Here is a 115,343-nt window from a genome sequence, read left to right on the forward strand (position 1 = left end):
GGCTTTTGCTAGCTGATGGCTTTGGCTAGTACTTAGCCTTTGGCCAGATAGCACCTCCATCTGCATAAACCGCGCCACTATTTCGGGTGGCGCGGTTTTGCTTTGCCTGCATAGTGCTTTGTCTGCACAGTCGTGCGCCGGTGATTCCTTTTGGAGGGAGGGGATGGGGCTAAATGTCGGAAAAGTTGCAATTCTTTTTGCTCGACTGTCTACGGCTGGGGCTGAAAAACCCCTGACCAGCGCTTTTGTATTAGCGCAAGTCATTACCAATAACGTTTTGCAACTTTTCCGACATTTAGCTTGTTGGATAGGTTGTTGGACTTAGCGGAACACTTGCTCAGCCCACATCGGAGCCCCAGTGGCACGCTCTTAATACCCCCACCGGTGCCATAATTGAACAATGACTGCTTCTGACGCACCGCTGTCCCAGGCCCCGGCATCACTAGCCCAGGTTCCCGGACCCGACCCGGCGACCGAGGCCGCCCGCCGGGCAGAGCTCCGCAAGCACAAGACCATCGCCACTGGCCTGCTGGTCATTGCCACCCTCATCTACGTGACCATGCGTTGGCTCGAATACCAGGGCAACCCAGGCGCGTGGATCGGCTACGTCCGTGCAGCCAGCGAGGCCGGCATGGTCGGCGCCCTGGCCGACTGGTTCGCTGTCACTGCCCTGTTCCGCCATCCGTTGCACATCCCTATCCCGCACACGGCCATCATCAAGCGGAAGAAGGACCAGGTCGGCCACGCGCTCAGCGAGTTCGTGGGCGAAAACTTCCTCAACGCCGCCCTCATCAGCGACAAGCTCCGCAAGGCACGCATCCCGGAGCGCGCCAGTGACTGGGTAGTCGACGGCGGCGGTGCCAACCGAGTCTCGCAGGAAGTCGGCAAGGTCATCGACCTCACCGTCAATGGCATAAACCCCGAGGAAGCCGAGCACGTCCTCCGCGCCCTCGTCATCGACAAGCTCAGCGAACCCACCTGGGGACCGCCGCTAGGCCGCGGCCTGGAACAACTCATCCAGGAGGGCCGCACGGAACCCGCCGTCGAGGCAATTGTCATCTGGATGGACGACAAGGCCCGCACCTCCGAGGACTTCGTGGTCCGACTCATCGACGAGCGCACCCCATCCTGGGCGCCACGCTTCGTCCGCGAACTCGTAGGCACCCGCGTGTACCGCGAGCTGGTGGAATTCACCGGCGATGTCCGCCGCGACCCCGACCACGATGCCCGCCGCCAACTGCGCTCGTTCATTTACCAGCTTTCGCAGGACCTGCAGCACGACGAGAAGATGATCGCCCGGGTGGAGGGGTTCAAGAACGACATCATGACCTCGGGGCCTGTCACGGCGATGCCTGGCCGCCTGTGGGAATCCGTCCGTGCGACACTCACCACCTGGTCCCGCGACCCAGATTCCCTGTTGCGCCGAAGGATAGCGCAATGGGGGGAGGCGTATGGGCGTCGAGTCCAAGAAGAACCAGAGCTCCGCGAAGAGCTAGAACGCCGCATCGTCGGAGCGGCCAGCTACCTTGCTGATAACTACGCGGGCGAGGTCACCGGCATCATCGGCGAGACGGTCGAGCGGTGGGACGCGCAGGAGGCCTCCGACAAGATTGAGCTGATGGTCGGGAAGGATCTGCAGTTCATCCGCGTGAACGGAACGATCGTGGGCGCGTTGGCGGGGCTGGCGATTTACTCCCTGACTGAGCTGATCTTTGCGTTAGGCTAAGGAGCATGGAAGCAGTCTTCAAGGCGATGTACTACGCCTACTCGGGCATCAGCTTGACGTTGGCAGTCGCGATTTTCGTGCTGGCGGCTATTGGACTGGTGCAGCTGGTTACTACCCGCGACGATGCCTTCATGGTGATCGATCGCGAGAAGCAGAATTGGCTGATGCTGATGGGTGGTGCCGTGGCGCTGTCCGTCTTGAGCTTTTTTGTTGCCATTGAGCTGCTGTGGATCATCGCGGCCGTCATCGTCGGCATTTACTGGCAGGACGTGCGTCCCGCGATCCGCGACGTGCTGGGCAACGCGGGTGGTTCCTGGTGAGTTCTGTGAGTTCCGTGGATCGTTCTGAGCTGTCCCGCGAGGCCGTTGCCGCCATCCTCGACGCGACGGTGCTGAAGCCCGAGGCGACGCGCGATGACGTGGCCGCCCTGGTCCGCGAGGCCACCGAGTTGGGTTGCGGCGCGGTGTGCGTCTCGCCGTCGATGTTGCCTGTTGGTTCTTTGGGTGATGACGCCACGCTGCGCATCGCCACCGTCGCAGGGTTCCCTAGCGGCAAGCATGCATCCCTGGTGAAGGCCACCGAGGCGCGTTATGCCGCCCAGTTGGGGGCGGATGAGATTGATGTGGTGATCGACGTGGCGGCGGCTCTGGCCATGGATCAGAATGCGCTGCTCGCGGAGCTGATCACCGTGAGGGAGGCCGTGCCGCATCCGCTGGTGTTGAAGGTGATTGTGGAATCCGCACTGCTGGACGAGGAGCAGCTGCGTGCTGCTGTCCGCGCGTGTGTGCAGGCGGGGGCGGACTACGTAAAAACCTCCACGGGCTTCCACCCGGCGGGCGGAGCGAGCGTGGAGGCTGTGGAGATCATGGCCGACGAACTGCGGAAGCTGGGTAAGCTGGCGCCCTTCGGCATGGGGGAGGAGGAGCGCATTGCAGCGGGCCTGGTGGGGATTAAGGCCTCGGGCGGCATCCGGGATTGGGATGCGGCCGTGACGATGATTGAGGCGGGGGCGACGCGCCTGGGCGTTTCCGCTGCCGCGAAGGTGCTGGGAGCCTAGTGCAGGGCGCCTAGTGCTGGGCGCTTAGTGCAGGGCGCTTAGCGCAGGGGCGCCTAGGCGGCGAGGGCGGAGGAGCCCACCGGGCCGTCGTTCTTCCATGGGCGGGTGACGTCTGCATTTCCGGAATTATCGGAGCTACCGGAGCCACCGTTGCTGTTGGAACCACCGCTGCCCGTGCCGGTGCCCGTACTGCTGCCCGTGCCGGTGCCCGTGCTGCTGCCCGTGCCGGTGCCCGTGCTGCTGCCTGTGCCGGTGTCCAGGTCGTTCACGCGAACGTCCGTGCCGTGCATGGTGACCTCGAGACCTTCCTCAGTGACGTTGATGCCCTGGAATTCCAGACCGCCCTGGGGATCCGCAGGTACGGAATCCTGCAGTTGCGACTCCATCTGCTGAGTGAAGGATTCCGGGAGCTGGAAACCCAACAGGGAGACGTTGTCCATCTCCATCTTCATCTTCCCATCCTGGACGGTGGGCTTGACCTCGAAGGTGGCCAGACCGCCACTGATGTCGAAGCTGAGGGTCTGCTTGTCCGGGTTCGGGCGCACGTCGGAGATTTTCATCATGCCACCCAGAGGGTTATCTTCGGCCCCTCCGGATTTATTGTCGTTTGCGCTCTCCGCAGCCTGAGCCTTCAGCATTTCCTTGGGGAGCGTTGTCCGAAGGGTGACCTCGCCGACAGTGGCGTTGTTGGGATCGTCGCCATCCATCTTCAGGTCCCGCATGTCTATGTGCATGGCGGGCTGGCCAGTGACCTTAGGCTTGGACTGATCGTTATCCTCGTAAGAAATATCCAGCGTGGACGGAACGTCAAGGGTCATCTGCGGAATCTTGCCCTGCGCCATGCCCAGAAGAACCGGAGAAGCACCCAAAGAGACCTTGGGATCAACGGAGGAGGAAACTCCGGATTCCTGGATCTGATCCTTGAGTGCAGCCTTGAGCTCATCCTTGAGGTACCAGCGAAGACCGAATTCGGCGAGTACCAGCAGCAAAACGATGACCAGAACAATGCCGGTGAAGATTTTCAGGCCGAGGTTGCCCTTCTTCTTCGGCTTCTGGTACATGCCCTGGCCGTACTGACCTGGCTGGCCGAACAGCGGCTGCTGGCCTGGCTGACTGTACTGGCCTGCCTGTCCTGGCCGCTGACCGTACTGGCCTGCCTGGCCCGGTTGCTGGCCGTATTGCCCTGGCCACTGACCGTACTGACCCGGCTGGGTGTGCTGAGCACCGTCGTTGCCATTACCCGAGAACGGGTTCGGATTCTGGGAAGGGTTTTGTGGGTTAGTCACCCGTATCAGTGTTCCTTATCGTTTGGTTTATGCCAACCCGTAGCTTAGCCTTTGCCCGTTGTTCGCAGGCAACGTACAACTAACGCACAGGTTTGCTCATGTGGGTTGTTCAATCAGGTTCGCACACCACGGACCACGGCAGCGTAATTGAGTTGTCCGCCAAGCGGCGGCGCGGGTTGAGCCGCGCCGCGGCAGCGTGGGCGTCACCAAGAGAGGCCAAGAACTCCCGCTTCGCCGAACGCCACCGCACCCGCGGGCCAAAGACGGCCAGGGGTGCGGCGCGCTCCCAGCAACGGTCGAGTTCGGCGAGGACGTCGTGGATGCGATGTCCGGGGGTGTTCCGGTGGATCAGGATCTTCGGCAGGCGTTCGGCCAGGTCGGAAGGGGTCTGAATGTCATGCGGATCCCAGGCGAGGGTCAGCGACTGCGGACCGTCCTCGTCTAGCAAGACCCAGCAGGAACGGCGGCCGACCTCGTCGCACGTGCCCTCAATAATCACGCCACCGGGGCGCAGGTTAGCGCGCATAACGTCCCAGGCGGCCTGCACCTGATCCACGTCGTACTGGCGCAGAACGTTGAATGCGCGCACCACGTCCGCCTGCAAGCCCGCGAGTTCGAAACCGCCGAGGGCAAAATGCACGCCCTCACGGTCGGGCAGCACGCGGGAAGGCTCGATCTCCAGGCCGGTGACTTCCACCGTCGGCGCGACCGTGCGCAGCCAACGTGCCCATTCGCAGGTGGTGGTATGGGAGGCTCCGTAGCCCACGTCCACAGCCACGGGATTGCGGTGTTCGTGGAGCACAGCACTCCGCAGCTGCGCCTGCACCCGCGGCTGCGCCACCAGCCACCGGTCGGATTTCCGTAGCCGGTTGTAGCCAGTTGTTCCGCGGGTAGGTACGCCAACAGGCCCGTCCGTGTTCCACGAACGGGCCTTGAGGTTGTGGGCGTGATCAGCCACGCGAATCAGCTGAGCATACTTTGTTGTGAGTGAGTTAGGTCAGGGGTGCTTAAGCGTTGTCGCTGATCCACTTCTGGATCAGGGCGGCTTCGCGGGTCAGGAACTCCTCCACCCACTCGGCAACCTTCGGCTCCAGGACGGCGCCCATCATCGGGATCTTCACGTCCACGGCGCAGTCGGCCTTCAGCTCGGTGGCCTCGCCGGTGCCGGTCAGGGTGACGTCTGCGGAGAAGGAAACCGGAGCGCCCTTGACCTCTGCGTTGACCTTGCCGGTGGTGGCATCGTTTGCCAGCGGGCCGAACTCCACCACGCGCTTGAGCTTCAGGTCCTGGGAAACCATGCCACGCACAGCCTCAGGCAGAGCGGACTTCGGCAGCAGTTCAAACAGAACAGCCTCGATCGGCTCGGGGGTGAAGGAGTTTACCTCGCCCGGCTCGTCGCCGATGTTCTCGACCTCGTATGCCCAGTAGTTCGCGGAGGAGAGTGCCTCGTAGACCTTTTCAATAGGGAAGTTAATCGTTGCAGTGTTCTCGCTGTGAGTAGTCATGCCAACAGACTACCTTTAGTGATGTGACTGATACGACTAATAACGCACATTTCACGTCCGAAGAACGCGCGAAGCATCTTTTGGAGCGCTTGCGCGGCAACGGCGCCGACCCCGTCGCCATCCCCGGCGCCCGCGTGACCAGCCGATCCTTCGCCGACATGACCACCCTGCGCATCGGCGCCGCGCCCGCGGGGGTTGTGGAGTGCTCGTCGGCGGAGGCTGTCGCCCAGGTTGTTTCCTTTCTGGACGCCCACACGCAGCCGCTGCTTGTCGTCGGGGGAGGGTCGAACCTCGTGGTCGGCGAGGGGGATGAAGTATCCCAATTGGTCGTAGTGCTGTTGAGTGCTGGCGGTGGGGAAGGTGGCGTCGATAAAAAGGGCGCCGAAGGCGAGAGGGCCGAAGTTGACGTGATGATCGACCGCGAGACCGGCGTGGTGCGGGCATTCGCGGGGGTCGAATGGGATCAGCTGGTGGCCGCGACCGTCGAGGCTGGGCTGGGTGGGCTGGAATGCCTGAGCGGAATTCCCGGGTCCGTGGGTGCTACGCCGGTGCAGAACGTCGGGGCATACGGTGCGGAGGTTGCGCAGGTGCTGCGACGCGTGCAGCTGTTCGACCGAGCGAGCGGGGAGCTGGAATGGGTTGAGCCGTCTGCGCTGGAACTGGGGTATCGGTACTCGAACTTGAAGTTCACCTCGCGGGCAGTGGTGACTGCGGTGGAGTTTCAGCTGACCACCGATGGGCTGAGTGTGCCTCTGCGCTATGGCGAGCTGGCACGGCGACTGGGCGTGGATGCGGACGAGGCTGCCGCCGGGAACATTCGCCGGCCCGCTGCTGATGTGCGTCAGGCCGTGCTGGAGCTACGCGCAGGGAAGGGCATGGTCCTGGACATGGCAGACCACGACACATGGTCGGCCGGGTCCTTCTTTACCAACCCGATCGTCACTGGTGAGGAGGCGCGCGACGCAGTCGTGGCGGCCGTGCGCGAGAAGTGCGGAGATGCCGAGGCGGAGTCCATGCCGCTGTACCCGGTAAAGGGCGGCGGTGCTGGCGCTGGAGCTGCTGGAGTTGGCGAGCCGCAGTTTAAATTCTCGGCGGCGTGGCTGATCGAGCGTGCCGGGTTTGCCAAGGGCTGGCACGTTCCGGGCAATGACCGTGCCTCCCTGTCCACGAAGCACACTCTTGCGTTGACTAACCGCGGGGCTGCGACCAGCGAAGATGTGGTGGAGTTGGCGCGTGCGGTGCGCGCCGGAGTGCGCGAAGCCTTCGGAGTGGTGTTGGAGCCGGAACCGATCTGGGTCGGCGTAAGCATCGACTAGCTGGACCTGGGCATCGGCCAGCTGAGCCTGGAGCATCGGCCAGCTGGCGGGTTGCCTGGCGCGGTTTTTGGAGTGCGTGGCGGGGTTTTGGCGGGTTGCCTGGCGCGGTTTTTGGAGTGCGTGGCACGGGTTTTCGAGTGCGTGAGCGGCTAAATGTCGCTAAAACGGGATTCCGTGATCGGGTGGGCGCGCTTTCAAATTTTCGCAACTCTCTGACCAGGGCTTTTGCGTAAGTGGAAAGGATTTCCTTTAACTAATTCCCGATCTAACGACATTTGCCCGCAGCCCGCCCGACTATCGGCTCCGCACATTCCCGGTCTAGCGACATTCTTACCCTTTTTCACCCTGTTCCACCCTTTTCCTGGGGTGAGCGTGCGTAGAGGTGGGGTGGGGCGTGAACGGAGGAGATCGCCTAGCCGACTAGTTCGAAATCGACCTTGTCGCGGACTCCGCAATCTGGGCAGAACCAGTCGTCCGGTACCTCGGACCACGGGGTGCCAGGATTAAAGCCTTCGGCGGCATCGCCTGCAGCTTCGTCGAATCGATAATCGCAGACGGGACATTGGAAAATAGACATGGGGAAGCTCCTCGGTTTGGTTTGGAGTTGGGGTGGTTGGGGCTAGGGGGCGTCAATTAGAAGAAGAAGTCTTGGCAGCACGATTTTTGTCAGTGAACTTGCGCTGCTTCGGGCGCGGGATCTCGTAGGTTGAAGGCTGGCCGGGGCCGCGCCACAAGCCGGCGATTCCGGGGATCAGGAAGAAAAGGCTGATCACCAGGGGCCACGGAATGACAGTGCGCAGACCAGGCACCCCGAAAATGCCCAAAACCGCCAGTAGTAGGAAGAGCGTGCCGACTGCGGTGCCCGCGCTGCTGAGGATGTAATGCACGGTTCTGTTTGGCGGGGTGATGGTGGTGCCGGTGCTTGGAGGGACGGTTGTGGTCATCGCTGCCACCTCGCTGCAAGCTTGTGCTCCTTGCCTGGCAGCACGTTGGCCTTGGAGACGTCGTAGTTGTAGTGCTTCATCAGGCGACCATCCATCACCTTGAACCACAGCGGAGGTACCGAAGCGAGGGCGATCATCGTAGCATAACCCGCGGGGAGTTCCGGGGCCTTCACGTCCGAGCGCAAAGACTGGTACCTGCGGGTCGGGTTAGCGTGGTGATCCGAGTGGCGTTGTAGCTGGTAGAGGAAGATATTGGTGGTCAGGTTGTCGGAGTTCCAGGAGTGCTCCGGGGTGCAGCGTTCGTAGCGCCCATCCGGCTGTTTTTGACGCAGCAGGCCGTAGTGCTCGAGGTAATTGACGAACTCTAAGAGGGCGATGCCCAGCACAGCCTGGACCAACATCCACGGCAGGATGTAGATTCCGAAGGCGATGAACAGCCCGCCCCATACAACCAGTGTGACCAGCCAGGCATTAAGCACCTCGTTGCCAAGGCTGAACTGGGATTTGCCCTTGCGTGCTAGACGCTTCTTCTCAATGTTCCAGGCGCGCGGGATCTGGTGAGGGATGGAGCGGACGAGGTAGGTGTACACATTTTCGCCCATTCGGGAGCTCACCGGATCCTCCGGCGTGGCGACCTTCACGTGGTGACCTTTGTTGTGCTCGATGTAGAAGTGGCCATAAGCCGGAATGGCCAGGGTGATTTTGCCCATCCAACGCTCGAAGCTGCCCTTCTTGTGGCCAAGCTCGTGGGCTGCGACGATGCCGATGCCGGAGCTCATGCCCATGGACCACGCAAGCCCCAAACGGTCGATCATTGTGAGATCCGAGCTGGTCCACAGATGGCAGCAGGCGATCAGGCTGGCCAGCATGATTGGGAAGTAAAGGTACGTCACCACACGGTAGAACTTCGTTTCTTCCAGCCAGGGGACGAATTCTTCTGGAACATTTTCTCCGTCGCGGCCGAGGATTACATCGGCCAGTGGGATGAGGATGAACACCGCGATGGGGCCGGCCCACCAAGTGATGTGAATCAGCAGTTCGGGGCCGCTGATGGCCTTGAGCCAGGAGGAAACACCCCAGACGATCAGCGGAATCGCGGCTGGGACCAGGCTGAAGATCCAGGAGTACTTCTTGGAGTCTTTCCAGCCGGGCGGGCGTGTGTCCTGCGGGGATGTGCCCTGTAGAGGCTTGCCGGGAGTGTCGCTTTTACCAGCGCCGTTATCCAAGTTGCTAGTGCCTTTGGTTGCGCGCGTTGGATTCTGTGCGGTCGTCATTTTTATTCACCTGCAGTCCTGTGCGTTATCAATGGCATGTGACCCACGTTACAGGAAGGTTTTTAGGGAAATACTACTTTTGGTCATTTAGGATGTTTTCGACGGGTTGTCTGGCGCGGTTCTTGGCAGGTTGCCTGGCACGATTTTTGGAGTGTCTGGCACAGTTTTTCGAGTGCGTGAGCGGCTAAATGTCGCTAGAACGGGATTCTGTGATCGGCTGGGCGTGCTTTCAAGTTTCGGTAACTCTCTGACCAGGGATTTTGCGTAAGTGGAAATAGTTTCCTGTAACAAATTCCCGATCTAACGACATTTACCCGGCGCCGCCCGCCTATCGGCTCCGCAAGTCCCCGAATTAGCACCATTGCGCCACCTAGTGCCACACTGGAGCCATGCCGGAGGCGCAGCAGCTCACTTAGCAGATTTAAACCAGCAGATTTAAACCAGCAGACCCAAACCGCACGAAAGAGGCAGATATGACCGAGTCCACCCAGCTCAACTGGGAAGGTATCACCGGCGGGGTAGTGCACGCGCTCCCCGAAGACCTTGGCTCCGCCCTCCGTGTAGACGCGCACACCCTCGACCTGTGGGAAAGCCTCACCCCGCTCGGCCGCAACGAGTTCATCTGCTGGGTCACGGACGCCAAGAAAGCGGAAACCCGAGCCCGGCGCATTCGCCGAACCCGGGAAGAGCTCGAAGAGGGGAAGCGTTGCCCGTGTTGCTGGCCCGGGTGCAAACACCGCGAGCGCGCAGGCCACGCCTAACAGGTCGGATCGGCGGTTGGGGCCGCCTTTCTTAACCTTCTATCTATCTATTGACGCCCACACGCCCCCACTAAACCATCGTCAGAATTAGATCCTTCACCTCGCGGCGCCGGATCTTGCCGATCAGGTCGGCCGGCATCTCATCGATGATGAAGAAACGGCGTGGCACCTTGTAGCGGGTCAGACCTTCGCGGGCCCACTCGCGCACAGCCTCTTCGTTGAAGTTTGCCTTGTTCACGCCGTCTGCCAGGACAACTGCGGCGACGACCTCCTCGGAGCCGTCATCCTGCGGCAGGCCAACCACGCCGGCCTTCTGGATCTGCTCGTGCTCTTCCAGGAACTCTTCCACTTCCGCCGGGTAGACGTTGAACCCGCCGGTGATGATCATTTCCTTGATGCGCGAGACGATCTTGATGAACCCATCCGGCTCCATCACGGCCATGTCGCCGGTGCAGAACCAATCCTCGTGGAAAGGCTGATCCTCGTCCGGGATGTTGATGTAGCCCTTGAAGACCTGGCGACCGCGGGCCAGCAGCTCGCCTGGCTCGCCATCCGGCATGGTCTTGCTGAAGTCATCCGGGTCAGCCACTCGCAGCTCCGTATCGGGGAATGGAATGCCGATGTAACCTGCGCGGCGTTCCGGGGTGACAGGGTTCGCCACCAGGATCGGGCCGGATTCGGTCAGGCCGTAACCTTCGACGATCTTGCCGCCGGTCTTCTTCTCCCACTCCAGCGTGGTGTGTACGGGCAGCGGTGCTGCGCCGGACAGCGCATTGGCGATGCCACTGAGGTCCAGGTTGTGCTCCTCGGCTGCTGTCAGGATCTTGTCGTACAGGGTCGGCACGCCCGGCATGTAGGTCGGGGTTTCGCGCTTCAGCTGATCCACGATCAGCGGGATCTCCGGCTTGGGCAGAAGTAGCAGCTTGCCACCGGTAGATACGGCCAGCGCGGCGGTCAGCGTCAGGCCGTAGATGTGGAACAGAGGCAGGGCGGCTAGGAACTTCTCCTGGCCGCGCTCACCGATGCCACTGATCCAGGACTGACCCTGGACAACGTTGGACATGACGTTGCCGTGCGTCAGCTGCGCGCCCTTGGGCTTACCGGTCGTGCCGGAGGTGAACAGGATGAAAGCAGGGGAGTCCTGGTTTGTCTCCGGGCAGTTTTCCAGGTCTGCACCGTCGCCACCGAACTTGGCGCTCTGCAGCTGGGAGAACGGGATGGTGCCCGGGGCCTCGCCGTGCAGCTGCTCGCGCTTCTCCTTTAGCGACTTGATCGGCAGCTTCAGCGCCAGGCGCTTAACCAGCGGCATGGCCTCGATTATGTTCACGCTCACGACCTTCTCGATCGGCGTGGTGCGCGACAGTTCCTGGAACATTGGGGCGATCTTGTCCCACACCACTGCGACCTTCGCGGCGTGATCCTTGCAGGGGCCCTCCAGCTCGCGGGCGGTGTACAGCGGGTTGTGCTCTGCCACGGTCGCACCCAGCTTGTGGGCGGCGAAGATCGTGATCAGGTGCTGCGGGCAGTTCGGCAGAGTAACTGCCACGCGGTCGCCGGAACGCACTCCCAGCTCCCGCAGGCCAGCGGCAACGCTCTTAACCTGTTTCAGGAAATCTCCGTAAGTCATCGTCTGGCCGAAGAAGTCCAGAATGTCGTCGTTGGCGTGCGCGGCGACGGTACGGTCGAGAAGCTTTGCCATGGTGTCGTCCGTGTACTCCAGGCTGTGCGGGGTCCATTCCGCGTAGTACTTCAGGTAGGGCTTGTCCTGCCAGGCCGTCCCCTCTGGGCGTTCGGTGTCGGTCATCTAGATCCCTTTGGTCTTTAGAAACAGTCTTTGAAAACGTGATGCACGTTACTTTGGAACCCTAGCTAAGTTTCTCATTTTCTTTGGTGGAATTAAGCAAATTTTATCGACGCCACCTGCGCCCCCAGCCCCGCCCCGATCTGTCTAAGCTGGGGCAGTATGCGCGTCGCTATGATCTCCATGCACACCTCACCCCTCGAACAGCCCGGCACGGGGGATGCCGGCGGGATGAACGTGTACGTGAAAAATACTGCTGAGCAGTTGGAACGTATGGGCGTCACCGTCGATGTATTTACCCGAGCGACCCGCCCGTTACAGGGCGAGGTAGTGAACGTCCGGCCTGGCCTGCGGGTGATTAACTGCGTGGCTGGGCCGTACGAAGGGTTGTCGAAGGAGGAGCTGCCCACGCAACTGGCGGCTTTTACGGGGTCCATCTTGGCCTTTTGCCGCGAGGAGGGGGTGAGTTATGACCTGATTCATTCGCACTATTGGCTCTCTGGCCAGGTCGGGTGGCTGCTGCGCGACCTGTGGCAGATCCCCTGGGTGCACACGGCGCACACGCTGGCGGCGGTGAAGAACAATTCCCTGGCAGAGGGGGATTCGCGCGAGCCGGAATCGCGCCGCATCTGCGAACAACAGATCGTGGACAATGCGGACCTTCTGATCGTTAATACGGACCAGGAGGTGCAGGATCTTATTGAGGGTTATGACGCCACCACGTGCGCCATCAAAGTCGTCCCGCCCGGGGCAGACGTCGACCGCTTTACACCTGGATCAGATCGCGCGACCGAGCGTTCCCGCCGCGAGCTGGGCATTCCCTTCCGTGCGAAGGTCATTGGGTTTGTCGGCCGGTTGCAGAGGTTGAAGGGGCCACAGGTGCTGCTGCGAGCAGTGGCGGAATTGCGGCGCCGCCACCCACAGCAACAGCTGGCCGTGGTTATCTGCGGCGGATCTTCCGGCGCGGGTGGCAACGAGCTGGAGCGGTTGCAGTTGCTGGCCGAAGAACTGGGGATTAGCCGCTGCGTGCGCTTCCTAGCCCCGCGCCCGCCCGAGGAGCTGGTGGGTGTGTACCAAGCTGCGGACATTGTGGCGGTCCCCAGCTACAACGAGTCCTTCGGGCTGGTGGCGCTAGAGGCGCAGGCGTGCGGCACGCCCGTCGTGGCTACGCGCACTGGTGGCCTGCCGATCGCGGTGGAGGACGAGAAGTCCGGCCTGTTGGTGGATGGTCACGACACGGATGCGTGGGCCGATGCACTGGGCAAGCTGGTGTTGGACGACGATCTGCGCATCGCGATGGGGGAGTATGCCCCGAGCCATGCAGCGAAGTTTTCCTGGCAGGCTTCCGCGGAAGCTCTGTACAAGTTGTATGAAGAGCTGCCGCCCGCTGGTCACCGAGGGGAGCGCCAGCCCGCGGGATAGCTGCTATACGGTGCGGGTTAGTTGCTTTGTGATGCGGGTTAGTTGGCGCGTGGTGCGGGGGCAAAGGGGATGGCCGCTGAATGCCAAGGTGACTGCGCGGGCGCTGTGGGAAATGTAGTTTGGGGCTTATGGATCGCGCAAGGATTTGTGAACTTCTGGACGAAGCGGAAGTCGAGTACACCCTCCCCGAGGGGCCAGCCGGAGACGACGGCACCGTCGTGGTTGTGCTGCCGGGGGAGAAGCGACTGAAAACGAACTGCCTTTTCATCCCGCAGGACGGCATGTTCCGCGTAGAGGCCTTCGTCTGCCGCGCAGTTGAGGAGGCTCAGGAAGAGGTCTACAAGCTGCTGCTACACGCCAACCGCCGCAGCTTCGGGGTGCACTACACGCTGGATCGCAACAACGACATCTATCTGGTCGGCCAGTTCTCGGATAACACCACCAGCGAGGACATTCAGCGGATCCTGGGGCAGGTCCTGGAGCGGGCGGATGCCGACTTCAACCGCATCCTCGAACGTGGCTTCGCCTCCTCCATCCGCCACGAGTGGGCATGGCGCCTGTCCCGTGGCGAGCCGACTATGAACCTCGCGGCCTTCGCGCACCTCAAGCCGTCGGAACAGGAGGTGCAGTTGCTGGCGCCGCCGCCGGGCTCCAAGTTGGCGTCCGAAGCAAAGAGCCCGAGCATCCCGGACTTAGAGGGCGACGACGACACTCAGGAATAAGTACAGTAGCGCCGAATACGGGGGCACAAGGGCGCACATCATGGCAGAATTGGGAGTATGAGCGAGCAAAATAATTCCCACGGAAATCTGATTCTGCTGCGTCACGGCCAGAGTGAATGGAACGCCTCCAACCAGTTCACCGGCTGGGTCGACGTGCGACTGACCGAGAAGGGCCGCGAGGAGGCAGTTCGCGGTGGCGAGATGATCAAGGAGGCCGGCCTGGAGCCGACCATCCTGTACACCTCCCTGCTGCGCCGCGCTATCACCACCGCCAACATCGCCCTGGACGCGGCGGATCGCCACTGGATCCCCGTCGTGCGTGACTGGCGCCTGAACGAGCGCCACTACGGTGCGCTGCAGGGTCTGAACAAGGCAGAGACCAAGGACAAGTACGGCGAAGAGCAGTTCATGGCATGGCGCCGTTCCTACGACACTCCGCCGCCGGCCATCGACGCTGATAACGAGTACGCGCAGACCAACGACCCGCGCTATGCGGATCTGCCCGAGGTTCCGGCCACCGAGTGCCTGCTGGACGTCGTCAAGCGCTTCATTCCTTACTACGAGGAAGAGATCGAGCCGCGCGTGAAGAACGGCGAGACCGTGCTGGTTGCGGCCCACGGCAACTCCCTGCGTGCGCTGGTGAAGCACCTGGACCAGATCTCCGACGAGGACATCGCGGGTCTGAACATCCCAACCGGCATCCCGCTGGTGTACCGCATCGACGCGGATGGCAAGGTTCTGAACCCGGGTGGCGACTACCTGGATCCGGAGGCAGCTGCCGCTGGTGCCGCAGCCGTCGCCGCACAGGGCCAGGCTAAGTAAGAGCCGGGCCGATTCTTGACCTCTGGAGTTGCCCTCGGGATCCTTTTGGGGCTGATCGTCGGCGTTGCGCTGGGTGCATTCGGCATGTGGGCGTACCGCAAGCGAGTGAAGGCGCAGCGTAACACCCGAACCCAAAAGGAACTCGAGGGCAATCGTGTATCTACGGTCGCCCAGGTTCTGCACTTCACCATCCAATCCGCTCCCGATGCGGTCGCAGTGGTGGACCGCAAACGCAACGTCGTGCTTTCCAACCCCCGCGCCCACGAACTCGGACTAGTGCACGAGCGGAACTTGAACTCCGAGGCGTGGAAGATGGTCGAACGAGTATTCGCCGACCAGGAACCACGGCAACTGAACTTTCTCCCCCCGCCCCGGCGCAGTAATAGGCCAGTCATCGCGGTGGCAGGCCAGGTGAAACCGCTGTCGCTGGCGGATGACCGCTTCGCTGTGGTGTACGCGGCCGACGATTCCGAGACGGTGCGCATGGAATCGGCCCGTCGTGACTTCGTGGCCAATGTCTCCCACGAACTGAAGACCCCGGTCGGGGCGATCTCTCTGCTGGTAGAGACTCTGATGTCCGTGCGCGATGACGAGGAAGCGGTGGAGTACTTTGGTTCCAAGCTGATCGTCGAGGTAAGGCGAATGAACCAGATGATCACCGAGCTGATCAGCCTGTCGAAGCTGCAGGGGGCGGAATCGCTGCCGGACCTAGAGGTCTTGAGCGTAGACAAGATCATCGAGGATGCCATCGACCGCTGCCGACTTGCCGCCGAAGCCCGAAATATCGAGTTGGTGAAAGATTCCAAGTCCTCCGCGATGGTGAAGGGGGACAAGGGGCTGCTAGTCACCAGTGTGTCCAACCTGCTGACCAACGCGATTAACTACTCTCCGGAAGGCTCGCCGGTCTCCATTTCCCGTGAAGTGCAGAACGATACGGTGATCATCCGCGTAACCGACCGCGGTATTGGTATCTCCCCGGACGATCAAAAGCGAGTATTCGAAAGGTTCTTCCGCGTGGACAAGGCGCGCTCCCGCAACACCGGTGGTACGGGCCTGGGGCTGGCGATCGTCAAGCACGTGATGGCCAACCACGGTGGCAGCGTTTCCTTGTGGTCCAGGGTAGGGACGGGCTCGACGTTTACCCTGGAGCTCCCGCGCTATCAAGAGGGGAAGAACAAGGATCTGCCGAGCGGTGAAATCCCGGTGATCCCGGATGCGCGCCGCCTCGACGAAGAGTCTAAGTGAATCCAGGGTTGCTACAGCCTTAAGCGGAGTAGCACGTTACGATAGGTCTTGTAGCTTTAAATAGTTTTTTGAAAGGCATTGAGCAGCTGTGACGAGTGTGTTGATTGTCGAAGACGAAGAGTCTTTGGCGGAACCTCTAGCGTTTCTGCTGAAAAAAGAAGGCTTTGAAGTCTTCATGGCCCAGGACGGTCCAACCGCACTGGATACCTTCGCTGCGGAGGATATTGACATCATCCTGCTGGATCTGATGTTGCCAGGCATGTCTGGAACAGAGGTCTGCCGCCAGCTTCGTCAGACCTCCAGCGTTCCGGTGATCATGGTGACGGCCCGCGACAGTGAAATCGACAAGGTCGTCGGCCTTGAGCTCGGTGCTGACGATTACGTGACGAAGCCCTACTTTGCCCGCGAGCTTATTGCCCGCATCCGCGCAGTGCTGCGCCGCGGTGGGGAGATCGAAGTCGAGGCTCCCGCTGAAGACGGCCTAGTGCTGCAGGAAGACCGCGTGATGATGGACGTCGAACGTCACATCGTTACCGTCGATGGCCAGAAGGTTCCGATGCCGCTGAAGGAGTTCGACCTGCTGGAATACCTCATGCGCAACAGTGGTCGTGTGCTCACCCGCGGTCAGCTGATCGATCGCGTGTGGGGTGTCGATTACGTCGGAGACACCAAGACCCTGGACGTGCATATCAAGCGCCTGCGCTCCAAGATTGAGCGTAATCCTTCCCGCCCGGAGATCCTGGTGACCGTCCGCGGCCTGGGCTACAAGTTCGAGGCCTAGATTCCGCGCCGTCGCGCCTCGGCCGTCGCCGGGTGGATCGTCAGCAAAGGAAGCCCGCTAGGGGAGACCTTCGCCAGCTTTTCGCGCTGTTCGCAATGCGCGGCCAGCACCTCGTAGGCCGCCTCGCCTATCAGCTCCGTCAGCTCCTCGCGCCCGGTGCGCCACAGTGCCTCGCCACCCGCGTGGCAGTTCGGGTCTGACGAGCAGTACCAGTCGAAGTCTTCCCCGCCGTCGCCCCACCCGCGCCGGTTGTATTCGGTGACGGTCGTCCGCAGCATCTCCACCCCGTCGGGCCGGGTTTCCCAGTCCTCGAGTCGCCGCAGAGGCACCTGCCAACACACTTCCGGTTTTGCGGCGGTAATCTCCACGTCGTTGCGCAGTGCCCACGCGTGCAGCGCGCACCCGCGGCCGCCCTGGAAGCCTTCGCGGTTGGCGAAGATGCACGCCCCGTTGGTGGTCACCGTTTTTAGCGCGGGCTCCATCTCGCCCTCGTCGTTTTCTAGCTCGTCCCATTCGAGCCACGGCTCGATGTCGTCGCCGCTCTTTTCTTGTGGACGCCCCTTCGCCTCCCAATCATCCATATCCGCAGGGCGGTTCTGCCAGTCTTCCGCCGTAAGCTTTTCCGCGACCTTCCGCAGGGTCGCGCGGTCGTCTTCATCGGTGAGGAATGCGCCGTGGGTGCAACAGCCGACGTCCGGATTCTCGGCGTCAATACCCAAACACGCTTCGGTGCCAAACCGGCAACGGTACGTGGACAGCAACCACGTGAGATCCACCTGAATAATGTGCTCGGAATCGGCAGGGTCGATGAACTCCAGCCATTCGCGAGCATGATCAGCGGGCATTTCGCGGCCCGCGCGGATGGAAAGATCGGCAGGTGTGCCCTCTGGGTAGCCGGTGGCTAGCAGGCTGCCGGGGGCTTCCGATTCTTTTTCCGCGGACGATTCATTCACGTGTTCCACCGTAGACGCATTAGGCTGGGGAGCGTGCGATTAGGTGTGCTTGACGTAGGAAGCAATACGGTTCATCTGGTGGTCGTCGATGCACAGCGTGGCGGGCCGCCGACTCCGATGAGCAATTGGAAAACCCCCATGCGCTTGGTGGAATATCTGGACAAGAGGGGTGCCATTAACGCAAAGGGGCAAGAAAAGCTGCTCAACGGCGTGGCACTGGCTAAAGAAATGTCCGAGCAGTTCCGCTGCGAGGGCATGCTGCCTTTCGCTACCTCCGCCATCCGCTCCGCAGAAAACTCGGAGAAGGTGCTGGACAAGGTAGAAAAAGAGACCGGTGTGCGCCTGCGCATCCTGTCGGGTGAGGAAGAAGCCCGGCTGACGTTCCTGGCAGTGCGGCGCTGGTACGGCTGGTCGGCCGGGCGCATCTGCGACCTGGATATCGGTGGCGGTTCGCTGGAGATGTCCATCGGCATGAATGAGGACCCGGACGTGGCCTGCAGTGTGAACCTGGGGGCCGGGCGCCTGACCCGCGATTGGTTCGATACCGATCCGCCGTCGAAGAAGAAGGTTGCCGAACTGAGGGAGTTCATCGATGAAGAGCTGAATGCTCCGGTGGAGAAGCTGCTGGCTTCCGGCGACATTGACCTGGCCGTGGGAACCTCGAAAACGTTCAGAATGCTGGCGCGACTGACCGGTGCTGCACCGTCCTCAGCCGGTCCCCGAGTGAAGCGCACCCTGACGCAGGCGGGCCTGCGCCAGCTGATTGCCTTTATTTCCCGCATGACCGCCGCGGACCGGGCGGAACTGGAGGGCGTGAGTGCGGAGCGTTCCCACCAGGTGGTTGCCGGAGCGTTGGTGGCGGAAGCTGCTATGCGCAAGCTGGACATTGATGTGCTGCACATGTGTCCGTGGGCGCTGCGCGAAGGCGTGATCTTCCGGCAGCTCGACCATGGGGTGGACCTCGCCTAGGGGGCGTTGCACCAGTTGCCCTTACCCAGGAGCCGGGGAGTAAAGTACTCTGTTTGAAGACATATGTTTAAAGTGAAGCTTGAGGGCGGATCGCTGGCGATAGTTTCGTGGGAACGGCTTCGTAGGAACTGCACTGCAAGTGACGATGTGATGGGATCAATGGATGAGTGAGAAGCTGACAGTCGCCGAATTGCTCGCCCGCAACGGGCGCGACGCTAGTTCTGCTGACACTGGCCGGCGTCGACGCCGTCATCGCAACCTAGATAAAGGTGGCGTGTCCGTCGCCGAGCTGACGGGTTCCATTCCAGTAGTAAAGACCGAGGAAGACCGCGCCCGGGAGCGTGCTCAGGCCGAGGCTTCCGCTCCGTCTTCCGCCGAGACTCTCACCACGACTCCCGCCGAGACTCCCTCTACCGCGCAGGCGGAGGCGCCGGCAGCTCCGCAGCAGGATCAGCGTTCCGTCAGCCGCACCGCGGAGCGTCCGGAAGAGAAGACCGGCCAGCTTCCCAACGTGGAGAGCGCTGACGAGGCCAAGGTAGAGACGGCAGAGAAGCCGCGCGAATCCACAAAGCCAACCTTCGGTGAGGTTGCCCGCGAAGAAGCGAAGGCCTCTGACAAGCCGGTTGCTGAAGCCCCCCAGCCCGCTGCAGCGGCAAAGCCTGCTGAAGATGTAGAGGCTGAAAAGGGTGGCGTCGCAAAGAAGGCCACCAAGAAGACGGGCACGATCCCGGGTTCGGCTAAGCCCGCGGCTGCAGCAACGGCAGCGACGGCTGCGACGGCGACCGGTGCTGCTGGCGCGGCCGAGGTGAAGGTCGAGCCGAAGAAGGTTGAGGCTGAGAAGGCTGAAGTTAAGCCGGAGGCTAAGGCTGAGCCGAAGAAGCCAGAGCTGAAAAAGCCGGAGCCGAAAAAGCCTGCGCAGGCGACGCCCGCAGCCGGCTACCCGGAGGCCTCCCCGGAGGAGAGCGCACAGTTCGCCGAGCTGGAGCAATCGCTCGAAGACGGTGAGGTTGTCGAGTACGAGGACGACACGATCTCCTGGCCGATGATGATCCTGCAAGCAATTGCGGCGATCGTCGTTGGTGTGGGTGTGTTCTTCGGTTTCAGCCTGATCTGGGCGAAGGCCCCGACGGTGCTGGCGCTGGTTCTGGCAATTGCCGTCACGCTGCTGCTGGTTGGCCTGGTCCACGCGCTGCTGCGCCACCGCGACAAGCTGCTGATGGTGCTGGCCGCCATTGTTGGCTTGGTGCTGACCTTCGGCCCGCGCCTGATCCAGGGGCTCTAGGAGTGGTGCTTTCCGCTGGTCAGGGGGACTAGCGGAGCAGCGCCAGTCGGGGCGATTATCACTCGGGGGAAATTGGGGTGGGGTAGCAGGAAGCCGCCAATCCTGGCACGCTGGGTTGCATGACTCAAATTGGAATTATTGGCGGAGGTAACATCGGCGAGGCCCTGCTGGCCGGAATCATTGCGGACACCGCGGACGCCGCCGATGCGAAGAAGATCATCGTTGCAGATCCATCTCAGGAGCGCCTGAGCGAGCTGAAGGACAAGTACGGCATGGTCACCGCCCAGGAGGGGCGCGAGGCTGCCGAGGGCACGGACATCCTTTTCATCTGTGTTAAGCCCAACATCGTCCCCATCGTTCTGGACGAGGTTGCGGAGGTTTTGGACGCTAATTCGCAGGACACGATCGTCGTCTCCCTGGCTGCCGGTGTAACCATCAGCACCATGGAAGCCGCGCTTCCCGCTGGCACCACCGTGGTGCGCACTATGCCGAACACCCCGATGCTGGTCGGTCAGGGCGCGATCGGTATCGCCGGTGGCCGATTTGCTGAAGAGGCGCAGCTGAACACGGTGCAGGACATCATGTCCAAGGTCGGCGAGGCCGTTATCGTGAAGGAGAAGGAGCTCGACGCCGTCACGGCCGTCTCTGGCTCTGGTCCGGCTTATATCTTCCTGGTTGTCGAGTCCATGATCGAGTCGGCTGTGCAGCTGGGACTGGCACGCCCACTGGCGGAGAAGCTGGCTATCGCCAACGTGCAGGGTGCTGCCACCATGATGTCCAGGAACCTCGCAGAGGGCGGGGATACGCCTTCTGTATTGCGCACCAAGGTCACCAGCCCCGGGGGAACCACGGCGGCCGCTCTGCGCGAGCTGGAGGAGTCCGGCATCCGCGGTGCCTTCTTCCGTGCGATGGAGGCCTGCAAGGAACGCTCGGAGGAGCTGGGCGCGCCCGCCCCGGGAGCGAACCCGGCGAAGAACGACGACTAGTCGGCAGCTAGTCGGCCCCCGGACTGGCCCCGAACTAGCCCCGAATCGGCGCGGGAAACCCGCCCATTCGGGGTTAATTTTTCATCTCCCGCACACTCGCCACCCAAGCTCCGGCTAGACCCAATGATCTTTTTACATATGTTTGTTTAACACCAATCACGCCTGTTAAATCCAGCCTCAATTGATGACTTGCGTTGGTTTTCAACCCCCTTGGTCATGTCTGCCACACGGGACAAATCCCCCTCAATGGTTCCCCTTGTTGCACATGATTCACTGGTTTCACGTTATGATGGTTCGCGAGCGATCACGTGTGACGTCCTGCAGGAGGGGAAGCCTGCAGCGCATGAGAGCGCAAAGAAAGTGAAGATCTATATGGCTAACACCGAAAATGGAACATTTCTGACCGTCGCAGAGGTCGCCGATCTGATGCGCGTGTCGAAGATGACTGTTTACCGTCTGATCCACTCGGAAGAGCTGCCTGCCGTACAGGTTGGCCGTAACTTCCGCGTACGCGGCTCTGCTGTCGATGCATACCTCGGCGCATCCGAGTACAACCCCGGTCAGACCGGTTAACTGGCCTGTCCCGTAAGTTTTCGGGCAACGCCAACAACGCAACAGTCCTCCATTTTCGGTGCCAGGTGGCTTCCGCTACCAGCCCGGCGATGGGGGATTTTTGTTTCTCTGAGGTACTGGGCGCTAAACTGTTTGGCATTCGTGCCTACGGATGTGAGGGAACTTCACACCTTTGCTTTAAAAGAAACTAACCGAGAGAAACGAGGCTTACCCCATGGGTTCTGTCATCAAGAAGCGCCGCAAGCGCATGTCCAAGAAGAAGCACCGCAAGATGCTGCGACGGACTCGCGTTCAGCGTAGGAAGCTCGGTAAGTAACTTCCGCAGCCGCATTCAATAAAACCCACCGCAAGCGCCCGCCAGGGTGCTCCCACCGCGGTGGGTTTTTGCGTGCCCGTTGTATCAGCCAGCAGTACTGGATCTATACGGCTTAGCGGCGCCACCGCAGCCAGGCGCCCAAGCCCAGCCCCGCCAGGCCTACGCCCGCAGCCAGCCGCATGCCGCCTGCGCGCCGGAAGATGCGGCGCAGGCGCCGGTAATCGCGCACTTCCCAACCGCGCTCCATTGCGGCCTTGCGCAGTTTCGAATCTGGGTTGATGGCCACCGCAGTTCCTACGGTCGACAGCATTGGCAGATCGTTGACGGAATCGGAGTAGGCGGTGCAGCGCTTAAGATCCAACTCTTGGTAGTTCGCCAAAGCGATCACTGCGTGCTTCTTGCCTTCGCCGTGCAGCAGGTCGCCGACCATGCGGCCGGTGAAGCGCCCGTCTTTCACCTCAGCCACCGTGCCAAGCGCGCCGGTGAAACCCAGCTCCTTTGCAATAATCTGCGCCAGCTGCACCGGGGAGGCCGTCACCAGCCACACTTGCTGGCCGGCCTGAATGTGCATGTCGGCCAGTTCTTTAGTGTCCGGGAAGATCCGCTCTGCAATGGTTGCCGCCCAGATCTCCTGGGCCATCTCGATGACCTCGGATTCCTTGCGCCCCTTCACCAGAGCCAATGCCTGTTCCCGACCGCTGGAGATATCGTTTGCGCTCTCCTTGCCCAGCACCCGGAACTTCAGCTGCACCCAAATGAAGCCCAGCAGCTGCCGTGCGGTAAAGAAACGACGTTTAGCCAAGCCGCGGGCGAAAAGCAGGATCGAAGCACCCTTGATTAGCGTATTGTCCACGTCGAAAAAGGCACCCACACCTGCGTCCGGGGGGATCGATGGATCGGTCTGGTTCAGAGGCTGCGGCTGCTTGCGGATGCCCGCGCCCTCTAGATTGGCCAGTCCAGTGCGCAGCTGGTCGCCGTCGATCTCGTAGCTGCGTGCCAGCTGGTCTAGCTGCGTTTCGCTGAGCTCCCACAAGGATCGAGGTGCGCCCGTACCGTATCCGACCTGCAGGTTTTGGGGTGTGGACGCCCCCTTCTCCGCAACTGCAGCCTCAGCATCCTGGGAAGAGTCCTTCCGGCGTGCGTGCCCAAAGCGTTCGTGGCGGAATTCCCGGAGGAACGCCTGCATGTTCAGCGATAGCGCGCGCAGGTAACCGCGCCACTCGCTGCCAGTATCGCGCCAGCTGGCAATCCTCCCCGCGCGCCGTTCCGCAGCAGCCCGCGCCGCTACACCCGGCTGGGAGCTGCTCGGCGGTTCAAGATCAGGCGCTTTATTCACATAGACAAAGTTACTTGAAAGCGCTCGGTTAGTCTGTTCGAGATCCGTTTGACCCCGCCAGGCCGGTAGGTAGCATGGGGAACCGTGAGTTTGAACAGCCTTTCCGCAGGTAGTGAAGCGAAAGCCCGGGTCCAGTTAATCACTCGTTCCACGTGTGGCTCCTGCGAGCGCGTGCACCAGCAAATCCTGCCGATCGCACACCGCTACGGCACCACGGTGGAAGTGATTGAATTGGACCGTGGGGGCGTCACCAAAGAAAAAGAGGAATTGGCACAAGAGTTCGGCGACCGTGTACCCGTCGTGCTGGTCGACGACGAAGAAGTCGCGTGCTGGGAAATCGACGACGACGAGCTGATCGCGGCGCTGGAGCAGTAACCGCGGGAGGCATACGCCCATATATCAGCCGGGCGAACACGTTTTGGCAACGGGGTGGGTTAAGGGCTACCGTAGACACTCGTAACAACTTGGGGGTTAGCCCCGCGCGCCGCCACCCCAAGTGATCCCCGCAGGAGGCTTGAAGACATATGAGTAGTAACACCCGGACTGGTTCCGCGTCGGTGTTGCTGGTCGGACTGTCTTTCCGTTCTGCCCCGGTGACCATGTTGGAGCGGGCGACGGTCGCGGATGCGGATCTGCCGAAGCTGCAGTTGTCGCTGGTGGACAACGATGTGATCTCTGAATCCCTGGTGCTTTCCACGTGTAACCGCATGGAGTTTTACACGGTGGCGAACGCCTTCCACTCCGGTTTGGACCACGTGGTGGATACGATCGCGCAGTTCTCGGGGCTGCAGACCCAGGATCTGGAGCCGCACCTGTATGTGCACTACGCGGACTCCGCTGCGGAGCACATGCTGAAGGTCGCCTCCGGGCTGGATTCGATGGTCGTCGGCGAGCAGCAGATCATCGGCCAGCTGCGCAGCGCCTACCAGTCCGCCAACGAGACCGGGACGGTGGGGCGCACCCTGCACGACCTCACGCAGCGCGCCCTGCGGACGGGCAAGCGCGTGCACTCCGAAACGGCCATCGATTCGGCTGGTGCCTCCATGGTGTCGTTCGCGGTGGACCAGGCGCTGCGCTACATCGACCCCGCGCATGCCCTTGTTTCTGCTGTTGAGGACGCCCCTGCGTCCCAACCCCTCGCCGGCCGCCGCGCGCTGATCATCGGCGCGGGGGCGATGGCCTCCCTGGCCTCCACGCACCTGGGCAAGCTCGGTATCGACCACGTGACCGTGGCCAACCGTACGCTGTCGCGCGCCGAGAACCTGGTGAGCCACGCGCGGGAAGCGGGGGTGGATGCCTCCGCCGTGCCGCTAGAGAGCGTGGCGGACTGCCTGAGCGCTGTGGACATTGTGGTGTCCGCCACCGGCGCCGTGGGCAATGTGGTCAGCGAAGAGGCCGTGCGGGCGGCAGTGAAGATCCGCGCCGGACTCGCCGGGGGCGCTGGTACGAAGGTCTTGATCGACCTGTCCATGCCCGCGGATATTGAACGATCCGTTGCGGACGTCGAGGGCGTCAAACTGCTGAACATCGAGGAACTCACCACGATGGCCGGCGACCGCGCACAGGACGAAGATCCCGCCCGCGCGATTGTTGCCAACGAGCTGGAGAGCTTCCTGGAACAGCAGCGCGCCCAGTCCGTGGTGCCCACCGTCAAGGCCCTGCGCCAGAAAGCCGGTGAGGTTATGGCTGAGGAGCTGATGGCGCTGGAGCGCCTGACCCCCGACATGTCGGAGGCCGACCGCGCCGCAGTGGCGAAGTCGATGAAGCGCGTGGTGGACAAGCTGCTGCACACGCCGACGGTGCAGGCGAAGAAGCTGTCCGCGGGTGGCCAGCAGGTGAGCTACCCCGACGCGCTGGCCGCGCTGTTCAACTTGCCCAACGGAATGGTGGATTCCGTAACGCAGCCGGGGCAGACCGGCGCAACCAAAACAGTGGGTACTTCTACCCGCGCCGATCAAATTCCAAGCGCTGCCCGCATTGGCCAGGTAGCGAAGGAGGCTTAAGACTTTCCATGACATCCCGGACATCCCGTACCTCCCGTACCTTCTTGATCGGCACCCGTAGATCCGCCCTGGCGACCACCCAGACCAGCCACGTCCGCGCAGGCATGCTCGCCGCTGGTTACGACGCGGAACTGCACCTGGTTCAGACCCCGGGGGATGCTTCACAGGCAGCGCAGACGCCGGTGGCGAACATCGGCGTGGGAGTGTTTACCGAGACGCTGCGCAAGGCCCTCGACGCGGGCGAATGCGACGTAGCCGTGCACTCCTTCAAGGATCTGCCCACCGCACCGGACGCGCGCTTCCGCACCATCGTTCCGCGCCGAGTAGACCCCCGCGAGGTACTGGTCAGCCGGAACAACGAGACCCTGCTGGAACTGCCGCAGGGAGCCAAGGTGGGAACGAGCGCACCCCGGCGTGTGTCCCAGATCCGCGCCGTGCGTCCCGACCTGGAACTGTTGCCCCTGCGCGGCAACATCGATACCCGTATGGGACGCACCGAGGAAGACCTGGATGCGGTCGTGCTGGCACGCGCCGGACTGGAGCGTGTTGGCCAGCTGCACCGCGCCGCCGAGTCGATTGACCCCGGCACGATCATGCCCGCGCCCGCCCAAGGTGCGCTGAGCGTGGAGGTACGTGCCGATGACGACGCTGCCTGGGAGGCCGTCCGCCACCTAGACCACCTGCCCAGCCACATGGCTGCCGTTGCAGAGCGCGCCGTGCTGTCCACCCTGGAGGCCGGCTGCACCGCACCAGTCGCAGCCTATTCCCTGTGGACCACGTCGGAGGACGAGGATTCGGATGGCGCCACGGGCCACGTCCTGCGCGTGTTCGGAGGCGTGTTTGCCATGGACGGATCCCGCAAGCTGGTGCAGGTCGGCGAGGCCACCTTTGATATCCCGGACCCGACCGGGGAGGGCGATTTCCCCGCAGCTGAGGAGCCCCGCTGGCAAGAGTGCATAGACGCTGCCAGAGCGATAGGTACCGGCATAGGAAGAGCACTGCTTGACGACGGTGCTGCTGAATTAGTGGCAGAGACCAACTAAATCTCCTTTTATATCAACGCGACAAATTAGAAAGTTCCACTATGACCGATTCCGGATTGTCCCAGGTGGGAGGCTCCGATCAGGCCACCGTGGCGGCAGTAGCCGACCTGGCTCCCACTGGACACGGCCGAATTCTTTTCGTGGGCGCTGGCCCCGGAAACCCGGAGCTGTTGACCATTCGGGCGCGCGACGTCCTAGAAACCACCGCCCATGCATGGGTGGATCCTTCGGTTTTGGCATCCGTGCGCAGCATCATTGCCACCCGGCTTCCTGTACCGCAGGCGAAGCTGGATGCAGCGGAAGCTGAGTGGGAAGCGAAAGTACAGGCTGCGAAGGAGGCCGGCGCCCGGCGCCGTCCGCCACGTCCAGCCCCGCCGACCGCAGCGGAGATTGTCTTGGCAGCCCCCGCTGCCCACGACTCTGCTTCGCAGGTAGACGAAGGCCAAGTGGAAGACGGCGATGCCTCCGCCGAGGGTAGCGCGGATGCGCTTGTCGTCGCCCCGGACATCCTGGCCGAGCAGATGATCGCCTGCGCAAAGGCAGGCAACGACGTGGTGCGCCTCGTCGCCGGCAACCCGCTGAGCAACCCCGCCGTCATGGACGAATTGCAGCACGTTGCGGCGAGCACCGTGGACTTCCAGGTGATCCCTGGCATGACCGGCTCGGTGGCCGTGCCGGCCTTTACCGGCATTGGAGTGGGACCCGACGTCACAGAGGCCGATGTGCGTGGTGGAACTGACTGGGATCAGCTGGCCGGCGCCGGCCTGCCGTTGATCCTTACCGCCGCCCCGGAGGACCTGGCGACCATTGCCCAGGAGCTGAAGGCCCGCGGCATCGCCGGAACCACTCCCGCGACGGTGACTCTGCACGGCACCACCCGTCGCCAGCGCAGCTACGATGCAACCCTGGACACGATGAAGTCCATCGTCACCCAATCCGGTCCTGCCGCCAAGGATGGTGAGCTGCCCACCGAACTCATCGTCACGCTGGGCTCGCAGGTCGGCAACCGCTCCAAGTACTCCTGGTGGGAAAACCGCGCTCTGTACGGCTGGACTGTTCTGGTGCCACGCGCGAAGAACCAGGCTGGGCCCATGAGCGCCCGCCTGGCCTCGCACGGCGCCATTCCCGTGGAGGTCCCCACGATCTCCGTCGAGCCACCCCGCAGCCCCGTGCAGATGGAGCGCGCCATCAAGGGATTGGTTGACGGCCGCTACCACTGGATCGTCTTCACCAGCGTCAATGCGGTGAAGGCCGTGTGGGAAAAGCTGCGCGAGTTCGGCCTGGACGCCCGCGCCCTGGCCGGCGTGCGCGTGGCCGCGGTAGGGCCGAAGACCTCCCAGGCCGTGAAGGACCTGGGCATCACACCAGAGCTGTTGCCGAAGGACGATGCGCGCAACGCTGCGGGCCTGGTGGACGTATTCCCGCCGCACGATCCGGATCTGGATCTGGTGGATCGAGTGCTGCTGCCACGCGCCGACATCGCCACCGACGTGCTGGTCGACGGCCTGATCGAGCTGGGCTGGGACGTGGAAGACGTCGTTGCCTACCGCACGGTCCGCGCTGCCCCGCCCAGCCCGGAGATCCGCGACATGATCAAGACCGGTGGATTCGATGCAGTCTGCTTCACCAGTTCCTCGACCGTGAAGAACCTGGTGGGCATCGCTGGCAAGCCGCATGCGCGCACGATCATCGCCTGCATCGGACCGATGGCTGCACAGACCGCTCGCGAGCACGGCTTGCGCGTCGACGTCATGCCCGAGGCCGCTGGTGTGCCGGAGCTTGTGGACGCCCTCGCTGCCCACGTGGCTGACCTGCGCGCCAAGGGACAGCTCCCGCCGCCGCGCAAGCGGAGGCGGCGTCGTAAAAAGACGGCCGAAAAGAAGGACACCGGGGCTTAACAAGCCCGTCCGGGCGCGGTAGTAGCATCGTGGGCATGACTTCGAACTACACCCCGTTCCGCCGCCCCCGCCGACTCCGCACGTCCCCGCAGATGCGTAACTTCACTGCGGAGACGGACCTGAACCCCAACCGGCTGGTGCTACCGATGTTCATCGCCGACGGGCTGGATGCCCCGCGCGACATCACCAGCCTGCCGGGGGTGCAGCAGCACACGGAGGATTCACTGTTGCGCGCGGTGGAGGAGGCCGCGAACGCCGGCGTGGGGTCGGTCGACCTGTTCGGTGTTCCCCGGGATGAGGATAAGGATGCGACCGGAAGCCAGGCGGTTGCCGAGGATGGCATCCTGAACCGCGCCATCAACGCGGTGCGCCAGCGCTTCGGCGACGACATTCTGGTGATGGCCGATACCTGCCTGGACGAGTTCACCGACCACGGCCACTGTGGTGTGCTGTCCACCGACCGCTTTGGCCACCAGATCGTCGACAATGATGCAACCCTGCCGCAGTACGCCAAGATGGCGGTCGCGCAGGCCGACGCTGGCGCGCACATCGTCAGCCCTTCCGGCATGATGGACGGCCAGATCCGCCACATCCGCGAGGCCCTGGACGAGGCCGGCCACCAGGACGTATCCATCATGGCTTATTCCGCGAAGTACGCCTCTGCCTTCTTTGGCCCGTTCCGCGAGGCCGTGGGGTCCTCCCTGCAAGGCGACCGCCGCACCTACCAGCAGGACCCCCGAAACCTCCGCGAATCCATCCTGGAAACGCAGCTGGATATCGACGAAGGCGCAGACATGGTGATGGTTAAGCCCGCCATGCCCTACCTGGACGTGCTGCGCGAGGTAGCGAACATGTCGCCTGTGCCTGTGGCCGCCTACCAGGTGTCCGGCGAATACGCGATGATTTCCGCAGCAGCCCAGAACGGCTGGATCGACGAGGAAGCCGCAATTATGGAATCCATCTACGGCATTCGCCGAGCCGGGGCGGACATCATCCTGACGTACTGGGCCACCCGGGTGGCGCAGATGCTGCGTCCAAAGATGCTTTAACCTAAGCAATCACAGTAGGCTAAGAGGCTGTATGAATAGCAGCGCACACATGAACACAGAGCAGCACTACCCGCGCCCCCAGGGCACCGGTGGACCTACGGGCACGCCGAAACCACCGAAGCCACCGAAGGTGGGCCGCAAGGATGGGCTTGCTCCGAACCTGCAGAACGCGCCGGAGGATGTCCGTTTCGGAGTGTGGGCGTGGCTGGCTGTCTCGGTGCTCCAACTGTTGGCCAGTGTGGTGCAGTTCGTTTCCAACCTCGTCGATCCGCGCAACCTGACCAAGAGTAGCCAGGGAATGCTGGACAGCCAGACAGGCATGTTCGCCAGTGTGCTGGCTGACCGGGATGCCTCCCAGATCGCCACGCAGGTCAACGTATCCTCGCTGATCTGGGGCATCGTAGCCTCGGTGGTGTGCGCTTTCCTGGCTTTGCGCGCGGGGCGCGGTGGTCCGTACTCCCGGATGTTCCTCAACGTCGCCTCCTTATTCATGATCCTCAACGCGGTGCTCATCACGTTCACCAGCGGGCCGGAATTCATGCCCGTGGGCTTCGTGCTGCTTATCGGCGTGCTGACCATCCTCTCTGGCGTGGGTGCGGCACTCGGCATGTGGTTTATGGCCCGCCCGGAGAATCGCGATTGGTTGGGTGTGCCCAGCGAAAAGGAGATGGACAAATACTCCAAGGAACTCGACGAGTACCGGGCTGAAATGCGGCGTCAAAAGGAAGAAGCGAAACAACAAAAACAGCAGCAGAACAGCAAAAACAACCAGAACAACAATGACCACACCTGGGGAGGGCGCTAGACATGCCGGCGATGTTCCCCTCGATGGTGCCCAATAGCGACGATCCGAACCGTCGGGTCGCGTATTGGCAACCCGGCGACCCCACGCCCCGCATGGTCATCGCTTCCTTCGCGATGTTGGTTTTCGGTGGCGCCATCATGGTTCTGGTCGGCGTGCTGTCCCTAACGGCCTCGTGGGACCGCGAGCCCACGAGCGCCGAAGAGGCCGAGCACATGCGCTTCATGATCAACAACGTCCGCATCCTCGGCGGGATCAACGTTGTGGTCGGCGCGCTGCTGGTGTTCTTCGCCCCCGGCGTGCGCGACGGCTACCGCGGCAAGCGCCGTCTGGTGCTGTGGCTGGGCGCGATCGGCATTCTGTTCATGTTGGCAGGTTGGGTTTTCGGCTTCACCGGCCCCGGCCAGGCGCTCATCGCCCTGTGGGTGGCTATCGCCCTGCTGATGGCCTACCGGCCAGCGGTTAATCCATTTTTTGACGCCGGGCATCGGCTCGAAGAAACCCCCGTCGAAGGTGACGGTAGACTGCCGGGCGACGAACTGCGGGGCTAGCAGCAATGGCTGAACCAAACTCGAATATCGTCCCCACCAGTACTCGCGCGGCGCGACAGACGAACGTGCACGTCGAAGACGTGGACGAGGCAATCCTGCAAGCCCGCGCAGCTGCTGCTAAGGCCGGCTTTGACATGGAAAGGTCCGCGCAGTCGGACGAAGAGATCGACCGCGCGGCCCGGGAACGATGGGGACTGGCCAGCTTCGCCTACCGGCTGGAGGGGCTGGAAACTGCGGTGGAGGCCACCACGGTGGAGGAGGAGCTCAACGACATTCCGGGTGTACAGGCGGCAGTGGTGTACTCCACCGGCATGGCCTGGATCTCTGCCGAGGATCGGGTGACCCCTGCGGAAATCCAGGAAGTGCTGGAGCGACACAACCTGGATAGCTGGCTGACTGATTCCTCGCTACGCCGTCGGGCATCCCGGCTGGAAATTGAGGAAACGCGGCGGCGCATGCGGCGCCACGCCACAGCCCACCGGCGCGCGTGGGCGGCGGCCGAAAATCGTAAGCGGTGGGATGCCAACAAGGCGGAGTTCGAAAGGTTCCGCCGCAGCAACCCCTTCGATTCGACCGAGGGCCTGCACACCGCCCGCCAGTTGATCACCCGGATGCGACTGATCGTCGCGGTCGTGTTGGGCCTGCCCGTGGTGGTGCTGCAGGTTGTTCCCGCCTGGCAGTTTAACTACTGGCAGTGGGTGTGCTTGGCACTTGCGACCCCGGTTGTCACCTGGTGCGCTTGGCCGTTCCACCGCGCCTTCTTCGGAGGGCTAAGACGTAGACAATCGGCGCTGGACGGCGCCAGTTCCGTAGCGATCGTCCTGGCTTATCTGTATTCCGCATGGATGTTGATTTTCACCTCCGCGGGCGACGTGGGGTGGGAAAGCCACCAGGTGCTGCTGGCCGGTGTGTGGTCGGCGCGGCACATTCAAGGCGCGGTGTTCTTCGACGTGGCCTGCGGCGGAACGATTCTGTTGCTGTTTGGTCGACTGCTGTCCCGGCGCACGGCGTTGCGCTCGAAGTCGATGCTGTCCGTGCTGACGGTGCCTGCGGCTAAACAAGTGACCGTGGTTCGCAAGACGCGCAAGTCCAAGATGGAAAAGAAGGACATCCCGATCGCGGAGATCCGCACGGGCGACGACATCATCATCCCCACCGGCATGATGGTGCCCAGTGATGGCGAGATCATTAGTGGTAAGTCTCTGGTGGACATGGGTCCGGTCGGTGGCCTGCACCGTACCTTTGAGGTCTCCGTCGGCGATCGCATTTACGCCGGCGCCCGCAACCATGGTGCGGCGTTGAAGATGCGCGTGCATGCGACGGGCTCCTCCACGCGTTTGGCAGCGATGCACCAATGGGTGCGCGGTTCCGCGCTGGATGAGACGCGCCTGACGCAGCTGACGAACCGCACCGCGAGTCTGCTAGTGCCCTGGGCTTTTGGTCTGGCGGTCGTGGACTTTATTGCCTGGCTTGCAGTGACGAAGTCCTTCGATGCGGCGATGGCCACCGCCCTGTCGGTGCTGGCGGTCGTCGCGCCGGTCGCCCTGGCTCTATCGGCTCCGCTGGCGCTGCGCTTGGGGTTGTGGCGTGCTGCGACCTCCGGCGCCCTGCTGCGCGATACGGGCACCATTCACAAGCTCGCTGAGGTGGACGCCATCATCTTCAACCGCGTGGGCACCCTCACCGATGGGCCCATGCACGTCATTGGCGTTACGCCTTCCAAGGGGGAGAACCCGGACCTGATTCTGCGCGTGGCCGGCGCCCTGTCGCTGGAGTCCGAGCATGCCGTGTCCCAGGCCCTGGTGCGTGCCGACCGCGAGGCGCGCGATGCGGGCGCGGGCGGGGAGGAGACCCCCAACTGGCTGGACGTCGGCGAGGTGAAGATCACCAAGGACGGCACGTTCGAGGGCATGGTGGAGCTGCCCGTCGACGGCGAGATGCGCCACGTCAAGGCGCGTCTGTGGCGACCGCACGATCTGGGCGAGATCCGTGACCCGCACCTGGCTACCGCTGCTCTGGGCGGCGGGTCACCGGTCATCGTCAGCTGGAAGGGCAAGGACCGGGGAGTCATCAGCCTGGCAGATAGCTTCAAGGACGACGCCCCGGCCGCGATCGACCGGCTGGAGGATATGCAGCTGGAGACCTATATGCTCTCCCGCGATATTTACCCAGTGGCGCGACGCACCGCGAACTCCATTGGCATCTCCACCGTGCTGGCTGGCATCCCGCCGAACCGGAAGGAGGCCACAGTGCGCGGCGTGCACGCCATGGGTGTGCGCGTGGCCATGGTCGGCGACCGCGACGTGCTGGGGGCGCTGCGGGTCGCCGATGTGGGTATCCTCATGGCTTCGTCGAACCGCATCGACCCTACCGCCGCTGAGGTGGCGGACGTGGTGATGCAGCGCGAGGACGTCTCCGCCCTGCCGGAGCTGGTCAACCTGCTGCGCCACGTGCGCAACACCACTGACTGGAACGTGTGGCTGTCCTGGACCTATAACGCGATCGGCGCAACCCTGGCTGTTGCCGGTGTGCTTAACCCGCTGCTGGCGACGGTATTCATGCTGCTCAGCTCCACGCTGATCGAAAGCCGCAGCGCGCGTATTCTGCACCGTAATTACGCTCGGGGCACCCTGCGCCAGACCCATTCGTGGCAGGGCTGGGTGGCCCGCCGACGGGAAATCAGGGAGCTGCGAAAGCAGGAAAAGCAGCGCGCCGAGGCGATCTCCTTGGCTCGCGCCGAGGCCGCGGATGAGGAGCTTGAACAGTCCCAGGGCTAGCCGCGCTAGGCTGGTGGGTATTGCAAGCTAACCACCTTTGAGGTGGCGGGAAGGATTACTTCGTGTCTGTAACTGTCGATCCGCAGCAGCCCAACAACCATTCCAACGGCCGCGCTAGTGCCGAGGCTTTTGAGCGGGCTCGCACCCTCATCCCCGGCGGCGTGAACTCGCCGGTCCGCGCGTTTGGCTCGGTGGGTGGCACTCCGCCTTTCATCACCTCCGCGCAGGGATCCACGCTGAACGACATTGACGGCAACTCCTACGTGGATCTGTTCTGCTCGTGGGGACCGATGATCCACGGCCATGCCCACCCCCAGATCGTCGAGGCAGTGCGCGAAGCCGTGGGGCACGGCCTGTCCTTCGGCGCCCCGACCACCATGGAAGTGGACCTGGTGGAGGAGATCGTCCGCCGCACGTCCGTGGAAAAGGCTCGCCTGGTGAACTCCGGCACCGAGGCCACGATGTCCGCCATCCGTCTGGCGCGGGGTTACACGGGCCGCGACAAGATCCTGAAGTTCGAGGGCTGCTACCACGGGCACGTTGACTCTCTGCTGGTCGCCGCCGGTTCCGGTGTGGCTACTTTCGGCCTGCCGGATTCGCCGGGCATTACGAAGGCAGCTGCGGGCGATACCGTTGTGGTTCCTTACCGCGACGTCCAGGCCGTGGAGGACGCTTTTGCAGCCCACCCAGGCGAGATCGCCGCGATCATCGTCGAGGGCGCGCCGGGCAACATGGGCACCGTGAACCCGCAGGGCTTCAACGCGGAGTTGCAGCGCATTGCCCACGCTCATGGCGCGCTGCTGATCGTCGATGAGGTCATGACCGGCTTCCGCGTCAGCGAGTCCGGCTGGTTCGGCAAGGACGGCGTGGCTGGTGACCTGACCACCTTCGGCAAGGTTGTGTCCGGTGGTCTGCCGGCCGCGGCGTTCGGCGGAAAGGCGGAGATCATGGATCACCTCGCGCCGGTCGGTCCGGTCTACCAGGCAGGAACGCTGTCGGGTAACCCGGTCGCTGTCGCTTCGGGCTTGGCCTCTTTGAAGTTGGGGGACGCCGCCGCGTACCAGAAGCTCGACGAGAATGCCGAGGCGCTGGCAGGCATCCTGTCCGACGCTCTGAGCCAGGCCTCTGTCGCCCACAACATTCAGCGCGCAGGCAATATGTTGAGCGTGCGCTTCGCGGAAGGGGAGGGCACCAACTTCGCGGAGATGAAGGCCGCGGATACCTTCCGCTACCCGGCCTTCTTCCACGCGTTTTTGGATGCCGGCGTGTTCCCGCCGCCGAGCGTGTTTGAGACCTGGTTCGTATCCACTGCGTTGACGGACGCCGACTTCGAGAAGATCGCCGCGGCCGCTACCTCCGCAGCCCAGGCTGCAGCCGCCGCCCAGAAGTAGTTCAGGGCTCCGCCTAAAAGGCCTGTAAGAGGCCTCTAAAGCGGGGTTCGCCTTACTTGGGTTGGGGTGGTGGGCACTGTAAGCTAGGTGACCATGGCTACGATCGTTCACCTTGTACGGCACGGAGAAGTGCACAACCCGGATCGCATTCTCTACGGCCGTCTGCCTGGCTATCGACTCTCCGAGCGGGGGCGGAACATGGCGCACGCCACCGCGGTCGATCTCGTGGACCACGATGTGGTGTATCTGGCCGCCTCCCCACTCCAGCGGGCGCAGGAAACTGCCCGTCCTTTCGCGGAGAAGCTGGGTCTGGAGGTCCAGACGGACGAACGCATCATCGAAGCTGGCAACGACCTGCAGGGGCTCCACATCAAGGGCGTGCGCAGTGCGCTGTGGAACCCAAAGCGCTGGCCGATGCTGAAGAATCCCACCGTCCCTAGCTGGGGCGAGCCCTATCAGGAGATCGCCGACCGTATGTGGGAGGCCGTCGACGCCGCGCGCGAGAAGGCCCGCGGGCACGAGGCCGTTTTGGTCACCCACCAGCTGCCGATCGTGATGATCCAGCGCGATGCGCAGGGACTATCACTGGCGCACAATCCGGCTGATCGCCAGTGCGAGCTGGCCTCCGTGACCTCCCTGGTGTTCGACGGCGGGCAGCTGACTGACCTGTTCTATTCCGAGCCGGCGCAGGAGATTTAACAGTGCGCATTAAAACTACGACAGCAGCACTCGCGGTGTGCCTCATGGCCGGCGGTGCGGCGCTCGTTTCCTGCAGCGAGGAAAACACCGCAGGCACCAACGCAGTGGCCAGCGGCGGTAGCTTCGAGTTCGTTTCCCCCGGCGGGCAGACCAGCATCCACTACAAGCCGGAGGAGCGCAAGAAGGTTGCCGACTTCGCGGGCACCGACTTGAGCGGCGATGACGAGATCTCCCTGACCGACTTCGACGGTCAGGTTGTGGTGCTGAATGCCTGGGGGCAGTGGTGTGGCCCCTGCCGCAGTGAATCCGACGACCTGCAGCGGGTCCAGGAGAAGCTGGAGAAGCACGGTGGCGGAACCGTACTGGGTATCAATGTGCGCGACAACGTGAAGGAAAAGCCACAGGACTTCGTCAAGGACAACGGGATCACCTACCCGTCGATCTACGACCCGCCGTTCAAGACGGCTCTGGCGCTGGGTGGTGTACCAGCTTCGGTGATCCCCACAACCATCGTCCTGGATAAGCAGCACCGCCCGGCACATATCTTCCTGAAGGAAGTGACGGACAAGGAGCTGTGGGAGCAGGTCGAGCCGCTATTGAATGAGGACGAATAGATGATCCTTGCGGAGTCGATCGGAGAGTCCTTCGCGGATACGGCGGCCGCCGGTCCGCTGTTGCTCGCGTTGCTGGTCTCCGCACTCGCGGGCCTGGTTTCCTTTGCCTCGCCCTGCGTCATTCCATTGGTGCCCGGCTACATCTCCTATCTCGCCGGAGTCGTCGGCGCAGAGACAGAATTCACCCAGCAAGGCACGGTGGTCAAGGCCAAGCGTGGCCGAGTGGCCACTGCCGCATTGCTGTTCGTGCTGGGCTTTACCGTCGTGTTTGTGCTGGCCACGGCCACCGTCTTCGGTGTGATCAGCGCGCTGAGGCTTAACCAAGACCTGCTGATGCGCATCGGTGGCGGAGTGACGATTGCCATGGGTGTGGTGTTCTTGGGATTCATCTCCCCGTTGCAGCGCGATACGCGCCTGAGCCCCAAGCGCTGGACCACCATCGCCGGCGCGCCCCTGCTGGGCGGGGTGTTCGCCCTGGGTTGGACCCCGTGCCTGGGCCCCACACTGGCTTCCATCGTTTCGGTTTCCGCTGGCACTCAGGGCATGACCGCCGCCCGGGGCGTGATCCTGATCGTCGCTTATTGTCTGGGCCTCGGGCTACCATTCATTGTCGTGGCGCTGGGATCCTCCAAGGCGCTGTCGGGAATTAGCTGGCTGCGCAAGCACTCCCACACTATCCAGATGATCGGCGGCGCGATGCTGATCATCGTGGGGCTGTTGCTGGTCACGGGGCAGTGGGCGACATTTGTGGAATACATCCGAGAGGTATTTATCTCTGACAAGACCCTGCCGATCTAGAACCGAACCCATGCCGCCGGCCTGAGGGAACGGTCGCGGCTGAGCAGTGGGCGTCAATAAAGAACGAGAGAGCGAAAGTACGAAAGAGCAACCATGCTGACAACGATCCTTAGCTTGCCGAAGAAGGGCTGGCAGTGGCTCACGAAGATGAAGACGGCCCTGGTGCTGCTTTTCCTACTGGCGCTGGCCGCGATCCCGGGCGCGCTGCTGCCACAGCGGTCGCTCAACGAGGGCAAGGTTGCCGAATATATTGACGCCAACGGCAAGACCGCCGAAGTCTTCGACAAGCTGCAGCTTTTCGATGTTTTTAGCTCCTCGTGGTTTGTGGCGATCTACGTCCTGCTGTTCGTTTCCCTGGTCGGCTGCATCCTGCCGCGCAGTATCGACCACTACAAGGCGCTACGTTCTTCCCCGCCGCCAGCGCCGAAGCGCCTGGACCGCATGCCGTATCACTACTCCGGCACCGTCGACCAGTCCGTCGAGGACGTTCAGAAGTCCCTGCGCGAGGAGTTCAAGGGCTGGAACATCAACGAGGTCGACAAGGAAGACGACCGCGCCGGGGCATGGTCCATGTCGGCGGAGAAGGGCTACCTGCGCGAGGCTGCGAACCTGGTGTTCCACCTGTCGCTGGTGGGCATCCTCATTGCCGTGGCAGCGGGCAAGATGCTGTACTACGAAGGCCAGGTCATCGTGGTGGCTGGGACGGACAGTGAGCAGTCGCAGTTCTGCAACTCCGCCGTCTCCAACTACGATTCCTTCCGCAACGGCCCGGTGTTCGATGGCACGGGGTTGACTCCTTTTTGTGTGAATGTGAAGGACTTTAAGGCTGAATACCTGCCAAACGGCCAGGCTGTGGGCTTCGAGTCGAACATCGACTTCGCGGGCAAGGAAGATGCCTTCAAGCCGACGGAACAGTGGCAGCATAAGACGCTGCAGGTGAACCACCCCTTGCGTTTCCAGGGCAACCGTGTGTACCTGCAGGGCCACGGCTATGCGCCGACGTTCACAATCCAGTGGCCGAACGGCGAGAAGCGCACGGAGACGGTGCAGTTCCGCCCGGACGACATGACCTATTTCCTGTCCTCCGGTGCGGTGCGTTGGGACCCGCCCGCTGGTATGTACCCCGACCTGCAGGAACGCCGCAAGAATCAGATTTCCCTGCAAGGCCTGTTCGCGCCGTCGGCGGAGTGGACGGGACCGAAGGGCAAGATCCTTTCTTCCAACTATCCGGCGATGCGGGACCCGGCGGTTGCGATTGACGTCTACCGGGGCGATACCGGCCTGGACGGCGGGCGCAGCCAGAACATCTTTTCCTTGGATAGGGAGGCGCTGCACTCCGGCCAGATGCAGATGCTGGATCGCGTGAACCTGGAGAAGGGCGAGTCCGTCACCCTGGACGATGGCACAAAGATCACCTTCGACGGTGCCAAGGAGTTTGTGAACCTGCAGATCTCTAAGGATCCAACGACTACCTGGGTGTTGGTGTTTGCCGTGCTGATGCTCGCCTCGCTGGTCGGGTCCCTGGCCGTGAAGCGCCGCCGCTTCTGGGTGCGCATCACCCCGGAGGGTGAGGGCACGCTGATTCAGATCGCCGGACTGTCCCGCACGGACTCCGCCGGATGGGGTCGCGAGTTCAACCGCCGTGCCGAGCGCGTGCTGGGGCTGGAGGAAGAGGCCCTGGACGAGGACTACGACGTAGATTCCGCCGACTGGGAGGATGACGACAAGTGATTGTGGAAGGGCGCAAATAGGCGCTAGGCTGATACTTTGTAGCGAATTAACACTTTTCAGAAGGATTTTCGATGCAGATCGATCCGCAGCTATCCGAATTCTCCGACTTGGCCTTCCGCACAGCGGAGGCTTTGTACCTGCTGGCGCTCGCCGTCTCCCTGGTCTTCTACGGGATGGTTCGCGCAGGTGCGGACCGCCGCCGTCAGCGCGCAGAGGAGCTGGAGAAGCTGCAGGCGGAGCAGGCGACAAACGTGGCATCTCCCGCCAAGGTGGCCGTTGGCGCAGGTGCTGCGGGCGATGTGGCCGACTCGGATGTCGCCGATGCCGGTGAGGTCACTGGCGACGACATTGAGCCCGACTTTGCTTCCTTCGAGGCACAGCTGCCGGAGCGTCTGCGTTCCGAGAGTATCTCCAAGACCCTGGATCGCGCCGACAAGCTCGGCGGCATCACCCAGTCCCTGGTCTGGCTGGCCATCGCAATCCACGCAGTGTTTGTGATTCTGCGTGGCCTGGCCGCCAGCCGTTTCCCGTGGGGAAACCTCTTCGAATACGTCGGCGTGGTCACCCTGTTCGCCATGATCATCGCGGCCTCGATGGTTCGTCGGAAGGCCATGCGCGTCATGTGGCCGTGGATCCTGACCCCGGTCGTTGGTCTATTGTTCTACGCGGGAACCAAGCTGTACGCGGAGACCGCCCCGGTGGTTCCGGCGTTGCAGTCTTACTGGTTCATCATCCACGTATCCGTGGTCTCTATTGGCGCCGGCATTGGCTTGATCTCCGGCGTGGCTTCCCTGATGTACCTGCTGCGTCACGCGAACCCGAAGGGCGAGGAAAAAGGCTTGCTGGGCACTGTTGCCGCCCCGTTGCCGGAGGCCACCAAGCTGGATACCCTGGCCTATCGCACTGCCGTGTGGGCGCTGCCGATCTTCGGTCTGGGCGTCATCTTCGGCGCTATCTGGGCGGATGCCGCCTGGGGTCGTTTTTGGAACTGGGATCCGAAGGAGACCGTCTCCTTCATCACCTGGATCCTGTACGCCGCCTACCTGCATGCCCGCGCCACCCCGGGTTGGCGCGGCCCGAAGTCCGCGTGGATCAACGTTTTTGCTTTCGCGACGATGGTCTTCAACCTTTTCTTCATCAACATGGTGGTCTCTGGCCTGCACTCTTACGCCGGCCTGAACTAATCGCCAGGGGGTAGCGTGAGCAGATTTTCTACCGTCCTCGTCACTGGCGGGGCGGGCTTCATCGGTGCAAACTTCGTCCACCGCACGTTGGAGACCAGGCCGGATGTCAAGGTTCTTATTTTTGACGCCCTCACGTACGCAGCCAATCCACTGAATCTGCGCACGGACGATGGCACCCCGCTGGAGGTTGTCTATCCGGGGCGGGTGGAGTTTATCGAAGGTGACGTGGCGGACGCGTCGGCTTTCCGGGCAGCCCTGGAGCGGGCGATTGTGATTGCCGAGCCTGTAGGGTCTGTGGGAAGCAAAGGCACTGCCGAGCTCCAGCAGTCCGCCGCCGACCGGGTGGCGATCGTGCACTTTGCGGCGGAGAGTCACAACGATAACTCCTTGGCCACGCCCGCGGTCTTCGCCCGCAGCAACGTGGAGGGCACCCTGAACGTCGCCCAGGCGGCCGCTGACTTCGGGGTGCGCCTGCACCACATTTCCACCGACGAGGTCTTCGGCGACCTCGCCCTGGACGATCCGAATCGCTTCACTGTGGACACTCCATACAACCCCTCTTCGCCCTATTCGGCGTCGAAGGCGGCGGCGGATCACTTCGTCCGCGCCTTTGTGCGTTCGCGGGGGCTAAAGGCCACGATCTCCAACTGCTCGAACAACTACGGCCCGCGCCAGCACCCGGAGAAGTTCATCCCCCGCCAAATCACGGGGCTGATTGAGGGACATCGTCCTCGCTTGTATGGCACGGGGGAGAACGTCCGCGACTGGATCCACGTAGACGATCACAACGACGCTGTCTGGGCGATCCTGGATTCCGGCGAGCTGGGGCAGACCTACCTCATCGGCGCGGAGGGGGAGCGCTCTAACCTACAGGTCGTGCAAGACCTGCTGGGGCTCTTCGGCCGTCCAACAGATGACTTTGTGCACGTCACCGACCGTCCTGGCCACGATCGCCGCTATGCGATTGATCCCAGCAGCATTGCCGAACTCGGGTGGCAGCCACGCTTCACGGACTTCGCCTCCGGGCTTGCCGAAACGGTGGAATGGTACCGCCGCAATGAAAAGTGGTGGGTTGAGTCCAGGGCGGCGTCCGAAAAGAAATACCGCGACAACGAACGCGAGATAGACCCCCGTAAGCAGGGAAGGCTTGACTAACTTAGTAAACCCTATGTAAGATTCGGCTAACTGTAGCGTTCGCTGAACCTGACATTAAAGGGAAGAATGGCAAAGAATCGCATTAAGATGCTCGCCGCGCTGGTGGCGGTGGGCATGTCCGTAGCGGCATGTGGCTCTACGGAAGACAACGGCACCTCCAACAACCTGAATAGCGAAAACTCGATCACTATCGAGGACAACAACGGCGAACTGCAGGTGCCTAAGAACCCGAAGTCCGTGGTTGCACTGGACAACCGCAGCTTCGAGATCCTTAACGAGTGGGGAGTGGAGCTGACCGCAGCGCCGAAGAAGCTGGTCCCGGCGAGTGTCACCGACTACAAGGAAAACGAGGGAATCAAGGACCTCGGCAACCACAAGGAGCCTGACTTCGAGGCCCTAGTGGCAGCCCAGCCGGACCTGGTGATTAGCGGCCAGCGTTTCTCGAGCCACGACGAGGAGATCAAGAAGCTGGTCCCGGACGCAGCCGTTGTGGAGCTGGAGCCCCGCGAAGGCAAGCCCCTGGACGAAGAGCTGATCCGCCAGATCACCACCCTCGGTGAGGTCTTCGACAAGAAGGACGAAGCCGAAAAGATGGTGAAAGACTTCAAGGGCGCGAAGGAGCGTGCGAAGAAGGCCTACGACAAGCTGGATGGCGGTAAGAAGGTCATGGCCGTCAACGTCTCCGGCGGAGAAATCGGCTATGTTGCGCCGCACGTCGGTCGCGTATGGGGGCCGGTGTTCGACTGGCTGGGAATGGATCCGGCGCTGAAGGTTGACAACGCCTCTAGCAACCACGAGGGCGATGACATTTCCGTCGAGGCTATCGCGAAGGCGAAGCCGGACTGGATGCTGGTGCTAGACCGCGACGGTGCAATCAACGCCGACAAGCCGGATTATTCCCCGGCCGCGGATGTGATCAAGCGCGCCGATGCGCTGAAGGGTGTGCCGGCGCTGAAGGACAACCACGTCCTGGTGGCACCGCAGGATACGTACATCAACGAGTCGATTACGACGTACACCGAGATCCTGAACTCCCTGGCAGATGCCTTCGAGGGGAAGAAGTAACACACTAGAACTAGCACGCGAGAACGCTACAGAAAGTGGATTGACCAGCCGAAAATGACTGCTCAGAGCACTACGTCACCCGAGGTTCACGACGAACCTCGGGTTGCGCGTACCCGGGGAAAGCTCGTCGACTGGAAGTTCCTGGTTGCCGCGGCGGTTGTCGGGGCGCTGCTGGTTGCCAGCCTGCTGGTCGGTGAGTACGACGTGTTCAACGCGCACGACGGCATCGACATGTTTTCGATCACTCGCGTACCGCGCACCATAGCCCTGGTGTTGGCGGGCGCGGCGATGGCGATGTGCGGTCTGGTGATGCAGATGTTGACGCAGAACCGCTTCGTCTCTCCGACCACCACCGGCACCACAGAATGGGCGGGCTTGGGTCTGCTGTTCGTGATGATCGTCTTCCCGGGCGCGACCGTAATGGGGCGAATGGTCGGCGCAGTGGTGTTCTCCTTCGTCGGCGCGATGGTGTTCTTCTTCTTCCTGCAGCGAGTATCGCTGCGTTCCTCCCTGATCGTGCCGATCGTGGGAATCATGCTGGGCGCAGTCGTCTCTGCGGTATCCACTTTCGTTGCCCTGCAGACGGACATGCTGCAGCAGCTGGGCGTGTGGTTTGCGGGCAGTTTCACCTCGGTCTATAAGGGCCAATACGAGGTGCTGTGGGTGGTGCTGCTGGTCGTGGTGGGCGTGTTCCTACTGGCTGACCGGCTGACCCTGGCTGGCTTGGGCGAAGACTTCGCTACCAGTGTGGGCATGAACTACCGGCGGATCGTGCTGGTCGGTACCGTGATGGTGGCCATCGCCGTGGGTGTGGTGACCGTCGTGGTGGGCAACCTGCCTTTCCTGGGATTGATCGTGCCGAATATCGTCTCGATGATCCGCGGTGATGACCTGCGCAGCAACCTGCCGTGGGTGTGCCTGGTGGGTATCGCCACCGTGGCCGCGTGTGACCTGCTGGCCCGCACTCTGATTTCGCCTTTCGAGATCCCCGTCTCCGTGGTGTTGGGCATCGTCGGCGCCGTGGTGTTCGTTGTGCTGATTGTGAGGAACCGCTGATGGCTAACCGAACCCTCGAGCGCTTGGTGCCGCAGCGCCTGCTTTCCGGAGTGTCCGACCGTTCGTCGGGCGCGTTTCCCACGCAGTCCGCGGCGGCGAAGTACTGGGTGATCCTGGGGATCATCGTCGTGCTGGGTGTGGCCTCCGCGGTGGGGCTGCTGGCGTACGGCAACCCGATGCCTTTTGGCTCGCGTGGGTTCTGGCTGCTGGCGGAGCGCCGCATGAACGCGGTGATTGCTATCGCCATCGTCGCGGTCGCCCAGGCCGTGGCCACGGTGGCTTTCCAAACGGTGACGAACAATCGCATCATTACTCCGTCGATCATGGGCTTCGAGTCGCTGTATGTTGCCATCCACACCTCCACCGTGTTCTTCCTGGGCGGAAGTGGGCTGGTGGAGGCCCGCACCATGACTACCTACATTGTTCAGCTGGTCCTCATGGTCGGGTTTGCCCTGCTGCTGTATTCCTGGTTGCTGACCGGCAAGAACGCGAACATGCACGCGATGTTGCTGGTGGGCATCGTTATCGGGGCAGGCTTGGGGTCGGTGTCTACCTTTATGCAACGCTTATTGACGCCCAGCGATTTCGACCTGCTGACCGCCCGACTATTCGGATCGGTGAATAACGCGGAGCCAGAGTACTTTCCGATCTCTATCGCCCTAGTGGCCGTGGCCGCGAGCGCGCTGCTGCTGATGTCCCGCAAGCTCAATGTGCTGGCGTTGGGGCGCGATGCGACAACGAACCTGGGCATTAATCACCGCGGGCAGTCGCTTGCGGTGTTGATCTTGGTCGCAGTGTTGATGGCTGTGTCCACTGCGCTTGTCGGGCCGATGGCATTCCTGGGCTTCCTGGTGGCAACTCTGGCTTATCAGTTCGCCGGTACCCCGGATCACCGTTACGTCTTCCCGATGGCCATCGCCACGGCATTCTTCGTGCTGGCGGGTGCGTACTTTGTGATGAATCACATCTTCTACGCCCAGGGCGTGGTTTCGATCATCATTGAGCTCGTCGGCGGATCCGTGTTCCTCTACGTCATCCTCAGAAAGGGGCGACTGTGATCAAGCTATCCGAGGTGGCCAAGAAATATAGCGACGCCACCGGCTCCGGCGCCCACATTGGTCCCGCGAACCTGGAAATCCCCGCGGGCGGCGTGACCTCCCTAATCGGGCCCAATGGCGCGGGCAAGTCCACCCTGCTGACGATGATGGGGCGGCTGCTGGATCTGGATGAGGGCACCATCGAGGTCGCCGGCTTCGACGTGAGCACCACCAAGTCGAAGGACCTGGCGAAGGTGCTGTCGATCCTGCGCCAGGAGAACCACTTTGTCACCCGACTGACCGTCCGCCAGCTGGTGGGCTTCGGCCGCTTCCCGTACTCCAAGGGGCGGCTGACGCGGGAGGACGAGGGCATCATCTCCACCTACATCGACTTCTTCAACCTTCGGGAGTTGGAGAATCGCTACTTGGATCAGCTGTCCGGCGGGCAGCGCCAGCGTGCCTATGTGGCGATGGTGCTATGCCAGGAGACCGACTATGTGCTCTTGGATGAACCGCTGAACAACCTAGACATTGCACACGCAGTGCAGATGATGAAGCACCTGCGCCGGGCGGCCTCGGAGTTCGGCCGCACCATCATTGTGGTGCTGCATGACATTAACTTCGCAGCGAAGTATTCCGACCACATTTGTGCGGTCAAGGATGGGCAGATCGCCCAATTCGGCACCCCGGCAGAACTGATGAATGATGAGCTGCTGAGCGACATCTTCAACACCCCCGTCACCGTCGTCGACGGCCCGGATGGGCCGATGGCCTGCTACTTCTAGGACGCTGCACAACCTTGCCGTTGGTTGTCCGGTAGCGCCGCTAAAGTAGAGGCCATGACTGAAAACACTCCGTGCACCGAAGAACTACTGGCTGCCGCTGAACCCGGCAGCATCGTGGATCTGCCCATCCCCGGAGCATGGGCGTACGTGCCCAAGGTGCATGGTGACGGTCGCGGGAGTTTCCACGAAAGCTTCAAGGCAGAACTGTTTGGCCAGAAGCTGGGATATCCGTTCGAGGTCGCACAGGGCAACCTTTCGCGTTCTTCCCGCGACGTAGTGCGCGGGATTCACTTGGCGGATGTCCCCCCGGGGCAGGCGAAATTCGTCAGTTGCCTGTCGGGTGCCATCACGGACGTCCTGGTGGACGTGCGCGTGGGCTCGCCGACGTTCGGCCAGTACATCACCGTAGAACTGTCGGCCGAGAACAACGTCAGCGTGTACGTGCCCCTGGGGGTGGGCCACGGGTTCCGCGCACACGATGACCAGACGACCGTGAACTACTTGGTTACCGAGGCTTACAACCCGCAGAGGGAATACGGGATCGACCCGTTTGACGCCGATTTGGCTGTCGCGTGGGGCGTCCCTAAGAAACAAGCCGTGCTGTCCGACAAAGATAAAGAGGCACCTAGCCTCAGCGAGGTGCGCGACCGACTGCCCCAATACCGCGAGGTCAGGGCGTGGGAGGCGCAGCTGCGCGCGGACTGGGCCGAGGCCTTGCAAGAGGCCGAGCAGTGGGAAGGCGCACAGGGGGAAAACAGCTGATGAAGGGCATCATCCTCGCCGGGGGAACCGGTTCGCGGCTATGGCCGATCACGCAGGGCGTGTCCAAACAACTGGTGCCCGTGTACGACAAGCCGATGATCTACTACCCGCTGACCACCCTGATGTTGGCGGGGATTCGCGACATCCTGGTGATCACGACGGGCGCGGATGCACAGCAGTTCCGCGGGCTGCTGGGCGATGGCTCGCAGTTCGGCGTGCGGATCAGCTACGCGGTGCAGGACCAGCCGAACGGCCTGGCCGAGGCCTTCATTGTGGGCGAGGACTTCATCGGGGACGACTCGGTGGCGCTCGTGCTGGGCGACAACATCTTCTACGGCACCGGCCTGGGAACCCAACTGCGACGCTTCCACAACCCCAACGGCGGGGCGATCTTTGCTTATTGGGTTGCGGAACCTGAGGCCTATGGAGTGGTGGAGTTCGACCGCGAAGGCACCGCTCTGAGCCTGGAAGAAAAACCGGCTGAGCCGAAGTCCAACTACGCCGTGCCGGGGTTGTATTTTTACTCCAACGACGTGGTGCGCATCGCCAAATCCCTGGAACCCAGCGACCGCGGGGAGCTAGAAATCACCGACATCAATCGTCGCTACCTGGCCGAAGGGCGCTTGCACGTGGAGGTGCTGCCACGCGGAACCGCCTGGCTGGATACCGGGACGGTGGATGACCTGGCCGCCGCCGGCGACTTTGTCCGCGCGGTTGAGCAGCGCCAGGGGCTGAAGATCAGCTGCCCGGAGGAAGTCGCCTGGCGGCTCGGATATATCGACGATGCGGAGTTGGGTGAATCCGCACGCAAGCTGGGCAAGAGCGCCTACGGGCAGTACCTCGGCGCGCTGCTGAAGCGTGGGAAAGAGCGTTAGAAGCACATGGCTATTTCGATTGAGACGATCCCGGAGATGGTGGCGCGGACGTGGCGCGACCTGGAATGGACCGGCCAGCGCGTGCCGAAGCAGGGGATCGACCATGCGGTGGTGATCCTCGACGGGCTGCGTTCCAAGGAATACGAGCTCAATGACATGCTGCCCGAATCCGTGGTGGTGCGTGTGCCCTTCGAAGAGGAATACCGCACCCAGGCGATGCTGGAATCCTCCCTCATCGCGCAGCTTTTCCGCCGCACTAAGGTGCGCGTGCCGGGGACGGTGCGGCAGGCCTATGCGCGGGGGACTTTCAACACCGCCGAGCCCGTGATGCTGACGATGCAGACCGAAGTGCTGGGCCAGCCCCTTAGCGCCGAGCTGTGGCAGAGCTTGTCCGCCAGCCAGCGCGCGTGGGTAGCCGAACAACTGGGCAGCCTGCTGGCGACCATGCATGCCTTCGACCCGGACGTGCTGCCCATCAGCCGGGTGGATTCCTGGTGGTCCGACGGCGCTGCGACGAGCACCCTGAACCGCGTTCCGCGCACCCTGCCCGGCAAGCTGGAGTTGATGAAGCAGCGCGTGGTGGAGGTCGTTGCCCCGCACCTATCCGCGGCGGAAATCGACTTCGTTGAGCGCGTATTCGCCCAGGTAGACGACATGCTTGCCCGCCCGTACCAGCAGCGCGCCCTGAACCACGGCGAACTGCATGAAGATCACATGCTGTGGACGGCCGAGGGCGGCGTGGGAGTGATCGACTTTTCCGACATGACCGTCGGCGACCCCGCCCTGGACTACGCGCACTTCGCCGGTATTTCGCCCAGCCTGCCGGGGATGGTCTACGAGCAGGCCATCATTCAGCACGAGCAGCGCCGCCAAGCCCCCGCCGTGCCGGGAGTACCGCCGCCGATGCCGGGGCCGCTGTATCGCGCGCCGGGTGGTGGGCGCACATCAGAAAGCACCGAGGATACGGATGTTCTGCGCCGCGCGGCAGTCTACAAGGACTGGGACAACATCTTCCTGCTGATCGACCACTATCGCACGGGCCGTTCGCCGCGGGTGGAGCTGCTCTAGTTACGCTCCGTCTTTCGGATCCTGCGCGTCTCGTTCGTTGTCGCGCTTGTCGTAGCCGCGCGCTTCTCGCCGCTGCTGCTCGCGGAGTTCCTGGCGCCGCTTACGCTCGGCCTCCTCGGCCTCTTTGGCTTCCTGCGCGCGCCGCTTCTTGAAGCGCTCTTTCTCGATGTTCCACAGAAAGTCCGGATCGTCGTCCGGCCCCTTGTGGGTGATTTCTTGCGACTTTTTCTTCGTGACGCCCCTACGGCCGAACGGCGAACCATTCCCCCAGGTCTGTGGCCCGAATGCCTTCCACAGCAGCACAATCGTGACGATGACCAAGAAGAAAAGCAAAAGTCGACCCATGCCGATCATCCTAGTGGATAGGCTCTGAAATGCCGGTGGAACAGACTCGTGATTACCCCAAGCCCCTGGGGTAAACGTAGGGTTAGGTGCGTGACTAACGATGATGTGAACCCGAAGAACAACAGCGCGGCAGAGGATACAAGCACTGTGGCTGACACTGCTGTTGCTGGCGATGAGGGCGTCAAGAAAAAGGACGAAGGGAACCTGGACAAGGGCAAGGCAGTCCGCGATGTGGCGCTGTACGCATTCCTGCGCCTCCTTCTGTTCCTGGTGCTGACGTTCATCATTCACTCGATCGTGATTCTGCTGGGCATGGCGAACTACTTCCCGCTGCTGCTGAGCATGACGTTGGCGCTGATCCTGGCTCTGCCGTTGTCCATGTTTATGTTTAAGGGACTGCGACTGCGCGTGACCGAGCAGGTGGCTCGGTGGGACGCCGACCGTAGGGCTCACAGGCAGGGTCTCCGCGACCAACTGCAGGAGCGCCTGGACGACTAGACTCGCTGCCATGAACGGCAAACCGCAGGACGTGGTGGTGTGGAGGGTTTGGCCCGGCAGATCGAGGACAATGTCCGCTTCCGCGGGGTGGCCTTCGGTCCGCGGCCTACGTAGCCAGCAATGCGGCGATGAACTGCAGGAGCGACCATAGCAGCATGCCTCGCCCCAACAATCCCAGCACGGGGATGAGGTCCTTGCCTTGAGCGCCACCTGTCACGGGACGGGCAGCGATGAAGAACAGGGGAGTAGCCAGCAGGGCTAGCAGCCCCCACCAGTGGCCGATGCTGATGCCGACGGTGACGATCACGGCCAGGGAAACCAGCCCCACCCACAGGCGGCGGGTGTTCGCGTCCCCCAGGCGAACGGCCAGGGTGATTTTTCCGCTTACCGAATCGGTGGGGATGTCGCGCAGGTTGTTGGCCAGGTTCACGGCACTGGAAAGGCTACCGACAGAGATAGCCAGCAGGACTCCGCGCCAGCTGATGCTACCGCTTTGAGTGAACTCCGTGCCGAGCACAGCGACCAGGCCGAAGAACACGAACACCGCGACTTCCCCCAGCCCTCGGTAGCCGTAGGGGTTCTTGCCGCCGGTGTAGAACCATGCGCCAGCGATGCACGCGGCTCCGACGAGGATCAACCACCAGGCACTCAGCACGCTTAGGGCGATGCCGGCGACCGCTCCCACGCCGAAGGAAGCAAACGCCGCATACTTGACCTTCTTCGGCTCCACGAGCCCACTGCCGGTCAGGCGAAGTGGGCCGGAGCGATCATCGTCCGTCCCCTTGATGCCATCGGAGTAGTCGTTGGCGTAGTTCACGCCTACGATCATCGCCAGGGCAACCACCCCGGCCAGCACTGCGCGCAGGGGGTTTGCTGCCCCCACCAGCGCGGCCGCAGCGGTGCCGGCCAACACGGGGGCGACAGCGTTGGCCCAGGTGTGTGGGCGTGCTCCTTCGAGCCACTGGGCTGGTGTCGCTCCGGGGTACTGCTTGGTCGTGGAGGTCATGGTCCGCCTTTCTGGGGCTTATGTGGCTAGGGGTGCCTAGCAAACCTCTTCATTCTAGTCTTCCCCCGCAGACGCATGTTCACGCAGCATCGCTGCTGCCCGTTGCCGATCGATCTTTCCTGGGCCGATAGTCGGCAGTTCGTCAACGGCCCACGCGCGCCGGGGGAGTAGGCCCCGTCCCACGCGTCCGCGCATGGACTCGCGCACTTCCGTGGTGATCTCAGTGGTACTTTCACCGCTATCGCCTTGCAAGACAACGAGCGCTCCGATTGATTCCCCAAACTCTGGGTGTTCCGGATCTTTCACGCCCGCCGCGAAGGCCAACTGCGCCCCGGGAACGTGCTGGCAAACTGCCTTTTCCACTTCCTCGGGAAGCACCTTGTAGCCTCCGGTATTGATTGCCCCGTCGGCCCGCCCCAGGATCTGCAGTTTGCCGTCGTCCAGCATCCCAATGTCGGAGGTTAAATACTCTCCCGGCGCCGGAAAAACCTCTGCAGCGACTGCCGCGTCGACGTTGCGATATCCCGCTGCCACCATGGGGCCGGTGATCCGCACGCGCCCGGCTCCGCGCTCGTCCGCGTTGTCGATGCGAACCTGCGTACCCGGCAGGCACTGGCCGTTGTACACCATGCCGCCCGCTGTTTCGCTGGAGCCGTAGGTTAGTGCGATGTGAGCCCCTGCTTCTGCCATTTTCTTTATGACGCCCCCACGCGCCGCCGCGCCACCGACCAGCACGCAGGTGTAGTGTGTCAGTGCCTGCACGGCGGCGGGGTCTGCAGCAATTCTTTCTAACTGCGCCGGTACGAGGGATGTATAGAGGTCCACGCCCGGGTATGCCTCCGCCAAAGCCCGCGTGTCTGCCGCAAATCCGGTGGCGCTAAAAGGGGTGTGTTCCAGCAAGTTCCGCGCCGCCAGCGGGGCGTAGCCTGCTCGCAGACTACGCAGCATCACTTGCAGCCCGGCGATGTGATGCGCTGGCAGTGTGAGTAACCAAGCGCCGGGTGCGCCGGAGAATTCTCTGTCGAGGAAAGCCTCGGTGGCGCGGGCGCTTGCTGTGAGTTGCCGTGGCCCCAGCAGCGCACCTTTCGGTGTGCCAGTAGAACCGGAGGTGCAGGCGATGAGGGTTCCGGGCGCCATGGCGTCTGCTTCCTTAGAGCTACCCGCACGCATCTGTTCCGGCAGGTCAGGGCAGGTGCTGCGCCAGTCTGTCGGGAGGGGGAGCAGCGCGACCTCCTCTGCGAGAAGGCGCTTCAGTGCAGTCAGAGAGGAAGCGAAGAGTTCGGGTGATTCTGCGCTGATGACAGTCGGCTGCAAGGGGAGGAGGGCGACGGTTCCGGTCATGTTGACCAATGTACAACCCGCGCCGGATAGCTCAGTCTGAACGGTGCTGCAGGTGTTAGTCGGCGTGCAGGCCGAATTCCTGCACTCGCTTCACCGTGGATTCCAATTCCGCCGGACCTGGGAGGCGCTTGTGTACTGCGAGGAAGCTTGCCTGAATGTCCTGACGGGTGGCGGGGGTCTTCCCCGTGTCGATCAGGTAGGCGAGGATATCTAGGTAAGACGGGCTGCGGGTGTCCAAGGCGTTCAAGAAGGGGGTCGGGAGGTCACGGTTTGCTTTGAGGTAGATGCGGTATTCCTCCGGGAGGGGGAGGGTATCGTCTGCCGTATGGTCGTGTGCGGTGGTGGCTGGGTCGGGGACCTCTGTGTTGTCTAGCGTCCGGAGCTTCGCCCGGAGCTGAGTGAATGGGTTGAACACGATGCGCGCTCTCCTTCCTGGTCTCAAATCGTGAAGTATTTAAAGCTAGAACATAGGGTAGTTAACAACAGTGGGGAACGTCAAGCATTTTTTGTGCCCACCTTATTGGGGATTTGAGGAAGAAATGCGCAAACCCCGCAGAGAGGGTTAGCAACCCTGTCTGCGGGGTAAAAGAAGCGAACTTGAGGGTCTAAGCGCTTACTTGGAGCCCGGCCACTGCGTAGTTGGCGCCTCGGGGTCCGCAGGATTCGTATTGCCGCCGTTGGTGTTGGACTCAAAGGAGTTCTTTACCGGCTGGGCATTGCCAGTGTTCGTGCCGCCCGTGGCGCCAGAGGCACCATTGTTGCCACTGGTGCCGGTGTTGCTAGGAGCACTGCTGGTGCCGGTAGCGCTGGTAGGAGTGGGGCTATTCCACTGACCGTAATTAGTGGTGGATCCAGCGTTGGAGCTAAAGGGGTTGTTATTCGTCTGCTGCCCACCGGAAGTGCTGAAAGAGTTGCCGGTGGAGTTACTGAAGGTGTTGCCAGCCGGGGCGCCTGCCGAGCTAAAGCTGGAGTTATTCGGCGCGAAAGGCTGGTTGCTATAAGCAGTCTCGGTGCTCTTCGCTTCCTGTTCCTTACGTGCCTTGCGGGCGCGGAAGGGCGTCATAAACAGGTAGTCCAAACTGTAGGTGCCAGCGCCGTGAGCTGCCAGAGCGAGGCCCGCGGCGCCCAGAATACCGACGAGCTCCCACCCGCCGTCAGCGATGAAAATACCCTTGCCCCAGTGGGCAAAGCCGAAGGCGAAAGCCATCTGGATAAAAAGCAGCGGGCCGATGATGCGAACTAGCAGGCCCAGGATCAGAAGTACGCCACCGGCGAGCTCGAAATACGTCGCGACCTGCGCGGCGATGTTGGCCGAGGGTACGCCCATGCCCTCGAAAGATTTCGCGGTGCCCTCGATCGTCCAGGAGTTGTACTTCTGCCAACCGTGTGCGACTAACACCACACCCACCAGGATGCGGGAGATCAGAATGCTGACGTCCTTAAAAATGTTCATGAAAATAACGCTACCAATTAACCAGCACCATGGCCTGGCAAAAGTGTTCGTCTGGTGGTAGGCCTCCCGGACAGCCCCGCTAGTAGTAATACGGGAAGTCGTCCCAGTTCGGCTCGCGCTTTTCCAGGAAGGCCTCCTTGCCCTCGACCGCCTCGTCGGTCATGTAGGCCAGGCGCGTGGCCTCACCCGCGAAGACCTGCTGGCCCATCAGCCCATCGTCGGTGAGGTTGAAGGCGAACTTCAGCATGCGTTGCGCTGTTGGGGACTTGGTGTTGATCTTTCGCGCCCACTCAATGGCGGTGTCCTCCAGGTCCGCGTGGTCCACTACCCGGTTAACGGCGCCCATCTGGTGCATGGTTTCGGCGTCGATGGCCTCGCCGAGGAAGAAGATCTCGCGGGCGAACTTCTGGCCCACCTGCTTGGCCAGGTAGGCGGAGCCATAGCCTGCATCGAAGGAGCCCACGTCGGCGTCCGTCTGCTTGAACCTCGCATGCTCGCGGGAGGCGAGAGTTAGGTCGCACACCACGTGCAGGCTGTGCCCGCCCCCAGCAGCCCAGCCGTTAACCAGGCAGATCACAACCTTCGGCATCGTGCGGATTAAGCGCTGCACCTCCAGGATGTGCAGGCGGCCGCCCTCGACCTTCGCGCGAGCTTCGTCCACCCCTTCTGCGCCAGCGGCGGCTACGTCGTCGTTGTGCTCGGTGGCGTACTGGTAACCGGAACGGCCACGGATGCGCTGATCGCCGCCGGAGCAAAACGCCCAGCCGCCGTCCTTCGGGGACGGCCCGTTACCGGTCAGCAGGATCGTGCCGATATCCGGGGTGCGGCGCGCGTGATCCAGCGCCCGGTACAACTCGTCGACGGTGTGTGGACGGAAGGCATTGCGCACCTCAGGGCGGTCAAAGGCGATGCGCACAATGCCGTTGGCGCGGCCCTCGCCGACGTGGCGGTGGTAGGTGATGTCCGTGAAGTTGTCTACGCCCGGCACATCGACCGGGCGCCACAGCTCGGGGTTAAAGGGGTTGCTGCTGGAGTTCGTCATGCCCGCTATTCTATCGGCCGACCTCTTTTGGCAAGGTAGGAAGCATGTATAGCCCTTCTACTTTCGTACTGCCGCCGCTCGCCGATCTTGAGGAGCGCGCGGAGGTAGTTGCCTTACCGATGCGGGTGCCCTTCCGTGGTGTGGCTACCCGCGAGGCTCTTCTTATTGACGCCCCGTCCCAGTGGGCAGAGTTCGCCCCCTTCCCGGAGTACGAGCCGGCCGAGTCCTCCCTGTGGCTGCGCTCGGCAATCCACTTTGGCTATGGTGGTGGCGATATCGGTGGCGGCACAGATCTTTCCGAACGCTGGGTGCCCGTGAACGCGACCATTCCAGCGGTCGATGCCGCAGCCGATCCGGGAGTGATCGATGACCTCATGGCTCGCTACCCCGGATGCACCACGGTGAAGATCAAGGTGGCGGAGAAAACCGCCCTGGCCAAGGATCCTGCAGCCAGTATGCGTCAAGACATTCAGCGCGTCCGCGCTGTCCGCGAGTGGTACGCCGAACAGGGAGTAGTCGCGCCGCGGATCCGCATGGATGCCAATGGCGGGTGGACGGTCAGTCAAGCCCTCGAGGTGGTGGAAACGCTGGCCGCAGACGGTCCGCTGGACTACGTGGAACAGCCATGCCCCAGCACCGCAGAGTTGGCGGAGGTGCGCCAAAGCCTCATGCGCCGCGGCCTGTTTGTCCGCGTTGCAGCGGATGAGGCCATTCGAAAGAGTGGGGATCCGCTTGCGGCCGTGCGGGAGGTCACGGAGGCCGGAGCCTGCGATGTTGCGGTGCTTAAAGTTCCTCCCCTGGGCGGCGTAGATCAGCTGCGCAGAGTGGCCACGGAAGTGGCCGAGCGGGGGATCTCCATCACGGTGAGTTCTGCACTAGATACCGCGGTGGGGCTCGGGGCAGGGCTGCAAGCGGCGGCCAGCCTGTTCTACGTCGACGACGACGGAATGGTCGCCGAACCCAATGCCGCTGGCCTGGCTACGGGAACTCTGTTTGAAAGTGACCTCGCCGAGCGGCAGATCGTCGACGGTCGCATCCAAGCTTGTGCCGTGGCTCCCGATTCGGATCGCCTGGCCGAGTTCCGAGTTACCGGCGAGCGTCGGGATTGGTGGATGGATCGCCTGCGTGCTGCGTATCGCATTCTGGAAAGCCAGGAGGCGCTTTAACACTGTCCGAGGCAAGGTTGTCCGGGGCGGAAGGTAGATTGTGGAACTGTGACTAACACCGATAGGACTAACTCTGAAGGTTCCTCCCAGCGGTTCGCCGCTGCGCTAGCCAGCCCTGTCGCCGTGCGGGCGGGTCTGGTTCTGGTCGACCAATTGATCCGCAGCGGGGTGCGCGAGGCCGTGCTGTGCCCAGGGTCGCGCAATTCCCCGCTGAACCTCGCTTTCGTGGAAGCCGAAAGAGTTGGACGGGTCCGGCTGCACGTACGCACCGACGAGCGTTCGGCGGCTTTTTTGGCTCTCGGGTTGGCCAAGGTGGCGCGCCAGCCGGTGCCGGTTGTGATGACGTCCGGCACCGCCGTGGCCAATTGCCTACCGGCGATGGTGGAAGCCACGCTGTCCGGAGTTCCACTGTTGGTGCTGTCGGCCAATCGACCACTTTCGATGGTGGGGACGGGCGCGAACCAAACCATTGACCAGGCGGAGCTCTTTGGTAGCCATTCCGTATGCACTCTGAACACGGGGGAGCTGGCGCTGGAAGGCCGCGCGGCCGACGCTGGCGCTGGTGACAATAACGCGGGCGACGCTACAGACGCAGTAGCGGAGCTCCGCGACCTGGTGCGCAAGCTAATCGCTGCAGCAACGGACCCAATCGACGGTGGTGGAGCCCACCTGGACGTTCCCTTGCGGGAACCGCTCGTGCCGCCGACGCTGGATGAGCTATCACTGTGGGCGGGGGAAATCGCAGGGGCTGCAGAGTCAGCAGAGTCTGCAGAAACAGACGGTGCAGCAACAACAGTCAAAACCCCCGCGTACACGCCCCGCGCCTTGCCTTTTGGCCAGGTAGAGGTGGATCTTTCCCTCCGCACGCTGGTCATCGCCGGATCGGTGGCCGATACTGCCTGGGCTCGTTCGATCATGGACGAGCTAGCCGATGTGCCAACCATCGCGGAGCCCGTCGCGCCCGCACCCGACTTCCCCGTGCATAGCGCGGCCGTCGACATGTTCAGCACCCAGGTCGTCAGCGATGGAGAACACTCGGCGGTCACCACCCCGGAACAGATCGTGGTGATCGGCCGGCCAACCCTCCACCGTGGCGTCACAAAGCTCCTGGCCAACAAAGACATCCACGTCATCGCCCTCAGCGATACCCGCAACGTGACAGACGTATTCGGCAACGTCGATCAGGTCGGCAGTACCGTCCGCCCCCGCGGCGAGCAGCCGGAAAGCTGGCTGCAGGTCGCCCGCGCCATCAGCGACATGGGCGTAAATCAAGTTCGCGACGGGTTGGCGAAGCACGACCCATTCACCGCAGTGCATGCCGTGGCCGTTGTTGCGGACGCCCTCCGCGACGGGGACCTCTTGGTTCTGGGGGCGTCTACGACGGTGCGGGATGCGTCCCGCGCCGGGCTGCCCTTTGACGGGGTACGGGCGATCGCCAACCGCGGGGCGGCGGGGATCGACGGAACCATCTCCACGGCGGTGGGGGCGGCGATGGCGCACGCTCACTCCGACCCGACCGCAATCCGTGCACCGCGCACCATCGCAGTGATGGGGGATCTGACCTTCGCCCACGACCTGGGTGGCCTGAACATCGGGCCACTGGAGCCGCGGCCCGATAACCTGCTGATCGTGCTGACCAACGACAGTGGCGGCGGGATCTTCGAAACCCTCGAACCTGGTGCGGATGATCTACGCACCTTTGCCGACGGCACCGCCGCCTTCGAGCGCGTATTCGGCACCCCGCTGGACCTGGACTTCGCCGAACTGTGCGCCGGATTCGGAGTGGAACACAAGCTTGCTAGCAGCGTGGAAGAGCTCGCTGACGCCATCGAAGAGCACGCTGAGCTCGGCGGAAACGGGATCACGGTGCTGGAAGTGAAGGTGGACAGGCGTGGGCGTCAAGAAATAGAAAAAAGAATTGCGGGTAAGCGATGAATCGCGTGAGGAACGCCGAGCTCACGCCGAAACAATTCCGTGCGGCCCGTAGGCTGCGGCGCGCGAAACAGGCCGTGATTGCGCTGACCGGGTTGGTGATCTTGGTGTGCGGCGGCATGATCGTGACCTCGGCGATCGACGACTATGCGATTTCGCGTGACAAGGGGGAGGCGACGGCGGAAGTAGTGTCCGTGCAGACCCTGCGAACCACTGTGCGTTTCCGCGATGCCGACGGCAACTATCAGCAGCCCGAGGAAGGGTTGAAGTACCCGTCCGGGCTGGAAGAAGGGCAAAACGTAAAGGTCGAATACCAGGTCAGCGACCCCGAGAACGTGAAGGTTCAGGGGAGGGGGTGGACGTTGGCATTCCTGCCAGCGCTGTCCTCCATGTCCGCCGGGCTGCTTGTCTGCGCCGTCCTGTCGCTACTGATCCGGCGCTGGCAGAAGAAGCATGTATTTTGGGGCCGAAAGTAACCTTTTGTTTCCCTAGACTTGTTAATGTTTTTACCCAGAAGAAACGCTGGTGTGACCTACAAAAGGGATACTGAAGGGTATGCGAGTTGCAATTGTCGCCGAGAGCTTTCTGCCCAACGTCAACGGAGTGGTTAATTCCGTACTCCGAGTGCTAGAGCATCTGCGTGCCAACGGGCACGAAGCCCTGGTTATCGCACCGGGGGCGAAGAAGGGACAGGAAGAAATTGCAACCTACGAGGGCTTCCGCATCGCCCGCGTGCCCGTAGTGGATGTGCCGGGCATTAACTCCCTGCCGATCGGCGTGCCCATGACGAACCTTTACACGGAGCTGAAGAAGTTCCAGCCGGACGTTGTGCACCTAGCCAGCCCCTTCGTCCTGGGCGGTGCAGGCGCGGTAGTGGCCAAGGCGCTGAAGCTGCCGTGCGTGGCGATCTTCCAGACCGACGTTGCCGGATTCGCCAACAACTACAAGATGAAGTTCCTGTCCAAGATGGCATGGCGCTGGGTGCGAGTCATGCACAACATGTGTGCCATGACGTTGGCCCCGAGCTCCGTGACGATGCGCGAGCTGGAAGAACACCGCGTGCGCGGCGTGGCGCACTGGGGGCGTGGCGTGGATACGGAGCGCTTCAACCCGGCCAAGCGCTCTGCGGAACTGCGGCGCGAATGGCTGCTGGAAGGCGAGCGTAAGCGCGGCAGCACGACGAGCGCGGACGCGCTGGAAGCGAACCGGAAGATCGTCGGCTTTGTAGGCCGACTGGCTGCGGAGAAGTCCGTGGAGCGCATGGCAGCCCTGAACGGGCGGGACGATGTGCAGCTGGTCATCGTCGGCGATGGCCCGGAGATGGACGAGCTGAAGGCCCTGATGCCCTCCGCAGTATTCACCGGTGGGCTGTATGGCGAAGACCTGGCCCACGCGTTCGCCAGCCTGGACATCTTCGTGCACACCGGTCAGTTCGAGACTTTCTGCCAGGCGATCCAGGAGGCCCAGGCTTCCCGCGTGGCGACGATCGGCCCGGCCGCCGGTGGCCCCATCGACCTGATCAAGCCAGGCCACAATGGCTTCCTGCTGAATGTGGAGAACTTCGAGGCAGAGCTGGTCGAGGCTGTGGATTCCATCCTGGCCGGTGGCCTGGATTCCTACCGCGACAATGCCTTCGAGGGCGTGCAGAACAAGAGCTGGGCCAGCCTGTGCGACCAGCTGCTTGGCTACTACCGCCAGGCCATTGCGCAGGGTGGCAAGGCTGCGCCGCGGACGAACTCGCAGCGTGACTTCACGGGCGTGCGGGAGGTTCCCCGCCCGACCGCCGACGAGACCGAGGTCGAGGTAGCGGCTGAGCTCGTCGCGCGCACCAATGCCGAGCAAGCCACGCAGGTCAGCGCTGAGCCCGTCGCGAAGTAGGCGAAACGCCCGCGCTAAGATGTGAGTCGTGTCTCGGGCAAGTCTGGAAAAGAAACCGCAGGAAGTCGCGTCGATGTTCGACGCGGTCGGCAAGAACTACGACCTCACCAACACGGTGCTGAGCTTCGGCCAGGATCGTTATTGGCGCATCCGCACCCGCAAGCGCCTGGACCTTAAGCCCGGTGACCTGGTGCTGGACCTAGCCGCTGGCACTGGCGTTTCCACCGAGGAATTCGCCCGCACCGGCGCCACTTGTATCGCCTGCGACTTCTCCTTCGGGATGCTCGCCGCAGGTTCCCACCGAGATGTCCCGATGGTGTGCGCGGACGGCACGAACCTGCCTTTCGCGGACGAGACCTTCGACGCGGTGACCATCAACTACGGACTGCGCAACATTGTGGACTTCCGCGCCGGCCTGCGTGAGATGGCGCGCGTCACGAAACCGGGCGGCAAGCTCGCCGTCGCGGAGTTTTCCACCCCAGTTATTCCGATCTTCAAGACGGTCTACAAGGAATACCTGATGCGCGCCCTGCCAAAGGTCGCAAAGCTTGTCAGCTCCAACGCGGAGGCTTACGAATACCTCGCCGAATCGATCCGCGCCTGGCCTGACCAGGAGGAACTCGCTGCGGAGATCCGCGATTGCGGTTGGACCGAGGTCGGTTGGCAGAACCTCACGGGCGGCATCGTAGCCCTCCACAGTGCTATTCGCCTCGAAGCCTGACTAGCCCCGCGCCGTCGTTCTGCGGCGCAATCTAGCCCCGCGCTGCAAAGGGTTTATCGATCGGCGCGAGGTTCACTACTCGCCCCGCGCCCCGCCACAGCCTGGCCGCCACGTCGCGGTCCTCGGCGCTCACTAGGTTGCCCATCAGGCGCGTGGCCACCCCCATCGCACGATTCGCCAGCGGCCCGCGCATGCCGATCGGCCCGAGCGCACTCATCAGCCCCGGCATCGTCAGAACCACCGCCAGCCGCCGCGCTAGCCCGAACGCCTCGCCGTAGTGTTTCTGCAGCTGATCCGTCCATTCTGGCTCTATACCCGCGCCGTTGTTGCTCTTTATTCTGGACGCCCACCGCTCCGGTCCGCCCCACTCGTCAACCAATAACCGAACCAGCAGCTCGGCGGATTCCAAGGCGTAGTCGATGCCTTCGCCATTCAGCGGATTGACGAGCGCTGCCGTGTCTCCAATGGCGGCCCAGTTGGGGCCTGCCACGCGGCTGACAGCCCCACCCATGGGCAGTAGTGCGGAGGTGATAGACGTCGGTTCTCCGACGATGCCCCACTCATCGCTGACTTGGCGCGCATAGTCGCGCAGTAGTTTCTTGGTGTTCACCTTCGCCGGGCGCTTGGTGGTGGCCAACACGCCACAGCCGAGGTTCGCCTTGCCAATGCCTTCAACTGTGGCGAGGTTGCTACCTGTCCCTTCAGCCGGGTTGCCCAGGGGGAACACCCAGCCGTAGCCCGGTTGGGCCGTGCCCGAAGAGTCGTTGAGCTCCAGGTGCGAATGGATCCACGGCTCGTCTCCGAAGGGAGTGTCGATGTAGCTGCGGGCCGCGATGCCATGCACTAGCCCCTTATCCCACTGCACCCCCAACTTGCGGGCGATGCCGCTGCGCACGCCTTCTGCCAGCACAAAGAAACGTCCGCGGATCTTCACTGAAGAGGCAGCGCCAGTGCCCTGGGGGGCTTCGCCCGTGCGAGTGCCAGCGACCTCGCTGAGTTGCTGGGTTACTGGATCCGAGGTGGCGTCCATAACCTTGGCCTGGATAAAACGCGCACCCGCAGCGATGGCAAGGCGGGCCAGAGCGGCGTCGAGGCGCGAGCGGGGGATGGCCGAACCGCGCTGCGGGAAGCTGCCCGAAGGCCAGGGTGCGGTGACGGAACCGCCGAAACCGTGCAGCTTGAGGCCCTGAATGTGTGGGGCGCCGTTCAGTAGGTGGAGCGCGCCCATCGATTCCAAAGCGGCGACGGCGCGCGGGGTGAGGCCATCGCCGCAGGTCTTGTCGCGCCCGTGGGGGAGGGAACCCGTGGCGCTGTTGTCAGTGCTGCCAGTACTGCCAGTGCCCGGTGTTGGACCCGGTGCTGTGTCCGATCCTGTGCCCGGAACGTCGGCCATGTCCACCATCACCACATCCAAACCGGCGCGAGCAGCGTGGAAAGCAGCAGCGGAGCCGGCCGGGCCAGCGCCCACGACAACGACATCACAGGTCACAAGATTGGAGGTTTCAGCGGCGGGGGAGTTCATCGACACCCATTGTTCCACGCGGGTGCGGGAGCGGTGGCGTCGGTACTGGGTAGGCGTCTGGGCAGATGCCAGGGGAGACACTTCGGCAGACGCAGGCGTCGACACGGGAACACGCGGGTTAAACACCGTCTGGGTAATGGACTAAAGTGTCCGTAGACACGTAAAGACCACATGTGAAAGACCGCATGTGAAGTTCAAGAGGAAAAGACGAGGCTGACCACGGACATGCCAAGTGCCACACCCCGTAAACCGGCGCTCCCTGACGTCGGGGACGCGCAACTCAACGAGGCCTTGGGCCAGTCGATGCAGCAGGTTGAACGGTTGCTGAAGGACCGGTTGTCGGTTGGCGAATCCTTCCTCACCGACAAGATCAGCCATCTTTTCGACGCAGGTGGTAAGCGCTTCCGTGTGATGTTTGCACTGCTGGCGGCCCACTACGGTGAAAACCCGACGGCGCGGCAAGTCAACGAGGCTGCCGCGGTGGTGGAGCTAACCCACCTGGCTACGCTCTACCACGATGACGTTATGGACGAGTCCGACCAGCGCCGCGGGGCGGAATCCGCCAACAAGCGCTGGAACAACTCCGTGGCCATCCTGGCGGGCGATTACCTGTTTGCGATTGCCAGCGACATCATGGCAAAGCTGGGCACCGAAACGGTGCAGCACTTCGCGGAGACCTTCCGGGAGCTAGTGACCGGGCAGATGCGCGAAACCGTCGGCGCTCGCGAGGGGGAGGACGAGATCGAGCACTACCTGACCGTCATTCAGGAGAAGACGGGCGTGCTGATCGCTTCCGCCGGTTGGCTGGGTGCCTTGCACAGTGGCGCTTCCGACGAGCACCGCGACGCGCTGTTCCAGTTCGGCCGGAATGTTGGCCAGATCTTCCAGATTGTCGACGACATCATCGACATCTGGGCCGATCCGGAGGTTTCCGGCAAGCAGCCTGGCACGGACTTGCGCGAGGGCGTGTTTACTCTGCCGGTTCTTTACGCAATGCAGCAGGATGACGCCACAGGGGCGCGACTGCGCGAGATCCTCACCGGACCGGTGACGGATGATGAACTGGTGGACGAGGCGCTGGAGCTTATCCGTGGCTCCGAAGGCCGCGACAAGTCCTTCGAGGTCGTCCAGCGGTACCGCCAGTACGGCGAAGACGAGCTGGCCAAGCTGCCAGACAATCGGGTGACCGATGCGCTGCGGCGCCTGATGGACTTCGCCTTGGAGCGGTTAGGGTAGCTGATGTAATTGCTCCCAGTGGGGCTCCCGGAGGGGCTTTTGCGCTGGCGATTTGCATAAGTTGGGGCGACTCGTAGTAGAGTTACCAGCGCACCGAATGGTGCATGCCAGATTGCCCGAGCGGCCAAAGGGAGCGGACTGTAAATCCGCCGGCTCTGCCTTCGTTGGTTCGAATCCATCATCTGGCACAAAGCCAAATGGCAAACAACAACCCGGTGGTTACTTCCCTGTGTGGGGGTGGCCACCGGGTTTTGATATGTCCGGGGGCGCGTTTTTGGCCCCGGGGAGGGGATAGATGTCGTTCTAACGACATTTGTGGCGAAGAGTGCCGAACTTGCACCTAAAATGAGGCTGGAATGGCCGCCTGGCCAGCCGATTTGTGTAAAACGTAGCTGGGTGGTTAAGCTAACTCAGGCTTCAAGCGATGCGGTTAAAACAATCCGCAGAGCAAAAAGAAGTATTGCCCCCTTAGCTCAGTCGGCAGAGCGTTTCCATGGTAAGGAAAAGGTCGACGGTTCGATTCCGTCAGGGGGCTCTGTCATTTTATGCGCACCGTCACGCGACGTTAGACACAGACCGTTGACGGTCCGTAGGAAAGTGGCGTCGATGGCGGTGTAGCTCAGCTGGTTAGAGCGCACGACTCATAATCGTGAGGTCGAGGGATCGAGTCCCTCCACCGCTACAAACTAGAAACAAAACCACCCGGTGATCAAAGTCACCGGGTGGTTTTGTGTTTGCTCCCCCTAGCCCCGCCCCCTTTAGCTCCAGTCCCCTTAGCCCCAGCGCCCGCACCCCATTTGGTTGCGCACTCGTAACCCTGCTATTGTTTTGGAACGTTGCACTGACTGCATGGCGCAGGAAGGAACGAACCCGGATAACGGGGTCAACTTCGGCGCTCGCAGCATGTTGCTTCACCTATGTTGATCTGGTCGCGTACACTCGTGAATCAGAACTTCGATAGGGGCGTGGCTCAATTGGCAGAGCAGCGGTCTCCAAAACCGCAGGTTGCAGGTTCAAGTCCTGTCGCCCCTGCACGATCTTCCTTGTAGGTACCTTTAAGGAGAACTCAGACGTGAGCGACGAGAGCAAAAAGACCGCAGCCGGCGATTCCGGCAAGGGCGGCAGCCTTCGTCCGTCCGGTAAGCGCCAGGTGGCCGGCGAGGCCACGACGTCCCGCGCGGTTGCAAACTCCAGCTCCAAGGCGCCGGAGGTTGTTAAGACCAGGAAGAACCCTTTTAGCGCCATTGCGGATTACATCCGCGGCGTGATCTCTGAGATGGGCAAGGTGATTTGGCCCACTGGCCGTGAGATGGTGAACTACACCATCATCGTGCTGCTGTTCCTCGTCTTCGTTTGCGCCCTCGTTGCAGGTACTGACTGGGCCGCTAGCTGGGGCTTGCAGCAGATCATGCGCTAACGTGTTACACTAGCGAACATCAATTCTTACACCGCCTTCGCCGCCCGGCGATAGGCGGATTTTTAATGGATGGAGGGTGCTTCCATGACCGAAGAAAACCAGAACAACGAGGCCGTCAGCGCAGAGAGTCTTGCTGCGGCCGCGCAAGAAGACGTACAGCAGGCTGTTGCTGAGGCGCACCAGGACGTTGCAGGTGCTGAGGCTGAGGGCGTCACTAGTAACGACGCCGCAGCCCCAGCTACCGAAGGGGCCGAAGAAGCGGCGACGGCTGAGGGTGCCGAGGCTTCCGAGAGCGGCGAGGGTAACGAGGCAGAGAAGTCTGCCGAGGACGCGGCGATGGAGGCGTACAAGACCCGCCTGCGCCAGTTCATGCGCCAGCTGAAGAAGCTGCCGGGCGACTGGTACATCATCCAGTGCTACTCCGGCTACGAGAACAAGGTGAAGACCAACCTGGAGATGCGCGCGCAGACCCTGGGAGTGGACGAGCAGATCCACGAGGTCGTTGTGCCGATCGAAGAGGTTGTGGAACTGCGCGACGGCAAGCGCAAGATCGTCAAGCGCAAGCTGCTGCCGGGCTACGTGCTGGTGCGTATGTCTCTGGAGGACGCCTCGTGGTCCGTCGTCCGCGATACCCCTGGTGTGACCAGCTTCGTTGGCAACGAAGGCAAGCCGACCCCGGTGAAGATCCGCGAGGTTGCGAAGTTCCTGCTGCCGCCGGAAACCGCGAAGCCGCAGGAGACCGAGGATGGCGAAGAGATTCCGGCAACCGGCGTGGACGTTTCCTCCACCGGTGTGGCCACCCCGCCGAAGCCGGCCAGCGAGCAGGTTGTGGTGGACTACGAGGAAGGCGAGTCCGTCACCATCCTGTCCGGTCCTTTCGCTTCCGTCTCTGCAACCATCAGCGAGATCGATACCGAGAACAACCGACTGAAGGCCATGGTCTCCATCTTCGGCCGTGAGACCCCGGTTGAGCTGGAATTTGATCAGGTAGAGAAGCTGAACTAGAGTTATGCAGGTTGTCTGCGGGTTTAGCTCGCAGATCGACAGGCAAGTTTTACATCCTCCGGTGGCCGGTGAAACTCCGGCATCCGGTCGACGTGATAAACCCCGTGTTGGCCATCAATTGGCGCGGGAACGGGCGCAACTTTCCTCATGCGGAACCTTGCGGTTTCAACAAGGGCACAGGGCGCTGCGGATCGCGTTGATAACAGAAAGAAGGTTTAAAGATGGCAAAGAAGAAGGTCACTGGCCTCATTAAGCTGCAGATCCAGGCTGGTCAGGCTACTCCGGCACCGCCGGTTGGCCCGGCTCTGGGTGCTCACGGTGTGAACATCGTTGAGTTCACCAAGGCCTACAACGCTGCTACCGAGTCCCAGCGCGGCAACATCGTGCCGGTGGAAATCACCGTCTACGAAGACCGTTCCTTCGACTTCAAGCTGAAGACCCCGCCGGCAGCCAAGCTGCTGCTGAAGGCTGCGGGTATTCAGAAGGGCTCCGGCGTTCCGCACACCGACAAGGTCGGTTCCGTTACTTGGGATCAGTGCAAGGAGATTGCAACCACCAAGAAGGAAGACCTGAACGCCAACGACATTGAGGCCGGTGCAGCCATCATCGCTGGTACTGCACGTTCCATGGGCATCACTGTCAAGGACGCTCCGCAGAAGTAATTTTCACTGACCGTGGTAAGGCTACTTGCTTCGCCTGCACCACAACTCCAACAACTCTTTAGATTGGAATAACCATGAGCAAGACCTCTAAGGCATACCGCGCGGCAGCGGAGAAGATCGACGCTGGCCGCCTGTACACCCCGATGGCAGCCGCCAAGGTTGTCAAGGAGACCTCCTCCAAGAACTTCGACGCTACCGTTGATGTTGCTATCCGCCTGGGCGTTGACCCGCGCAAGGCTGATCAGCTGGTTCGCGGCACCGTGTCCCTGCCGAACGGCACGGGTAAGCAGGTTCGCGTTGTCGTCTTCGCTGAGGGCCCGAACGCTACCGCTGCTGAGGAAGCTGGCGCGGACGTCGTTGGCACCGCAGAGCTGATCGAGAAGATCCAGGGCGGCTGGACCGACTTCGACGCTGCTATCGCTACCCCGGATCAGATGGCCAAGGTTGGTCGCGTGGCTCGCGTGCTGGGTCCCCGTGGCCTGATGCCGAACCCGAAGACCGGTACCGTCACCACCGACGTTGCCAAGGCTGTCTCCGAGATCAAGGGCGGTAAGATCTCCTTCCGCGTTGACAAGGCTGCTAACCTGCACGCCATCCTGGGCAAGGCTTCCTTCACTGAGAAGCAGCTGGCTGAGAACTACGGCGCTCTGATCGACGAGCTGCTGCGCCTGAAGCCTTCTTCCGCTAAGGGCCGTTACTTCAAGAAGGTCACCATGGCCTCCACCAACGGCCCGGGTGTTCCGGTGGACAACACCATCGTGAAGGACTTCACCGAAGAGGCTTAAGTCTCGGCGTGATGGGGATCTTCTAGAGTTCATCTAGGGATCTGCTCGCACCCTCGCTGCTTTCGGGCGGCGAGGGTGCTTTTCTATGTCTGTCGCCCGGGGTGGTCCCCTTTGAACAGCGGGTGGATCGGCGAGTCGAACAGCGGGTGGAGCGGCGGGTGGGGCAGCAGTCCACCTACTGTTTGAAAACGATTGCTGGTTCACTATAGTTCTTAATGAAAATTAGACCCATTGCATCTTTAAGGACTTATTCTGGTGCCCGCTTCACCCCTCACAGCCTGTGATCAACGCGGCCATGGCAATGCCCGCCGCCCCGTCGCAGTCCTCGCAGCCGCTTTCCTGACCGCCTTCACTGCGTTCCTTGGTATTGGGGACCTGGGCTTGCAGAGCCTGCCCCAAGCGAAGGCTGATTCTGTCACGCTCGATAAGGGGCATATTGACGCCTTCCACGTCACCTCCTCCGGTTCCGGCAACCTCAAGTTGGATCTGACTGAGGACACTACGGGTTCCCATGTAGCGCGGGATCCGAACAACGTCACCCTCAAAGTCGGTGCAGAGGCGTACGAGCCCCGCACTGAGGACGTTTCCGAGGTCGGAGTGCCGACCTACTACCTTCCGCAGACACAGCAGGAGAACTTGATCTGGCCTGGCTGGGATACGCAGGGTGTTGCCCCTCACTACCAGGGCGTAAACATCAACTTCAACCGGGTGTGCGGCCCAGGCCGAGTGTTTATGTGGAGCCAGGTGAACGGACGCATGGCACCGCTGCTCACGGATGGCATCGAGGTGAAGTCCGGCAATAGCATCAACCAGTCCTACCCGAGCCATGTCCACGCCAACTGGGCCTTCGAGCGCCCCGGCCGTTACTCCATGCAGGTGCAGGCTACCGCGGACGGAGCGAAGTCCGAGGTAAAGACCTACACCTGGGTAGTAGGCAAGTCCGACCAGGATGAAAACGCTGATCAGCCTGCCGAAGGTGCGACCCCATGCGGTAGCGAAGACGCTGCTGGGGGCGGCGGATCGGCTGACGGTGGCAGCACCTCCGGTGGTGCCACAGGCGCAACTGGAGCTAGCAGCGCACAAGGTACGTCGAACAAGTCCACTTCCAACGGCAAGTCCAGCAGCAACTCCACTTCCAACAAGAAATCCGCATCCACCGCCAGCGGCAACAGCACTTCTTCTACTTCGAGTGCAAATGGCAAGTCCGAAGGCTCCGCTACTTGCAAGAAGGGCGAGCCCGCCCTGCGTCCGTTGATCAAGGATGATCGCCAGCAGCCAGCGAAGTGGACCAAGCCCGGTGCGCTGAACTTCGGCCTGGGCTCTGCGGCAAAAACGAATCTGCCGCAGGCCCTCGGGCCGGTCGGCGCTGGCACCGCATGGATGATCGGCGCAACCCAGACCAACGGTGTGCCGTGGGTGGGTGTGAACACCATGCACCCGGATTTGCTGGCCAACACGCAGGGTGATGTCACCTTCGCGCTGACCTCCTTCAGCGGCCCGGGCAGCATGTACGTTTTCGAACAGGGCAACCTCGGCCAGGTCGTGGGCAAGGAATGGTTCAAGGCCAGCGGTGGAAACGCGTCTGGCGCTCACGTCGTCCCGCGCAACTCGCACGTTCACCCGAACTGGGTCTTCTCCAAGCCCGGCACGTACAAGGTAGGCATCACCCAGACCGCCACCACGAAGCAGGGCAAGAAGATCAGTGCTCCTGCCACCCTGACCTTCACCGTCGGGGGCAGCGGCAACGCTAACAGCGGGCACTTCGACTTCGGTGCGGACATCACCACCGACGGTGACTGCGCGTCCGGTGCTGCCGGTGCCGCGGGTGGCGCTGCAGGTGGGGGCGCGGCTGGTGGCGATGCTGGCAGCGCTGCCAACGCCGACGGCTCCCTGGCCGATACTGGTTCCACGTCCGCGATGCTGGCTCTGGCCATTGCCGGCGCGGGCCTGATCGCCCTCGGTGCCGGTGTGATGTACATGCTGCGCACGAATGCCCTGTCTGCGGAGTCTGTGGCTGCTCTCCGGTCGATGACGCCCCCTCGTTCCAAAGGCCCCAAGTTCTAAGAATGGGGCACGCAGTTTCATCTCTTAAGGGGGCTACAAAGCCACTGTGCGCCAACGTCAGCGCAGTGCTGCTTGTCGCCGGCCTGGCCGGATGCACGGTCGCAGACGGTGCAAGCCTGCCGAGCCGTGACGATGGGATCACGGATATCGTGGCCTCCACCCCGATTGTCGCCGATTTGGCGCGCCACGTCGCCGGGGATGCGGCGCGCGTGACTTCGCTGATCCCGAACACTGCGGATCCGCACACCTATGAGCTCACGCTGCGCGACGTGCGCAACCTGGCCAACGCGGACGTGGCCTTCAACAACGGACTGCTGTTGGAGCAGCAGTCCGTGCTGCGCACCATGGACAATGGCGTGCTCCCCGGGGTAGAGGTCGTATCCCTCGCTGATGTTGCTGCAAACCATGGTGCGACGGTCATTCCCCTGGTGGAGAATCTGGCGCTTGATTCGGTCTGGTTGGGCATCCGCGCCCAGGGAATCGGTGCCCGGCACGGCGGATCGTCCCACTCCGAGATGCACCTGAGCGTCACGGACGTGGAGGGGCCGGGCGATGCCGCGGCCTATATCACCGGCACTTTCGGCCAGCCGGAGGTCTTCTTTAACTCCCGCGATGGCTTCGATGCCTCCCGCGGGTACGAGGGCGATACCGCCACGCTGCCGGTCGATGCGCACACCCACATGAGCTGGTCTTTCTCCAAACCCGGCACGTACACCCTGCACCTCCGCGCGTCTTTGGTGCCGGATGTGGGCAAACCACCAGAGCACATTGCGGATCAGACCGTGCGCTTCAATGTGGGCACGGAGGACGGGGCGTCCAAAAAGATAGACAGTGGGCACTACGACATCGCGGTGAACGCCGACGACAACAGCATCAACATCGTTGGCGACGGCGGCACCTTCGACCCCCAGAAAGCCGTGGTCAGTGTGCCTAACCGAACGCTGCAGCCGATCCCGGGCGACCCTAACTACCGTTTTCTGGGCAATGCGGGGGACGAAACCTACCTGCTGCCGCAGGCGGTGCTGGGCAAACACGTCCACGGTGAGCTTGACCCGCACCTGTGGCACAACGCCAAGAATGCGATGGCCTACGTGAAGGTCATCCGTGACAAGCTCATCGGCGTGGATCCGGATCACGCCGCGGAGTATCAGCAAAACGCGCAGAACTACCTGGACGAGCTCGGCCGCCTCGACCGCGAGGTCAAGGGCAAGATCGACACGATCCCCGAGCACCGCCGTCACTTGGTTACTGCCCATGACGGTTACGCCTATTTTGCGGACGCCTACGGCCTGGACATCGCAGGTTTCGTCACCCCGAACCCGGAGATGGAGCCGAGTGCACGGGACATCGTGACCCTCACGCGGACGCTGGAAAACCTCAAAGTCCCAGCGGTGTTTATCGAGCCGACCATGGCGGGCAGAACCCGCGAGCTGCAGCAGATCGCGGATCGGCTGGGAGTGAGCGTGTGCCAGATCCGCAGCGACACTCTGGATGAGAAGGCTCCGACGTACGTGGACCTGATGCGGACCAATGCCGAGTCGATGGCCGAGTGCCTAAGCAGCGCGTAGCCGGGGTACTGGTGCTGACGGACAATCAACGTGACAGCGCGGAAAACAGACGTTTTGAGAAGAACTTTAGAACCAAGCAATTAAAGGAAAACCACAACATGCGAATGACAAAGATCAGGAAGTCCTGCCTGGCCCCCACTGCGGCGGTGCTGCTGGCCGGGGGAGCGGTGGTAGCGGGCGCACCGGTAGTCGGACTGCCGGGCGTGGTGGCACCGGCTCAGGCGCAAGCACAGAGCCAGGGCCAGGAAGACCCGGCGCTGAAGCAGAACGTTAGCGACAAGGAAGAGCACATCCCCGCAGGTACGAAGCACGTGTTCGACCGCGGCCACGCGGATCTGGGCATGCGCCTGGATGGCGGAAAGCTGGACGTGCAGCTGCGTGACGACGCGCAGGAAAAGCCGGTGTGGCGCGTGCTGGACGACGTAGTCTTTGACGTGTCCGACAAGTCCAAGCAGCAGCTGCCCGCCGATGGCGGCTACGAGTTCACGGGTGCGCAGCCGGGCCAGGAGGTCTGGGTTCTGCCGCAGACCGAGGTTCAGGGCGTGCCGTGGCTGGGCTGGAACACGCAATCTCCGGCGCTGATCGCACAGGCCAGCCGAGGCGTGACCATGGAGTACCTCGGCCACCAGGGGCCGGGCCAGATGAGCATGTTCCTACAGGCCGGTGGCTTTGAGAAGCCCCAAGAGCTGTGGAACTCTGCCCAGCCGATCCCGCAGGAGCTGTGGGTAGACCTGAACACGCACACGCACGCGAACTGGGTTTTCACCGAGCCGGGTGTACACCAGGTGGCCATGGGCGTGCGGGTGAAGATGAAGGACGGCTCCGAGAAGACCGTGACGAAGGTCCTGAAGTTCGCCGTGGGCGTGGACCCCGCGCAGGCGCAGAACGCCGCCTGGGAGGGAGACCTGCCGAAGGCCGGTGACGCTGGTTCTTCTAGTGACGCCCGCAACGCCAACGGCAACAACGCCAACAACGCTGCAGATGCGGAGAGCAACAACTCCAACAGTGAGGATTCCCAGGGTGGATCCTCCGCCCTCCCGTGGATCCTCGTCGGCGTGGGCGCGGTCGTCCTCGCTGTGCTGGTCTTTGGCTTCCTTTCCCTACGCAAGGGCGCCAAGGAGCGTAAGCGCATCGAGGACGAACTGTGGGGTCAGCTGAAGTGACCGCACTGCAGATAGCGGATCTGAATGTTCGGCTGGCTGGGCGGCAGATCCTCACCGACGTGAACCTCGAGGCGCGCCCCGGCGAGTTGATTGGTTTGCTGGGCCCCAACGGTGCGGGCAAGACCACCCTAATGCGCAGCATCCTGGGTCTCATCCCGCGCACCAAGGGCAGCATCAAGGCTGCGAGCGTGGGCTACGTTCCCCAGCGCCACGAGTTCGCGTGGGACTATCCGATCGACGTGCGCCACACGGTGCTCAATGGCCGGGCGGGCAGCATCGGGCCGTTCCGACGGTCGCGCCGGGCGGACTTCGCTGCCACGGCGCACGCACTGAAGCGCGTGAACCTGCAGCACTTGGCGGATCGCCCCATCGGGCAGCTGTCCGGTGGCCAAAGGCAGCGCGTCCTGGTGGCTCGCGCCCTGGCGGTGGAGCCGACCCTGCTCCTTCTGGACGAGCCTTTCACCGGCATGGATTTCCCCAGCATCGAAGCGCTGGTGGAGATTCTGCGTTCGCTGGCCGCCGACGGGATGAGCATCCTCATGGTCACCCACGACCTGGCGCAGGCCGTCGACGTATGTGATCGCCTCGTTCTGCTGAACGGTCGCGTCGTGGCCGACGGCGCGCCGGGGGAGCTGCGCAGCCCGGAACCGTGGATGGAGACCTTCGACGTCCACCCAGATTCGCCTCTGCTGCGGGGAGTGGGGTTGGCGCAGTGATTTCTTTCTCCCAGTTCCTGGCTGACCTCAGCAACCCCGCCCTGGCCTTCCTGCCGAAGGCGCTGCTGGTGGCGGTTCTTTCCGCCCTGGTCTGTGGCGTGATCGGCACGCACGTGGTACTCCGCGGCATGGCTTTCATCGGCGATGCTGTCGCGCATGCCGTGTTCCCCGGCCTGGCCATTGCCTTTGCCCTGCAGTTCTCGGTGATCGCCGGCGGTGCGGTGGCTGGTGCCGTGGTGGCTCTTCTAATCGCCCTGTTTTCGCAGCGCAGGCGCGTGAAGGAGGACACCGTCATCGGTATTTTCTTCGCCGCGGCCTTTGCCCTCGGCCTGGTCGTGATCTCTAAGGTGCAGGGCTATACCGCTAGCCTGAATAGCTTCCTCTTCGGCTCTATCACGGGTGTGTCGAACTCCGACATCATCTTCAGCGCCGTCGTGGGGGCGATCGTGATCCTGGCTGTGGCGGCACTGCACAAGGAGATCGTGGCTGTTTCCGTCGACCGCGAGACCGCTGCCGCCATGGGGATCCGCGTGTTGTTGATCGACATTGTGCTGTATCTGGCCGTCACCGCCGCTGTGGTGATGTCGGTGCGCACGGTCGGCAACATCCTGGTTCTCGCGTTGCTCATCACCCCGGCCGCGACCGCGCGACTGTGGACGGACCGCCTGGTCGTCATGATGAGCCTCAGCGCCGTGATCGGCATGGTCGGTTCCTTCGTGGGTGTGTATGTCTCGTGGGCCATCGACGTTCCTACGGGCGCGACGATCGTCCTCGTCCTCACCGTTGTTTTCCTCTTCTCGTTCTTTGTGGCGACGCCAATTCGCGCCGCCAAGCAATCCAACAAACCCTCACAGGTGGTGGCTACTAATGCAGAACAAGCGTGATCCCAGACAGCAGCTCATCGCAGAGCTCAAGCGCAGTCAGAATAAGGCCGAACGGATGCTGCAGGCCTCCAAGGCGATGTTCGCAGTCCTCGGCGTACTTGTGTTGACGGTGGCGTTTGGCGCCTGGGACGGGGCGTCACCACTATCCAGCGACCAGCGCAACGTAGACGTCTTGCAGCGCGCGCAGGCCACACCAACAGGGCATAAGCCTGGTACGACCAGCGACGGGCCGACGGTGGGCAAGGACGTGAAGAACCCGGCCACCGGAAAGACGCACGTTTGTGCGGGCAGGAAGCTGCTGTACAACGCGCACGTGGATGCGATTTACGGAACGTATAACAAGGGTAAGCCGGACGTGATGGTGGTCGATGGGCAGCAGCCCGTGCCCGCCGATGACGTCTGCCTGCGACTGGCGCCCGACGCGATCGACGGCAAGGAGGCCTCCCGCATCAAGGTGCCGAACAAGAAGGCGCTGTCCTTCCTAGGCAAGCCCGGCACGGTGCTGTGGCATGCCCCGCAGAACGCGGACTTCACTAACCAGTGGCGCCCGATCTGGGCGGGCCTGGGAGCTTTTGACGAGGCGCATGAGCTTAAAGTGCCGACGGACTTTGCGGAGCCGAACCTGCACTTCCACATGAAGAAGTTCTCCGGCCCTGGCGACGTGGAGGTTTTCTTCCACAATTCCAGTAGGCCTACCCCGGAGCGCGTGCTGTCCACCAAGGAAGGCCTGAAGAACTACGACTACAAGGTCGGCGGGCACGGGCACTTCGGCTGGACGTTCTCTAAGCCGGGTCTGTATCAGCTGACGATGCAGTGGGACGTCAAGAAGAAGGACGGCTCTACCGTGAAGTCCGCAGCGCGCACCATCAACTGGCTGGTCGGTTCCGACAAGCAGGTCGGCCTGCCGGAGGGGACGACCACGGGGCTGAACAAGATCCAGGAGCCCATCGCGCCACTGGACCAGGGCAAGCCGGGCGATTCGGGGAAGCCGACGGATTCCGCTACTCCGAGCGACGCTGATTCCGGCGACGAGTCGGGTTCTACGGAGGCGACAGAGGGCGAAACCGACGGCGAGGCCGGAGAGGCCGGCGGCGACGACGGCACAGGCTCCACGGACGAGTCGACCGACACGACCGGAACCGAGGAGCCCGGCGAGTCCGCGGAGCCCTCTGAAACGGGATCGGCCCCGACCTGCGAGGCCCCGGCGGATATCCCCGATGAGGATGTGCGTAGCGAAGTCAACGATGCCTTCGGTGAGGGGCAGGGGACTGAGCGTGCCGTGATTCCCAAGGGCCACATGGACATGGGCGTGGGAACCTCGGACGAATCTGACGCGGATCCGCACACCTTCCTGAAGGACGGCGCCGATCCTGCGAATGTGCAGGAGCGCGAGTCCGGCAGCTTCATTTTCCTAGTCAACAGCCCGAAGGCCAAGGTCGGAGTCCCAGAAGAGTACCAGGAGGAACTGGGGGAGACCGGGTATGCGCTCCCGCAGGCGCAACGTGAAAATCCCGATGTTCCGTGGCTGGGCTTTTCCACCGAGCACCTGAACTCGGCTAAGCAGGGCGTGGACGTGACCATCAAGGACTTCGAAGGCCCCGGTCGCATGGTGACCCTGTCGGACAATGGGTTGGGCAGTGTCAGCCTGCGTCTGGATTCCGAGCACCGTGAGCACAAGGTCAGCTATGCGGTTGGAGCGCACGACCACCAGCAGTTCCTCTTCACCAAGCCGGGCGCGTACCGCGTAGTATTCCGCTACCAGGGCACCGCTGTGGACGGCAAGAAGTTCGATAAGGAGCTGGAGACCTTCTTCGTCATCAAGGATTCGTGCGGGGACGATACGGGCAATGGGAAGTCTGGCCTGGAGGAACTCCAGGAGCTGCAGAAGCACCTCGACAGCGAAAACGTCAAGATCGGCAAATACATGGACCAGATCGTCGGCGGGATCGAGGCGCTGCGGGGTAACCGCAAGGCTTCGCAGCAGCCTTCGACCGGCGGCAATTCCGGAGCATCGGCAGTAGGCGCCGCAAACGGTGGCGCCGCCAATGGCGCCTCCAGCGGAACTAGCGGAACCAGCGGAACTAGCGGAACTAGCAATGGTGGCGGGGCCGTCAACGGCGGAAGCGCTAACTCGGGTGGTTCCTCTGCGGCACTTGGCACCGCATCAGATGCTGCGTCCAGTAGTGCGGTGTCCGGTGGCGGGATTTCCGGCGGTGCTTCCGGTGATGTTTCCGGCGGTGGGACCGGCGGAATTGTTGATGACGCCGCAGAGGCCGACGGTGCCGCAGACGTCGCCGGCGATGAAGCTGAAGGCGACGTCGGTGGCGGCGGTATTCGCCGCATCGACGCAGCCGCGCAGGCCGACCCGAACAACAGTGCAGTGGCGCACAGCGAGGATGCTCAGAACGTAGAGACGAAGAATACCGCCAGCGAGTCCTTCCTGGATACCCTCACTAGCGGCGGCTGGACGACCGGCTTCCTGCTGGGACTGGGTCTGATGGGTCTGCTGGGCGGAGCCCTCCTGTTCTTCGTGGCTGCCCGCAACATGCAGCGCGCCCACACTCTGCAGTTGCTGCAGGCCTACCGCGAGATCAGCCGTGATCGTGCGGAACAGGCCTACGCTGAGGGCGCTTATGCCGAGGACGGCTGGGAGGAAGGCCAGGCCTAGGCCCTGAGTGCTCAGGCCTTCCTCACTTAGGCCTTCCGGCCCCGCCGGCCGGGTACTCGGAACTCGCCCATCAACGGCAGCACCATGCTGCGCTTCAGCGGGTTGGCAGTGCGGTAGGCAGCCGGGCCGTCGTCGCCCGGCGCCAATGCCTCTAGGATCAGATCCACCACGCGTGGCGAATACAGCATCGCCAGGTGGCCGGACAGATCGAACGGGTTATCGTCCTGCACACTCAGGTTGCGCACCCGCGCACCGTCGCCGGCTACCATCACCTGCTTCAGTCGGGGCGTCGCAATACCGTCGTATTTTGCGGTGATCATCGTGTAGTCGACCCCGGGCGTGGTATCCCCATCGCGGTTCAAGTGCTCGCCGAACTCGCTGCCGACGCGCTGGTCGATCGCCGCACCGCCCAGGATCTTCTCCAGCGGCCCAGCGAGCTTGTTGCTCGGATCAACCCTTTCGGCCAGCGTCGAGACACCCGACAGGGTGGTCCCGTGATGCGCCGGCCCTACGCCGACAAGGCGATCCACCTTATTGCGCGCGATATCCGCGCGGTCCGCTCCGCCGGAGTCAGACAGATACAGCCGCGCCTGCGCCACGCCCTGCGAGTGGCCGACCAGGTTCACCTTTTGCGCGCCGGTGCGTTCGATGACATCGTCGATAAAGCGTGCGACCTCCAGCTGCGATGAGCGTAAGAAGTTATTCGCGTACACGCCCGGCGCCTTACCCGTCACCGCGTCCCGATCCTTCCCGTAGTTCACGGCAAAAACCGGGTGACCGGCCGCAATGAGGTGCTTGGCCACGTAATCCCACGTGTTATATGCATTGAGCCACGTGCCGTGGATCAGTACGACCGGCGTTCTGCCGTCTAAAGGTGTGTCCCATTTATTGACGCCCTCCGGAAGTGGATTTTCGCGCCACAGGCTGGAAAGGAATTTCGGGATGAATGCGTCCATGACCCCCAAGGGTAATCAAATCGCAGGGCCTAGTTTTGAATTCGAAAGAAATTGGGGCGTGAGGGGGCGTCGATAAAGAAAAACAGCGATTTGGAGAAGGGGTGAGGAGGGGTGTAACCTCCTTCGAGGAAGTTTGACTAGATCAACAACTAGATCAGAAACGTCAAGTTTTCACCGAAGACCGTCGGTCATCACCGCCCGCACAAACCCTCAGGGGGAGCGTGGGCAGGAGATTGAAGGATCATCGTCATAGATGACGGCCCACGCAGGTAACACGATAGACGTTCGGATCGGATTCCAGCCCTAGAAAGCCGGGGATCCTACGAATGCGCCTTGTGCTTCTTGCGTAAAACGCCGGAAACGCAAGGCGCTTTGTCGTTTATGTACAGTGTTGCCCTTCAACAATGATCGTCGGTGGACGTACAGGTAGAACGTACACCGTAAACATCAGGAAGGAGGCGAGAGTATGGCTAATCCGAAGAACACCGCTTCGCTCGCAGAGCTGAAGGCACGCTTCGAGCAGGCACAGTCCACTCTGTTGACCGAGTACCGTGGCCTGTCCGTGGCTGAGACCACCGAGCTGCGTCGCGCTCTGGGTTCGGACGTTACCTACTCCGTCGCCAAGAACACCATGATCAAGCTGGCTGCTCGTGAAGCTGGCATTGAGCTTGATGAGTCCCTGCTGACCGGTCCGACCGCAATCGCATTCGTCCACGGCGAGGCCGTTGACGCTGCGAAGGCCATGAAGGACTTCAGCAAGGATCACAAGAACTTCGTGATCAAGGGTGGCTACATGGACGGTGCCACGATTGATGCAGCTCAGGTTGAGGCAATCGCCGAGCTGGACAATCGCGAAACCACGCTGGCCAAGCTGGCCGGTGCCATGCAGGGTTCCTTGGCAAAGGCCGCAGGCCTGTTCAACGCACCAGCATCCCAGGTTGCACGCCTGGCCGCTGCACTGCAGGAGAAGAAGGAACAGTAAGTTCCTTCCCCGAATACATAAGACATAAAACACTTTGCCGGCCGGGTCGCCAACACTTTCTGGCCCACCGGCGCAACTACGAAAGGATGCCATCATGGCTAAGCTCACCAAGGACGAGCTCATCGAGGCTTTCAAGGAAATGACCCTCATCGAACTGTCTGAGTTCGTTAAGGAATTCGAAGAGGTCTTCGACGTTACCGCTGCTGCTCCGGTTGCTGCTGTTGCAGCTGCTCCGGGCGCTGAGGGTGGCGCTGCTGCTGAGGAGAAGGACGAGTTCGACGTCATTCTGGAGGACGCAGGCGCTAAGAAGATCGGCGTTATTAAGGTTGTCCGCGAGATCGTCTCCGGCCTGGGTCTGAAGGAGGCCAAGGAGCTGGTTGAGGGTGCTCCGAAGGCTCTGCTGGAGGGTGCTTCCAAGGACGACGCTGAGGCTGCTAAGACCAAGCTGGAAGAGGCTGGCGCAAAGGTCTCCCTCAAGTAAGATCGCCTTACTTTCCGCGCACAGCGGCCTAGTGCCGAATGCGTGGGCACAACACACCGCTGGAAATCACATTCTGTGGCTTCCAGCGGTTTTTGTTGTCTTGCTACCCTGGGGTGAAGATTAGATGCCGGGTAGGGTCGGCATGAAAATTTTAAAGACATAGATGGTGGCATTGAAGTGACGAACGAAGACAGCTCCACGAAGGCTCCGATGAAGAGCTCTAACAAAGGTCTTTACCTATTGGGCGCTTTAGGTGCACTGATTGGTTGTGCGTTGATCACTGTGGGCGTCATGCTCCCGAAGGTCGTCGCGAACGACAAAGCGCTACCGCTAGATCTCGCCGCAACGACCATCACCCTCAAGGATCCGGCTGCGGTGATCGGCCCCAACTACCAGGGGCCTAAGGGGAAAGAGGACGTGACGGCGCCGGTTAACCGCCAGTTCAAGATCACCCTGGAAGAACCCGCCACCGAAGACGAGGCAAGTGCCCGCGTCGGCGTGAGTACCGCGCGGACGGATGTCAAGGACGATCTAGAATCCCTGCTGGATGCGCAGGTCTGGAGCTTTACCGTGGATCGCCGGACGGGCGAGGCGAAGGGGGACGCCAAGGTGTCTGACACGCCGGCTACCCCTGCGACCGACGGCGAGATCGCGGGTTACTGGGCTAAGTTCCCTCAGGGAACTGAGAAGCGCACCTACGACTACTTCGATATGACGTTGCGTCGTGCATTGCCTGCCGAATTCACCGGCACGCGCAATGTGACCACCGCCGAGGGCCGCGAGCATGAGCTGTACGTCTTCCGCCAGGAAATCCCAGCGACGTCGGTGGCTAAGGAGTACGCAGGTATCCGCAACACCATCACTGTGGAGGATGAGAACGGCAAGCCACAGCGCGCACAGCTTTTCCACGAAGGGTGGCGCGAGCTGGCGGTGGAGCCGAAGTCTGGCCTGCTGGTGAGCGTGGAGGAGGACGTGAAGGACACCTACCGCGATAGCTCTGGCAAGGACGTGGAAAATCTGCTGAAGTTCCACGGCAAGACCCCGCAGAGTGTAACGCAGTCCATGCTGAACCAGGCCATGGAAGTCAGCGGACAGCGCCACACCGATAAATGGGGGGTTGCATTGATCGTTGCGGGTGTTATTGTGGCAGCAGCATCCGTGGTGCTGGTCGTGTGGAAGACCGCTAAGCGGAGGGCGGAACGCAGGGCTCAGCGGAAGGCTTAATGATAAGCCGCGCAGAGGGCGCTGGGAGGGGGCGCCGGGAGGGGCGCTGGGACTGTGGCGGAAGCCTAGACAATTGAGCAGCCATGCTATAGGATAGTTCGTTGCGCTGGATTTACTTTGTTGAGTTATTTGCTTCAAAGGAACGACTACGGATCTTCGCAGAACCAATGCGAAGGTATTGCGCGTGATGCAGACTTTGCCAAAAGTGCCAAAAAGGCCATTTGACAAGGTCGTTTAGTCGTTTCTACGTGGCGGTGGCTCAGTGGGGGAAATCCAACTAAATCGACCATCACGAGACCGTACACACACAATCAAGACCGTGCACTACAGCTCCACCACGTAGTGCTGGCCGAGGTTGTGCTGGAAGGACCCATCTTGGCAGTCTCCCGCCAGACCAGCTCAGTGGCCGGAATTCCCGGAGCTCCGCAGCGACACAGCTTTGCGAAGATCGACGCTCCGATTGAGGTTCCAGGCCTTCTAGACCTCCAACGAGAGTCCTTCGCTTGGCTCGTCGGCACGCCCGAGTGGCGTGCCCGCGCCCAAGCCGAGGCAGGGGAGGACGTCCGCATTATGAGCGGACTCGAGGAGATTCTCGAGGAGCTTTCTCCGATCGAGGACTACTCCGAGAACATGTCCCTTACCCTGTCCGAGCCCCGCTTTGATGACGTGAAGTCCACCATCGACGAGGCTAAGGATAAGGACATCAACTACGCGGCACCGCTGTACGTGACCGCGGAATTCACCAACTCTATGTCTGGTGAAATTAAGTCCCAGACCGTATTCATCGGCGACTTCCCGATGATGACCGACAAGGGCACGTTCATCATCAACGGCACCGAGCGTGTCGTTGTTTCCCAGCTTGTTCGTTCCCCGGGTGTGTACTTCGACGCATCCATCGACGCATCCACCGAGCGCCCGCTGCACTCCGTGAAGGTTATTCCTTCCCGCGGTGCATGGCTGGAGTTCGACGTGGATAAGCGCGACACCGTTGGTGTGCGTATCGACCGTAAGCGTCGCCAGCCCGTCACCGTGCTGCTGAAGGCGCTGGGTCTGACCACCCAGGAGATTACCGATCGCTTCGGTTTCTCCGAACTGATGATGTCCACCCTGGAAAAGGACGGTGTGGAGAACACCGACGAGGCACTGCTGGAGATTTACCGCAAGCAGCGCCCCGGTGAGTCCCCGACGCGCGATTCTGCCCAGGCCCTGCTGGAAAACTCCTTCTTCAAGGCAAAGCGTTACGACCTGGCCAAGGTCGGCCGTTACAAGATCAACCGCAAGCTCGGCCTCGGCGGTGACAACGATGGCACGATGATCCTGACTGAAGAGGACATCCTGACGACCATCGAGTACCTGGTGCGCCTGCACGCTGGCGAGAAGTCCATGACTTCCCCCGACGGCACTGAGATCCCGATCGATACCGACGACATCGACCACTTCGGCAACCGTCGTCTGCGTACCGTCGGCGAGCTGATCCAGAACCAGGTTCGCGTTGGCCTGTCCCGCATGGAGCGTGTCGTGCGCGAGCGCATGACCACCCAGGATGCGGAATCCATCACCCCGACCTCCCTGATCAACGTTCGCCCGGTTTCCGCGGCGATCCGCGAGTTCTTCGGCACCTCTCAGCTGTCACAGTTCCTGGATCAGAACAACTCTCTGTCCGGCCTGACTCACAAGCGTCGCCTGTCCGCACTGGGTCCGGGTGGCCTGTCCCGTGAGCGCGCGGGCCTGGAAGTCCGCGACGTTCACCCGTCTCACTACGGCCGCATGTGCCCGATTGAGACCCCGGAAGGCCCGAACATTGGTCTGATCGGTTCCCTTTCCTCTTACGCACGCGTGAACCCGTTCGGCTTCATCGAGACCCCGTACCGCAAGGTTGTGGACGGCCAGATCACCGATGAGGTCTACTACTTCACCGCGGACGAAGAGGACCGCCATGTGATCGCTCAGGCGAACACCCCGTTCGACGAGAATCACCGTTTCACCGAGGACCGCATTGAGGTTCGTCTGCGCGGTGGCGACGTGGAGGTCGTCCCGTACACCGAGGTGGACTACATGGACGTCTCGCCACGACAGATGGTTTCCGTGGCAACGGCCATGATTCCGTTCCTCGAGCACGACGATGCTAACCGTGCACTGATGGGTGCGAACATGCAGCGCCAGGCTGTGCCGCTGCTGCGCTCCGAGTCTCCTTACGTGGGCACCGGTATGGAGCTGCGCGCTGCCTACGATGCTGGCGATATGATCATCGCCCCGAAGGCCGGCGTGGTCGAGTACGTCTCCGCCGACTACATCACCGTCATGGACGACGAGGGCGTGCGCGATACCTTCATGCTGCGCAAGTTCGAGCGCACCAACCAGGGCACCTGCTACAACCAGAAGCCGCTGGTGGACGAGGGCGACCGTGTGGAGGCCGGCCAGGTTCTGGCCGACGGCCCGGGCACCGACAACGGCGAGATGGCACTGGGTAAGAACCTGCTGGTTGCCTTCATGCCGTGGGAAGGCCACAACTACGAGGACGCCATCATCCTGAACCAGCGCATGGTTGAGGAAGACGTTCTGACCTCGATCCACATCGAGGAGTACGAGATTGACGCCCGCGACACCAAGCTGGGCCCAGAGGAGATCACCCGCGACATTCCTAACGTGGGCGAGGATGTCCTGGCAGACCTCGACGACCGCGGTATTGTCCGCATCGGCGCCGACGTCCGCGACGGCGACATCCTGGTCGGTAAGGTCACCCCGAAGGGTGAAACCGAGCTGACTCCGGAAGAGCGCCTGCTGCGCGCCATCTTCGGTGAGAAGGCCCGCGAGGTTCGCGATACTTCCATGAAGGTTCCGCACGGCGAGACCGGTAAGGTCATCGGCGTTCGCGTGTTCTCCCGCGAGGACGACGACGATCTGGCCGCGGGCGTTAACGAAATGGTTCGCGTTTACGTCGCTCAGAAGCGCAAGATCCAGGACGGCGATAAGCTCGCCGGCCGCCACGGTAACAAGGGTGTCGTGGGCAAGATTCTGCCGCAGGAGGATATGCCGTTCCTGCCGGACGGTACCCCGATCGACATCATCCTGAACACCCACGGCGTGCCGCGCCGTATGAACATCGGTCAGGTCCTCGAGGTGCACCTGGGCTGGCTGGCTAAGGCCGGCTGGAAGGTAGATACCGAATCCCAGGATCCGAAGATCCAGAAGATGCTGGAGACCCTGCCGGAGGAGCTGTACGACGTTCCGGCGGACTCCCTGACCGCCACCCCGGTGTTCGACGGTGCTTCCAATGCCGAGCTGTCCGGCCTGCTGCGTTCTTCGCTGCCGAACCGCGACGGCGAGCGCCAGGTCGACGATTTCGGTAAGTCCAACCTGATCGATGGCCGTTCCGGCGAGCCCTTCCCGTACCCGGTTTCCGTGGGCTACATGTACATGCTGAAGCTCCACCACCTGGTCGACGAGAAGATCCACGCCCGTTCCACTGGCCCTTACTCCATGATTACCCAGCAGCCGCTGGGTGGTAAGGCACAGTTCGGTGGCCAGCGCTTTGGTGAGATGGAGGTGTGGGCAATGCAGGCATACGGTGCCGCCTACACCCTGCAGGAGCTTCTGACCATCAAGTCTGACGACGTGGTTGGCCGTGTGAAGGTGTACGAGGCGATCGTGAAGGGCGAGAACATCCCGGATCCTGGTATCCCGGAGTCCTTCAAGGTCCTTCTGAAGGAGCTGCAGTCGCTCTGCCTGAACGTTGAGGTTCTGGCAGCCGACGGCACCCCGATGGAGCTGTCCTCCGACGATGACGATGAGCTGGAGAATGCTAACGCAGCTCTGGGCATCAACCTGTCCCGTGACGAGCGTCCGGATGCTGACATGGATGTCAGCTAGGGCGTTGACGACCCTAAACATCTGACTTTCGTACATTCGCCGTACTTTCGGCGCTTGAGCCCGACAAACAACACAGCTTAAAGCGCCGTAACTACCCAAAGCCCTCCGCCAAGAGGAGGGGAAAGGAAGTCCACGTGCTGGACGTCAACTTTTTCGATGAACTTCGCATCGGACTAGCGACCGCTGACGACATCCGTCGATGGTCCCGTGGCGAGGTCAAGAAGCCTGAGACCATTAACTACCGCACCCTGAAGCCGGAGAAGGATGGCCTGTTTTGCGAGCGCATTTTCGGCCCCACCCGCGACTGGGAGTGTGGCTGTGGCAAGTACAAGCGTGTGCGCTACAAGGGCATCATCTGTGAGCGCTGTGGCGTTGAGGTGACCAAGTCCAAGGTTCGCCGTGAGCGCATGGGACACATCGAGCTGGCCGCTCCCGTCACCCACATCTGGTACTTCAAGGGCGTGCCCTCTCGCCTGGGCTACCTGCTGGATCTGGCTCCGAAGGATCTGGAAAAGATCATCTACTTCGCCGCCAACATCATCACCTCCGTCGACGAGGAAGGTCGCCACAACGACCAGTCCACCCTCGAGGCAGAGATGATGCTGGAGAAGAAGGAGGTCGAGCAGGAGCGCGACGCTGAGCTGGCCGACCGCGCCAAGGTGCTTGAAGAGGACCTGGCTGAGCTCGAGGCCGCTGGTGCCAAGAACGATGCCAAGAAGAAGGTGCAGAACGCGGCTGACCGCGAGATGCGCCACATCCGCGAGCGCGCCGAGCGCGAAATCGACCGCCTGGACGAGATCTGGAACACCTTCGTCAAGCTGGCACCGAAGCAGATGATTGTGGATGAGAACATCTACAACGAGCTGGTCGACCGCTACGAGGACTACTTCACTGGCGGCATGGGTGCAGAGGCCATCCAGACCCTTATCCGCAGCTTCGACCTCGAGGCTGAGGCTGAGGTGCTGCGCGAGGTCATCCGCGACGGCAAGGGACAGAAGAAGCTGCGTGCTCTGAAGCGCCTGAAGGTCGTCGCAGCGTTCCTGCGTTCCGGCAACGACCCGGCCGGCATGGTGCTGGACTGCATTCCGGTGATCCCGCCGGAGTTGCGCCCCATGGTGCAGCTGGACGGTGGCCGCTTCGCGACCTCCGACCTGAACGACCTGTACCGTCGCGTGATCAACCGCAACAACCGCCTGAAGCGCATGCTGGACCTCGGCGCCCCCGAGATCATCGTGAACAACGAGAAGCGCATGCTGCAGGAATCCGTCGACGCGCTGTTCGACAACGGCCGTCGTGGTCGTCCGGTCACCGGCCCGGGCAACCGTCCGCTGAAGTCCCTGTCTGACCTGCTGAAGGGCAAGCAGGGCCGCTTCCGCCAGAACCTGCTGGGTAAGCGCGTGGACTACTCCGGCCGTTCCGTGATTATCGTTGGTCCGCAGCTGAAGCTGCACCAGTGTGGTCTGCCGAAGCTGATGGCTCTGGAGCTGTTCAAGCCATTCGTGATGAAGCGCCTGGTCGAGAAGTCCTACGCGCAAAACATCAAGTCCGCTAAGCGCATGGTGGAGCGCCAGCGCCCCGAGGTGTGGGACGTGCTGGAAGAGGCCATCGCCGAGCACCCGGTGATGCTGAACCGTGCACCTACGCTGCACCGCCTGGGTATCCAGGCCTTCGAGCCGATCCTGGTCGAGGGTAAGGCTATCCAGCTGCACCCGCTGGCCTGTGAGGCCTTCAACGCGGACTTCGACGGTGACCAGATGGCAGTCCACCTACCGCTGAGCGCTGAGGCACAGGCAGAGGCTCGCATCCTGATGCTGGCTTCCAACAACATTCTGTCCCCGGCCTCCGGTAAGCCACTGGCTATGCCGCGTCTGGACATGGTGACCGGCCTGTACTACCTGACCCTGCTGAAGAAGCCGGAAGAGTTCGGTGGTCAGGGTGCCTACACCCCGGCTACCGACGAGGCTCCCGCACAGGGCGTGTACTCCTCCCTGGCCGAGGCCATCATGGCTTACGACCGTGGCGTGCTGGGCCTGCAGGCTCCGATCCGCGTGCGCATCAACCACCTGCGCCCGACCGCGGAGATCGAGGCCGAGCGGTTCCCGGATGGTTGGCAGCGAGGCCAGACCTGGCTGGCGGAGACCACCCTGGGTCGCGTGCTGTTCAACGAGCTGCTGCCGTGGAACTACCCATACGTAGAGGGCGTCATGGCGAAGAAGCCACAGGCTACCGTCATTAACGACCTCGCGGCGAAGTACCCGATGATCACCGTGGCACAGACGGTGGACAAGCTGAAGGATGCCGGCTTCTACTGGGCTACCCGCTCCGGCGTGACCATCACCATGCACGACGTGCTGGTTCTGCCTAACAAGCAGGAAGTTCTGGATAACTACGAGGCCAAGGCTCGAGTTATCGAGAAGAAGATGGCACGCGGCAAGATCAACGAGGCCGAGCGCTACCAGTCCCTGGTTGACCTGTGGAAGGAAGCTACCGACTTGGTGGGTCAGTCCGTCGAGGATCTGTACCCGGACGACAACCCGATTCCGATGATCGTGAAGTCGGGTGCTGCCGGTAACATGCGTCAGATCTGGACCCTGGCCGGCATGAAGGGCATGGTTACGAACTCCCGCGGTGAGTACATCACCCGCCCGATTAAGACCTCCTTCCGTGAAGGCCTGTCCGTGCTGGAGTACTTCAACAACTCCCACGGTTCCCGTAAGGGCCTGGCCGATACGGCTCTGCGTACCGCCGACTCGGGTTACCTGACCCGTCGTCTGGTGGACGTGGCGCAGGACGTCATCGTGCGCGAGGACGACTGTGGCACCAAGCAGGGTGCCATGATGTCCGTCGCTGTTCCGGTTCTGGATGGCGAGGGCAAGCCGACCGGTAACTACACTCCGGCAGACTTCGTCGAAACGTCTGTTCTGGGTCGTTACCTAGCTAGTGACGCCACCGACTCCGCAGGTACCGTTCTCATCGAAGAGGGCAAGGTCATCGATGAAGCCGGTTTGCAGAAGCTCATCGAAGCTGGCGTGGAGGAAGTCAAGGTCCGCTCCGTGATGACCTGTGCTACCAACACTGGCGTGTGCTCCACCTGTTACGGCCGTTCCATGGCGACCGGCAAGAAGGTCGAGATCGGCGAGGCCGTCGGCATCGTCGCCGCTCAGTCCATTGGTGAGCCGGGTACCCAGCTGACCATGCGTACGTTCCACCTGGGTGGTGTCGGTGGCGACATTACCGGTGGTCTGCCGCGTGTTCAGGAGCTGTTCGAGGCTCGTGTTCCGAAGGCCAAGTCCCCGATCGCTTCGGTGGACGGCAAGGTTCGCATCGAGGACGACGACAACTTCTTCACCCTCACCATCGAGCCGGATGACGGCTCCGATGATGTGGTGTACGAGAAGCTGTCCAAGCGCCAGGGTCTGGCAACGCTGGGCACCGGTGGCGTGGAGCGTCCGATCCGCGATGGCGACCACGTGAAGATGGGACAGCAGTTGCTGAAGGGTGCCGCGGATCCGCACGAGGTTCTGCGCGTGCTCGGCCGCCGTGGCGTGCAGCAGCACCTGATCAACGAGGTCCAGAAGGTCTACCGCGATCAGGGTGTGGCCATCCACGACAAGCACATCGAGATCATCGTGCGCCAGATGCTGCGCCGCGTGACCGTCATCGACTCCGGCTCGACCGAGTTCCTGCCGGGCTCCCTGGTGGATCACGCCGACGCGGTGGCTGCGTCCAAGGAGGCCGTCAAGACCGGTGGCCGTCCGGTGGAGGTTCGCGCCGAGATCATGGGTATCACGAAGGCCTCCCTGGCTACCGAGTCCTGGCTGTCCGCCGCCTCGTTCCAGGAGACCACCCGCGTGCTCACGGACGCTGCCATTAACAAGCGTTCCGACAAGCTGATCGGTCTGAAGGAGAACGTGATCATCGGTAAGCTGATCCCGGCTGGTACGGGTATCTCCCGCTACCGCAACATCACCGTGGAGCCGACCGAGGAGGCTCGCGCAGCGGCGTACTCCCTGCCGTCCTCCTTCGGGGATGGCTTCTACGCCGACGACAACTACGGCGAGTTCACCGGCGCTGCCGTGCCGCTGGACGACATGGATCTGATGTAACCCATTAAGATCCCCGGACTGGCTGCCCTGTGGGTTTGCCGGTTCACCATTTAAGCGGGCGCTTCCCTTCGAACGGGGAGGCGCCCGCTTTTGTGCGTCCTGGTGCACTGGTGCCCTAAGATGAGCTGCATGGGAATCATGTTTCGTAACTCCAAGAACTTCGGGCCATTCCGAGTAAACACCTCTTCTGGTGGAGTCGGCGGCTCCACCCGCCTAGGCCCTGTGCGACTTACTCAGCGCGCCGACGGTCGCCAGACAGTCACCATTCACACGCCGATCCGTGGCCTGAACTTCACCAAGACCTTCGGCAGTAAACGCCGCTAATTTCCCAGCGCCCGCTTCGTCTTCTTTGTCGCCGTTGCCGCCCAGGGATCCTCGGGCCATGGGTGCTTCGGGTAGCGCCCCCGCATGTCCTTACGCACTCCCTGATAGGGGCCATCCCAGAAGCTCCGCAGGTCGTCGGTGACGGCAAGCTCGCGCCCGGCCGGGGACAGTAGGTGGAACAGAACCTTTTGCCCCGCGATCGTGGGGGATTCCGCCAGACCGAAGCATTCCTGCAGCTTGACGCGCACAATTGGGCGCCCGGTTTCGTAGCTGATCTTCGGTGCTGAACCGCTGGGTACCTCTAACCTCTCCGGAGCCAGTTCGTCCATCCGCCCGGCCTCGGGCCACGGAAGTTGCCGCATGATTGCCTGGTATGCGTCGATGTCGGCAATCCTTTCGCCCGCCACGACCCTCTCGGCTTCGGGCGTGTAGTCGCCTGCCGTGAGTTCCGGCCACGGTTCGCCGAGTTGTTCGCGGAGGTAGTCGACTCTTTCCTTTATTCTTGACGCCCCCTCCGTCATCCGTAGCCACCCGAGTCCCTGGGCAGCCAAGGCTGCGACTGCCTGGCTCCTTTCTTGGTCGCCGAGCTCGGTGATTGATACTGGCGTGCTGGATAGTTCGATGGCTCCAAGGTGCCGGGTGCGGCGGGCGCGGAGCTTCCCGTCGGCAATATGCGCGGTGACGTCCTCCCGCACCTGGGCGAGGGGTGGTGTTTCTAGCCGCGCGGCCGCGCGGATCAGGGGAGTGCGACCCAGCTGCACTTCCGCTACTGCCAACCATTCGGAGCCGCCGAGTGAACGGCGCAGCTCCGGGGCCAGCGTGGCACGTGTTCCGGAGGCCAGTAGGTATTCTGTGCCTTCACAGCCACTGCCACTGCCGCTGCCAGCGCTGCCGCCGCTGACGGCCACCATTTTAGCCACGCGGTCGGGGTAGGCCGAGGCAACAACCTCGCCGGGAGTCGCCGAGCCCTGGTCGTCCACCATGCGCGCGAAACGACGCACTTCGGAGACTTGTGGCCGCGCTTCGGCGAGATCCCCCTGAAGACCGGTCGACAGCGCGGCCACTACCTCGGCTGCGGCGGAACCGTGAGCCAGCAAGGCGGCACCCAGGCGCGGGTCGGCGGGAATCCGTGCCAGCTTCTGACCCGTCTCTGTGATCGCGCCGTGCCTATCCAGCGCGCCCAAAGCCTGCAACTCCTCGTTGGCATCGGTGAGGGTTGCGGCCGGAGGGGCGTCCAGAAGAGAAATATCTGGCGAACCCCAGGCAGCGAGGGTCAGGGCGGCGGCGACGAGATCCGACGAGAGGATTTCCGGGGTGATGCCGGGCGCGAAGTGGGAATAGTCTGCCGCGGAGTAGGCGCGGTAGACCTGGCCGGGGCCGAGGCGACCCGCGCGACCGGCGCGCTGATCAGCGCTGGCTTTGGAGGTAGAGGTGGTGACCAGCCCCGTCATGCCGCGCGCTTGGTCGCGGCGGGGAGTGCGGGACAGGCCGGCATCGACCACCGCATGTACGCCGGGGACGGTGAGAGAGGACTCTGCGATGGAGGTGGCGACGACGATGGGGGAGTCGCCGGCGAGCGCGACATCCTGTTCGTGGGAGGTCAGACCTCCGTGGAGTGGTACGGAATCGGGGAGGTGGGAGCAGACCCAGTCGATTTCCTTGCGGCCCGGCACGAACACAAGGGTGCGATGGTCGGGATGGCCTGCTTCGCGCTGGCTTGAGTGGGCCTGCAGCGCCAGATCAGCGACGTGGCGGTAGAAGGCAGGGGAACCTTGGGCACGCTCGGGGTGCGGGTGATAGGAGATATCCAGCGGATGAGTGACCGCTGGGGTGGAGGCAACCTGCGCACCCATATAGTCAGCGAGCTTCTGTGTGTCGACGGTGGCGGACATGGCGCAGAGGTAGAGCTCCCCGGCGGGATCGCCTTCGCGCAGTAGTGCGACTTCCTGGCACATGGCCAGCACAAGGTCGGAATCCAGTTGGCGCTCGTGGACTTCGTCGATGAGAACCGCGCCCACGCCCTCCAGGGCGGGGTCGGCGAGGAGGCGGTTGAGGAGGACTCCTGGGGTGACGAAGTCCACGAGGCTGCCGGGGTGGTGTTCTCCGCGGATGCTGTAGCCGACGCGGTCGCCTACTCGGGAGCCGTCGAGGTGGGCGAGGCGCCGGGCTGCGGCGCGGACGGCCACGCGACGAGGTGCGGTGACTAGGACCTTCGGCGGAGTAGCCGGGGTGGCTTGGGTGGCTCGGGCGGCTTGGGAGGCCGTGCGCGCTGTGTGCCGCAGAATATTGGAGAGTGCAGGCGGAACGAGGGTTGTCTTACCTGTTCCGGGAGGTGCTTCCACCACCAGTGAGCCGCGTTCTGGGATACGCGGTAGAAGCTCGGCGGCGGGCAGGCCGTCGCCGATGATTGCTAGGTCGAAAGGGGGAGGAAACATCGGGATGATTGTAGGCCATCCCGATGCCTCCGCTTTGGTTCTAGTGGAAGAACTTCATCACGCAAGAAATCAGCACTCCCAGAACTCCGGCTCCGAAGAGGGAGAGCCAGAAGGTCTTCTGGGTTTCCTTTGCCTCATCCGACTTGTCGATGCCGAAGATCTTCTGGAAGAAGGCGAGGATGCCTTCCTTGGAAGAGCCGCTAGCCGAGGACTCCGGATCCTTCGGGTCCGCTGGCTTGGGGTCTTCCGGCTTCGGGTTCGGCTTGGGCTCTGGCTTGCTCGGACCTTCTGGCTTGTTTGGATCCTCCGGCTTGCCTGGGTCTTCTGGCTTGGGCTCTGGCTTGCTCGGATCTTCTGGCTTGTTTGGATCCTCCGGCTTGCCTGGGTCTTCCGGCTTCGGCTCCGGCTGCGACGCAGCCTTGATGGCGGTCTCATTCAGTTGTACGGCGGTAGTCGTGCACTTTGTGGGAACGTCTCCAACCTTGGTGACCATTGTCAGATCGATCACGTTGTTTGGTGCACTGACGGTTACCTTTTGCCCATCCTTGGAGCGGAGGGAGAACTCGACTGGCTTCGCAGAGACCGTAATGTCCTGGCTACCGGTCTTCGATGCCGTGAGGACGTTGTCGACCGTCAGAACGCCGTTGGACAGGGTTACTCCTGCCGGGGTACCAACCAGCTCGGCATTTGGGGACACTTGCAGGCGCGCAGTACTGGACTTTGCCTCGACAGAACTAATCAGGCTGAATGCGAAGGAGGAGATCTTGGACTCGCCAATCGAGACCTTTACAGGGATATCTGCGCTGGGCGCGACTTCGCTTGGCATGTCAACGGTGACGGTGCTGGAGGTTTCTACTGATTTATCAACTCCTAGTGCCGTGTAAGTGCAGTTGAGTGCCAGGTTCTTGTTGGTGGCTTCTGCAGCAGCCTGAGGCAGCAGAGAGGGGGCAGCTACGCTGGTAGCGGTGAACAGAAGGGACACTGCGGCCGCACCAGCAGCGAAACAGCGATTAATACGAAGACTCTTCATCGGGTCATCCTTAAGATCTTGAACAAATGCCCAACAGATGTTTCTGTGGCGAAACTAAAATTAACATGAGTGGTTTCTGGCCTGTGGGCAAAATGGTCAAGAAAAATCTTTCGGGGGAGCGGGTTGCTGTGGGCGGTCTTAGTGGTGGCGCCTTAGCTCATTTGGTTTCCTGTGCGCACTGCGGTAGTCTCACCGACGTAGATTGTATTGCTCCAATGGCGCGCACCATCAGGTGAACGGCAGAGGGTGCTTAATACAGGGATCTTCGTGCCGAGTGCGCGGAGTGATACAAAACGGTAGCGGCCCCGAAAGAGCCCCCATTTTTTGCTGTTTAAAGGCGTTTTATTCACCTAGCGGCGCTGGTGGGGAGCCAACTCCGGGGTCACGATGTACCGAGACTTCTGCAAGTTTAAAACCCAAAGAAGAAAGTCTATCTATGCCAACTATTCAGCAGCTGGTCCGCAAGGGCCGTCACGATAAGAGCACGAAGGTTGCCACTGCTGCGCTGAAGGGCTCCCCGCAGCGTCGCGGTGTGTGCACCCGCGTGTACACCACCACTCCGAAGAAGCCGAACTCCGCACTGCGTAAGGTCGCTCGTGTTCGCCTGACCTCCGGTATCGAGGTTTCTGCCTACATCCCGGGTGAGGGCCACAACCTGCAGGAGCACTCCATGGTGCTCGTCCGCGGCGGTCGTGTGAAGGACCTCCCGGGTGTTCGTTACAAGATCGTGCGTGGTTCCCTCGACACCCAGGGTGTTAAGGACCGCAAGCAGGCACGTTCCCGCTACGGCGCTAAGAAGGAGAAGTAAACAATGCCACGTAAGGGTCCAGCACCTTCCCGACAGCTAGTCAAGGATCCGGTTTACGGCGACGTTCTCGTCTCCCAGCTGGTTAACAAGGTTCTCCTTGACGGTAAGAAGTCCACCGCCGAGCGCATCGTCTACGGCGCACTGGAGCAGTGCCGTGAGAAGACCGGCACCGATCCGATCCTCACCCTGAAGAAGGCTCTCGACAACGTTAAGCCGGCTCTTGAGGTTCGTTCCCGCCGTGTTGGTGGCGCTACCTACCAGGTTCCGGTTGAGGTTCGCCCCGGCCGTTCCACCACTCTGGCTCTGCGTTGGCTGGTGACCTTCACCCGTCAGCGTCGTGAGAACACCATGACCGAGCGTCTCGCCAACGAGATCCTGGACGCATCCAACGGTCTGGGTGCATCCGTGAAGCGTCGCGAAGACACTCACAAGATGGCAGAGGCCAACCGCGCCTTCGCCCACTACCGCTGGTAGCAGCGGCCTTATAGCCTCACCGCCCTAACTTTATAAAGGGCAGTGGGGCTATAGTGCTATTGACCGCGTGAGGGCGTCATCTAGAAAAACAACTAGAAAACAACCGGCCCCCGACGCGACTTGACGGCGCAAAGCTGGCACAATAGAACGAGTACGTAATCACCTGCGGCTTGCAGGGGCTTTTTAAGGCACTTTTGAACATCAATGTGAACATCATGGAAGCCTCGGCCAAGTCGCTCAACAACGAAATGAGCGGGGTAACCCAGTGGCACTTGAAGCGTTGACCGACCTGAAGAAGGTCCGCAACATCGGCATCATGGCGCACATCGATGCTGGTAAGACCACCACCACGGAGCGCATCCTTTTCTACACCGGCATCAACCGTAAGATCGGTGAGACCCACGATGGCGCCTCCACGATGGACTGGATGGAGCAGGAGAAGGAGCGCGGAATTACGATTACTTCCGCCGCGACCACCTGTTTCTGGGAAGGCAACCAGATCAACATCATCGACACCCCGGGTCACGTGGACTTCACCGTAGAGGTGGAGCGCTCGCTGCGTGTTCTGGATGGTGCCGTTGCTGTGTTCGACGCCAAGGAAGGCGTTGAGCCGCAGTCCGAGCAGGTCTGGCGCCAGGCAACCAAGTACGACGTTCCGCGTATCTGCTTCGTCAACAAGATGGACAAGCTGGGTGCGGACTTCTACTACACCGTGCAGACCATCATCGACCGCCTGGGTGCAAAGCCACTGGTAATGGCCCTGCCGATCGGTGCGGAGGATGACTTCGACGGCATCGTTGACCTGCTGAACATGCGTGCAGTTACATGGCGCGGCAAGGTTGAGATCGGCGCGGAGCCGACCTACGAAGAGATCCCGGAGGATCTGAAGGAAAAGGCTGAGGAGTACCGCGAGAAGCTCGTCGAGACCGTTGCTGAGTCCGACGAAGAGCTGATGGAGCGCTACTTCGCTGGTGAAGAGATCACCGTAGACGAGCTGAAGGCACAGATCCGCAAGCTGACCATCAACTCTGAGGTCTACCCGGTTTACTGTGGCTCTGCCTACAAGAACAAGGGCATCCAGCCGATGCTGGACGCTGTGATCGACTTCCTGCCGAACCCGATGGACGTTGGCTCCATCAAGGGCCACGACGCTAAGGACGCCGAGGTTGAGGTTCTGCGCAAGCCGTCCAAGGATGAGCCGTTCTCCGCTCTGGCTTTCAAGGTTGCCGTTCACCCGTTCTTCGGCAAGCTGACCTATGTCCGCGTGTACTCCGGTTCCGTCGAGTCCGGTGCACAGGTCATGAACTCCACCAAGGACAAGAAGGAGCGCATCGGTAAGCTGTTCCAGATGCACTCCAACAAGGAGCAGCCGGTGGATCGCGCATCCGCTGGTCACATCTACGCCTTCATTGGTCTGAAGGACACGACCACTGGCGATACCCTGTGTGACGCCCAGGATCCGGTCATCCTGGAGTCCATGGACTTCCCGGATCCGGTGATCGAGGTGGCCATCGAGCCGAAGACCAAGTCTGACCAGGAGAAGCTGGGTACCGCCATCCAGAAGCTGGCGGAAGAGGACCCGACCTTCACCGTTAAGCTGGACGAGGAGACCGGCCAGACCGTTATCGGCGGTATGGGCGAGCTGCACCTGGACGTTCTGGTTGACCGTATGCGCCGCGAGTTCAAGGTCGAGGCAAACATCGGTAACCCGCAGGTTGCTTACCGCGAGACCATCCGCAAGCCGGTCGAGAAGCTGGAATACACCCACAAGAAGCAGACTGGTGGTTCCGGTCAGTTCGCACGCGTCATCATCGCTGTCGAGCCGTACGAGCCGGAAGAGGGCTCCGATCAGACCTACGAGTTCGTCAACGAGGTCACCGGTGGCCGCGTGCCGAAGGAGTACATCCCGTCCGTCGACGCTGGTATCCAGGACGCTATGCAGTACGGCTACCTGGCCGGCTTCCCGCTGGTGAACATCAAGGCCACCCTGCTGGATGGTGCTTACCACGAGGTCGACTCCTCCGAAATGGCCTTCAAGCTGGCTGGTTCCCAGGCACTGAAGGAAGCTGTTGCCAAGGCAAAGCCGGTTCTGCTGGAGCCGCTGATGGCCGTTGAGGTCATCACCCCTGAGGAGTACATGGGCGACGTTATCGGCGACATCAACTCCCGCCGTGGCCAGGTCTCCTCCATGGATGACCGCGCTGGCGCCAAGATCGTGAAGGCAAAGGTGCCGCTGTCCGAGATGTTCGGCTACATCGGCGACCTGCGTTCCCGCACTGCCGGCCGCGCTAACTTCTCCATGATCTTCGATTCCTACGGTGAAGTTCCGACCAACGTCGCATCCGACATCATCGCGGAGCGTAACGGCGGTCAGGCCTAATACAGGCAGACCCCTAGCAAGGTGTCTTGTTAGTGACGCCCCTTCGGCGCCCGTCTCTACGGGCGTTGTCTAAAGGGGGAAGGCACGGGCGAGGGGCCTTGCAGGGTAGGGGTCAGCACGGCGTAGGCCTGCGTCAATAAACAAATAAAAAAATAGATTGCTTGCGTGGCCAGGAATGGCTGCAGGTCTGGAAGCTACCCCAATGTTCGTGGGGTTTCAGATCAAGCGTGGCGGTCAATTTTTCTAGATGACTAAAGTGACGTAGGATGCGGTGTGCTGGCCGTTACCCAGTTCGCGTGTAGCGCGACTGGCCTCGAAACACAAAGTCGGGGCAAAGATGTTCGTTACACGGATAATCTGAAATTCGGCAAGAAGTAAGAAACTAGCCAGTAGGCGACCCGAAACAGACGGGAAGGCAACTGGTTGGCAACAAAAGTTAATGTGGCTGCGAGAGTCGTAGCCACCGAGCAGTCCAGGAGGACACAAAGTGGCGAAGGCTAAGTTCGAGCGTTCCAAGCCGCACGTAAACATCGGCACCATCGGTCACGTCGACCACGGCAAGACCACCACCACTGCCGCGATTACCAAGGTTCTGGCTGACAAGTTCCCAGAGGCCAACAAGTCCTTCGCTTTCGACGCCATCGATAAGGCGCCGGAGGAGAAGGAGCGTGGCATCACGATCAACATCTCCCACGTTGAGTACGAGACCGAGAAGCGCCACTACGCTCACGTTGACGCTCCGGGCCACGCTGACTACATCAAGAACATGATCACCGGTGCTGCTCAGATGGACGGCGCCATCCTGGTTGTTGCTGCAACCGATGGCCCGATGCCGCAGACCCGCGAGCACGTTCTGCTGGCTCGCCAGGTTGGCGTTCCGTACATCCTGGTTGCACTGAACAAGTGCGACATGGTTGACGATGAGGAGCTGCTGGAGCTCGTTGAGATGGAGGTCCGCGAGCTGCTGGCTGAGCAGGACTTCGACGAGGAAGCTCCGGTTGTTCACATCTCCGCACTGAAGGCCCTGGAGGGCGACGAGAAGTGGGCTAACCAGATTCTCGAGCTGATGCAGGCTTGCGACGACGCCATCCCGGATCCGGAGCGCGAGACCGACAAGCCGTTCCTGATGCCGGTTGAGGACATCTTCACCATTACCGGTCGCGGTACCGTTGTTACCGGCCGTGTTGAGCGTGGCATCCTGAACCTGAACGACGAGGTCGAGATCCTGGGTATCCGCGAGAAGTCCCAGAAGACCACCGTTACCTCCATCGAGATGTTCAACAAGCTGCTGGACACCGCAGAGGCCGGCGACAACGCTGCACTGCTGCTGCGTGGCCTGAAGCGCGAGGACGTTGAGCGTGGCCAGATCATCGCTAAGCCGGGCGAGTACACCCCGCACACCGAGTTCGAAGGCTCCGTCTACGTTCTGTCCAAGGACGAGGGCGGCCGCCACACCCCGTTCTTCGACAACTACCGTCCGCAGTTCTACTTCCGCACCACCGACGTTACCGGTGTTGTGAAGCTGCCGGAGGGCACCGAGATGGTTATGCCGGGCGACAACGTTGACATGTCCGTCACCCTGATCCAGCCGGTTGCTATGGACGAGGGCCTGCGCTTCGCTATCCGTGAGGGTGGCCGCACCGTTGGCGCTGGTCGCGTTACCAAGATCACCAAGTAGTCTTAACTACGCAGCTGATCGCCGCTTAGCGCTTAGGCGCTAAACGGTTATAGCCCCGGGTTCCGAAAGGAATCCGGGGCTTTTGCTATGGCAACGGGCGCCGGTAGCGCTAGGGAAGCTAGTCCCAGGGCTAGTCCCAGGGCTAGTCCCAGGGGAAGCGATTCAACGTAGTCCAGCTGAGCGTGTTGTTCTTGCCAGACGTCGGCACGGCGAGGCTGAGGGCGTCCGCAATATAGCGATCCTCACTCATCTCCAACGGCGTGCCCTTCGCATCGCGCGACAAGCGTCGGTGGACCAGTACGGGGTCGCCGGCATCGAGAGGCAGCCAGCGCGCGTCTACCTCGCCCGCCTTCGCCGCGGAGAACACGTTGTCGGCAGCAAAGAAGTGGACGTTGTGGCGGGAGGCCAGTTCGTTGGTCACCGAAGGGCAAGTCGGATCCATCGGCTCGACTTTGGTGCCGACCCAGGCCGGGTAGCGGGTGCGTTCCAGCATGATGGGGGAACCGTCGATGGTGCGCACACGCAGCACGGTGAGTACTTGTTCGCCCGGGGGAACGCGCAGAAGCTCGGCATCCTGTTCGGTCTGCTCTGCCCATTCCTGGGAGATGACGTGTCCGCCTGGCGTGCGTCCGCGGCTGTAAGCCCATTGAGCGAAGCTGCGGAACTTGGAGATCTCGGGGAAGCGCGCCGGCATGCGCATGACTACTTTGCGCGCGCCGCGTTTCGAACTCAGGATGCCTTCGTCGACCAGTACATTCAGCGCCTGGCGCATGGTGCCGGGGGCAACGTCGAAGCGGTCTGCAAGGGCTTTCTCGCTGGGTATGGGTTCCCCAACGCGTAGCTTTTGGCTACGGATTTCCTCGCGCAGTTCGCGTGCGATTTGCTCGTAGCGGGTGGTCATTTGTCGCCCTCTCTGTATCCGCGGCGAAACTCTTCCGGCAGTTTGTTTATGACCGTGTTCCTGATGTTCCCCGCAAATCGTCCGGCGCTACGTGCGAGGTTCTCTGCCATCCCGACGGCCTGCTCGGCTGCGTCCATGGCCTGTTCCGCTCTCTGTTCGGAGATGAAGCTTGGCCGGTGTTCCTGGACCTGGCGGCGTAGGCGTGCCCGCCGATCCCAGCTTTCGTCGAGTACCCGCAGCGCCTCGATCAGTTCGGCATCCGTCCCACCTGCGTCGGGGTGGTGCTTCCGAACTAGTGCGCGCCGTTGGCGTTGGTATTCGGGGTTGCTGCGGTAATCGCTCAATGCAGTTCCTCTGTTGTGGACGCCACCTGCGGCCATTCGCCTTCAAATCTCATTTGTGTGGCGATTGTAGTTGTGGGCTGCCTCAATGGGGGAGAGGCGCTGCCGGTACATGGAAAAGCCCACCTGCATCGGCTACTAGGCCAAGGAAGGTGGGCTGGTTTCTAGCGCGCGTGTCCCCTTGGGGATACGTGCCTTAGGGCTTCGGCTTAAGCGAAGATCTTGCGGCGAACGGCGAACGCGCCAGCTGCGACCATAGCCAGGACAGCCAGGGCAGCCAGGCCGCGAGCAGCGGTGTTGGAGCCGGTCTGTGCCAGCATGCCGCGGTCGGTGTTGGCAGCGCCAGCGTCCTGGCCGGCCAGCTGGCCGCCCTGGGCGATGACCTCGTCCTTGTTTTCCTGCAGCATCTTGTCGGAAGCTGCCTTCTCCTCGGCAGACGGAGCTTCCTTGCTGTTCTCGTCCTTGACGTAGGTCTTGCCGTCGTTAGCCAGGTGCCAGACGATGCCGCCGATGATCAGGGCAGCCGGCAGAGCCAGCCAAGCCAGCTGCTTCTTGTCGAACTCCTGGCACTCTGCGCGCATCTCATCGGTGATCGGCTCGTTGACCTTGTTGGGATCCTTCACGTAGACGTTCGGATCCTGCAGGTGCTGGTAGCAGGTGTTGCCGAACTTGTCTTTCTTGGTGGCCGGAGCCGGGATGCCCTCTTCGGTCGGGACGCCGAAGGCCTTGTTGTAGTCTGCACGCATCTGGTCGGTGATCGGCTCGTTTGCCTTGTTGGGATCCTTCACGTAAACGCTCGGATCCTGCGTGCTCTGGTACCAGGTGTTACCTTCGTCATCCTGCTTGGTGGCCGGGGCCGGGATGTTGGTGTCCTCGGCAGAATCAGTCTCCGTAGCGGGAATCTGAGCCTGGGCAACAGTTGCGCCGCCGAGAGTGAGGGCGCCAGCCATTGCGACTGCGGTCAGGGATTGCGAGAAACGCTTCATGTTATCTCCTTCAAGAAATAGGTCGTGCGCAATGCCCACCAAACAGCGAAGGCATTAACACGAGTAACATTAGACCCGTCCTTAACATTTGTCACATCTTTTTCTAAGTTAATGAGATTTAGCGCATTCTGGGGGTAGTGCTTCTACTGACCCGATTGCCCAGGGTGGGGAGCGCTAGCGGTGCTGGAAGTTCCCTGATATTGCCAACCCACAACAGCATTACGCACGGCAGAGGCAAGGGGGTTCGCGGGCTGGATGCAGCTAATCGTCAGTAGTCGGCCCGGCATGGGGCCGTCCCCCCAAATCTGTGGATCCTTCGATAGCGCATCCTTGCTGGGATCGTGCAGGTCGGATGCGGAATAGACCAGCCAGTTGTCTCCAGATTCGGCTGTGCGGATATACAGCTTGTCGCCCACGGCAACTCTATGGCGATCTGCCGTCCCGTCGTATAGGTCGTTGAATACAGCAGGTACACCTGCGCCGGTGTGGCCTGCAATTACCACGATGTCTGGCGCATTCGTTCCAGGTAGTGAATACGGGCGATCAGGCGCGGTGTACGTGCATGCCTTATCCAAAGTGTCCGGGTCGATGGCCCCGTCCTTGACTCGGCACGAACCCTCCTCAAAGTTCGCATGCACGTTGATCGCCGGAATAAACATCTCTTGAGCTGCGGCCGGCGGAATAGTGGGCGACTGTTCCGCAACAACCTCGTTGGATTCCAGACCTTCCGGAGGCTTGACGGACGAGTCGTGCGGCCACAGCGCGAGGACAATGAGCGTGGCGAAGATCGCGGCGCCAATGCGCGCAATAAGCCGCCTCTTATCCTGAGGGGTTTTTTGCTTACGGTGTTTGGGTGCCTGCCGCCTACGGATGTTGCCTCCCGCGTGCGCCCGACGCTGGGGTCGTGTCGTAGCGTGTCGCGGCGCCGCAGGACGCGCCGAAGTAGATGGCGGTATCGGATGGCGCGTCGGGCCTGGGGAAGGGCGACGTGAGTTGCGGGGGTCGCTCATTATTGTTCCTTCTTTAGATGACGCCACCTTTAGGCCATCCATCATCAATCTCAACTTTGTGGTGATTGTAGTGCTCCGTGGCCCTTCTGGAGTAAAAGCAGGTGGGCGCGTTGGGGCGTCAATAAGAAAAGAGAGTAGTGATTTGGTTTCGGCGCGCCCGGTGTGGTTCAATACTTGACGTTGCTTTAACACGGCACATGAGGCCAGTCGGGTGAAGCCAGGCTGAACCAAGAAGGTGTCGATGGTGAAGTGAGCATGATCCATCGTCGGTGAAGAACCTCGCGAAAATGATCCTCCAAGGATTGTGGCGAGGCTGCTTTGCTGTGCGGTACTTAAAAAGCGGAAAGGCGACACGCCCGACCGCGGGTGCCGGAGGATGGGGCATGGTAAATGAACAGCGGCAGTAAGCGAAGGAAATCCTTCCGACAAAGCGCGGAACACGCTTCCAAGCTTGGCTCCATATATGAGGACTTAATTAGTTAAGGCCAGACGTGGAACCAACAGGGGCGGGAACCGGGTGTTGTTACAAAGACTTGTTAACCCAAGTGCGTATGGCGTGTGTTCATTAAAACCAAATGACCCGCGTCCATCGATGGCACAAACAAGTAAATGTAAGACACAAGCGACACTGGCGACTGGACCAGGCCCCAAGGCCGGACAGCGTTAAGACTAAGACAGACAAAAAGCGTGCTAACCCGCTGTTCAGGCAGCAGGTGCGCTTTGAAGGAAGAGGACAAGCGTGGCGGGACAGAAGATCCGCATTAGGCTCAAGGCCTACGATCACGAGGCTATCGACGCTTCTGCCAAGAAGATCGTCGAGACGGTAACCCGTACCGGCGCTCGTGTTGTCGGCCCAGTGCCACTGCCAACTGAAAAGAACGTGTACTGCGTCATCCGTTCTCCGCACAAGTACAAGGACTCGCGCGAGCACTTTGAGATGCGTACGCACAAGCGTCTGATCGACATTCTCGACCCAACCCCGAAGACCGTTGACGCTCTGATGCGCATCGATCTTCCGGCCAGCGTCGACGTCAACATTCAGTAAGCGGCAAAAGAGTCTGAACTACTGAAAACGGCAGCGGAAGAGAAACTATGAGTGATATTGAGATCAAGGGCATCCTGGGCAAGAAGCTCGGCATGACCCAGATCTTCGACGAAGAGAACCGTGTTGTACCGGTTACCGTCGTCGAGGCTGGGCCTTGTGTCGTTACCCAGGTGCGTACCAAGGAAACCGACGGCTACGAGGCCGTACAGATCGCCTTCGGCGAGATCGACCCGCGCAAGGTCAACAAGCCTGCCGCTGGTCACTTCAAGAAGGCTGGCGTGACTCCGCGCCGCCACGTCGCTGAGATCCGCGTTGCAGACGCATCCAGCTACGAGGTTGGCCAGGACGTCACCGTCGACATCTTCAACGATGTCAAGTTCGTCGACGTGACGGGCACCACCAAGGGTAAGGGCTACGCCGGTGGCATGAAGCGCCACGGCTTCGCCGGCCAGGGTGCTGCACACGGTAACCAGGCTGCTCACCGCCGCGTGGGCTCCATTGGACAGGCAGCCACCCCCGGCCGCGTGTTCAAGGGCAAGCGCATGGCAGGCCGCATGGGTAACGACCGCGTTACCCAGCAGAACCTGAAGGTTGCCAAGGTCGACGCAGAGTCCAACCTGCTCCTGATCAAGGGCGCAGTTCCGGGTGTCAACGGCGGCCTCGTCGTTGTCAAGACCGCAGTGAAGGGCGGTGCACACGCATGAGCAATCTAAAGCTTGATGTCCACACCGCTGACGGTAAGACCAACGGCACGGTCGAGCTGCCCGCATCCATCTTCGATGCAGAGGCAAGCGTCGCCCTGATGCACCAGGTCGTTACCGCTCAGCTCGCAGCAAAGCGCCAGGGTACCCACGCTACGAAGACTCGTGGCATGGTGTCCGGCGGTGGCCGTAAGCCATTCCGCCAGAAGGGCACCGGTCGTGCTCGCCAGGGCTCCATCCGCGCTCCCCACTTCACCGGTGGTGGCACGGTTCACGGTCCGCAGCCGCGCGACTACTCCCAGCGCACCCCGAAGAAGATGAAGGCCGCCGCTCTGCGTGGCGCCCTGACCGATCGCGTGCGTCACGACCGCATCCACGTGGTCGAGGAGCTGGTCCCGGGCCAGACCCCGTCCACCAAGGCTGCACGCGCTTTCATCGAGCGTCTGACGGACCGCAAGTCCGTGCTGGTCGTCCTGACCCGCGAAGACGTCACCGCATGGAAGTCTGTGAACAACCTGCCGCAGGTGCACACCCTGGTCAATGACCAGCTGAACACCTACGACGTTCTGAACGCAGATGACGTTGTGTTCTCCGTGGAGGCACTGAACGCTTTCATCAACGCCGCTGATAAGACCAAGGAGGAGGCAAAGTGAGCACTGTAGCTGATCCTCGCGATATCATCATCGCCCCGGTCGTATCTGAGAAGTCCTACGGCCTGATGGAGCAGAACGTTTACACGTTCCTGGTTAACCCCAGCTCTAACAAGACCCAAATCAAGATTGCCGTCGAGCAGATCTTTGGTGTGAAGGTCGCCAGCGTTAACACCGTTAACCGTGAGGGCAAGCGTAAGCGCACCCGCACCGGCTACGGCCAGCGCAAGGCAACCAAGCGCGCCATGGTGACCCTGGTCGCCGGCAGCGATCCGATCGACATCTTCGGTGGAGCGACCGCCTAAGGGCGGCCGGATACCGAAAGGTAAAGAGGAAGCAAGAGTATGGCTATTCGTAAGTACAAGCCGACTACGCCGGGTCGCCGCCAGAGTTCTGTCTCCGAGTTCGCGGAAATTACCCGTCCGACTCCTGAGAAGTCTCTGCTGCGCCCGCTGTCGAAGACCGGTGGTCGTAACGTTCACGGCCACATCACGACCCGTCACAAGGGTGGTGGCCACAAGCGCCGCTACCGCGTTATCGACTTCCGTCGTAACGACAAGGACGGCGTGCTGGCTAAGGTTGCTCACATCGAGTACGACCCGAACCGCACCGCTAACATCGCACTGCTGCACTACCGCGATGGCGAGAAGCGTTACATCATCGCCCCGCGTGGCCTGCAGCAGGGTGCCCTGCTGGAGTCCGGCCCGAACGCAGACATCAAGGTTGGTAACAACCTGCCGCTGCGTAACATCCCGACCGGTACCACCATCCACGCTGTGGAGCTGAAGCCGGGCGGCGGCGCCAAGATGGCTCGTTCCGCTGGTGCCTCCATCCAGCTGCTGGGTAAGGAAGGCAAGTACGCAGTCCTGCGTATGCCGTCCACCGAGATCCGTCGCGTTGACATCCGCTGCCGCGCCACCATCGGCGAGGTCGGCAACGCTGACCAGATCAACATCCGCTGGGGCAAGGCCGGCCGTATGCGCTGGAAGGGCGTTCGCCCGACCGTCCGTGGTGTTGTTATGAACCCGGTTGACCACCCGCACGGCGGTGGTGAGGGTAAGACCTCCGGTGGTCGTCACCCTGTGTCTCCTTGGGGTCAGCCTGAGGGACGCACCCGCAAGCCGAACCGTCCTAGCGACCGGATGATCGTTCGCCGTCGTCGCTCCAACAAGAACAAGAAGCGCTAAGAGGAGGTAGTAGAGAATGCCACGCAGCCTGAAGAAGGGCCCATTCGTCGACGAACACCTCCTTGCGAAGGTGGACGCTCAGAACGAAAAGGGCAACAAGAACGTCATCAAGACGTGGTCCCGTCGCTCGACCATTCTTCCCGATTTCATCGGCCACACTTTCGCCGTCCACGACGGTCGTAAGCACGTACCGGTGTTCATCGACGATTCCATGGTCGGTCACAAGCTAGGTGAGTTCGCTCCTACGAAGACCTTCAAGGGTCACGTCAAGGACGACAAGAAGGGTCGTCGATAATCATGTCTGACACCGTAACCACCGCACGCGCAACCGCGCGTTTCGTCCGCGTCACTCCGATGAAGGCACGTCGCGTGATCGACACGATCCGTGGCAAGTCCGTCGAGGACGCACTGGCGATCCTGAAGTACGCTCCGCAGGCCGCTTCCGAGCCGGTCGCGAAGGTCGTTGCTTCGGCCGCCGCCAACGCCGAGAACAACTTCGGCTTGGATCCGCAGACGCTGGTCGTCTCTGAGGCTTACGCCGACGAGGGCCCGACCATGCGCCGTTTCCGTCCCCGCGCCCAGGGTCGTGCATTCCACGTCCGCAAGCGCACCAGCCACATCACTGTGGTCGTCGAGAGCCAGAAGGGAAGTGCTCAGTAGTGGGCCAGAAAATCCACCCCCACGGCCTCCGGCTGGGTATCACTTCCGAGTGGCGCTCCCGCTGGTACGCCGACAAGCAGTACGCTGATTACCTCGCCGAGGACATCAAGATCCGCGACTTCCTGTCCGAGGGTCTTGACCGCGCCGGCATCGCCAACGTTGTCATCGAGCGCACCCATGACCGGGTTCGCGTTGACATCCACACTGCCCGCCCGGGCATTGTGATCGGCCGTCGTGGCTCCGAGGCTGACCGCATCCGCGGCCAGCTGGAGAAGCTCACCGGCAAGCAGGTTCAGCTGAACATCCTCGAAGTTAAGAACATCGATGCCAACGCACAGCTGGTGGCACAGTCCATCGCTGAGCAGCTGACCAACCGCGTTGCCTTCCGCCGCGCTATGCGCAAGGCAATCCAGGGCGCTATGCGCCAGCCGCAGGTCAAGGGCATTAAGGTTGTTTGCTCCGGTCGCCTGGGCGGCGCGGAGATGGGCCGCACCGAGCGCTACCACGAGGGTCGCGTTCCGCTGCACACCCTCCGCGCTGAGATCGACTACGGCACCTACGAGGCCCACACCACCTTCGGACGCATCGGCGTCAAGGTGTGGATCTACAAGGGTGACGTCGTCGGTGGCCGTCGCGAGAGCCTGATGAATGCACGCGACGAGCGCCCGTCTCGCGGCCGTCGCGAGCGTCCACGTCGCGGTGGCGCACGTCGCCAGCGCGCTGAGCAGAAGCAGGAGGGCTAAGACAAATGCTTATCCCGAAGCGCGTTAAGTACCGTCGCCAGCACCGCCCGACCCGTCGGGGCGTGTCCAAGGGCGGCAACCGCGTAACGTTCGGCGACTACGGCCTGCAGGCCCTGGAGCCGACCTACATCACGAACCGTCAGATCGAGTCCGCTCGTATCGCCATTAACCGCCACATGAAGCGTGGCGGCAAGGTGTGGATCAACATCTTCCCGGATCGTCCGCTGACCCAGAAGCCGCTCGGCGTGCGTATGGGTTCCGGTAAGGGCCCGGTGGAGAAGTGGGTTGCTAACGTTAAGCCGGGTCGCATCCTCTTCGAGGCCTCTTACCCGAACGAGGAGATCGCCCTCGAGGCACTGCGCCGTGCTGGTAACAAGCTGCCCTGCAAGGTTCGCATCGTGAAGAAGGAGGATCAGTTCTAATGGCTACCGGAACTCCGGCACATGAGCTCCGCGAGCTCAACAACGAAGAGCTGACCACCCGCCTGCGTGAGGCGAAGGAAGAACTGTTCAACCTTCGCTTCCAGGCTGCGACCGGCCAGCTGACCAACAACCGTCGTCTGGGTGTTGTCAAGCGCGACATCGCCCGCATCTACACCGTCCTGCGCGAGCGTGAGCTCGGGCTGTCTACCAACCCGGGTGGTGACGCAGCATGAGTGAGGCAACCGTGAATGACAACGCAGCTGTGAAGAACGAGAAGGGCGCCCGCAAGGTTCGCTCCGGATACGTTGTTTCCACCAAGATGAACAAGACCATCGTGGTCGAGCTCGAAGACCGCAAGCAGCACGCACTGTACGGCAAGATCATGCGCCGTAACTCCCGCGTGAAGGTCCACGATGAGAACGAGACCGCCGGCGTAGGCGACCGCGTTCGCATCGAGGAGACCCGCCCGCTGTCCAAGGACAAGCACTTCCGTCTGACCGAGATCATCGAGAAGGCTCGCTAGTCCCTGCAGCTCTGAGAGCTCAGCCTGCTATGGCAGCTACGGCTGCTTAGGCGGCTGTAGCGCTAGACCCCCTCCCGCACTTTGCTGTGGTAGGGGGTCTTTTTCGTTTCTTGCTAACGCCCTCGCAGGGGACAAATGCTGTTGGGATGTAGCGGAGGTAGGTAACTGCCGGCGTGGGGGTCTAACTTCGGGGCGTTTAGGACATTTGTCCCGGATGACCCGTGGAAAGTGCAGCGTTGAGCGTGGAGAGTGGAGGCACGGGTGAGGTTTGGAGGGTGGACCATGGCGAGTGGAGACCCTCACGGTGCGTCCGCGTGTACACGTGACCGAGTCATGCCACACCCACCTGCATCTGTTCGGGTGTCAGCCTGTTGCCCGCCTAGACCCACATCTAGCTTAACTATCCAGCAGTTCGATCCAGGCCGTCAGCCGAGTATCCTCCGCTAAGTCGGCGAAGCTCACATCGTAGCCTTTCTCCTGCAGCCAAGTGAGAACCGTAACTAGCTGCAGAGAGTTCATACCCTGGTCATAGAGTTCCTCGGAAACCTCGATCTCCGCTGGCTCCATCTTCATCGTCTCGGCTACACATCCGCGCAACTGGTCTTCAGTGATTGGTTCCATTAGTTCGCTACCTCAATCTTCCGTTCGGCCGTGCTATCTGCGTTGTTCTGTTGGATTCGTTTATTCACTTTGCCCACCCCGGTGGTGGGGAACTCCTCCACGATGTGCACGTGGTCCGGTACTGCGAACCGCGCGATACCGGCAGCCCGAGCATGCTTCCGGACAGCAAGTGGCGTTAGATCATCCACCCCATCCCTCAGGATCACATAGGCCGTGATGGCTTCGCCCAGATTGTCGTCCGGAGTGCCAACCACCGAAACATCGTGGATATCCGGATGGCTGAGCAACGCGTTTTCGACTGCTTCCGGAGCCACCTTTTCCCCACCGCGGTTGATCTGATCCTTTGCCCGGCCGACAACCGTCAGAGCACTATCGTCGACGGTGACGATGTCGCCAGTAATGTAAAAGCCATCTTCGGTGAATGCCCTAGAGTTGATCTCTTCAGCACGGTGATAGCCCCGGATCGTGTACGGCCCGCGGGTGAGTAGGTGTCCGGGGTGGCCTTCGGGGAGGGGGAGCGTGGCGTCATCAACAATGCAAATCTCATCGTGGCTGCTCATGGGGCGACCCTGTGTATTGATTATTTCCTCGGTCGAGGCGTTTAACGGTGTGAAGTTTACGAGTCCCTCAGCCATGCCGAAAACCTGTTGCAGTTGGCAGTCGAGTTCCGGCCGGATGCGGCGGGCCACCTCGGCAGATAGCTTCGCCCCACCCACCCATAGCGTGCGCAGAGTGCGTAGGTCGTGGCGATCGCGGGCCGGTGCGTTGAGAATGCCCAGTACCGCCGGAGGTACCAGGGCGAGGTGAGTCGCACCGTGGTGGTCAATGGCAGGCAGCAGATCGCTGGGCATCGGTGAATTGGCGAAAACGATGTGCGCTCCGCGCAGCAGCGCACCCAGAATTCCCGGCGAGCTGAGAGTGAAGTTATGCGCCGCGGGCAAAGCGACGAGCAGGCAAGATTCCGTCTCCAAGTCACAGGCTTGCAACGCACAACGGATCGAATAGAGATAATCCGCATGGGTTCGCGGGATTAGCTTCGGTAGGCCGGTCGTGCCACCGGAGAGCTGCAGGAACGCAAGCTCGTCTGCTTCTACATCGGCGGTTGGAGGGGCAGGTGACTCTTCGTTTGCAGCCTCCGAGTGCCCCGTTGATTCGGTAGCCCAGGGAGATTCGGCGGTCTCGTCGATGAGGATCGCTCGAACAGTGCGGCCATCGTCCAGCGGCTCTTGTAGCGTGGCGTGGACGCCCGCAAGGTGCCGATCGGGGCGCAACGTGCTGATGTAGAAGCGTGCTGGCGCGTGGCTGGCGAAGTGGCGCACCTCCGTGGATCCGAGGTCAGGCAAGGCGAAGATGGGAATGGCGCCGAGCTTCCATAATGCCAAGAGAGTTTCGAGGAACACCACACTATTGGGAAGCTGCAGGATGCAGCCATCGCCCCGGCGTACTCCGGCTTGGTGAAGGTAGTGGGCGGCGGTCTCGACGCTGTTGTCTAGTTCGTGCCAGGACAGGCTGCGGTGGCGGTCCGTCGTGGCGGGTCGATTGGGAAAGGTGGCAACCGTTTGCTGGAAGACATCCCAGTGAGTGTGGTGGGTCCATATTCCCTGACGGTGGTATTCCTGCGCGAGGGTACGGGGCATGTGGTTGGCCAGTACCTCTGGGCCGTGGCTTCCGTTAAGCGGGCTGAGGTGGGGCTCGGGATTGGGCGCTATGTGTGCTGACGGGGGCTGCGCGGTGCCTTCTGTATCTCCCTTTGCGGCCAGTCCCAACAGCGCACGCACCGGACCGAGTTTGAAGTTGGTTTCCTCGATCTCCTGGTCTGGCTGGGATTCGGCAACGATTCCGCCGCCGGCTCGGGCAGACACTTGGGAGCCTTGAACCGTGGCACTTCGGATAGCTACCCGCCACTCGCCATCGCCGTGGGAATCTGCGTATCCGATGGCGCCGCCGTACAGACCCCGCTCCGGCTCCTGCTGGCGCAAAAAGTCCAACGCAGCAGCGGACGGTGCTCCATTGACTGCCGGAGTGGGGTGTAGCAACGCAGCCAACTCCAGAACGGAGGTATCAGGGTTCCGCAACGTGCCTTCGATATGGGTTCCTAGGTGCCAGGTATGCGACGTGGCGGTCAGCGTGGGTAATTCCGGAACGTGTAGCTGAGTACACAGGGGTTCAAGAACCTCCCGGATGGCCGTGGTCACGAAGCGGTGCTCGGCGATGTCTTTGTGGGAGAGCGTGAGCTCAATTGCCCGCGCCCAGTCCGTCACCGGGTCCTCCGATCGAGCGATAGTTCCGGCCAGCGGGTGGGAAACAATCCGCGCGCCTTCCTTGCGGATCAGTAGCTCCGGGCTAGATCCCACGAAGAAAGCTTCTTCGGGGCCGTTAGTTGTAGCTACCAGGTGCCCGTGCCCCGTGGCGGAGGTTTCCATGAACCCTCGTAGCAGGGCTTCCGGCTCCACAGGGCTAGCCAGCGTGTACTCCTCCTCGCGGGAAAGCACCACCTTTTGAAACTCGCCACGCCCAATCGCCTCCACGGCACGGCTAACCCGTCGGCCATGCTCTTGCAGGCTGGGGCGTTGTGAGATGTCCACCACGTCGGGAACCAATGGAGCCGTCTTCCAACGCGGCGCTCCCGTGTGCCGCTGAAAGCTCTCGGGGGCCAGCAATACCGGTGCTGTGTCTGGATCGAAGGGCAGCGCTCCCACCACGACGTCTTCCCGTCCTGCCTTCGCCGCCCTACGAAGTGCTGCGGCGGCTTGCTCTACCGTGCCATAACGAGTTTTGACGCCGCAGGTTGTCAGAGTCTGGTCGCTGTCGCTCATGACAAAGCTGGGTGGGCCACTAGCCTCCCCACTGGGCGGACCATCATGCACCCCCAGCTGTTTCAGCGCGCTGGCCGTATCCAGGCTTCTTCCACAGCGCTTGGCTACCCAATCAATCGTTTCCTGGTGGTCCTGTGCCGTGAAATCCGCAATGCCGTCCGTGATCACAAACGGCTGAATGTCCTTCATAAACGCATCCACCGCGGTGACCTTGCAGCCCATGTGGCCATATACCCCGGTGATAATTAGCTGATCCCGCCGAGCGAAAGCCAGCGACTGGTAAAGGTCCGTGCGCTCGAATGCGGAATAGCGCCACTTCGTGAGTATCTGGTGATGCTTGCCTGGCGCCAACTCTTTGATGATCGACGCTTCCTCGGCTGTTTGTAAACCTTGTCCCCACATATCGCTTAAGAGCCCTCGTCGGGTGGGGTGCTGTTGCGGCGGCTGGGCGGAATAGAACACAGGAATACCCAGCTGATCCGCCGTGGTGATGAGGCGCGCGATGTTGGCGAGCGCCGAGTGTAGCGGTTCTTTGTTCCAGTCATAGGCAGCTAGGAAGTACTTCTGCATGTCGTGCACCAGAAGTGCTGCGCGTGCGGGCTCCAGGGCCCAGGATCTCGCCGGACAATCGGCGGGCAGTGTGGTGGATGGAGTGGGGATGGGATAGGGCGAAATGGGTGGAATCGCCATAGAGATAACCTTTCGTTGGGCTGGTGGGGTACAGAGGCTAGGCATCTAGGGTGGCGCCACCATCAACACGGAGGTCGTGCATGGTGATGTGGCAGGCTGCAGGGGAGATAAGAAAGAGGCATGCTGCCGCGATATCTTCTGGCTGCGCGATGCGTTGTAAGGGGATGCCTAACCGGTAGTCCTCCGGTACACCGGCAAGGGTCTGCGCGGCTCGATCCTCGCCGTGCCAGCTGGTGCGTAGCATCGCGGTGTCTGTGGAACCAGGGGATACGCTGTTGCAGCGCACCCCGTGTGGGGCGCACTCTAGCGCCAGAGTTTTCAACCAGGCGGTCGCTGCCGCTTTGGAAGCTCCATAGGAGGCCATGCGTGCCCGGGGCTGTGCTGCTGCATTGGAAGTCACTGCCACAATTGCTCCAGTGCCGCGATCCACCATGTGCTGGGCGATTGCGGAGCATGTGCGGGCTAAGCCGGTGACGTTGACAGCGAAGTTGTTTTCCCAGGCTCCGGTCTCGTCGGGGTCCGTACCGATACCCGAGACTGTGTCAACTGTGTCAACTGCCGTGGGGCCCGTCAGTGCGCTATCTGGGATTAAGGTTCCCGCGCAGTGGATGAGTGCATCAATGTGCCCGTGAGCTGCCAGTGCTTTCGACAGGTGGCTTTCCACGCTGCGTGGGTCAGTCGGGTTTGAAGAGGTGATGTCTACTTCCGGTAGATCCCAGCCGATCACGGTGTGATCGTTCTGTCGTAGCAGGCGCACACACTCGCGGCCGATGCCTCCAGCAGCACCTGTCACGATCACCGTTTGTTGTAGTTGCGCTTGCTCCGGCGGCGACTCGGTTGGCTGCCGTGTGGCTAGGTGCGGAGGAATGTTGAAATCCATAGCGGACACTGTAATCGACTTAGGTTAGGCTAATCAAGGGTGTTATTTCTGGATTTTTTGAGAGGGATGATGAGCGGGTCTCCAGTCTCCGGATCTTCGATCACCCGTGCTCGCAGGTCGAAAGCCCGCTGCAGTAGCTCTGCAGTAATGATCTCCGAAGGCGAACCGGAGGCCATCACCTGGCCTTCATTCATGACCACTAGATAATCGGAATAACGCACCGCAAGATTTAGATCGTGCAGCACCATAACCACGGTGCGGCCAAGCCGTTGGCACAGGTCCTCAACCAGTTCCAAGATGTCCACGGAAGTCGCCAGGTCTAAGTAGGTGGTCGGCTCGTCGAGGAAAAGGATGTCGGTGTTCTGCGTCAACACCATGGAAATCCACACGCGCTGGCGCTGGCCGCCAGAGAGTTCATCCAGCGTGCGGTTAGCAAGATCCTTGGAATCTGTTTGCTCCAGGGCCTCGAGTACCGCCCCTTCGTCCGTGGAAGACCATTGCCGGAACCACGCCTGGTGTGGGTGCCGCCCGCGAGCTACCAGATCGGAGACCAGCAGGCCCTCTGGGGCCACGGGCGATTGGGGAAGTACGCCCAATAGTCGGGCGACCTCCTTGCGTTTCATGGCCGTGATGTCCTGGTTATTCACACGAACGGTTCCCGTATTGAGGTCAAGTAGGCCGGACATGGCACGCAGCAATGTGGACTTACCGCAGCCGTTGGGCCCCACGATGGTAGTAATCTTGCCCGCCGGGAACGTGGCGCTAAGGTCGCGGATGATGGTGCGCTCGCCGTAGCCTACCGTGATCGAGGACGCAACTACGCCGCTGGTGTCGCTTGGCTGTGCTGCATTTGGTAGTGCCGTGTTGTGCTGTGCTGTATTTGGCTGGGGTGTGGAAGAGGTCATGCGTCTGTGCTCCTAGTGCGTTGAACGAGCAGATAGATGAGGAAGATGCCACCTAGGGCGGAGGTCACAATGCCCACCGGAAGTTCCACCGGCAGAATCGCTTGGGTGACGATGTCCGCCCCCAGCAGCAGTACTGCACCGGTGAGCGCCGAAGCCGCAAGCGGTGGGGTGGGTACGCCGCACATTCGAAGAGCCACCTGGGGTGCTACGAAGGCGACGAAGCCGATGGGGCCGGCGGCGGAGACTGCTACCGCAGCTAGGGCCACGGCCAGCGCCAGCATCGCGACCTGTACACCGTTGACCCGCTGGCCGAGTGCCCGAGCCAGATCGGGTCCCAAAGTGGTGGCCAGCGCCTGGTAGCCGATCCAGGCCAGTAGGGGACAGCACGCGATCACCAGGATCACCATCGGGATGGTGGTATTCCAGCCCGCTGTGGCCAAGGAGCCTGTGAGCCAGAACTGCGCTTGGGTAGCATTCCGTAGCTCCGAGCGGATCATAAGGAAATTGATGTAGGAACTGAGCAGCGCGGTGATGATGATGCCAAAGAGCACTAGTCGGTAGGAATCCGCCTGGCGCCGCCACGCCAGTGTCCAGATCGCTGTAGCGCTGAGTATCGCCCCTAGTAGTGCGGCCAGAGGGATTCCGATTCCGGACAGCCAGCCGAGAAATCCGCTGCCACCGCCGAGGACGATGACCGTCACGGCCATGGCTGAGGCGCCCGTGGTGATACCAAGGATATCCGGGCTGGCCAGTGCGTTGCGGGTGACTGTCTGAGTTAGCGCGCCAGACAGTCCCAAAGCACTGCCGACCGCGATGGCGGTTGCCACACGGGGCATGCGCCAGTCCAGGACCACTAGCCTTTCCACGCGGCTTCCCTCCCCGCGGAAGACAACCTCCAGCACTCGGGAAACGGAGATGGGGAAATCACCTAGTCCAATGGAAAATGCTCCCAAGAAAACGATAAGGGCCGCGGCAATGAGGCATACAAGCAGCACTCGTGGGCGCCAAACGAAGGAGATTGGTCCGATCCTGAATGCCGGACGGCCTGGAACCCGCTCGGTAGCGGTGAGCCTATTGCGCGAAGTCTTGTTGAGCCCCATCAGAGCGTCGCCACCTTCTTTCGGTAAATCAAGACGATGAAGAACGGTGCACCCACGAACGCCAGCACAATGCCCACCTGGAGCTCGCCGGGCCGGGCGATGAGGCGCCCCACCACGTCCGCGTAAAGAAGTAGTGCTGCACCGGCTAGCGCGGAGTACGGCAGAATCCACTTGTAATCCGGGCCGGTGAGGGCTCGGACGATATGGGGTACCACCAGGCCGATGAAGCCCAGCGGTCCTGCAGCGGCAGTGGCTGCACCTGCCAGCAGTGCGATGATGCCCATGCCACCTAGTCGCGCGGCCGCAGTGTTGATACCTAAGCCAGCAGCCACGTCGTCGCCCAGATTTAGGATGTTCAGCTGCGGGCCCGTGGCAAAGGCCAGGATCAACCCCAGAACCACAAACGGCAAGACGCTGAGCGCGATGTTCATATCCCGGCCCGCTAGGGAACCGACGGTCCAGAAGCGCATCCTATCCAGGTTGTTTTCACTTGTGAGAACGAAGGCGCTCGTGATGGCACTTAGCACTGCCGACAGCGCGGCTCCGCCCAGCACGAGGGTCAGGGGATTTACCGTGGCTCTGCCCGCGGAAGCTAGGCCGAAGACCAGCGCCGTGGCTGCGATTGCACCAAGGAAGGCAACCACCGCAGTCGCCCAAGGCGCGCTGATGCCCAACAGGGCGTAGCTAGCCACCACGCTCAGTGCCGCGCCGGAACTGATTCCCAGGATCCCCGGATCCGCCAGGGGATTGCGGGTATGTCCCTGGATTAGGGCGCCGGCTACGCCTAGTGCCGCGCCCACGATAATGGCCAATATGGTGCGTGGCAGGCGCAGCTCGGCGACCACGCGTTGGTTGACTGGAACCTCCTCCGGGGAGCTACTGGTAGCCGGGAGATCCCGAAGTGCAGCCCACACGTCCTCTGCGGGGATGGAACGGGCGCCGTACAGGAAACTGCAGATCGTGCCACTGACGACCAGTAGGAGTAGTACCCCCAGACCCACTAGGCGGCTGGTGCGCACACTCATGGCGTGGCCTCCAATCGCTGTTGCGGCTCACGCCCTGCGCTAGGCCGTGTTAAGCCGAACAACCGTACGCGCCGGTCTGCCCGCTGCTGTCGCTCGCCGAAATCTTGGAAACTGGCCTTGGCCAGCGCCCGGTGCGTGCGGGTGTTGCGATAGTCCGGCTCGCCAAGCACCAGCTGGCACTGCGGGTCTTGCTCTAGCAGTGCTGCGGCCAGCTCGCTCAGAAAAGAAGAGAAGATCCCATGGCCAGTCAGTTCTGGCTTGCCGATTGCGATATGGGCTCCCAGGTCGTGGGGTTGAGAGAGATAGCTGCTGCCAATCTCGTCCCGGTGTGGGCGATAGATTTCCACGTACCCCACCGGGGTTGTGGCGTCATTCTCGTCAGACGGTGTAGGAGCTGCGGAGGCATCGCCCCTCGTGGCTTCCTTTGCAGCCCGGATGTGGGGGGAGCGGGGTATCGAATAGGACAGTATTGCGGCGCGAGCGTAGGTGGTGTGAGTTTTTGCGACCCAGTCCTGGCGCCAGCGTTCGGCTGGCCAGGGTTGTTCCCACGTCTCGCGCAAGTGAGGGCGGGACATCCACTCGGCCACCAGATCGGCATCGGAAGATTCGGGATCTGGGTCCGCAGGGCGTAGGGAAAAGGGGGGTTTCATCTGCGGTAACGGTGGCGGGGAAGGGAGGAAATCCGCTGTCGGGATGTCGTGGCGCAACCGGGCCAGTATTTCCTCCGGGCGGGGTTGGGGGCTTCCTGTGAGCAGTGACTCAGGCTGTTGCTGGGGGTCATTGTCAATCATGGGTAAGCATACTACCGTCTATGTGTAAGGTAAGCCTTCACTTGGTAAGGGAATGGTAAGTTGAAATCATTGGCGATCATCGGAGCGGGGCCAAAAGCGCTAGCCGTTCATGCGAAACTCCACGCTCTGCGCAGTCTGGGCGTTCCAACCCCGGAAGTAACCGTGCTGGATCCGCACGGCATTGGCGGTAATTGGAAGCCTTGCGGTGGGTGGACGGACGGGCGGCAGTTGCTGGGAACCTCGCCCGATAAAGATCTGGGATTTCCCTACCGCACGCGCATCGCGGGCGAGCTCAACGAGGCCGTGGACCGGAGCATGCTGGGGCTTAGCTGGGTGCGCTTCCTTACGGAGTCGGATCGTTATGCCTCTTGGATCGACCGTGGCCACCCCAACCCACCGCACTACCTGTGGGCTAGCTACCTGGAGTGGGCGGCGCAAAAGATGGGAATGCGGGTGGTTCCAGCAACGGTGCGGCTACTCGACGTGACCACTGAAAGTAGTGCCACTAGCCCTACGGGCACGGCCACCGGCACTGCCTCCCAGCCCTACCGGTGGCGCCTCACTGCCGAGGACACACGTGGCGCCGAGTTCACTCTGGAGGCCGATAGTGTGCTCGTTACCGGCCCTGGCCGTAGCGACGGCAAAATTTCGGATGTTCCGGGTGTGCTCTCTGTGGCAGAATTTTGGGATCTCAAGGCGCGTGGAAGCCTCCCCGAGGTCCCTCGTGTTGTGGTGATCGGTACTGGGGAATCTGCAGCTTCCGTGTTGGACCAGCTAATTCACCTCAATATTGAGGAAGCTCTGGCCGTATCGCCCCTGGCCACGATGTTTAGTCGTGGGGAGAGTCAATTCGAAAACGAGTTGTATACAGATCCGCGCAAATGGGTGACACTCAGCGAAGCAGCGCGTAGAGACTTCATCCGCAGAACCGACCGTGGGGTGCTTTCTGTGCGGGTGCAGCAGGTGTTAGATTCCGATGATCGCGTGGCACATCGCCGTGGCGTTGTCCGCCGTGTGGAGCTGGCGAGCTCGCCGGACGCTGATTTTCGACTGCGGGTGCATATTGATGATGAAGTGTGTGGCTCCTACACCGAGCTGTGCGATCTCGTCATTGACGCTCGCGGTGGTAGGCCCTTGTGGTTCTGTGATGTGATGACGCCACAGGTGCGTCTCCTCCTGGAGCGCGCACTAGGCAACCAGTCCGATGCAGCGCTGAGCTCCGTTCCGGCCTGGGAGGCCAGTATTGGGGCAGATCTGGCAGTGGAGGGATTGGTTCCGCACCTGTTTGTTCCGGCACTGGCAGGTATGCGCCAGGGGCCGGGGTTTGCGAACCTGAGCTGCCTGGGCGAGCTTTCCGATCGGGTAGTAGCTGGGCTCGGTGTAGGGGACGGCCTGGGCGATAATGCCGCCGATGTGCAGGCTGGCATGCGAGCTGGGGTGCAGGCTGGGGTTCGGGCGGAGGTGCGTTCATGAGTGCATTTCCAGCACCGCGGCCTCATGGCCGCCGAGTGGAGCAGCGCTATGCCACGGTGGATGCGATGATCTGTGCAGCAGTCCAGGAGTGTGGGGTAGGTAGCCCGCGGCTAGCGGTTACGGGGCCTGCTGGGGCCATTACTTGGCCAGGACTGGCTAGAGGTGCCAGTCGAGTGGCCGGCAATATTAGCAGCCGTGGGCTGGGTAGAGGGGACCGGATCGCGGTACTGGCGCGCCGGGATACTCGGCTACCGGTAATGGTGGCAGGGATTCTTCACTCGGGCGCAGTCTATTGTCCATTGGAGGTGGATTCTCCAACAGAGCGTTTGCGTTGGCAGCTGGAAGATCTTCAGCCGGAGCTGGTGATGTTGCTCGGTGTGGAGCAGTCTGCGGAACAGGAGCTGCGCCGAGTCGTCGCCGAAGCTTGCGCCGCTGAAGTGTGGGTTGGTGGCGCAGAGTGTGACCGCGAAAATATAGATGAATCGGGTGGCCCGCTGCAGGGGAGCGGTGCGCTGTTGGATGTGAACACGGACATTTGCCCGGAGGATCCCTGTTACATCACGTTCACCTCAGGTTCGACCGGGCGGCCGAAGGCGGTGGTGAATACTCACCGTGGCGTAGCCTGCCATTTGG

Annotated in this window: 107 protein-coding genes and 4 tRNA genes (1 of these 111 running past the window's edge); 81 read left to right on the top strand and 30 right to left on the bottom strand. The window is 62.0% G+C overall.

The annotated features are described in order from the left end of the window. Nucleotides 1–400 precede the first annotated feature (400 nt). The 3 genes from CRD15_RS04715 to deoC are packed head-to-tail and all read left to right on the top strand — an operon-like array spanning nt 401 to nt 2,783. Nucleotides 401–1,726, top strand: coding sequence for a DUF445 domain-containing protein (locus CRD15_RS04715; protein WP_187402045.1), 1,326 nt, complete (start codon nt 401–403; stop codon nt 1,724–1,726). Between the two features lie 5 nt (nt 1,727–1,731). Further along, entirely contained in the window at nt 1,732–2,046 is a 315-nt protein-coding gene (locus tag CRD15_RS04720) for a DUF2516 family protein (RefSeq protein WP_034972538.1), read from the top strand. 5 nt (nt 2,047–2,051) lie between these two features. Further along, the gene (deoC, locus tag CRD15_RS04725) at nt 2,052–2,783 is read left to right on the top strand and encodes a deoxyribose-phosphate aldolase (protein ID WP_034980208.1); all 732 of its coding nucleotides are present in this window, start codon (nt 2,052–2,054) and stop codon (nt 2,781–2,783) included. A 53-nt stretch (nt 2,784–2,836) separates the two neighbouring features. Here deoC and CRD15_RS04730 read toward each other — a convergent pair whose 3' ends face one another. The 3 genes from CRD15_RS04730 to CRD15_RS04740 all read right to left on the bottom strand — a co-directional run bounded on the left by CRD15_RS04730 (nt 2,837) and on the right by CRD15_RS04740 (nt 5,574). Then, the gene (locus CRD15_RS04730) at nt 2,837–4,069 is read right to left on the bottom strand and encodes a DUF2993 domain-containing protein (protein WP_034971007.1); all 1,233 of its coding nucleotides are present in this window, start codon (nt 4,067–4,069) and stop codon (nt 2,837–2,839) included. Nucleotides 4,070–4,178: 109 nt separating this feature from the next. Further along, complete coding sequence (locus CRD15_RS04735; protein WP_034972537.1) at nt 4,179–5,027, bottom strand: class I SAM-dependent methyltransferase; 849 nt, start codon at nt 5,025–5,027, stop codon at nt 4,179–4,181. Nucleotides 5,028–5,076: 49 nt separating this feature from the next. After that, nucleotides 5,077–5,574, bottom strand: a complete 498-nt coding sequence (locus CRD15_RS04740) for a DUF2505 domain-containing protein (RefSeq protein WP_034971009.1) — start codon at nt 5,572–5,574, stop codon at nt 5,077–5,079. A 158-nt stretch (nt 5,575–5,732) separates the two neighbouring features. Here CRD15_RS04740 and CRD15_RS04745 point away from each other — a divergent pair, with 158 nt between their 5' ends. Continuing rightward, nucleotides 5,733–6,890 (top strand): UDP-N-acetylmuramate dehydrogenase, encoded by a 1,158-nt coding sequence (locus CRD15_RS04745; RefSeq protein ID WP_370546853.1) that lies wholly within the window; start codon nt 5,733–5,735, stop codon nt 6,888–6,890. A 412-nt stretch (nt 6,891–7,302) separates the two neighbouring features. On the opposite strand, the gene CRD15_RS04750 is transcribed toward CRD15_RS04745, so the two are convergent. The 3 genes from CRD15_RS04750 to CRD15_RS04760 are packed head-to-tail and all read right to left on the bottom strand — an operon-like array spanning nt 7,303 to nt 9,108. After that, nucleotides 7,303–7,467: a rubredoxin gene (locus tag CRD15_RS04750; RefSeq protein WP_080716081.1), complete on the bottom strand. Its 165-nt coding sequence runs from the start codon at nt 7,465–7,467 to the stop codon at nt 7,303–7,305. Between the two features lie 52 nt (nt 7,468–7,519). Next, entirely contained in the window at nt 7,520–7,834 is a 315-nt protein-coding gene (locus CRD15_RS04755) for a hypothetical protein (RefSeq protein WP_034972534.1), read from the bottom strand. Continuing rightward, on the bottom strand, nt 7,831–9,108 hold the full coding sequence (locus CRD15_RS04760) for an alkane 1-monooxygenase (RefSeq protein WP_237743971.1): 1,278 nt from the start codon (nt 9,106–9,108) through the stop codon (nt 7,831–7,833). Before CRD15_RS04760 ends, CRD15_RS04755 begins: the two co-directional genes overlap by 4 nt. A 473-nt stretch (nt 9,109–9,581) precedes the next feature. On the opposite strand from CRD15_RS04760, the gene CRD15_RS04765 reads away from it, so the two are divergent. Beyond that, the gene (locus CRD15_RS04765) at nt 9,582–9,869 is read left to right on the top strand and encodes a YdeI/OmpD-associated family protein (RefSeq protein ID WP_187402047.1); all 288 of its coding nucleotides are present in this window, start codon (nt 9,582–9,584) and stop codon (nt 9,867–9,869) included. A 70-nt stretch (nt 9,870–9,939) separates the two neighbouring features. Here CRD15_RS04765 and CRD15_RS04770 read toward each other — a convergent pair whose 3' ends face one another. Beyond that, nucleotides 9,940–11,673, bottom strand: a complete 1,734-nt coding sequence (locus CRD15_RS04770) for a long-chain-fatty-acid--CoA ligase (protein ID WP_187402048.1) — start codon at nt 11,671–11,673, stop codon at nt 9,940–9,942. Between the two features lie 159 nt (nt 11,674–11,832). Between CRD15_RS04770 and mshA the strand changes: the two genes are divergently transcribed. The 5 genes from mshA to CRD15_RS04795 all read left to right on the top strand — a co-directional run bounded on the left by mshA (nt 11,833) and on the right by CRD15_RS04795 (nt 16,662). Further along, nucleotides 11,833–13,092, top strand: a complete 1,260-nt coding sequence (mshA, locus tag CRD15_RS04775) for a D-inositol-3-phosphate glycosyltransferase (RefSeq protein ID WP_187402049.1) — start codon at nt 11,833–11,835, stop codon at nt 13,090–13,092. 128 nt (nt 13,093–13,220) lie between these two features. Then, complete coding sequence (locus CRD15_RS04780; RefSeq protein WP_187402050.1) at nt 13,221–13,814, top strand: YbjN domain-containing protein; 594 nt, start codon at nt 13,221–13,223, stop codon at nt 13,812–13,814. A gap of 57 nt (nt 13,815–13,871) precedes the next feature. Further along, nucleotides 13,872–14,636: a phosphoglyceromutase gene (locus CRD15_RS04785; protein ID WP_034976870.1), complete on the top strand. Its 765-nt coding sequence runs from the start codon at nt 13,872–13,874 to the stop codon at nt 14,634–14,636. Nucleotides 14,637–14,720: 84 nt separating this feature from the next. Next, the gene (locus tag CRD15_RS04790; protein ID WP_051873829.1) at nt 14,721–15,881 is read left to right on the top strand and encodes a cell wall metabolism sensor histidine kinase WalK; all 1,161 of its coding nucleotides are present in this window, start codon (nt 14,721–14,723) and stop codon (nt 15,879–15,881) included. 88 nt (nt 15,882–15,969) lie between these two features. Then, entirely contained in the window at nt 15,970–16,662 is a 693-nt protein-coding gene (locus tag CRD15_RS04795; RefSeq protein WP_034971015.1) for a response regulator transcription factor, read from the top strand. On the opposite strand, the gene CRD15_RS04800 is transcribed toward CRD15_RS04795, so the two are convergent. Further along, nucleotides 16,659–17,615, bottom strand: coding sequence for a hypothetical protein (locus tag CRD15_RS04800; protein WP_187402051.1), 957 nt, complete (start codon nt 17,613–17,615; stop codon nt 16,659–16,661). The two genes, CRD15_RS04795 and CRD15_RS04800, sit on opposite strands and share 4 nt — an antisense overlap. A 33-nt stretch (nt 17,616–17,648) precedes the next feature. Between CRD15_RS04800 and CRD15_RS04805 the strand changes: the two genes are divergently transcribed. The 5 genes from CRD15_RS04805 (at nt 17,649) to CRD15_RS04825 (ending at nt 21,741) form a co-directional block, all read left to right on the top strand. Then, nucleotides 17,649–18,584, top strand: coding sequence for a Ppx/GppA phosphatase family protein (locus tag CRD15_RS04805; RefSeq protein ID WP_187402052.1), 936 nt, complete (start codon nt 17,649–17,651; stop codon nt 18,582–18,584). Nucleotides 18,585–18,747: 163 nt separating this feature from the next. Continuing rightward, nucleotides 18,748–19,866 (top strand): hypothetical protein, encoded by a 1,119-nt coding sequence (locus CRD15_RS04810; protein ID WP_187402053.1) that lies wholly within the window; start codon nt 18,748–18,750, stop codon nt 19,864–19,866. Nucleotides 19,867–19,985: 119 nt separating this feature from the next. Then, nucleotides 19,986–20,852 carry a pyrroline-5-carboxylate reductase gene (proC, locus tag CRD15_RS04815; protein ID WP_187402054.1) on the top strand — a complete coding sequence of 289 codons (867 nt, stop codon included), beginning with the start codon at nt 19,986–19,988 and terminating at the stop codon, nt 20,850–20,852. A gap of 372 nt (nt 20,853–21,224) precedes the next feature. Then, the gene (locus CRD15_RS04820) at nt 21,225–21,425 is read left to right on the top strand and encodes a helix-turn-helix domain-containing protein (RefSeq protein ID WP_034971019.1); all 201 of its coding nucleotides are present in this window, start codon (nt 21,225–21,227) and stop codon (nt 21,423–21,425) included. Nucleotides 21,426–21,639: 214 nt separating this feature from the next. Then, the gene (locus CRD15_RS04825) at nt 21,640–21,741 is read left to right on the top strand and encodes a 30S ribosomal protein bS22 (protein ID WP_003855542.1); all 102 of its coding nucleotides are present in this window, start codon (nt 21,640–21,642) and stop codon (nt 21,739–21,741) included. A 112-nt stretch (nt 21,742–21,853) separates the two neighbouring features. Here the strand turns inward: CRD15_RS04825 and CRD15_RS04830 are convergent, their stop codons facing one another. After that, nucleotides 21,854–23,077, bottom strand: a complete 1,224-nt coding sequence (locus tag CRD15_RS04830; RefSeq protein WP_370546807.1) for an HAD family hydrolase — start codon at nt 23,075–23,077, stop codon at nt 21,854–21,856. An 84-nt stretch (nt 23,078–23,161) separates the two neighbouring features. Between CRD15_RS04830 and CRD15_RS04835 the strand changes: the two genes are divergently transcribed. From CRD15_RS04835 to CRD15_RS04940, 22 genes are all read left to right on the top strand, one after another. Further along, a complete protein-coding gene (locus tag CRD15_RS04835) occupies nt 23,162–23,452 on the top strand; it encodes a glutaredoxin family protein (protein ID WP_034972519.1) in 291 nt (96 codons plus the stop codon). A gap of 149 nt (nt 23,453–23,601) precedes the next feature. Continuing rightward, entirely contained in the window at nt 23,602–25,080 is a 1,479-nt protein-coding gene (locus CRD15_RS04840) for a glutamyl-tRNA reductase (protein ID WP_034980483.1), read from the top strand. Nucleotides 25,081–25,088: 8 nt separating this feature from the next. Beyond that, entirely contained in the window at nt 25,089–26,123 is a 1,035-nt protein-coding gene (hemC, locus tag CRD15_RS04845; protein WP_187402055.1) for a hydroxymethylbilane synthase, read from the top strand. A gap of 41 nt (nt 26,124–26,164) precedes the next feature. After that, nucleotides 26,165–28,021, top strand: coding sequence for a uroporphyrinogen-III synthase (locus CRD15_RS04850; RefSeq protein WP_034971022.1), 1,857 nt, complete (start codon nt 26,165–26,167; stop codon nt 28,019–28,021). A gap of 35 nt (nt 28,022–28,056) precedes the next feature. Further along, a complete protein-coding gene (hemB, locus tag CRD15_RS04855) occupies nt 28,057–29,070 on the top strand; it encodes a porphobilinogen synthase (protein ID WP_035001670.1) in 1,014 nt (337 codons plus the stop codon). Nucleotides 29,071–29,101: 31 nt separating this feature from the next. After that, entirely contained in the window at nt 29,102–29,875 is a 774-nt protein-coding gene (locus CRD15_RS04860) for a hypothetical protein (RefSeq protein ID WP_187402056.1), read from the top strand. 2 nt (nt 29,876–29,877) lie between these two features. Then, nucleotides 29,878–30,423 (top strand): hypothetical protein, encoded by a 546-nt coding sequence (locus CRD15_RS04865; RefSeq protein WP_034971024.1) that lies wholly within the window; start codon nt 29,878–29,880, stop codon nt 30,421–30,423. 5 nt (nt 30,424–30,428) lie between these two features. Beyond that, nucleotides 30,429–33,200 (top strand): cation-translocating P-type ATPase, encoded by a 2,772-nt coding sequence (locus tag CRD15_RS04870; RefSeq protein ID WP_187402057.1) that lies wholly within the window; start codon nt 30,429–30,431, stop codon nt 33,198–33,200. A gap of 62 nt (nt 33,201–33,262) precedes the next feature. Continuing rightward, nucleotides 33,263–34,591 carry a glutamate-1-semialdehyde 2,1-aminomutase gene (hemL, locus tag CRD15_RS04875; RefSeq protein ID WP_187402058.1) on the top strand — a complete coding sequence of 443 codons (1,329 nt, stop codon included), beginning with the start codon at nt 33,263–33,265 and terminating at the stop codon, nt 34,589–34,591. A gap of 93 nt (nt 34,592–34,684) precedes the next feature. After that, entirely contained in the window at nt 34,685–35,290 is a 606-nt protein-coding gene (locus CRD15_RS04880) for a histidine phosphatase family protein (protein ID WP_043012357.1), read from the top strand. Nucleotides 35,291–35,334: 44 nt separating this feature from the next. Beyond that, nucleotides 35,335–35,904 carry a TlpA disulfide reductase family protein gene (locus tag CRD15_RS04885; protein ID WP_187402121.1) on the top strand — a complete coding sequence of 190 codons (570 nt, stop codon included), beginning with the start codon at nt 35,335–35,337 and terminating at the stop codon, nt 35,902–35,904. After that, a complete protein-coding gene (locus tag CRD15_RS04890) occupies nt 35,905–36,702 on the top strand; it encodes a cytochrome c biogenesis CcdA family protein (RefSeq protein ID WP_034971027.1) in 798 nt (265 codons plus the stop codon). It begins immediately after the preceding gene. A 93-nt stretch (nt 36,703–36,795) separates the two neighbouring features. Further along, nucleotides 36,796–38,433, top strand: a complete 1,638-nt coding sequence (locus CRD15_RS04895; RefSeq protein ID WP_187402059.1) for a cytochrome c biogenesis protein ResB — start codon at nt 36,796–36,798, stop codon at nt 38,431–38,433. 71 nt (nt 38,434–38,504) lie between these two features. Further along, entirely contained in the window at nt 38,505–39,617 is a 1,113-nt protein-coding gene (gene ccsB / locus CRD15_RS04900) for a c-type cytochrome biogenesis protein CcsB (protein WP_187402060.1), read from the top strand. Nucleotides 39,618–39,632: 15 nt separating this feature from the next. After that, entirely contained in the window at nt 39,633–40,772 is a 1,140-nt protein-coding gene (locus CRD15_RS04905; RefSeq protein WP_187402061.1) for a dTDP-glucose 4,6-dehydratase, read from the top strand. A 66-nt stretch (nt 40,773–40,838) separates the two neighbouring features. Beyond that, complete coding sequence (locus tag CRD15_RS04910; RefSeq protein WP_034975583.1) at nt 40,839–41,837, top strand: siderophore ABC transporter substrate-binding protein; 999 nt, start codon at nt 40,839–40,841, stop codon at nt 41,835–41,837. 54 nt (nt 41,838–41,891) lie between these two features. Then, nucleotides 41,892–42,893 (top strand): ABC transporter permease, encoded by a 1,002-nt coding sequence (locus CRD15_RS04915; protein ID WP_034971032.1) that lies wholly within the window; start codon nt 41,892–41,894, stop codon nt 42,891–42,893. Then, entirely contained in the window at nt 42,893–43,951 is a 1,059-nt protein-coding gene (locus CRD15_RS04920) for an iron chelate uptake ABC transporter family permease subunit (protein ID WP_034975581.1), read from the top strand. Before CRD15_RS04915 ends, CRD15_RS04920 begins: the two co-directional genes overlap by 1 nt. Beyond that, nucleotides 43,948–44,715 (top strand): ABC transporter ATP-binding protein, encoded by a 768-nt coding sequence (locus CRD15_RS04925; protein WP_034971034.1) that lies wholly within the window; start codon nt 43,948–43,950, stop codon nt 44,713–44,715. Before CRD15_RS04920 ends, CRD15_RS04925 begins: the two co-directional genes overlap by 4 nt. A gap of 54 nt (nt 44,716–44,769) precedes the next feature. Continuing rightward, entirely contained in the window at nt 44,770–45,477 is a 708-nt protein-coding gene (locus tag CRD15_RS04930) for a dTDP-4-dehydrorhamnose 3,5-epimerase family protein (protein WP_187402062.1), read from the top strand. Continuing rightward, nucleotides 45,477–46,352, top strand: coding sequence for a glucose-1-phosphate thymidylyltransferase RfbA (gene rfbA, locus CRD15_RS04935; protein ID WP_187402063.1), 876 nt, complete (start codon nt 45,477–45,479; stop codon nt 46,350–46,352). The genes CRD15_RS04930 and rfbA overlap by 1 nt, the downstream gene beginning before the upstream one ends. Nucleotides 46,353–46,358: 6 nt before the next feature. Continuing rightward, nucleotides 46,359–47,420 (top strand): phosphotransferase family protein, encoded by a 1,062-nt coding sequence (locus CRD15_RS04940; RefSeq protein ID WP_187402064.1) that lies wholly within the window; start codon nt 46,359–46,361, stop codon nt 47,418–47,420. On the opposite strand, the gene CRD15_RS04945 is transcribed toward CRD15_RS04940, so the two are convergent. Next, entirely contained in the window at nt 47,421–47,765 is a 345-nt protein-coding gene (locus CRD15_RS04945; RefSeq protein ID WP_187402065.1) for a hypothetical protein, read from the bottom strand. Between the two features lie 90 nt (nt 47,766–47,855). On the opposite strand from CRD15_RS04945, the gene CRD15_RS04950 reads away from it, so the two are divergent. Beyond that, nucleotides 47,856–48,263: a DUF4229 domain-containing protein gene (locus tag CRD15_RS04950; RefSeq protein ID WP_370546814.1), complete on the top strand. Its 408-nt coding sequence runs from the start codon at nt 47,856–47,858 to the stop codon at nt 48,261–48,263. Nucleotides 48,264–48,369: 106 nt separating this feature from the next. On the opposite strand, the gene CRD15_RS04955 is transcribed toward CRD15_RS04950, so the two are convergent. From CRD15_RS04955 to CRD15_RS04975, 5 genes are all read right to left on the bottom strand, one after another. Further along, nucleotides 48,370–49,269 (bottom strand): 1,4-dihydroxy-2-naphthoate polyprenyltransferase, encoded by a 900-nt coding sequence (locus CRD15_RS04955; RefSeq protein ID WP_187402066.1) that lies wholly within the window; start codon nt 49,267–49,269, stop codon nt 48,370–48,372. Between the two features lie 54 nt (nt 49,270–49,323). After that, nucleotides 49,324–50,610 carry an AMP-binding protein gene (locus tag CRD15_RS04960; protein WP_187402067.1) on the bottom strand — a complete coding sequence of 429 codons (1,287 nt, stop codon included), beginning with the start codon at nt 50,608–50,610 and terminating at the stop codon, nt 49,324–49,326. A gap of 55 nt (nt 50,611–50,665) precedes the next feature. Next, a complete protein-coding gene (locus tag CRD15_RS04965; protein WP_187402068.1) occupies nt 50,666–51,025 on the bottom strand; it encodes a hypothetical protein in 360 nt (119 codons plus the stop codon). Between the two features lie 198 nt (nt 51,026–51,223). Further along, nucleotides 51,224–52,063 (bottom strand): DoxX family membrane protein, encoded by an 840-nt coding sequence (locus CRD15_RS04970; RefSeq protein ID WP_187402069.1) that lies wholly within the window; start codon nt 52,061–52,063, stop codon nt 51,224–51,226. Between the two features lie 79 nt (nt 52,064–52,142). Further along, nucleotides 52,143–53,105: a 1,4-dihydroxy-2-naphthoyl-CoA synthase gene (locus CRD15_RS04975; protein ID WP_035006814.1), complete on the bottom strand. Its 963-nt coding sequence runs from the start codon at nt 53,103–53,105 to the stop codon at nt 52,143–52,145. Nucleotides 53,106–53,149: 44 nt separating this feature from the next. On the opposite strand from CRD15_RS04975, the gene CRD15_RS04980 reads away from it, so the two are divergent. The 5 genes from CRD15_RS04980 to CRD15_RS05000 all read left to right on the top strand — a co-directional run bounded on the left by CRD15_RS04980 (nt 53,150) and on the right by CRD15_RS05000 (nt 58,802). Continuing rightward, nucleotides 53,150–54,271 carry an o-succinylbenzoate synthase gene (locus CRD15_RS04980; RefSeq protein ID WP_187402070.1) on the top strand — a complete coding sequence of 374 codons (1,122 nt, stop codon included), beginning with the start codon at nt 53,150–53,152 and terminating at the stop codon, nt 54,269–54,271. Nucleotides 54,272–54,319: 48 nt separating this feature from the next. Further along, a complete protein-coding gene (gene menD, locus CRD15_RS04985; RefSeq protein WP_370546817.1) occupies nt 54,320–56,206 on the top strand; it encodes a 2-succinyl-5-enolpyruvyl-6-hydroxy-3-cyclohexene-1-carboxylic-acid synthase in 1,887 nt (628 codons plus the stop codon). After that, on the top strand, nt 56,203–56,679 hold the full coding sequence (locus CRD15_RS04990) for a DUF3592 domain-containing protein (protein WP_187402071.1): 477 nt from the start codon (nt 56,203–56,205) through the stop codon (nt 56,677–56,679). The genes menD and CRD15_RS04990 overlap by 4 nt, the downstream gene beginning before the upstream one ends. Nucleotides 56,680–56,758: 79 nt before the next feature. Beyond that, complete coding sequence (locus CRD15_RS04995) at nt 56,759–58,081, top strand: glycosyltransferase family 1 protein (RefSeq protein WP_222866439.1); 1,323 nt, start codon at nt 56,759–56,761, stop codon at nt 58,079–58,081. Nucleotides 58,082–58,109: 28 nt separating this feature from the next. Beyond that, on the top strand, nt 58,110–58,802 hold the full coding sequence (locus CRD15_RS05000; protein ID WP_034980413.1) for a demethylmenaquinone methyltransferase: 693 nt from the start codon (nt 58,110–58,112) through the stop codon (nt 58,800–58,802). A 31-nt stretch (nt 58,803–58,833) separates the two neighbouring features. Here CRD15_RS05000 and CRD15_RS05005 read toward each other — a convergent pair whose 3' ends face one another. Next, nucleotides 58,834–60,324, bottom strand: coding sequence for an FAD-dependent oxidoreductase (locus CRD15_RS05005; RefSeq protein ID WP_187402072.1), 1,491 nt, complete (start codon nt 60,322–60,324; stop codon nt 58,834–58,836). 225 nt (nt 60,325–60,549) lie between these two features. On the opposite strand from CRD15_RS05005, the gene CRD15_RS05010 reads away from it, so the two are divergent. The 15 genes from CRD15_RS05010 to CRD15_RS05080 all read left to right on the top strand — a co-directional run bounded on the left by CRD15_RS05010 (nt 60,550) and on the right by CRD15_RS05080 (nt 74,492). Next, on the top strand, nt 60,550–61,560 hold the full coding sequence (locus tag CRD15_RS05010; RefSeq protein ID WP_187402073.1) for a polyprenyl synthetase family protein: 1,011 nt from the start codon (nt 60,550–60,552) through the stop codon (nt 61,558–61,560). 106 nt (nt 61,561–61,666) lie between these two features. After that, a tRNA-Tyr gene (locus CRD15_RS05015) sits at nt 61,667–61,748 on the top strand. A 274-nt stretch (nt 61,749–62,022) separates the two neighbouring features. Next, nucleotides 62,023–62,095: transfer RNA gene (locus tag CRD15_RS05020), tRNA-Thr, on the top strand. Nucleotides 62,096–62,168: 73 nt separating this feature from the next. Beyond that, a tRNA-Met gene (locus tag CRD15_RS05025) sits at nt 62,169–62,242 on the top strand. A 277-nt stretch (nt 62,243–62,519) separates the two neighbouring features. Further along, nucleotides 62,520–62,592, top strand: a tRNA-Trp gene (locus tag CRD15_RS05030). A 40-nt stretch (nt 62,593–62,632) separates the two neighbouring features. After that, entirely contained in the window at nt 62,633–62,977 is a 345-nt protein-coding gene (gene secE, locus CRD15_RS05035) for a preprotein translocase subunit SecE (RefSeq protein WP_034971298.1), read from the top strand. 84 nt (nt 62,978–63,061) lie between these two features. Next, the gene (gene nusG, locus CRD15_RS05040) at nt 63,062–63,982 is read left to right on the top strand and encodes a transcription termination/antitermination protein NusG (protein ID WP_187402074.1); all 921 of its coding nucleotides are present in this window, start codon (nt 63,062–63,064) and stop codon (nt 63,980–63,982) included. Between the two features lie 221 nt (nt 63,983–64,203). Continuing rightward, a complete protein-coding gene (rplK, locus tag CRD15_RS05045) occupies nt 64,204–64,644 on the top strand; it encodes a 50S ribosomal protein L11 (RefSeq protein WP_034971050.1) in 441 nt (146 codons plus the stop codon). Between the two features lie 74 nt (nt 64,645–64,718). Further along, nucleotides 64,719–65,429: a 50S ribosomal protein L1 gene (gene rplA / locus CRD15_RS05050; protein WP_034971051.1), complete on the top strand. Its 711-nt coding sequence runs from the start codon at nt 64,719–64,721 to the stop codon at nt 65,427–65,429. A gap of 255 nt (nt 65,430–65,684) precedes the next feature. Further along, the gene (locus CRD15_RS05055; protein ID WP_187402075.1) at nt 65,685–67,493 is read left to right on the top strand and encodes a TIGR03773 family transporter-associated surface protein; all 1,809 of its coding nucleotides are present in this window, start codon (nt 65,685–65,687) and stop codon (nt 67,491–67,493) included. A 2-nt stretch (nt 67,494–67,495) separates the two neighbouring features. Beyond that, a complete protein-coding gene (locus tag CRD15_RS05060; protein ID WP_237744583.1) occupies nt 67,496–69,061 on the top strand; it encodes an anchored repeat ABC transporter, substrate-binding protein in 1,566 nt (521 codons plus the stop codon). Nucleotides 69,062–69,165: 104 nt separating this feature from the next. Continuing rightward, nucleotides 69,166–70,224, top strand: a complete 1,059-nt coding sequence (locus CRD15_RS05065; RefSeq protein WP_255463748.1) for a choice-of-anchor M domain-containing protein — start codon at nt 69,166–69,168, stop codon at nt 70,222–70,224. Further along, nucleotides 70,221–70,940 carry an anchored repeat-type ABC transporter ATP-binding subunit gene (locus tag CRD15_RS05070; RefSeq protein WP_034971053.1) on the top strand — a complete coding sequence of 240 codons (720 nt, stop codon included), beginning with the start codon at nt 70,221–70,223 and terminating at the stop codon, nt 70,938–70,940. Before CRD15_RS05065 ends, CRD15_RS05070 begins: the two co-directional genes overlap by 4 nt. Further along, on the top strand, nt 70,937–71,824 hold the full coding sequence (locus CRD15_RS05075; protein ID WP_034971054.1) for an anchored repeat-type ABC transporter permease subunit: 888 nt from the start codon (nt 70,937–70,939) through the stop codon (nt 71,822–71,824). Before CRD15_RS05070 ends, CRD15_RS05075 begins: the two co-directional genes overlap by 4 nt. Beyond that, complete coding sequence (locus CRD15_RS05080; protein ID WP_187402077.1) at nt 71,808–74,492, top strand: choice-of-anchor M domain-containing protein; 2,685 nt, start codon at nt 71,808–71,810, stop codon at nt 74,490–74,492. Before CRD15_RS05075 ends, CRD15_RS05080 begins: the two co-directional genes overlap by 17 nt. A 26-nt stretch (nt 74,493–74,518) precedes the next feature. On the opposite strand, the gene CRD15_RS05085 is transcribed toward CRD15_RS05080, so the two are convergent. Next, nucleotides 74,519–75,448, bottom strand: a complete 930-nt coding sequence (locus CRD15_RS05085) for a triacylglycerol lipase (protein ID WP_187402078.1) — start codon at nt 75,446–75,448, stop codon at nt 74,519–74,521. Nucleotides 75,449–75,914: 466 nt separating this feature from the next. Between CRD15_RS05085 and rplJ the strand changes: the two genes are divergently transcribed. The 6 genes from rplJ (at nt 75,915) to CRD15_RS05115 (ending at nt 86,435) form a co-directional block, all read left to right on the top strand. Then, nucleotides 75,915–76,430 (top strand): 50S ribosomal protein L10, encoded by a 516-nt coding sequence (rplJ, locus tag CRD15_RS05090; protein WP_034971057.1) that lies wholly within the window; start codon nt 75,915–75,917, stop codon nt 76,428–76,430. 94 nt (nt 76,431–76,524) lie between these two features. Further along, nucleotides 76,525–76,911 (top strand): 50S ribosomal protein L7/L12, encoded by a 387-nt coding sequence (gene rplL / locus CRD15_RS05095; protein WP_034971058.1) that lies wholly within the window; start codon nt 76,525–76,527, stop codon nt 76,909–76,911. A gap of 177 nt (nt 76,912–77,088) precedes the next feature. Continuing rightward, nucleotides 77,089–78,135 carry a DUF3068 domain-containing protein gene (locus CRD15_RS05100; protein WP_370546824.1) on the top strand — a complete coding sequence of 349 codons (1,047 nt, stop codon included), beginning with the start codon at nt 77,089–77,091 and terminating at the stop codon, nt 78,133–78,135. Between the two features lie 357 nt (nt 78,136–78,492). Next, nucleotides 78,493–82,005, top strand: a complete 3,513-nt coding sequence (locus CRD15_RS05105; protein WP_034971303.1) for a DNA-directed RNA polymerase subunit beta — start codon at nt 78,493–78,495, stop codon at nt 82,003–82,005. A gap of 134 nt (nt 82,006–82,139) precedes the next feature. Continuing rightward, nucleotides 82,140–86,111 carry a DNA-directed RNA polymerase subunit beta' gene (locus CRD15_RS05110; RefSeq protein ID WP_187402079.1) on the top strand — a complete coding sequence of 1,324 codons (3,972 nt, stop codon included), beginning with the start codon at nt 82,140–82,142 and terminating at the stop codon, nt 86,109–86,111. Nucleotides 86,112–86,240: 129 nt separating this feature from the next. Next, nucleotides 86,241–86,435: a DUF4236 domain-containing protein gene (locus tag CRD15_RS05115; RefSeq protein WP_034971060.1), complete on the top strand. Its 195-nt coding sequence runs from the start codon at nt 86,241–86,243 to the stop codon at nt 86,433–86,435. On the opposite strand, the gene CRD15_RS05120 is transcribed toward CRD15_RS05115, so the two are convergent. Then, on the bottom strand, nt 86,432–88,870 hold the full coding sequence (locus tag CRD15_RS05120) for an ATP-dependent RNA helicase (RefSeq protein ID WP_187402080.1): 2,439 nt from the start codon (nt 88,868–88,870) through the stop codon (nt 86,432–86,434). The genes CRD15_RS05115 and CRD15_RS05120 overlap by 4 nt on opposite strands. A 40-nt stretch (nt 88,871–88,910) precedes the next feature. Next, complete coding sequence (locus tag CRD15_RS05125; RefSeq protein WP_187402081.1) at nt 88,911–89,900, bottom strand: hypothetical protein; 990 nt, start codon at nt 89,898–89,900, stop codon at nt 88,911–88,913. 436 nt (nt 89,901–90,336) lie between these two features. Between CRD15_RS05125 and rpsL the strand changes: the two genes are divergently transcribed. The 4 genes from rpsL (at nt 90,337) to tuf (ending at nt 95,240) form a co-directional block, all read left to right on the top strand. Further along, entirely contained in the window at nt 90,337–90,708 is a 372-nt protein-coding gene (rpsL, locus tag CRD15_RS05130; RefSeq protein WP_034971062.1) for a 30S ribosomal protein S12, read from the top strand. Between the two features lie 3 nt (nt 90,709–90,711). Further along, nucleotides 90,712–91,182, top strand: coding sequence for a 30S ribosomal protein S7 (rpsG, locus tag CRD15_RS05135; protein WP_005291999.1), 471 nt, complete (start codon nt 90,712–90,714; stop codon nt 91,180–91,182). A gap of 265 nt (nt 91,183–91,447) precedes the next feature. After that, nucleotides 91,448–93,562, top strand: coding sequence for an elongation factor G (gene fusA / locus CRD15_RS05140; protein WP_187402082.1), 2,115 nt, complete (start codon nt 91,448–91,450; stop codon nt 93,560–93,562). Between the two features lie 487 nt (nt 93,563–94,049). Further along, nucleotides 94,050–95,240 carry an elongation factor Tu gene (gene tuf, locus CRD15_RS05145; RefSeq protein WP_187402083.1) on the top strand — a complete coding sequence of 397 codons (1,191 nt, stop codon included), beginning with the start codon at nt 94,050–94,052 and terminating at the stop codon, nt 95,238–95,240. A gap of 142 nt (nt 95,241–95,382) precedes the next feature. On the opposite strand, the gene CRD15_RS05150 is transcribed toward tuf, so the two are convergent. The 4 genes from CRD15_RS05150 to CRD15_RS05165 form a co-directional block, all read right to left on the bottom strand. Then, nucleotides 95,383–96,141: a GntR family transcriptional regulator gene (locus CRD15_RS05150; protein ID WP_187402084.1), complete on the bottom strand. Its 759-nt coding sequence runs from the start codon at nt 96,139–96,141 to the stop codon at nt 95,383–95,385. Next, nucleotides 96,138–96,485: a hypothetical protein gene (locus CRD15_RS05155; protein WP_187402085.1), complete on the bottom strand. Its 348-nt coding sequence runs from the start codon at nt 96,483–96,485 to the stop codon at nt 96,138–96,140. The genes CRD15_RS05150 and CRD15_RS05155 overlap by 4 nt, the downstream gene beginning before the upstream one ends. A gap of 206 nt (nt 96,486–96,691) precedes the next feature. Further along, on the bottom strand, nt 96,692–97,468 hold the full coding sequence (locus CRD15_RS05160) for a hypothetical protein (RefSeq protein ID WP_187402086.1): 777 nt from the start codon (nt 97,466–97,468) through the stop codon (nt 96,692–96,694). A 143-nt stretch (nt 97,469–97,611) separates the two neighbouring features. After that, entirely contained in the window at nt 97,612–98,478 is an 867-nt protein-coding gene (locus CRD15_RS05165; protein WP_255463749.1) for a sortase, read from the bottom strand. Nucleotides 98,479–99,217: 739 nt separating this feature from the next. On the opposite strand from CRD15_RS05165, the gene rpsJ reads away from it, so the two are divergent. The 11 genes from rpsJ to rpsQ are packed head-to-tail and all read left to right on the top strand — an operon-like array spanning nt 99,218 to nt 104,409. After that, nucleotides 99,218–99,523 (top strand): 30S ribosomal protein S10, encoded by a 306-nt coding sequence (gene rpsJ, locus CRD15_RS05170; protein WP_010120790.1) that lies wholly within the window; start codon nt 99,218–99,220, stop codon nt 99,521–99,523. Nucleotides 99,524–99,570: 47 nt separating this feature from the next. Continuing rightward, nucleotides 99,571–100,227: a 50S ribosomal protein L3 gene (gene rplC / locus CRD15_RS05175; protein ID WP_005291985.1), complete on the top strand. Its 657-nt coding sequence runs from the start codon at nt 99,571–99,573 to the stop codon at nt 100,225–100,227. After that, entirely contained in the window at nt 100,224–100,877 is a 654-nt protein-coding gene (gene rplD, locus CRD15_RS05180; RefSeq protein WP_011274166.1) for a 50S ribosomal protein L4, read from the top strand. Before rplC ends, rplD begins: the two co-directional genes overlap by 4 nt. Next, complete coding sequence (rplW, locus tag CRD15_RS05185; RefSeq protein ID WP_005291980.1) at nt 100,874–101,179, top strand: 50S ribosomal protein L23; 306 nt, start codon at nt 100,874–100,876, stop codon at nt 101,177–101,179. The genes rplD and rplW overlap by 4 nt, the downstream gene beginning before the upstream one ends. 39 nt (nt 101,180–101,218) lie before the next feature. Then, the gene (gene rplB / locus CRD15_RS05190; RefSeq protein WP_187402087.1) at nt 101,219–102,061 is read left to right on the top strand and encodes a 50S ribosomal protein L2; all 843 of its coding nucleotides are present in this window, start codon (nt 101,219–101,221) and stop codon (nt 102,059–102,061) included. A gap of 16 nt (nt 102,062–102,077) precedes the next feature. After that, a complete protein-coding gene (gene rpsS / locus CRD15_RS05195; protein WP_005291963.1) occupies nt 102,078–102,356 on the top strand; it encodes a 30S ribosomal protein S19 in 279 nt (92 codons plus the stop codon). A gap of 2 nt (nt 102,357–102,358) precedes the next feature. Continuing rightward, nucleotides 102,359–102,721, top strand: coding sequence for a 50S ribosomal protein L22 (gene rplV, locus CRD15_RS05200; RefSeq protein ID WP_005291960.1), 363 nt, complete (start codon nt 102,359–102,361; stop codon nt 102,719–102,721). Then, complete coding sequence (gene rpsC / locus CRD15_RS05205; RefSeq protein WP_005291959.1) at nt 102,721–103,464, top strand: 30S ribosomal protein S3; 744 nt, start codon at nt 102,721–102,723, stop codon at nt 103,462–103,464. Before rplV ends, rpsC begins: the two co-directional genes overlap by 1 nt. Before the next feature lie 5 nt (nt 103,465–103,469). Further along, nucleotides 103,470–103,886 (top strand): 50S ribosomal protein L16, encoded by a 417-nt coding sequence (gene rplP / locus CRD15_RS05210; RefSeq protein WP_034971072.1) that lies wholly within the window; start codon nt 103,470–103,472, stop codon nt 103,884–103,886. Further along, nucleotides 103,886–104,119 (top strand): 50S ribosomal protein L29, encoded by a 234-nt coding sequence (rpmC, locus tag CRD15_RS05215; RefSeq protein ID WP_005291954.1) that lies wholly within the window; start codon nt 103,886–103,888, stop codon nt 104,117–104,119. The genes rplP and rpmC overlap by 1 nt, the downstream gene beginning before the upstream one ends. Beyond that, nucleotides 104,116–104,409: a 30S ribosomal protein S17 gene (rpsQ, locus tag CRD15_RS05220; RefSeq protein ID WP_034971073.1), complete on the top strand. Its 294-nt coding sequence runs from the start codon at nt 104,116–104,118 to the stop codon at nt 104,407–104,409. The genes rpmC and rpsQ overlap by 4 nt, the downstream gene beginning before the upstream one ends. A gap of 396 nt (nt 104,410–104,805) precedes the next feature. On the opposite strand, the gene CRD15_RS05225 is transcribed toward rpsQ, so the two are convergent. From CRD15_RS05225 to CRD15_RS05255, 7 genes are read right to left on the bottom strand one after another with little or no spacing between them, the layout of a single operon-like run. Continuing rightward, on the bottom strand, nt 104,806–105,030 hold the full coding sequence (locus CRD15_RS05225) for a phosphopantetheine-binding protein (protein ID WP_034984987.1): 225 nt from the start codon (nt 105,028–105,030) through the stop codon (nt 104,806–104,808). Beyond that, the gene (locus CRD15_RS05230) at nt 105,030–108,536 is read right to left on the bottom strand and encodes an isochorismate synthase (RefSeq protein ID WP_187402088.1); all 3,507 of its coding nucleotides are present in this window, start codon (nt 108,534–108,536) and stop codon (nt 105,030–105,032) included. The genes CRD15_RS05225 and CRD15_RS05230 overlap by 1 nt, the downstream gene beginning before the upstream one ends. Nucleotides 108,537–108,573: 37 nt before the next feature. Then, nucleotides 108,574–109,416 carry a 2,3-dihydro-2,3-dihydroxybenzoate dehydrogenase gene (locus CRD15_RS05235; RefSeq protein WP_049780521.1) on the bottom strand — a complete coding sequence of 281 codons (843 nt, stop codon included), beginning with the start codon at nt 109,414–109,416 and terminating at the stop codon, nt 108,574–108,576. 29 nt (nt 109,417–109,445) lie between these two features. Then, nucleotides 109,446–110,321 (bottom strand): ABC transporter ATP-binding protein, encoded by an 876-nt coding sequence (locus CRD15_RS05240; RefSeq protein WP_034971075.1) that lies wholly within the window; start codon nt 110,319–110,321, stop codon nt 109,446–109,448. Then, nucleotides 110,318–111,421 (bottom strand): iron chelate uptake ABC transporter family permease subunit, encoded by a 1,104-nt coding sequence (locus CRD15_RS05245; protein WP_034971076.1) that lies wholly within the window; start codon nt 111,419–111,421, stop codon nt 110,318–110,320. The genes CRD15_RS05240 and CRD15_RS05245 overlap by 4 nt, the downstream gene beginning before the upstream one ends. Then, nucleotides 111,421–112,446: an iron ABC transporter permease gene (locus tag CRD15_RS05250; protein WP_187402089.1), complete on the bottom strand. Its 1,026-nt coding sequence runs from the start codon at nt 112,444–112,446 to the stop codon at nt 111,421–111,423. Before CRD15_RS05250 ends, CRD15_RS05245 begins: the two co-directional genes overlap by 1 nt. Next, complete coding sequence (locus CRD15_RS05255; RefSeq protein WP_230580193.1) at nt 112,443–113,096, bottom strand: GNAT family N-acetyltransferase; 654 nt, start codon at nt 113,094–113,096, stop codon at nt 112,443–112,445. Before CRD15_RS05255 ends, CRD15_RS05250 begins: the two co-directional genes overlap by 4 nt. Before the next feature lie 210 nt (nt 113,097–113,306). Between CRD15_RS05255 and CRD15_RS05260 the strand changes: the two genes are divergently transcribed. Together CRD15_RS05260 and CRD15_RS05265 are read left to right on the top strand one after the other, a co-directional pair. After that, a complete protein-coding gene (locus CRD15_RS05260) occupies nt 113,307–114,710 on the top strand; it encodes a SidA/IucD/PvdA family monooxygenase (protein WP_237744166.1) in 1,404 nt (467 codons plus the stop codon). Then, a protein-coding gene (locus CRD15_RS05265; RefSeq protein WP_034972471.1) for an amino acid adenylation domain-containing protein crosses the window boundary here: on the top strand, nt 114,707–115,343 show its 5' end (the start). Its footprint extends 1,031 nt past the window's final position; the window shows 637 of its 1,668 coding nt (coding positions 1–637); the start codon lies at nt 114,707–114,709; the stop codon falls past the right edge of the window. The genes CRD15_RS05260 and CRD15_RS05265 overlap by 4 nt, the downstream gene beginning before the upstream one ends.

It is taken from the genome of Corynebacterium sp. LK28 (assembly GCF_014335105.1).
Taxonomy (GTDB): Bacteria; Actinomycetota; Actinomycetes; order Mycobacteriales; family Mycobacteriaceae; genus Corynebacterium; species Corynebacterium macclintockiae.

Bases quoted from the DNA above. Each gene is read 5' to 3' on its own strand.
- CRD15_RS04715 (WP_187402045.1), top strand. From the start codon at position 401: ATGACTGCTTCTGACGCACCGCTGTCCCAGGCCCCGGCATCACTAGCC.
- CRD15_RS04720 (WP_034972538.1), top strand. From the start codon at position 1,732: ATGGAAGCAGTCTTCAAGGCGATGTACTACGCCTACTCGGGCATCAGC.
- CRD15_RS04740 (WP_034971009.1), bottom strand. From the start codon at position 5,574: ATGACTACTCACAGCGAGAACACTGCAACGATTAACTTCCCTATTGAA.
- CRD15_RS04745 (WP_370546853.1), top strand. From the start codon at position 5,733: ATGACCACCCTGCGCATCGGCGCCGCGCCCGCGGGGGTTGTGGAGTGC.
- CRD15_RS04750 (WP_080716081.1), bottom strand. From the start codon at position 7,467: ATGTCTATTTTCCAATGTCCCGTCTGCGATTATCGATTCGACGAAGCT.
- CRD15_RS04755 (WP_034972534.1), bottom strand. From the start codon at position 7,834: ATGACCACAACCGTCCCTCCAAGCACCGGCACCACCATCACCCCGCCA.
- CRD15_RS04760 (WP_237743971.1), bottom strand. From the start codon at position 9,108: ATGACGACCGCACAGAATCCAACGCGCGCAACCAAAGGCACTAGCAAC.
- CRD15_RS04765 (WP_187402047.1), top strand. From the start codon at position 9,582: ATGACCGAGTCCACCCAGCTCAACTGGGAAGGTATCACCGGCGGGGTA.
- CRD15_RS04770 (WP_187402048.1), bottom strand. From the start codon at position 11,673: ATGACCGACACCGAACGCCCAGAGGGGACGGCCTGGCAGGACAAGCCC.
- mshA (WP_187402049.1), top strand. From the start codon at position 11,833: ATGCGCGTCGCTATGATCTCCATGCACACCTCACCCCTCGAACAGCCC.
- CRD15_RS04780 (WP_187402050.1), top strand. From the start codon at position 13,221: ATGGATCGCGCAAGGATTTGTGAACTTCTGGACGAAGCGGAAGTCGAG.
- CRD15_RS04785 (WP_034976870.1), top strand. From the start codon at position 13,872: ATGAGCGAGCAAAATAATTCCCACGGAAATCTGATTCTGCTGCGTCAC.
- CRD15_RS04790 (WP_051873829.1), top strand. From the start codon at position 14,721: ATGTGGGCGTACCGCAAGCGAGTGAAGGCGCAGCGTAACACCCGAACC.
- CRD15_RS04810 (WP_187402053.1), top strand. From the start codon at position 18,748: ATGAGTGAGAAGCTGACAGTCGCCGAATTGCTCGCCCGCAACGGGCGC.
- proC (WP_187402054.1), top strand. From the start codon at position 19,986: ATGACTCAAATTGGAATTATTGGCGGAGGTAACATCGGCGAGGCCCTG.
- CRD15_RS04820 (WP_034971019.1), top strand. From the start codon at position 21,225: ATGGCTAACACCGAAAATGGAACATTTCTGACCGTCGCAGAGGTCGCC.
- CRD15_RS04825 (WP_003855542.1), top strand. From the start codon at position 21,640: ATGGGTTCTGTCATCAAGAAGCGCCGCAAGCGCATGTCCAAGAAGAAG.
- CRD15_RS04840 (WP_034980483.1), top strand. From the start codon at position 23,602: ATGAGTAGTAACACCCGGACTGGTTCCGCGTCGGTGTTGCTGGTCGGA.
- hemC (WP_187402055.1), top strand. From the start codon at position 25,089: ATGACATCCCGGACATCCCGTACCTCCCGTACCTTCTTGATCGGCACC.
- CRD15_RS04850 (WP_034971022.1), top strand. From the start codon at position 26,165: ATGACCGATTCCGGATTGTCCCAGGTGGGAGGCTCCGATCAGGCCACC.
- hemB (WP_035001670.1), top strand. From the start codon at position 28,057: ATGACTTCGAACTACACCCCGTTCCGCCGCCCCCGCCGACTCCGCACG.
- CRD15_RS04860 (WP_187402056.1), top strand. From the start codon at position 29,102: ATGAATAGCAGCGCACACATGAACACAGAGCAGCACTACCCGCGCCCC.
- CRD15_RS04865 (WP_034971024.1), top strand. From the start codon at position 29,878: ATGCCGGCGATGTTCCCCTCGATGGTGCCCAATAGCGACGATCCGAAC.
- CRD15_RS04870 (WP_187402057.1), top strand. From the start codon at position 30,429: ATGGCTGAACCAAACTCGAATATCGTCCCCACCAGTACTCGCGCGGCG.
- CRD15_RS04880 (WP_043012357.1), top strand. From the start codon at position 34,685: ATGGCTACGATCGTTCACCTTGTACGGCACGGAGAAGTGCACAACCCG.
- CRD15_RS04885 (WP_187402121.1), top strand. From the start codon at position 35,335: ATGGCCGGCGGTGCGGCGCTCGTTTCCTGCAGCGAGGAAAACACCGCA.
- CRD15_RS04890 (WP_034971027.1), top strand. From the start codon at position 35,905: ATGATCCTTGCGGAGTCGATCGGAGAGTCCTTCGCGGATACGGCGGCC.
- CRD15_RS04895 (WP_187402059.1), top strand. From the start codon at position 36,796: ATGCTGACAACGATCCTTAGCTTGCCGAAGAAGGGCTGGCAGTGGCTC.
- ccsB (WP_187402060.1), top strand. From the start codon at position 38,505: ATGCAGATCGATCCGCAGCTATCCGAATTCTCCGACTTGGCCTTCCGC.
- CRD15_RS04910 (WP_034975583.1), top strand. From the start codon at position 40,839: ATGGCAAAGAATCGCATTAAGATGCTCGCCGCGCTGGTGGCGGTGGGC.
- CRD15_RS04915 (WP_034971032.1), top strand. From the start codon at position 41,892: ATGACTGCTCAGAGCACTACGTCACCCGAGGTTCACGACGAACCTCGG.
- CRD15_RS04920 (WP_034975581.1), top strand. From the start codon at position 42,893: ATGGCTAACCGAACCCTCGAGCGCTTGGTGCCGCAGCGCCTGCTTTCC.
- CRD15_RS04930 (WP_187402062.1), top strand. From the start codon at position 44,770: ATGACTGAAAACACTCCGTGCACCGAAGAACTACTGGCTGCCGCTGAA.
- rfbA (WP_187402063.1), top strand. From the start codon at position 45,477: ATGAAGGGCATCATCCTCGCCGGGGGAACCGGTTCGCGGCTATGGCCG.
- CRD15_RS04940 (WP_187402064.1), top strand. From the start codon at position 46,359: ATGGCTATTTCGATTGAGACGATCCCGGAGATGGTGGCGCGGACGTGG.
- CRD15_RS04945 (WP_187402065.1), bottom strand. From the start codon at position 47,765: ATGGGTCGACTTTTGCTTTTCTTCTTGGTCATCGTCACGATTGTGCTG.
- CRD15_RS04955 (WP_187402066.1), bottom strand. From the start codon at position 49,269: ATGACCTCCACGACCAAGCAGTACCCCGGAGCGACACCAGCCCAGTGG.
- CRD15_RS04960 (WP_187402067.1), bottom strand. From the start codon at position 50,610: ATGACCGGAACCGTCGCCCTCCTCCCCTTGCAGCCGACTGTCATCAGC.
- CRD15_RS04970 (WP_187402069.1), bottom strand. From the start codon at position 52,063: ATGAACATTTTTAAGGACGTCAGCATTCTGATCTCCCGCATCCTGGTG.
- CRD15_RS04975 (WP_035006814.1), bottom strand. From the start codon at position 53,105: ATGACGAACTCCAGCAGCAACCCCTTTAACCCCGAGCTGTGGCGCCCG.
- CRD15_RS04980 (WP_187402070.1), top strand. From the start codon at position 53,150: ATGTATAGCCCTTCTACTTTCGTACTGCCGCCGCTCGCCGATCTTGAG.
- CRD15_RS04990 (WP_187402071.1), top strand. From the start codon at position 56,203: ATGAATCGCGTGAGGAACGCCGAGCTCACGCCGAAACAATTCCGTGCG.
- CRD15_RS04995 (WP_222866439.1), top strand. From the start codon at position 56,759: ATGCGAGTTGCAATTGTCGCCGAGAGCTTTCTGCCCAACGTCAACGGA.
- CRD15_RS05005 (WP_187402072.1), bottom strand. From the start codon at position 60,324: ATGAACTCCCCCGCCGCTGAAACCTCCAATCTTGTGACCTGTGATGTC.
- CRD15_RS05010 (WP_187402073.1), top strand. From the start codon at position 60,550: ATGCCAAGTGCCACACCCCGTAAACCGGCGCTCCCTGACGTCGGGGAC.
- nusG (WP_187402074.1), top strand. From the start codon at position 63,062: ATGACCGAAGAAAACCAGAACAACGAGGCCGTCAGCGCAGAGAGTCTT.
- rplK (WP_034971050.1), top strand. From the start codon at position 64,204: ATGGCAAAGAAGAAGGTCACTGGCCTCATTAAGCTGCAGATCCAGGCT.
- rplA (WP_034971051.1), top strand. From the start codon at position 64,719: ATGAGCAAGACCTCTAAGGCATACCGCGCGGCAGCGGAGAAGATCGAC.
- CRD15_RS05060 (WP_237744583.1), top strand. From the start codon at position 67,496: ATGGGGCACGCAGTTTCATCTCTTAAGGGGGCTACAAAGCCACTGTGC.
- CRD15_RS05065 (WP_255463748.1), top strand. From the start codon at position 69,166: ATGACAAAGATCAGGAAGTCCTGCCTGGCCCCCACTGCGGCGGTGCTG.
- CRD15_RS05080 (WP_187402077.1), top strand. From the start codon at position 71,808: ATGCAGAACAAGCGTGATCCCAGACAGCAGCTCATCGCAGAGCTCAAG.
- CRD15_RS05085 (WP_187402078.1), bottom strand. From the start codon at position 75,448: ATGGACGCATTCATCCCGAAATTCCTTTCCAGCCTGTGGCGCGAAAAT.
- rplJ (WP_034971057.1), top strand. From the start codon at position 75,915: ATGGCTAATCCGAAGAACACCGCTTCGCTCGCAGAGCTGAAGGCACGC.
- rplL (WP_034971058.1), top strand. From the start codon at position 76,525: ATGGCTAAGCTCACCAAGGACGAGCTCATCGAGGCTTTCAAGGAAATG.
- CRD15_RS05115 (WP_034971060.1), top strand. From the start codon at position 86,241: ATGGGAATCATGTTTCGTAACTCCAAGAACTTCGGGCCATTCCGAGTA.
- CRD15_RS05120 (WP_187402080.1), bottom strand. From the start codon at position 88,870: ATGTTTCCTCCCCCTTTCGACCTAGCAATCATCGGCGACGGCCTGCCC.
- CRD15_RS05125 (WP_187402081.1), bottom strand. From the start codon at position 89,900: ATGAAGAGTCTTCGTATTAATCGCTGTTTCGCTGCTGGTGCGGCCGCA.
- rpsL (WP_034971062.1), top strand. From the start codon at position 90,337: ATGCCAACTATTCAGCAGCTGGTCCGCAAGGGCCGTCACGATAAGAGC.
- rpsG (WP_005291999.1), top strand. From the start codon at position 90,712: ATGCCACGTAAGGGTCCAGCACCTTCCCGACAGCTAGTCAAGGATCCG.
- CRD15_RS05150 (WP_187402084.1), bottom strand. From the start codon at position 96,141: ATGACCACCCGCTACGAGCAAATCGCACGCGAACTGCGCGAGGAAATC.
- CRD15_RS05160 (WP_187402086.1), bottom strand. From the start codon at position 97,468: ATGAAGCGTTTCTCGCAATCCCTGACCGCAGTCGCAATGGCTGGCGCC.
- CRD15_RS05165 (WP_255463749.1), bottom strand. From the start codon at position 98,478: ATGAGCGACCCCCGCAACTCACGTCGCCCTTCCCCAGGCCCGACGCGC.
- rplC (WP_005291985.1), top strand. From the start codon at position 99,571: ATGAGTGATATTGAGATCAAGGGCATCCTGGGCAAGAAGCTCGGCATG.
- rplD (WP_011274166.1), top strand. From the start codon at position 100,224: ATGAGCAATCTAAAGCTTGATGTCCACACCGCTGACGGTAAGACCAAC.
- rplB (WP_187402087.1), top strand. From the start codon at position 101,219: ATGGCTATTCGTAAGTACAAGCCGACTACGCCGGGTCGCCGCCAGAGT.
- rpsS (WP_005291963.1), top strand. From the start codon at position 102,078: ATGCCACGCAGCCTGAAGAAGGGCCCATTCGTCGACGAACACCTCCTT.
- rplV (WP_005291960.1), top strand. From the start codon at position 102,359: ATGTCTGACACCGTAACCACCGCACGCGCAACCGCGCGTTTCGTCCGC.
- rplP (WP_034971072.1), top strand. From the start codon at position 103,470: ATGCTTATCCCGAAGCGCGTTAAGTACCGTCGCCAGCACCGCCCGACC.
- rpmC (WP_005291954.1), top strand. From the start codon at position 103,886: ATGGCTACCGGAACTCCGGCACATGAGCTCCGCGAGCTCAACAACGAA.
- rpsQ (WP_034971073.1), top strand. From the start codon at position 104,116: ATGAGTGAGGCAACCGTGAATGACAACGCAGCTGTGAAGAACGAGAAG.
- CRD15_RS05225 (WP_034984987.1), bottom strand. From the start codon at position 105,030: ATGGAACCAATCACTGAAGACCAGTTGCGCGGATGTGTAGCCGAGACG.
- CRD15_RS05230 (WP_187402088.1), bottom strand. From the start codon at position 108,536: ATGGCGATTCCACCCATTTCGCCCTATCCCATCCCCACTCCATCCACC.
- CRD15_RS05235 (WP_049780521.1), bottom strand. From the start codon at position 109,416: ATGGATTTCAACATTCCTCCGCACCTAGCCACACGGCAGCCAACCGAG.
- CRD15_RS05240 (WP_034971075.1), bottom strand. From the start codon at position 110,321: ATGACCTCTTCCACACCCCAGCCAAATACAGCACAGCACAACACGGCA.
- CRD15_RS05245 (WP_034971076.1), bottom strand. From the start codon at position 111,421: ATGGGGCTCAACAAGACTTCGCGCAATAGGCTCACCGCTACCGAGCGG.
- CRD15_RS05250 (WP_187402089.1), bottom strand. From the start codon at position 112,446: ATGAGTGTGCGCACCAGCCGCCTAGTGGGTCTGGGGGTACTACTCCTA.
- CRD15_RS05255 (WP_230580193.1), bottom strand. From the start codon at position 113,096: ATGAAACCCCCCTTTTCCCTACGCCCTGCGGACCCAGATCCCGAATCT.